Annotated in this window: 81 protein-coding genes, 5 tRNA genes, 2 pseudogenes and 2 CRISPR repeat arrays (1 of these 90 running past the window's edge); of the genes and pseudogenes, 49 read left to right on the top strand and 39 right to left on the bottom strand. The window is 42.8% G+C overall.

All coding sequences use genetic code 11. The features are described from left to right. From pqiA to rmf, 4 genes are all read left to right on the top strand, one after another. Positions 1-676, top strand: the 3' portion of a protein-coding gene (gene pqiA, locus OO184_RS05395) for a membrane integrity-associated transporter subunit PqiA (protein WP_265378298.1). It extends 572 nt beyond the left edge of the window; 676 of the gene's 1248 nt are visible here — the last part of the coding sequence; its start codon lies off the left edge, out of view; the stop codon is at positions 674-676. A gap of 20 nt (positions 677-696) precedes the next feature. Then, a complete protein-coding gene (gene pqiB / locus OO184_RS05390) occupies positions 697-2346 on the top strand; it encodes an intermembrane transport protein PqiB (protein WP_265378297.1) in 1650 nt (549 codons plus the stop codon). Then, a complete protein-coding gene (gene pqiC, locus OO184_RS05385) occupies positions 2343-2915 on the top strand; it encodes a membrane integrity-associated transporter subunit PqiC (protein WP_265378296.1) in 573 nt (190 codons plus the stop codon). Before pqiB ends, pqiC begins: the two co-directional genes overlap by 4 nt. A 247-nt stretch (positions 2916-3162) precedes the next feature. Further along, entirely contained in the window at positions 3163-3330 is a 168-nt protein-coding gene (gene rmf / locus OO184_RS05380; RefSeq protein ID WP_011146047.1) for a ribosome modulation factor, read from the top strand. A 1086-nt stretch (positions 3331-4416) separates the two neighbouring features. Here the strand turns inward: rmf and fabA are convergent. Continuing rightward, the gene (fabA, locus tag OO184_RS05375) at positions 4417-4935 is read right to left on the bottom strand and encodes a bifunctional 3-hydroxydecanoyl-ACP dehydratase/trans-2-decenoyl-ACP isomerase (RefSeq protein ID WP_265378295.1); all 519 of its coding nucleotides are present in this window, start codon (positions 4933-4935) and stop codon (positions 4417-4419) included. 84 nt (positions 4936-5019) lie between these two features. Beyond that, complete coding sequence (locus OO184_RS05370; RefSeq protein WP_265378294.1) at positions 5020-6750, bottom strand: AAA family ATPase; 1731 nt, start codon at positions 6748-6750, stop codon at positions 5020-5022. Between the two features lie 206 nt (positions 6751-6956). Between OO184_RS05370 and matP the strand changes: the two genes are divergently transcribed. Then, positions 6957-7412, top strand: coding sequence for a macrodomain Ter protein MatP (gene matP, locus OO184_RS05365; protein WP_265378293.1), 456 nt, complete (start codon positions 6957-6959; stop codon positions 7410-7412). Positions 7413-7675: 263 nt separating this feature from the next. On the opposite strand, the gene ompA is transcribed toward matP, so the two are convergent. Together ompA and sulA are read right to left on the bottom strand one after the other, a co-directional pair. Then, positions 7676-8776: a porin OmpA gene (ompA, locus tag OO184_RS05360; RefSeq protein ID WP_265378292.1), complete on the bottom strand. Its 1101-nt coding sequence runs from the start codon at positions 8774-8776 to the stop codon at positions 7676-7678. 558 nt (positions 8777-9334) lie between these two features. After that, complete coding sequence (gene sulA, locus OO184_RS05355) at positions 9335-9793, bottom strand: SOS-induced cell division inhibitor SulA (protein ID WP_265378291.1); 459 nt, start codon at positions 9791-9793, stop codon at positions 9335-9337. Positions 9794-10297: 504 nt separating this feature from the next. On the opposite strand from sulA, the gene OO184_RS05350 reads away from it, so the two are divergent. Then, entirely contained in the window at positions 10298-10900 is a 603-nt protein-coding gene (locus tag OO184_RS05350) for a TfoX/Sxy family DNA transformation protein (protein WP_265378290.1), read from the top strand. A gap of 59 nt (positions 10901-10959) precedes the next feature. Here OO184_RS05350 and yccS read toward each other — a convergent pair whose 3' ends face one another. Next, the gene (yccS, locus tag OO184_RS05345; RefSeq protein WP_265378289.1) at positions 10960-13101 is read right to left on the bottom strand and encodes a YccS family putative transporter; all 2142 of its coding nucleotides are present in this window, start codon (positions 13099-13101) and stop codon (positions 10960-10962) included. A gap of 243 nt (positions 13102-13344) precedes the next feature. Between yccS and helD the strand changes: the two genes are divergently transcribed. Further along, positions 13345-15399: a DNA helicase IV gene (gene helD, locus OO184_RS05340; protein ID WP_265378288.1), complete on the top strand. Its 2055-nt coding sequence runs from the start codon at positions 13345-13347 to the stop codon at positions 15397-15399. Positions 15400-15524: 125 nt separating this feature from the next. On the opposite strand, the gene OO184_RS05335 is transcribed toward helD, so the two are convergent. Then, complete coding sequence (locus OO184_RS05335; RefSeq protein WP_265378287.1) at positions 15525-15983, bottom strand: methylglyoxal synthase; 459 nt, start codon at positions 15981-15983, stop codon at positions 15525-15527. A gap of 123 nt (positions 15984-16106) precedes the next feature. On the opposite strand from OO184_RS05335, the gene OO184_RS05330 reads away from it, so the two are divergent. Further along, the gene (locus tag OO184_RS05330; RefSeq protein ID WP_265378286.1) at positions 16107-16520 is read left to right on the top strand and encodes a CoA-binding protein; all 414 of its coding nucleotides are present in this window, start codon (positions 16107-16109) and stop codon (positions 16518-16520) included. A gap of 421 nt (positions 16521-16941) precedes the next feature. Continuing rightward, positions 16942-17749: direct repeats of the CRISPR family, unit length 28 nt; unit sequence GTGCACTGCCGTACAGGCAGCTTAGAAA. 52 nt (positions 17750-17801) lie between these two features. Here OO184_RS05330 and hspQ read toward each other — a convergent pair. Then, complete coding sequence (gene hspQ / locus OO184_RS05325) at positions 17802-18122, bottom strand: heat shock protein HspQ (RefSeq protein ID WP_036807155.1); 321 nt, start codon at positions 18120-18122, stop codon at positions 17802-17804. A gap of 223 nt (positions 18123-18345) precedes the next feature. Between hspQ and yccX the strand changes: the two genes are divergently transcribed. Further along, entirely contained in the window at positions 18346-18624 is a 279-nt protein-coding gene (gene yccX / locus OO184_RS05320) for an acylphosphatase (protein WP_265378285.1), read from the top strand. 13 nt (positions 18625-18637) lie between these two features. Here the strand turns inward: yccX and tusE are convergent, their stop codons facing one another. Next, the gene (gene tusE / locus OO184_RS05315; protein ID WP_265378284.1) at positions 18638-18967 is read right to left on the bottom strand and encodes a sulfurtransferase TusE; all 330 of its coding nucleotides are present in this window, start codon (positions 18965-18967) and stop codon (positions 18638-18640) included. 184 nt (positions 18968-19151) lie between these two features. Here tusE and OO184_RS05310 point away from each other — a divergent pair. Together OO184_RS05310 and OO184_RS05305 are read left to right on the top strand one after the other, a co-directional pair. Then, positions 19152-19239: transfer RNA gene (locus tag OO184_RS05310), tRNA-Ser, on the top strand. 1264 nt (positions 19240-20503) lie between these two features. Then, on the top strand, positions 20504-20935 hold the full coding sequence (locus tag OO184_RS05305) for a hypothetical protein (protein WP_265378283.1): 432 nt from the start codon (positions 20504-20506) through the stop codon (positions 20933-20935). A gap of 922 nt (positions 20936-21857) precedes the next feature. Beyond that, positions 21858-22666: direct repeats of the CRISPR family, unit length 28 nt; unit sequence GTTCACTGCCGTACAGGCAGCTTAGAAA. A gap of 48 nt (positions 22667-22714) precedes the next feature. Here OO184_RS05305 and iolB read toward each other — a convergent pair. From iolB to OO184_RS05265, 8 genes are all read right to left on the bottom strand, one after another. Beyond that, positions 22715-23542 carry a 5-deoxy-glucuronate isomerase gene (gene iolB, locus OO184_RS05300; protein WP_265378282.1) on the bottom strand — a complete coding sequence of 276 codons (828 nt, stop codon included), beginning with the start codon at positions 23540-23542 and terminating at the stop codon, positions 22715-22717. Between the two features lie 45 nt (positions 23543-23587). Next, positions 23588-24478 carry a myo-inosose-2 dehydratase gene (gene iolE / locus OO184_RS05295; protein WP_265378281.1) on the bottom strand — a complete coding sequence of 297 codons (891 nt, stop codon included), beginning with the start codon at positions 24476-24478 and terminating at the stop codon, positions 23588-23590. Positions 24479-24517: 39 nt separating this feature from the next. Then, on the bottom strand, positions 24518-26422 hold the full coding sequence (locus tag OO184_RS05290; RefSeq protein WP_265378280.1) for a bifunctional 5-dehydro-2-deoxygluconokinase/5-dehydro-2-deoxyphosphogluconate aldolase: 1905 nt from the start codon (positions 26420-26422) through the stop codon (positions 24518-24520). A 75-nt stretch (positions 26423-26497) separates the two neighbouring features. Then, positions 26498-27631, bottom strand: coding sequence for a Gfo/Idh/MocA family protein (locus OO184_RS05285; protein ID WP_265378279.1), 1134 nt, complete (start codon positions 27629-27631; stop codon positions 26498-26500). Between the two features lie 418 nt (positions 27632-28049). Next, positions 28050-29750, bottom strand: coding sequence for a solute:sodium symporter family transporter (locus tag OO184_RS05280; protein WP_265378278.1), 1701 nt, complete (start codon positions 29748-29750; stop codon positions 28050-28052). Between the two features lie 119 nt (positions 29751-29869). Beyond that, a complete protein-coding gene (gene iolG, locus OO184_RS05275; RefSeq protein ID WP_265378277.1) occupies positions 29870-30856 on the bottom strand; it encodes an inositol 2-dehydrogenase in 987 nt (328 codons plus the stop codon). Between the two features lie 362 nt (positions 30857-31218). Beyond that, entirely contained in the window at positions 31219-33153 is a 1935-nt protein-coding gene (gene iolD, locus OO184_RS05270) for a 3D-(3,5/4)-trihydroxycyclohexane-1,2-dione acylhydrolase (decyclizing) (RefSeq protein WP_265378276.1), read from the bottom strand. A gap of 16 nt (positions 33154-33169) precedes the next feature. Next, on the bottom strand, positions 33170-34681 hold the full coding sequence (locus OO184_RS05265; protein ID WP_265378275.1) for a CoA-acylating methylmalonate-semialdehyde dehydrogenase: 1512 nt from the start codon (positions 34679-34681) through the stop codon (positions 33170-33172). A gap of 303 nt (positions 34682-34984) precedes the next feature. Between OO184_RS05265 and OO184_RS05260 the strand changes: the two genes are divergently transcribed. The 6 genes from OO184_RS05260 (at position 34985) to OO184_RS05235 (ending at position 38339) form a co-directional block, all read left to right on the top strand. Next, positions 34985-35818, top strand: a complete 834-nt coding sequence (locus OO184_RS05260; protein WP_265378274.1) for a MurR/RpiR family transcriptional regulator — start codon at positions 34985-34987, stop codon at positions 35816-35818. Between the two features lie 221 nt (positions 35819-36039). Continuing rightward, the gene (locus OO184_RS05255) at positions 36040-36399 is read left to right on the top strand and encodes a hypothetical protein (protein WP_265378273.1); all 360 of its coding nucleotides are present in this window, start codon (positions 36040-36042) and stop codon (positions 36397-36399) included. Between the two features lie 144 nt (positions 36400-36543). Next, positions 36544-36879 carry a tRNA-binding protein gene (locus OO184_RS05250; protein ID WP_265378272.1) on the top strand — a complete coding sequence of 112 codons (336 nt, stop codon included), beginning with the start codon at positions 36544-36546 and terminating at the stop codon, positions 36877-36879. Positions 36880-36935: 56 nt separating this feature from the next. Then, positions 36936-37643, top strand: a complete 708-nt coding sequence (locus tag OO184_RS05245; protein WP_265378271.1) for a helix-turn-helix domain-containing protein — start codon at positions 36936-36938, stop codon at positions 37641-37643. A 67-nt stretch (positions 37644-37710) separates the two neighbouring features. Beyond that, positions 37711-37998, top strand: coding sequence for a type II toxin-antitoxin system RelE/ParE family toxin (locus tag OO184_RS05240; protein ID WP_265378270.1), 288 nt, complete (start codon positions 37711-37713; stop codon positions 37996-37998). A gap of 14 nt (positions 37999-38012) precedes the next feature. After that, entirely contained in the window at positions 38013-38339 is a 327-nt protein-coding gene (locus OO184_RS05235) for a HigA family addiction module antitoxin (protein WP_265378269.1), read from the top strand. An 87-nt stretch (positions 38340-38426) separates the two neighbouring features. On the opposite strand, the gene OO184_RS05230 is transcribed toward OO184_RS05235, so the two are convergent. Together OO184_RS05230 and OO184_RS05225 are read right to left on the bottom strand one after the other, a co-directional pair. Beyond that, positions 38427-39965 (bottom strand): peptide MFS transporter, encoded by a 1539-nt coding sequence (locus tag OO184_RS05230; protein WP_265378268.1) that lies wholly within the window; start codon positions 39963-39965, stop codon positions 38427-38429. Between the two features lie 740 nt (positions 39966-40705). Continuing rightward, entirely contained in the window at positions 40706-41647 is a 942-nt protein-coding gene (locus OO184_RS05225; protein WP_265378267.1) for a Kdo(2)-lipid IV(A) acyltransferase, read from the bottom strand. Positions 41648-41930: 283 nt separating this feature from the next. Between OO184_RS05225 and OO184_RS05220 the strand changes: the two genes are divergently transcribed. Both OO184_RS05220 and trhO read left to right on the top strand, forming a co-directional pair. Continuing rightward, positions 41931-42167 (top strand): DinI family protein, encoded by a 237-nt coding sequence (locus OO184_RS05220; protein ID WP_265378266.1) that lies wholly within the window; start codon positions 41931-41933, stop codon positions 42165-42167. 255 nt (positions 42168-42422) lie between these two features. Beyond that, a complete protein-coding gene (gene trhO / locus OO184_RS05215) occupies positions 42423-43481 on the top strand; it encodes an oxygen-dependent tRNA uridine(34) hydroxylase TrhO (RefSeq protein WP_265378265.1) in 1059 nt (352 codons plus the stop codon). Between the two features lie 189 nt (positions 43482-43670). On the opposite strand, the gene OO184_RS05210 is transcribed toward trhO, so the two are convergent. From OO184_RS05210 to OO184_RS05185, 6 genes are all read right to left on the bottom strand, one after another. Next, a complete protein-coding gene (locus OO184_RS05210) occupies positions 43671-44273 on the bottom strand; it encodes a response regulator transcription factor (protein WP_265378344.1) in 603 nt (200 codons plus the stop codon). Positions 44274-44476: 203 nt separating this feature from the next. After that, positions 44477-44731 (bottom strand): biofilm formation regulator BssS, encoded by a 255-nt coding sequence (gene bssS, locus OO184_RS05205; protein WP_036775794.1) that lies wholly within the window; start codon positions 44729-44731, stop codon positions 44477-44479. 202 nt (positions 44732-44933) lie between these two features. Beyond that, positions 44934-45986 carry a dihydroorotase gene (gene pyrC / locus OO184_RS05200; RefSeq protein WP_265378264.1) on the bottom strand — a complete coding sequence of 351 codons (1053 nt, stop codon included), beginning with the start codon at positions 45984-45986 and terminating at the stop codon, positions 44934-44936. A 218-nt stretch (positions 45987-46204) separates the two neighbouring features. Continuing rightward, positions 46205-46280: transfer RNA gene (locus OO184_RS05195), tRNA-Asn, on the bottom strand. Positions 46281-46540: 260 nt separating this feature from the next. Further along, a tRNA-Asn gene (locus tag OO184_RS05190) sits at positions 46541-46616 on the bottom strand. Positions 46617-46859: 243 nt separating this feature from the next. Next, positions 46860-46935 (bottom strand) — tRNA-Asn (locus OO184_RS05185). 701 nt (positions 46936-47636) lie between these two features. Here OO184_RS05185 and OO184_RS05180 point away from each other — a divergent pair. Next, entirely contained in the window at positions 47637-48713 is a 1077-nt protein-coding gene (locus OO184_RS05180) for a hypothetical protein (RefSeq protein ID WP_265378263.1), read from the top strand. 142 nt (positions 48714-48855) lie between these two features. Here the strand turns inward: OO184_RS05180 and OO184_RS05175 are convergent. Next, positions 48856-48931: transfer RNA gene (locus OO184_RS05175), tRNA-Asn, on the bottom strand. Between the two features lie 146 nt (positions 48932-49077). Next, entirely contained in the window at positions 49078-49581 is a 504-nt protein-coding gene (locus OO184_RS05170) for a YlaC family protein (RefSeq protein WP_265378262.1), read from the bottom strand. A gap of 483 nt (positions 49582-50064) precedes the next feature. On the opposite strand from OO184_RS05170, the gene cspE reads away from it, so the two are divergent. The 14 genes from cspE (at position 50065) to cheZ (ending at position 67524) form a co-directional block, all read left to right on the top strand. Then, positions 50065-50277, top strand: a complete 213-nt coding sequence (gene cspE / locus OO184_RS05165) for a transcription antiterminator/RNA stability regulator CspE (RefSeq protein WP_010847246.1) — start codon at positions 50065-50067, stop codon at positions 50275-50277. 453 nt (positions 50278-50730) lie between these two features. Continuing rightward, positions 50731-51429: an MgtC family protein gene (locus OO184_RS05160; RefSeq protein ID WP_265378261.1), complete on the top strand. Its 699-nt coding sequence runs from the start codon at positions 50731-50733 to the stop codon at positions 51427-51429. Positions 51430-55217: 3788 nt separating this feature from the next. Beyond that, positions 55218-55568, top strand: a complete 351-nt coding sequence (flhD, locus tag OO184_RS05155) for a flagellar transcriptional regulator FlhD (RefSeq protein ID WP_036775787.1) — start codon at positions 55218-55220, stop codon at positions 55566-55568. Between the two features lie 3 nt (positions 55569-55571). Then, positions 55572-56153, top strand: coding sequence for a flagellar transcriptional regulator FlhC (gene flhC / locus OO184_RS05150; protein WP_088372025.1), 582 nt, complete (start codon positions 55572-55574; stop codon positions 56151-56153). A 135-nt stretch (positions 56154-56288) separates the two neighbouring features. Then, positions 56289-57176 (top strand): flagellar motor stator protein MotA, encoded by an 888-nt coding sequence (motA, locus tag OO184_RS05145; protein WP_036775785.1) that lies wholly within the window; start codon positions 56289-56291, stop codon positions 57174-57176. Next, complete coding sequence (gene motB, locus OO184_RS05140; RefSeq protein ID WP_265378260.1) at positions 57173-58174, top strand: flagellar motor protein MotB; 1002 nt, start codon at positions 57173-57175, stop codon at positions 58172-58174. The genes motA and motB overlap by 4 nt, the downstream gene beginning before the upstream one ends. 2 nt (positions 58175-58176) lie before the next feature. Further along, positions 58177-60222, top strand: coding sequence for a chemotaxis protein CheA (cheA, locus tag OO184_RS05135; RefSeq protein WP_265378259.1), 2046 nt, complete (start codon positions 58177-58179; stop codon positions 60220-60222). A 58-nt stretch (positions 60223-60280) separates the two neighbouring features. After that, entirely contained in the window at positions 60281-60778 is a 498-nt protein-coding gene (cheW, locus tag OO184_RS05130) for a chemotaxis protein CheW (RefSeq protein WP_265378258.1), read from the top strand. A 168-nt stretch (positions 60779-60946) separates the two neighbouring features. Beyond that, entirely contained in the window at positions 60947-62650 is a 1704-nt protein-coding gene (locus OO184_RS05125) for a methyl-accepting chemotaxis protein (protein WP_265378257.1), read from the top strand. 53 nt (positions 62651-62703) lie between these two features. Then, entirely contained in the window at positions 62704-64338 is a 1635-nt protein-coding gene (locus OO184_RS05120) for a methyl-accepting chemotaxis protein (protein WP_265378256.1), read from the top strand. Between the two features lie 6 nt (positions 64339-64344). Beyond that, positions 64345-65235, top strand: coding sequence for a protein-glutamate O-methyltransferase CheR (cheR, locus tag OO184_RS05115; protein ID WP_049582063.1), 891 nt, complete (start codon positions 64345-64347; stop codon positions 65233-65235). Then, entirely contained in the window at positions 65228-66280 is a 1053-nt protein-coding gene (locus OO184_RS05110; protein ID WP_265378255.1) for a protein-glutamate methylesterase/protein-glutamine glutaminase, read from the top strand. Before cheR ends, OO184_RS05110 begins: the two co-directional genes overlap by 8 nt. A gap of 194 nt (positions 66281-66474) precedes the next feature. Then, positions 66475-66864, top strand: a complete 390-nt coding sequence (cheY, locus tag OO184_RS05105; protein ID WP_049582061.1) for a chemotaxis response regulator CheY — start codon at positions 66475-66477, stop codon at positions 66862-66864. Positions 66865-66873: 9 nt separating this feature from the next. Continuing rightward, positions 66874-67524: a protein phosphatase CheZ gene (gene cheZ, locus OO184_RS05100; protein ID WP_265378254.1), complete on the top strand. Its 651-nt coding sequence runs from the start codon at positions 66874-66876 to the stop codon at positions 67522-67524. 177 nt (positions 67525-67701) lie between these two features. On the opposite strand, the gene OO184_RS05095 is transcribed toward cheZ, so the two are convergent. The 7 genes from OO184_RS05095 to OO184_RS05060 all read right to left on the bottom strand — a co-directional run bounded on the left by OO184_RS05095 (position 67702) and on the right by OO184_RS05060 (position 89414). Then, a complete protein-coding gene (locus OO184_RS05095; RefSeq protein ID WP_265378253.1) occupies positions 67702-68064 on the bottom strand; it encodes a nuclear transport factor 2 family protein in 363 nt (120 codons plus the stop codon). A 55-nt stretch (positions 68065-68119) separates the two neighbouring features. Beyond that, entirely contained in the window at positions 68120-71317 is a 3198-nt protein-coding gene (locus tag OO184_RS05090; protein ID WP_265378252.1) for a non-ribosomal peptide synthetase, read from the bottom strand. Between the two features lie 30 nt (positions 71318-71347). Then, complete coding sequence (locus OO184_RS05085) at positions 71348-72613, bottom strand: MFS transporter (RefSeq protein ID WP_265378251.1); 1266 nt, start codon at positions 72611-72613, stop codon at positions 71348-71350. Further along, complete coding sequence (locus OO184_RS05080) at positions 72610-85083, bottom strand: hybrid non-ribosomal peptide synthetase/type I polyketide synthase (protein ID WP_265378250.1); 12474 nt, start codon at positions 85081-85083, stop codon at positions 72610-72612. The genes OO184_RS05085 and OO184_RS05080 overlap by 4 nt, the downstream gene beginning before the upstream one ends. Positions 85084-85175: 92 nt before the next feature. Beyond that, positions 85176-85994 (bottom strand): 2OG-Fe dioxygenase family protein, encoded by an 819-nt coding sequence (locus OO184_RS05075; protein ID WP_265378249.1) that lies wholly within the window; start codon positions 85992-85994, stop codon positions 85176-85178. A gap of 1623 nt (positions 85995-87617) precedes the next feature. After that, complete coding sequence (locus tag OO184_RS05065; protein ID WP_265378248.1) at positions 87618-87860, bottom strand: hypothetical protein; 243 nt, start codon at positions 87858-87860, stop codon at positions 87618-87620. 147 nt (positions 87861-88007) lie between these two features. Next, entirely contained in the window at positions 88008-89414 is a 1407-nt protein-coding gene (locus tag OO184_RS05060) for a carbohydrate porin (protein ID WP_265378247.1), read from the bottom strand. Positions 89415-91184: 1770 nt separating this feature from the next. Here OO184_RS05060 and OO184_RS05055 point away from each other — a divergent pair. From OO184_RS05055 to OO184_RS05030, 6 genes are all read left to right on the top strand, one after another. Then, positions 91185-93182 carry a dehydrogenase E1 component subunit alpha/beta gene (locus tag OO184_RS05055; protein ID WP_265378246.1) on the top strand — a complete coding sequence of 666 codons (1998 nt, stop codon included), beginning with the start codon at positions 91185-91187 and terminating at the stop codon, positions 93180-93182. Positions 93183-93191: 9 nt separating this feature from the next. Then, complete coding sequence (locus OO184_RS05050) at positions 93192-94739, top strand: biotin/lipoyl-containing protein (protein ID WP_265378245.1); 1548 nt, start codon at positions 93192-93194, stop codon at positions 94737-94739. After that, positions 94732-96582, top strand: coding sequence for a type I polyketide synthase (locus OO184_RS05045; protein WP_265378244.1), 1851 nt, complete (start codon positions 94732-94734; stop codon positions 96580-96582). Before OO184_RS05050 ends, OO184_RS05045 begins: the two co-directional genes overlap by 8 nt. Before the next feature lie 613 nt (positions 96583-97195). Continuing rightward, positions 97196-97618 (top strand): cupin domain-containing protein, encoded by a 423-nt coding sequence (locus OO184_RS05040; RefSeq protein WP_265378243.1) that lies wholly within the window; start codon positions 97196-97198, stop codon positions 97616-97618. A gap of 755 nt (positions 97619-98373) precedes the next feature. After that, the gene (locus OO184_RS25170) at positions 98374-98538 is read left to right on the top strand and encodes a DUF4160 domain-containing protein (RefSeq protein WP_376712540.1); all 165 of its coding nucleotides are present in this window, start codon (positions 98374-98376) and stop codon (positions 98536-98538) included. Beyond that, positions 98477-98728 carry a DUF2442 domain-containing protein gene (locus tag OO184_RS05030; protein ID WP_049582047.1) on the top strand — a complete coding sequence of 84 codons (252 nt, stop codon included), beginning with the start codon at positions 98477-98479 and terminating at the stop codon, positions 98726-98728. The genes OO184_RS25170 and OO184_RS05030 overlap by 62 nt, the downstream gene beginning before the upstream one ends. Positions 98729-98745: 17 nt before the next feature. On the opposite strand, the pseudogene OO184_RS05025 reads toward OO184_RS05030, so the two are convergent. The 6 genes and pseudogenes from OO184_RS05025 to OO184_RS05000 all read right to left on the bottom strand — a co-directional run. After that, positions 98746-99054: pseudogene (locus OO184_RS05025) on the bottom strand (DUF6392 family protein); the annotation flags it as partial. A gap of 99 nt (positions 99055-99153) precedes the next feature. Next, entirely contained in the window at positions 99154-99411 is a 258-nt protein-coding gene (locus tag OO184_RS05020) for a colicin E3-like toxin immunity protein (protein WP_265378242.1), read from the bottom strand. Positions 99412-99419: 8 nt separating this feature from the next. Next, positions 99420-99830 (bottom strand): annotated as a pseudogene (locus OO184_RS05015) (colicin E3/pyocin S6 family cytotoxin); the annotation flags it as partial. A 26-nt stretch (positions 99831-99856) separates the two neighbouring features. Further along, positions 99857-100315, bottom strand: coding sequence for a DUF6392 family protein (locus OO184_RS05010; RefSeq protein ID WP_265378240.1), 459 nt, complete (start codon positions 100313-100315; stop codon positions 99857-99859). Then, positions 100315-101991 (bottom strand): S-type pyocin domain-containing protein, encoded by a 1677-nt coding sequence (locus OO184_RS05005; RefSeq protein ID WP_265378239.1) that lies wholly within the window; start codon positions 101989-101991, stop codon positions 100315-100317. Before OO184_RS05005 ends, OO184_RS05010 begins: the two co-directional genes overlap by 1 nt. A gap of 201 nt (positions 101992-102192) precedes the next feature. Further along, a complete protein-coding gene (locus OO184_RS05000) occupies positions 102193-102336 on the bottom strand; it encodes a hypothetical protein (protein WP_265378238.1) in 144 nt (47 codons plus the stop codon). Between the two features lie 64 nt (positions 102337-102400). Between OO184_RS05000 and flhB the strand changes: the two genes are divergently transcribed. From flhB to OO184_RS04955, 9 genes are all read left to right on the top strand, one after another. Then, positions 102401-103552 (top strand): flagellar biosynthesis protein FlhB, encoded by a 1152-nt coding sequence (flhB, locus tag OO184_RS04995; protein ID WP_265378237.1) that lies wholly within the window; start codon positions 102401-102403, stop codon positions 103550-103552. Continuing rightward, positions 103545-105626 (top strand): flagellar biosynthesis protein FlhA, encoded by a 2082-nt coding sequence (gene flhA / locus OO184_RS04990; protein ID WP_265378236.1) that lies wholly within the window; start codon positions 103545-103547, stop codon positions 105624-105626. Before flhB ends, flhA begins: the two co-directional genes overlap by 8 nt. 1837 nt (positions 105627-107463) lie before the next feature. Beyond that, positions 107464-109863 carry a type VI secretion system Vgr family protein gene (locus OO184_RS04985; protein WP_265378235.1) on the top strand — a complete coding sequence of 800 codons (2400 nt, stop codon included), beginning with the start codon at positions 107464-107466 and terminating at the stop codon, positions 109861-109863. A 3-nt stretch (positions 109864-109866) separates the two neighbouring features. After that, complete coding sequence (gene tla1 / locus OO184_RS04980; RefSeq protein ID WP_265378234.1) at positions 109867-110652, top strand: toxin Tle1 chaperone Tla1; 786 nt, start codon at positions 109867-109869, stop codon at positions 110650-110652. An 11-nt stretch (positions 110653-110663) separates the two neighbouring features. After that, complete coding sequence (gene tli1a, locus OO184_RS04975; protein ID WP_265378233.1) at positions 110664-111179, top strand: Tli1a family immunity protein; 516 nt, start codon at positions 110664-110666, stop codon at positions 111177-111179. Between the two features lie 51 nt (positions 111180-111230). Further along, complete coding sequence (tli1a, locus tag OO184_RS04970) at positions 111231-111743, top strand: Tli1a family immunity protein (RefSeq protein ID WP_265378232.1); 513 nt, start codon at positions 111231-111233, stop codon at positions 111741-111743. Then, positions 111731-114223 (top strand): Tle1 family T6SS lipase effector, encoded by a 2493-nt coding sequence (locus tag OO184_RS04965; protein WP_265378231.1) that lies wholly within the window; start codon positions 111731-111733, stop codon positions 114221-114223. Before tli1a (OO184_RS04970) ends, OO184_RS04965 begins: the two co-directional genes overlap by 13 nt. Beyond that, complete coding sequence (locus OO184_RS04960) at positions 114220-114477, top strand: PAAR domain-containing protein (RefSeq protein ID WP_265378230.1); 258 nt, start codon at positions 114220-114222, stop codon at positions 114475-114477. Before OO184_RS04965 ends, OO184_RS04960 begins: the two co-directional genes overlap by 4 nt. After that, a partial coding sequence (locus tag OO184_RS04955; protein WP_265378229.1) for a KPHS_23130 family T6SS system protein occupies positions 114474-115343 on the top strand: 870 nt, incomplete at its 3' end. The genes OO184_RS04960 and OO184_RS04955, both read left to right, overlap by 4 nt.

Raw genomic sequence — 115343 nt, 5'->3', positions numbered from 1 at the left:
GGATCGCCACTGGTTATGGAATCAGATAGCGCTCGCACCTCAGGTGAATATACCGTTACAGGCAGGAAGATCGGGGTTAGTGCAGGGGGTTCGATTATGTCAGTGTTGTACAGCTATCTTACCGGTAGACCAATTAGTCTGTTCACGTTGTCATACTCGTGGACATGCTCGCCGTCGTAACAGTCTGCAATGGACAATGGCGCTGATAGCGACGGCCTTAATGCTTTATATTCCTGCTAATGTCATGCCAATGATGGTAACGGAATCGTTAGGTAGTCAGAGTGATTCCACTATCATGGCGGGAGTGATACTACTGTGGAGTGTCGGTTCATATCCGGTCGCTTTAGTCATTTTTATTGCCAGTATTATGGTGCCCTCACTGAAAATGTTGGCAATTGGTTGGTTATGTTGGGATGCCAAAGGTCACGGTAAACGGGATTCCGCCCGCATGCATTTTATTTATGAAGTTGTCGAATTTGTTGGCCGTTGGTCAATGATTGATGTATTTGTTATCGCAATATTGTCATCACTGGTGCGTATGGGGAAATTGATGAGTGTCTACCCTGCTATGGGGGCAGTTATTTTTGCTTTAGTTGTGATCCTGACCATGTTCGCGGCAATGACATTTGATCCGCGTTTAATTTGGGATAGAACCAACATTAAACATTCGTTATAAGGCAATGAAGGAGTGTCAAGGTGACGGATAAAGTTGAAGACCAGAGTCAGGCTAAAATCGATAAAATTAAAAGTTGGTCGCCAGTCTGGATTGTGCCGATTGTCACCGTACTTATTGGTGCCTGGATATTGTTTTATCATTTTAACCACCAAGGGCCGGAAGTAACGTTGATTACCTCCAACGCGGAGGGCATTGAAGCCGGAAAAACTAAAATTAAAAGCCGTAGTGTGGATGTCGGCGTAGTTGAGAGGGTCATGCTGAGTGATAATCTTAGTCAAGTTATTATCAAGGCCCGGCTAAATGATGGCATGGAAAACTTATTACGCAGTGATAGCGCTTTTTGGGTAGTGAAACCGCAGATTGGTCGTGATGGAATATCTGGCCTTGGTACTCTTTTGTCCGGGGCTTTTATTGAACTTCAACCGGGAACGAACGGTGATGAAGAAGACAAATTTAATTTGTTGGATTCGCCACCATTGGCTTCACCTGATGCGAAAGGTCTCCGTGTCATCTTGGTCAGTGATAAAGCGGGTCAGCTCAATCCGGGCGATCCGGTGTTATTTCGTGGTTATCGGGTTGGTTCTGTTGAAACCAGCGAGTTTGAACCGAAATCTCATCTGATGAGATATCAGCTATTTATTAATGCGCCTTATGATGGTTTGTTGACAACCAATGTCCGCTTTTGGAAAGAGAGTGGTATTACCCTTGATATGTCTTCTCAAGGAGTACGTGTTGAAATGGCTTCGTTATCAACGCTATTTGGTGGTGGCGTCAGCTTTGATGTACCTAAGGGTTGGGAATTGGGTGAGTCAATTAAAGAAAAAGCCACTTACAAACTTTTTGATAACCAAAGAAGCATTCAAGATTCTTTATATACCAAGCATAAAGATTATCTGTTGCTCTTCTCTGATTCCGTCCGAGGATTACAGCCGGGTGCGCCGGTGGAGTTCCGCGGTATCCGTATGGGAACTGTGGCGAAAGTACCGTTCTATTCCGAGGGAATGAGACAGCGGTTGGATAACGATTTTCGTATTCCAGTACTTATCTCTATTGAGCCGGAGCGCTTTGAGAAGGAGTTAGGGGAAGGGTTTGATGTTGAGAAAGAGCTGAATAGCATAACTAAACATGGTCTGCGAGCATCTCTCAAATCAGGTAATTTGCTGACGGGGGCGCTATTTATTGATTTGGATTTTTATCCGAATGAAAAAGGGTGGGCTGGCCCATATGAAATTGCAGGCTATCCGTTACTGCCAACAATCAGTGGCGGCCTTGCTCAAATTCAACATAAGGTTATTGCAGCGTTAGATAAAATTAATAATATGCCGGTTGAGCCAATGTTTAATCAGGCTATTCGCACTTTGGAAGAGAGTCAGAAAGCGATAAGAAAAGCACAGCGGACCCTCGATGAATTGAATAAGGTGTTGGCAAATCCTGAAACCAAAGATCTGCCAAAAGATATACAGAAAACATTGCAGGAGTTTAACCGCAGTATGCAAGGTTTCCAGCCTGGCTCACCGGCTTATAACAAGATGTTGGATAATATGCAGCGATTAGATCAAGTGTTGAGTGAACTGCGACCTGTTCTGAGGACGTTGAATAATAAGAGCAATGCATTAGTTTTTGAAGCTAAGCCAATTGAAGATCCAGAACCGAAAAAGGCTAAAAAATGATGAAAAGACTGGCATTAATTTTAGTGATTTTTATTTCTGCTTGTAGCAGTCAACCAGAAAAAACTTATTATCAATTGCCGGTAGTCACAATAGCATCACAAAAGAGTGCTACTGTGCAGCATGATCGCCAATTATGGGTGCAACGGGTTATGTTGTCCGATTATCTATCGTCCTCCGGTGTGGTGTATCAAAGTAGTGATGTCAGTTATGTCAGTGCGGCGAATCACTTGTGGGCAAGCCCACTTGAGCAGCAGTTACAGCAAGTGTTGGTAACTGAGTTAACGATGGCGCTGCCTCAGCGTTTAGTTTCCGCTCAACCATTGGTCAATAAACCAGATATTTTGGATGTAACAGTAACCAGTTTTCATGGTCGTTATGATGGTAGGGTGATTTTACAGGGCTACTGGACGTTAACTTGTCAGGGAAGTGAGGGTCGGGTCGTTAAACAGCCCTTTAACATAGAACTAAAACAGGAAGAAGATGGTTATGATGATTTAGTTCGCACATTGGCAACAGGATGGAGTCACTTGTCGCAAGCTATTGCCAGTCAATTAATTTCCCAATCGTAACCTCTCTGCCATTCTCCGAGTGTAAAACCTTTGCGCTCGGAGAAAATCGGTATTATCGGTAGGATAAAAATTTCTCTTTATTATTAATACCTTATTCATTTTTTTGTATTGATATAACAAATATTACATTAATATGAATTTCTTGACTTGATTTTCAAAATTTATAGGGGTATTTCTAAATTGTGGTTGAATAAATGATGACCACTGTTTTCTTTCTACTGATCTAGCTTATGAGGTAAATAAAAGCATGAAGAGACAGAAACGAGATCGTTTAGCACGAGCATTATCGAGAGGGTACCATGCAGGTATTTTGGGGCGTCCAAGGGAGCATTGTCCCTATTATTCATTAGATGCCCGTTCTCATTGGTTAGGAGGGTGGCGTCAGGCTATGGAAGATAGGGCGATGATGGCTTAGTCTGCCAAACTGATGGTATTAGGTTAGGTGAGAAAAAACCTCCATTTCTCAATCAACGTGTATATCCCAAATTTAATCTGACAGTGACTGATTGCTTATACAGATATCTGTCAGATTGAATCCTGCTGGTGGATTTGTAACAGGGTACGTATAGCAATTAATGTGGATGATGTGTTGGTTTCCTATTTTTTGTATTGTTCTTTTTGGGATTTCGTTTGCGAAATTTGATGAGATAGAATTCATGGCCGCCAGCTCATACACCCTATTTAACCTCCAATATGGCTGAATGGCTGATATTGCGGCCATCAAGTAATTTATCTACTAATGCGAAGGATAATGGCAGTAAGCAGGGTTTGATAAACATTTGTGACGTAATTGAACCTTATAGAGAGGGCTATATTCTGCATCCCCCTGGACTGCTATGGCTACATTTTCATGACTTGAATAGGCGGTTTGAAGCATTGATAAAAGTATCGACCCGGCACTATAAGTACATACCCACCGAAATCCTTGGGCGCGAGTAGGAGTGACTATTTTTCCAAGGCAATCGCCATTAGTGTTAGATGCTTGTAGCATCTCAATGGTACCTTCAATCTTATTTAGCGCTATGGCAGTTGGTGTAACAGTTAATGCTACGATTATGAGCAGTATTTTTCTGATGTTCATATAAATTACCCTTGGTTGTGTTTATCAATAATAATCAAAAATATTAAGCTTTATTAATGTTAAACCTGATATCAGTATGCTTTTATGAGCTTATTTGATATGTCAGGTTAATTTGAGCATAGCACAATTTGTCAATTGCATGCTAATTAGCCAGCAATAAATTAAATGCTTATATTGCAAGCCATTCAGATGTGGTTTTATGTTATTCTTAGTCGAGGTAGGTTAGAGTTTGATTTTGAATCTCATACTCTAAGATATAACCGAAATTGTCATTGAAGGACAAAAACAATATCAAATATTTTTTTCAAGAAAATATTTTTTTCAAATAGTATGCTGTTTGCTTGGTGGTGCGCTTTTAGAGAAAAAGGTGAAAAGCAATTAGCTAGTCACCTTCCTTTTCGATATGTTACTGCTTATTGATTAGAAAGCGCTGGTATCTTTAAACAAGCCCACTTTCAAATCCGTTGCTGTATAGATGATTTTACCATCTACTAACACTTCACCGTCAGCCAGCCCCATAATCAATTTACGGTTAATAACGCGTTTAAAGTTGATACGGTAAGTAACTTTTTTCGCTGTTGGTAATACCTGGCCAGTGAACTTAACTTCGCCAACGCCAAGGGCACGGCCTTTGCCTTCACCGCCTAACCAGCCAAGGAAGAACCCAACTAATTGCCACATGGCATCAAGACCAAGGCAGCCGGGCATTACCGGGTCACCAATAAAATGGCAGTCGAAAAACCATAAATCAGGGGTAATATCCAGCTCAGCTTCTACATAGCCTTTATCGTAGGCACCACCGTTTTCTGTCATTTCAATGATGCGATCCATCATTAGCATATTACCAGATGGTAATGGAGGTCCATTTTCGCCAAATAACTCACTACGTCCAGATGCGATGAGATCTTCTTTTGTGTAGGATTTACGTTTATCAACCATAATTATCAGATAGCCTTATATTTAATGTAGGGTAAATAATAGAGTGCACTTGTACGCTGAACAACTCCGATCAGACATCCTGAATTAACCCAGCCAGCGAAGAAACCACGGGAATTTGGGCCGTTCTTGATTATTCGCTTGTGTTATACGTTCTTGTATCATAGCTAACAAGTGTGTTTCTTGTTGATCATAATAAGGGATACCTGTTAATAAAGGCAGCGCTTCAGAAACATGTTTTACTGACCATAAATGAAATTTTTGCGCTTTTACCGCATCTACAACGGTTTGATTAAGACATAAATGATGAACGTTTGCTGCTGGTAGGATAACTCCCTGTTGACCAGTGAGCCCTCTGAGGCGGCATACTTCAAAGAAACCTTCGATTTTTTCGTTAATACCACCGATTGGTTGAACATAACCGAATTGATCTACCGCACCTGTGACAGCCAGTTGTTGATCAATAGGTTGCAGAGAAAGAGAGCTTATCAGTGCGCATAATTCGGCAAGAGAGGCGCTGTCGCCGTCAACTTCACCATAGGACTGTTCAAACACAATGGATGCTGAGAAAGGTTGTGGTTGATCCAATTTTAGCTCGGAAATCAAAAACGCCTGCATAATCATCATGCCTTTCGCATGGATATTGCCACCTAACTCAACTTTTCGTTCAACGTCAATAAATTCCCCGTCTCCTATATGAGCCACGCAAGTGATACGGGATGGTTCTCCCACTGGATCAGGATGGCCGGGATACTCCAGCACAGATAATCCGTTAATTTGGCCAATGACCATTCCTTGGGTACGGATAAGAATCTGGCCTTGATGAATTTCATCTAAACCACGTTCGGGCAGATAGTTGTAACGCCAGCGGCGATTTTCCTCTGCTTGTTTAATTGATTGAGCTGTAATCTGATTTTTTTGCTGATAGAGTGCCGCAGTAGTCAGTTGTCGTTGTAGCCAGAGAATATCCAAAGGCAGGCGGTGTTGATCTTCTACGTGGCGGATTGCTTGTTGTACAAGTTCAGGCCAGGCATTATGATTCAATGGCGGTAATTGCCATTGCTGAATGAGTCCATTGATATAATTGCACCACAGACTTAAATCTTGCTCATTATGAAATGGCATATCCAGCTCAAATTCACCATATAGCGCGCTTTTTGCTAATTCAGGTTCTGTAGCCTGGAATTCGTCAAGGCTTAGATGATCTCCAACCAAGATCAGACGTAGCTTTAACGGCATAGAGGGGATAGGTAATGGTAACGGCTTATTGCCATCTGGAGATAACCACTCAAAGCGTTGTTGAATAATCATCTGTTTCAGGCGAACCCACATTAATGGCTGAGAAAGTAGGGTACGTAACGACAGAATAAGTACACCACCATTTACCTGATGAATCAGACCGGGTTGTAAGTGAATTTCTCCGTTGTGAGAATGGAAGCTGCCAAATAATTGTTCTGCTTCTATCCATTCACGATAAGCGACGCGTAATTCAGGTGTGAAATGGCCTTCTGTTGATGGTTGCCAGCTAATTTTCTGTTGCTGAATGTGATAATTGCCACCAATTTGGGGAAGTTCTTTCGTGAGCAATGGATGGATAGATTCAGCTAACGCTGACAAATAAGTATCACATTCTTCAGCTTTCAGTAGCATAAAAGGCTGGCGGGAATCCATCCGGCAAAAAAGCTGCAAACCACTATGTAGCCGTGATTGAACGGCTTCCATACTGGCAGGAGCCTGTTGGGAAGCAGAATGAAAAAGCGCATCATAAGGAGCGCAATTCGGCAGTAATGCCTGCCAGTCTAGTTTGTTAGTGGTCAAAATGATCGCTATATATTGTAAAGTAGGAAAGTGTCGATTATACAAGATTAAGATATAAACCAACATGGTTGAATGTTTGCTATTGTAGACACTTTATGTAAAACATAATTTGATCAAAAAGCAGATATTAATCTGTTTGGCTATAAGCAATTTACTGAAATAGTTGTTATGCTTATTTTTAGTTACGCTGTCACTGAGAAAGTAAGATGAAATATCAACAACTGGAAAATTTGGAATGTGGCTGGAAGTGGGCTTATCTGATGAAAAAACATCAAGAAGGCGAGCCGATTACTAAATATATTGAAAACAGTGCCGCTCATGCAGCAGTTGGTAAACTCATTGAACTTGAAAGTGAACCGGTAAGAGTACTGAAATGGATTGAGCAGCATATGAATCCTGATTTATTCAACCGGATGAAACAAACTATCCGCGCTCGGCGTAAACGGCATTTTAATGCAGAACATCAGCATACTCGTAAGAAATCCATCGATTTAGACTTTCCCGTATGGCAGCGCTTATCTGCACTTTCTCAGCGGCGGGGCAATACGCTGTCCGAAACTATCATCCAGTTAATTGAAGATGCTGAACGGAAAGAAAAATATGCTAATCAAATGTCCAGCTTGAAACATGACTTGGAAGCTATTCTGGGTAAGAAAGAGTAATTTCAGTTGTTTATAGGTTGGTATCGCAACAAGCGCCTTAATCAGTTTGATATACCCGTCATCTTTCAAGTTGCCTCTTTGTTGGCTGCATCCGCTCACCCGGTCACATAGTTATCTATGCTCCCGGGGATTCGCTCCCTTGCCGTCGCGATGCATCTTGAAATCCATAGGGTATATAAAATTCCACTATTGGTAAAAGAAAACCCCATCTGACAATGGGGCTTTCTGCGCTTTCGATGATTAATTATAACCAAGAAAGGCTATTATTGAGCAGATTGTGCTTGAGTAACAACTTCTTTAATGCCCTGAATCTCGATCTCTACGCGACGATCTGGCGCCAGGCAGTTGATTAGGTTAGGTTTGCGAACCTTATCACAGGTAGAACCGGTGACAGGATTTGCTTTACCGTGGCCTTCTGCGTTGATGCTGCCGGCAGGGATACCTTTAGATATCAGATGATCAACTACGCTTTGCGCGCGTTTTTGAGATAGTTCCTGATTGTAAGCGTCTTTACCGATACGGTCAGTGTAGCCTAAAACCAGTACTTTGCCCTGATTTGGGTCGATGTTTGCTAACTCAGTATAGAGTTTATCCAAAGTACGCTTACCTTCGGCTTTCAGCTCAGAACTTGCAAATTCGAACAACACGTCAGAACGCAGGGTAAAACGTTTATTTTCAACAACGGGTGCTGGCGCTGGAGTTGGAGCAACAACCGGAGCCGGAGCAACAACTGGCGCTGCTGCTTCATCTTGGCCGAAACGGTAAGAAACACCTACGCTTAACAGACCGTTATCAGGACGTGCGCCTACTGAACTTGCATCACCGACATTGTTAACCCACTGGTAGTCCAGACGAGTAGCCCAGTCTTTAGTTATCGCATACTCAACACCGATGGCTGCCAGTGGAGAAACACCGGTGTCATGATTTTTCAGATGAGTATTGGTTGCGCCGTAATTTGCTTTGGAATCTGCCCGCCAAACCATACCACCTAGGCGAGTATAGACATCCAAGTCATCCATAATTGGATAGCTCAGTTTGGTTGCCAATTGGAAACCGTGGGCTTTGAAGGCACCATTATTGACGCTGCCTTTGTAAGACATGCGACCTAACCAGTCATAACCTATTTCAAAACCTAGGTATGGATTGGCTTGATAACCTAAAAAAGCACCCGCACCCAATTGGTTTTTGTGAGTAGGGCCATTACCGATTGCACTGGTATAACCGTTGCCGTAGAAGTTTACGTCATGGTATTGGGACCAACCCAACTTACCACCGGTATACCAAGTGTTGTCTTTTGGAGCTGCTTGCGTTGCAGTTGTGAAAGCGGCCACTGCCACTGCTATCGCGATAGCTGTCTTTTTCATTTTAACGCCTCGTTATTATCATCACCCAATAGGCAATTGGCTTTGGGAGCCTTTTTACTGACTGCCTATCCCATTAGGCTTTCATTTGCCATTCTTTGTAATAAAAGCGAGCACTGAATTGTGCTCAAATTCTCCGGTACCATTATTGTGTGTACGCTTTGAATTTTGCGCGCTTCCATGTTCACTATTCACCCATAAGAATGACCTGCACTAATTTAGCATCTTTTAATATCTACTAAGATAGGCTGTTGAGCCATATTGATTAAAAACTCAGTTAGGAATACTGCACTTTCATAAAACGAGTGGACCAAACAATACAAGGGTACATAAGTGCAGTAACCTTTAATGGTGTAAAGTCTACAACGAAGTTAAAAAGTTACAAGTGCCCCTTGATTAATAGAGTAAAAAATTTAAAAGATAATGTATGGTTTTTTTTAAAAATTTACTATTCTTTACAACTAATCTTACCTTAATTAATTGATTTTAATTGTGATTAGTGATTTTCGGTCTGAATTGGTTATTTTGTGTTATAAATATTGCGATAATTCCTAGTTTTAGTCAATGATAGTAAATGGAATGGATTTTTAGTAAATCTGCTCGCGATTCAGCACAGTTGGTTTCTTTATTTGCATCTTGTGGGCGCATAATAAAGCCCAGTGCATGACCTTTTTGTGCCGCAGCCTGTAATTTTACGGTATCTCTTTCTGATAACTTTGGTAACCAGCCAAGTACCACGCTGTAATTACCACTCGCCAATGCTCTTGCCATTGCTTCTACCGTTGTAATGGAGCTGATGCGATTTAATTGGACAATCTTATCTAAAGGTAATCCGGAGTTAATTAACCATTGGCGGCTCAGTTTCTTATGTGGACTAACCCATAGCAACCAGCGGGCTTCATTTCCTGATTGGCGTAACAAAGGTAGCAATATACGATTAATGACAGCTTGGTTATCGCTATATTGGTTATCACTATATTGGTTATCACTATAAATCAATTCACTCACTATACCCGTCATCTTTCAAATTGCCTCTTTGTTGGCTGCACTCACTCACCCCGGTCACATCGTTATCTATGCTCCCGGGGATTCGTTCCCTTGCCGTCGCGATGCGTCTTGAAATCCATAGGGTATATACCTTCCGCTATACCTTCTTTAGCCTCTTTCACTACCCCTTCTCTTCTGGCTGAATTATCTTGTGTAGGTGAAGAGAGTGATAACTGCTTTTTGGCTGACTGATGTTTAGAAGGGTAAACCCAGGATGATTGGATGCCCATAATGAACCTCGTTACGATTAACTGTATTAATATACAGTATCTTCATGTCAGGCTAAGATCAAGTCTATTTTTTCAAAGAGCTTCGCAAATATTGACTGTAAATGGCTGTAAACTCATTTAACCATTGGCAGAGAAAATTGGATTGCGTATGTTTTTAATTGCTTGTTCCTGTTATTTATTTTGCTAATAATTGGGGCAAATCTATGGATAAGAGATTTATTTGCACAAAACTCATGGAGTGATCTGTATGTTTTTGTCTGAGGTACGTTTTACTCAACTCAAAAATGGTTTTTCTTCGTTTGGGACATTGACAAGGAAGCCACAGTTTGGTGGTTACAGTCTGTTAGCTGATGGGATTATGTTCGCTATTATTGCTGATGGAGAATTATATTTACGAGGAAATGGGCATGCTGAGGTACTATTTAAAGCCAGAGGAATGAAAAACTATATTTACTCGAAAAAGGGAGTGCCTGTAACTTTGCGTTATTACCAAGTTATTGAATCACTTTGGCAAGATCAAGAGTTGTTATCTCAATATGCGCATTTGGCTTATCATTACTCATTTATTGAAATGGCGGGTAAAAAGAAAATGCCAGAGCGCTTGAAGGATTTGCCTAATCTTGGAATGTCTTTGGAACGTCAGTTATGGAAAGTTGGAATATGTAAAGTTGAAGATTTGCGGTTGTTAGGCGCTAAAGCCAGTTATTTAAAACTTCATCAATATAAAAGAAAATTTAATGTTAGTTTATTACTTGCTTTGGCTGGTGCAATTGAAGGATGTCATTCAGCCGTTTTACCGGTACAGATCCGTAATGATTTATTACGCTGGCACAAGGAGCTGGCTTGTTAGATCTTTATCGTGAATAGCTAATAAAAGGGGCAGTCAACTGCCCCAGTATATCAATCTGGTTATAATTGATTAATTTGTTTAATGATATTAACGATTTCAGGTAGTAATTCTATTAATAAACGGGTTTGTTGCAATACCAGTTGCTCTTTACTATTTCTTTCTACCGGAGCTTGCTCGATTCTTTTTGCTATGTTGGCAGGTATTTGCTTAATTCTATCATCATCTATTAATGCCGGTTTTAATGCTGTATCGACATAACAAATAGCATCATTAAGAATATCCAGGATAACTTCATTATCCAATTTATCTCGATGTGCTCCCAACGCAGAGATGTAACTTAGCATGGTGTGATTTAGGCACAGTAGCCGGAATGCTTTTTCTTGAGAAGTCTGGTCACTTTTCGGCTCGGCAGACATGTTTGAAATAACGGATACTAGTTCTGCGTCACTATTATGGGCATCGCGACGGGCAATTCGATAGTTCAACCCATTATTTTTTCCCTGATGATATTGAACTAAAATGGCATCAAGGTAGCGACAATTGGTGTTCATCGTCCGGTTTATCACTTGTGATAACTGGCGAAATTTCCAATCTGGCCAAATGAAATTTACGGCTAACCAGGCGCTACCACAACCAATTAATGTATCAATAATTCTTGGTAACGCGACTTCAAAGCCTTCACCTAGCAAATTGAAGCATAATAATACCAATAATGTGATAAACAGGGTTGCATGTGCATACTGGGTATTACGGAAGACGAAGAACAATACGCCAGAAATAACAATTAGCACCAGTTGCCCCTCAATAGATGGCACAAAGTAAAGGATTGGCAAGCCGATCAATACGCCGGCAACGGTTCCTATTATTCTCAGTGTCAAACGGCGGCGGGTAGCGCTGTAGTTAGGTTGGCAAACAAACAGACTGGTTAGTAAAATCCAATATCCATGTTGTAAATTCAACAACTGGATCATGGTATAGCCACTACATAGCAGAACAGACATCCGGATTGCATGGCGGAACAGGGCCGATTGTGGGGTTAGGTGACGGTTGAGCCTTAGACAGATATCTCGCCAGCCAGTCAACGTTTCGTCAGATAGTTGAATTTCATCTTTTTTGTCTTTGGAAATATTGTCTCGTCCAGAATTCATGCTTGTTAATTGCGCATCAATCGCACGCAGGTTTTTCAGCAAATTATATAAGGCGGTAATCTTGAGGTTATGTCTCTGTTGTTTATTGAGTTGTTGTAGGGAACTTTCCAAATAGTTAAATGCACGTTCAATACGCGGATTGTGTTGGTATAGTTTGTGCCAACGTATTGATTGAGCAATCTGTTCACATGCACGGGCTTGCATAGAGAGGAGACGTTGAAAGCGGAACAGAATATCGCTGTAACGAAAAGTATGAAGTAGGCTTTGATATTGCACATGAGATGAACTTGCACGTTCGTGAATATCTTGCGCAACAAAGTAATAGTGCAGAGTGTGGTGGGTTCCACGTTGGCCGTTATCACCTTTCAGACGGGTCAGTAGGGAGGCTTTGGCTTGATTTAGTGTGTTAACTAAGACACTGTTTGCCATTGCCACATTAATGACGGATTGCTGGTATCCTTCTTCTATTATATCGGGATCAAACAGATTAGCTTTAGCATCAAGGTAAATTGCAAGTTGTTGGTAACAACGCGCCAGATTGTCTTGTAACGGACGGATAGGGAACAGTAAATGACCCGTTAAGGTTAGCAGGTTATACCAGATTGCACCTGTCAGCAGTAATAAGGGTTGTTGATACCATAATGGGAAAATAGATGAACCAAGCATGGTATAAATTGCGATCAGTAATGCCCCAAATGCAATAGTGGCATAACGCTGTCCGAGGGCGCCCAGTAAGATAAAACTGCAAGTGGATAACGCTAGCCCGATGGTAAAAAGCCAAGGATAAGGGAACAGTAATTCAATAGAGGCTGAAGCGATAAAGAAAGAAATCAGCGTGATCACTAGATTACGTAAACGACCAGTCAGACGATCATCAAGATCAGCGAGTGCTGCGGCAACAACGCCCAAGGTCAATGAGATAGTTATTTTAGGCTCTTTATCCAAAAACCAAGGCACTAGTGTTGTTCCAGCCAAGGCTATTAGGATACGGTTATAATAGAGAAAATGACTGTTATAAAGAAAACGGCGCAGACCGGAGAAAACAGTTAGCACAAAATACCCCTGAGGTAATAATAGCCGTCATATACCCGTTATCTTTCAAGTTGCTTCTTTGTTGGCTGCACTCACTCACCCCGGTCACATAGTTATCTATGCTCCCGGGGATTCGCTTCCTTGCCGTCGCGATGCATCTTGAAATCCATAGGGTATAAATAACTATTATGATAAAAGGTTTATTAGTGATAAAAAACTCTTATAAGACATAATTCAACTATTTTTTAGGTATGGCGCTCGATAATGGAACTTAAAGCAACACAAATTGGTCAACGTCTTGCTCAGCATCCTTATAATCGGGTGCGTTTGCTGAATGCGGGTATTGAAGTCAGTGGTGAAAAGCATCAATACCTGATCCCATTTAACCAGTTAATTAATATTCAGTGTAAACGAGGAATTGTCTGGGGTGAGTTAGAGTTTGAACTGCCCGATAGACAAGCGGTTCGTCTTCATGGCGCTGAATGGCAGCAGACTCAGCGTTTTTACCATTATCTGCTTGGTGAATGGCAGAAATGGAGCCAGGAAATGAGTGATATTAGTGCTAATGTACTGGCAACTCAGGTTAGTGAAATCAACAGAATTGACCAACAGAACCGTTGGTTTAAAAAAACAGATTTGTTCCAGTTACAACAGCGGATTCAGGCAGCGTTTCAGGCTTTACCATTGCCGTTACAGCGTCTGGAACAATTTGATCATTGCCGGGATGGTTATCAAACGTGTTTGCGCTGGCTTGAGAATGGCGAAAAGCTTGTTGAAAAGATGAATTTGCAATGGGCAGAACGCATGTTGGAGCAACATCGTGACTTTTTTCAGCGGGTAGAAACATCTCCGTTAAATCTTTCTCAGAGTTTGGCTGTTGTTAACGATGAAAATTCAGTTCTGGTTCTTGCTGGCGCGGGGAGTGGAAAAACATCTGTGTTAGTTGCGAGAGCGGGTTGGTTATTAGTTCGCCAACAGGTGATTCCCGAACAGATATTGCTATTGGTGTTTGATAATCAGGCGGTAAATGAGATGAATGAACGGATTCATATTCGTCTTGGTGTGAATGATATTAAAGTAAAAACGTTTCATGCTCTGGCGTTGCATATCATTCAGCAAGGAAGTAATAAAGTACCAAAAATCAGTGAACTGGAAACTGATGAGCAAAAAAGAAGAGATTTTTTGATTAAACACTGGCAGCAACAATGCAGTGAGAAGAAAGCACAGGCCAAAGGTTGGCGGGAATGTCTGACAGAAGAGCTGAAATGGGAAGTGCCGGAAGGTGAATTTTGGCACGATGAACAACTTGCTAACCGTTTGTCAGACCGGCTTGAGCGTTGGTTAGGTTTGATGCGTATACATGGTGGTAGTCAGAAGGCGATGATAGAGCAAACTCAGGAAGAGTATCTGGATCGGTTTCAAAAGTGTATTCGCTTGATGGCACCTTTATTAAAGGCGTGGAAATCTGCATTAAAAACAGAAGGTGCTGTTGATTACTCAGGGTTAATCCATCAGGCAGTGAATATTCTGGATAAAGGGCGGTTTATCAGCCCGTGGAAGCATATTTTGGTTGATGAGTTTCAGGATATTTCACCATTAGGGGCCAAATTGCTCACTGCATTGCGAGCGCAAAATAGCCAAGGTTGCCTGTTTGCTGTAGGGGATGACTGGCAAGCAATATATCGTTTCAGTGGTGCGGAACCGACGTTGAATACCGTATTTGCTGATTATTTTGGTAAAGATGCTGAATGTGTATTGGATATCTCTTATCGGTTTAATAATCGGATTGGTGAGATTGCTAACACGTTTGTGCAGCAAAACCCAAATCAATTAAGGAAGCCGCTAAATAGTTTGATTAAGGGTAATAAAAAATCAATTGTTATCTTACCAGAAGATCAGCTTGAATCTTTATTGAATAAAATGAGTGGCTATGTCACCGAGCAGGAAACGATTTTATTACTAGCACGTTATCACTATTTAAAACCTGAATTACTGAAAAAAGCAGCAACTCGTTGGCCTAAACTGAAAATAGAGTTTATGACTGTTCATGCTTCCAAAGGACGACAAGCGGATTATGTGATTATTCTTGGTTTGCATCAGGGACAAGATGGTTTTCCTGCATCAGCAAGGGAATCTGTGATAGAGCGGGTTTTATTGCCGCCGCCGGAAGATTTTCCGGATGCGGAGGAGCGTCGCCTTTTGTATGTTGCATTAACACGGGCGAAGAAACAGGTGTGGTTGATGCAGGATAAGAAGAATCCATCGGTGTTTGTGCGTCAATTAGAGCGGTTAAATGTGCCTGTTCAACGTAAACCTTGAGGTTTTGCTTTGGCTAAAATATTCAGGGCTATCATGGGATATCTTTGCTGGAAATCCCACTCTTGTTTTTTCCTAAGTATCTGGTTTGGAGAAAGTGTGTAGTTGTAGGTATATGTTGTAAAGATTTATTTCAAACGTTCATTCAAATAATTTTGATAATCAGGCACTTGAATATTTACTGATTCAGAAAACAGAGGGGAACTAACAATAAAATCCGCAGACGCCAGATTGGTTGCAACTGGGATATTCCATACGGTAGCGAGGCGTAACAGTGCTTTTACATCAGGATCATGAGGCACGGAATTCAGTGGGTCCCAGAAAAATATCAATACATCAATTTTCCCTTCTGAGATTAGAGAACCAATTTGTTGATCTCCACCCATTGGGCCACTAAGCATATTGGTAACGGGTAATCCGGTTTCATTCTGAATCAGATTACCGGTTGTGCCGGTGGCGTATAAATGATGTTTTTTGAGTAAATTTTTATGTTTTTTGGACCAGGTTAGTAGCGAAATTTTACAATGGTCATGTGCAATAAGCGCTATATTTTTAGAAGCTGCCATTGTGCGGGTTGTTAATTCCATAAGGATACCTTTGATAATCGTTGTCGTGTTTTCGAACGTAGTGAGCTCAATTGATAACAATGTTTATCATATACACTGTAATAAATAAACAGAGTAAAAATATCGGATTTTAAGGAGTAATAAATGAGTGACCAGCAAATTGCGAACATACTGAGACGAGTGAAAACTATCGCGTTGGTCGGTGCGAGTGAAAAAACTGCTCGCCCAAGTTATAGAGTTATGGCTTATTTACTGGAGCAGGGCTATCAGGTGATTCCTGTCAGCCCGAAGCTTGCCGGACAAACACTGCTTGGGCAACGAGTGTATGCACAACTGACAGATATTCCACAACCTGTTGATATGGTTGATGTGTTCCGTAATGCTGAAGCTGCATATGACATTGCGCAAGAAGCTATAGATATCAAAGCAAAAGTGCTTTGGTTGCAACTTGGTGTTATTAATGAGCAAGCAAAAGTGTTGGCAGAGGAAGCAGGCTTGGATGTTGTTATGGATCGCTGTCCAAAAATTGAAATTTCAAGATTGGGACTTGAGAAATAATATTTTCATCTTGTAATTATTTTTTTCTAATCAATGGATGAAGGGAGCTTGGCGCCAATATCTAATACAAACTTAAGGCGTTGGATGAGAGGCGGTGTCCGGGTTCCAAGTATTCAAATAATGTTTAAATTGGATATTGAGTTTGTTTCTTTAGACATCTTATGAAATCTACTTTTACAGTTATTACAATATATTAAGGCAATTTTAGTTGTTCTTATGGCTGCTGAATTTTGCCAGAATCTACACTTTCGTTGCTATAAGATATGGCGCTTTTACTGCACCCCAATTTTGACCCTTTTTTATCATCAAAAAATAACTTATTGATTTAAAAGAAAAATAGAATATCTCCTAAAAAAAGGGTTTTTTCATTTTTTATCACTATATTCTTTAACAGTCAGCAACTTAAGGTTAATATGTAACAGTGCACTGCCGTACAGGCAGCTTAGAAATCGTGGGCTTTACCTTTTTCAGGATTCTTAAGGTGCACTGCCGTACAGGCAGCTTAGAAAAATATAACTACCTGACATCCGAGACCATCAGCGTGCACTGCCGTACAGGCAGCTTAGAAAAAGCACAATGAAACTTAGTTACTCCAGCGAGAGTGCACTGCCGTACAGGCAGCTTAGAAAATCTGGTAAAACCGGTTCCATGCTATCTCCAGGTGCACTGCCGTACAGGCAGCTTAGAAATATTAACGACGAATTAGATAGATTAACCGAAGGTGCACTGCCGTACAGGCAGCTTAGAAAAGTTGCGGTGTTCGATATAATAATCGACTCGTGTGCACTGCCGTACAGGCAGCTTAGAAAGATACTAAAAACAACGCGCCCGCCAATACCTTGTGCACTGCCGTACAGGCAGCTTAGAAATATTTGGCGACCAGACATCTTCCACCGCCCAGGTGCACTGCCGTACAGGCAGCTTAGAAAAGGATGCTTAGCGCTAAATGCTTGAACACAAAGTGCACTGCCGTACAGGCAGCTTAGAAAATGCTGCCGCGCATGCCATTCGCTGCCATCATGTGCACTGCCGTACAGGCAGCTTAGAAAATCTCTGCATTTTATTTATAAAAGCTCTTTCCGTGCACTGCCGTACAGGCAGCTTAGAAAATAATCGCGTTAATCATGTTAATGCCGTATTGGTGCACTGCCGTACAGGCAGCTTAGAAAATAGTATTAATCCGCGTGATGCCGAACCGGTCGTGCACTGCCGTACAGGCAGCTTAGGCAGTTTAAAAATACGATAACTGCCTTAGATTGCTTAAGGGGTATAAGGGGAGTATTAATTGCGTAGTCTTGGGGCTAATAGCTGATTGCGGATGGATTCTGCTAGCTCATCTAGAGAAGGTTGCTCTGGATGTTCATCAGATGTTTCATAGGCTAATTGTGCTTCTGCTAAATAAGTATGTACGGGTTGACCGTTGTCATCTTCCATCACAACGTGATACCAAGGAGCGGAACGCAAGGTAGCATTGGATGCAATGTCATCCTCTTGGGGTTGTTCCAGAGAATATTCCACATCAATGTCTACGATGACTCCTAAATAACCCAGAAGTTTGTGACGTACTTGTTGGCCGATACCGAATTTGCTGGCGATAATCATAGTCACCTCCAAAGAAGATCTTGCATTGACATTGATATAAGGGCAGTAAGGTGAATTACAAGAGCATACCCGGTGGTTGAAGTCTTTTTTTGCTTTAAAATTGCGAGTGCGACTTCATCTATTTCAGGTTAGCTGTAGTAAATATAAAACACAACCGACAGTCGCATGCTTAACTATATATGTGAGCGATACCGCAACGTGATTGGGTTGATAGGGGGTAATTATGATTAAGTGTGGAGTAACAATTTATGTTTATGGCCGGGTTCAGGGAGTCGGGTTTCGTTATCAAACTTTTCGTTGGGCAAAACTTAATAATCTGACAGGTTATGTCTGTAATTTACATGATGGTAGTGTAAAAATCGTAGCTTATGGTGATAGTGAACAACTAAATAAATTAACCCATTGGTTGGAGCAGGGTGGTCCGCCGGGAGTACGAATAGATAACTTTTCATCTCAAGCCTGCGCAGTGGAGGATATTGCAGATTTTAGTGTCCGCCACTGAGCTAGATTATTGATTAGATACATTTTACTGGTTTCGGCAGTCCGGCTATCTTAGTTGCCTGCTTTGCCGGCCCTTTGGGAAACAGACGGTAAAGATAGCGACTGTTGCCTTTTTCTTCGCCATATTTTTGTGCGATTGCTTTTACTAACATACGGATAGCCGGGGATGTATTAAATTCCTTATAAAACTCCCGGATAAAATGAATGACTTCCCAATGCTGTTCAGTCAATGTGATTTCTTCCTGTTCGGCGAGGAGTAAAGCTATTGCTTCCTGCCAGTCACTACTGTTTTTCAGATAACCTTGCGCATCGGTTTCGATTTCTTGACCTTCGAATACCAGCATAATCATTAATAACCATCAAAGAAAAGTAGCCGTAATTTAGCAAAAATCACTTCTGTACCCAAGGATAGTATGCACATGTGCGGATAAAATAAGCCAATGATAGTGAAAAAGAGTAAATTTACGGCAATCGAGTAGGAAGAGGCTTTACATCTGTCTCGGTGCTGTTTATAGTGCACGCCATTGCGGAGGGGTGGCCGAGCGGCTTAAGGCAGCGGTCTTGAAAACCGCCGATGGGAAACCATCCGAGAGTTCGAATCTCTCCTCCTCCGCCACTTCTCATTCTACTCACGTATTATAAAGTCTACTTTTTCCAATAAAATCAATAAGAATAGTGAAATATGGTCATGCTTCCGTATGATGGTTGCGAGCTAGTAGAAAAACATTACAAAAATGGCTGCGCATGCCACCTAAATTATGAAGTTTCATGATCTCTGAATATGCTGGTGCGTCACTATTAAAATTGGTGACAAAAATTTTACAGTAAATAAAAAAATTATCTGATCTTGAGATTTTTTAATTTCGCTAGACTGGGTATTTATCGAATTATATAGATTGTAATCTCTGAATGGGTTTGCCTAATAATGCTCACTCAAATTGTCGTTAGTCCATTTTGTTTTTATAATTATATTAGAGTGCAATGACAAGGTAGGGATGTCAAACTCACTATCATTATAAATTCCAATGGATTGACCAGAGTTTATATATAATCTTGGTTCTATTGTTTTTTATCATTGCAGTTATTTGGCAGCATATATTACAAGCGATTTTATCTGTAGGGTTAATGTTTATTCTGAGTGGTTAAATGCTTAAATTTATTATTGATGTGAAAGTGGATTGGTAAATATAATTGGGTGTGGAATATATTCATGAGCTAGATAATATAATATTTGATGGCTTAATTGATTGGATTTTAATTAACCAATTTAATAGTGGGATATATACGTTGTATCCGGAATTATTGATTTTACTCATAATGAATAATAATTGCAAATTGATGATTTATAATCGTTTGTTCTGTTTGGTTTTATGTGTGATAAATATAAAATAATATTTTTATAATTAATTTTTAATTGGAGTGTATGTGATTTTTTAGAATTAAAAATAAGGTTTTATAGGTTTTTATTTTTTTAGTGTAAAGAATTAATTTGATTTTTAATTGCAATAATATAGTTAATTTAAAATTGTCTTTTTAAAATTTCAGGATATAATAAAGTTTTGTCTGATGGGTAAATTTATTTATAAGCGGATTGAATAATTTATTATAAAAACATGGAGTGAGAAAATTTTAATGAATTATTTAAAGGAATATACCCAATGGATTTCAAGATGCATCGCGACGGCAAGGGAGCGAATCCCCGGGAGCATAGAGAACTATGTGACCGGGGTGAGTGAGTGCAGCCAACAAAGAGGCAACTTGAAAGATGACGGGTATATGAAATTATTTATTCATAGAGTGGTAATGTTGTGGTTATTAATTAAGTCCGTAGAGGTTGAATTTTATTTTCATACAGTAACTATACCAAAGAGGATTGAAACATGATGTATTCAATTAAAGGTGTTCAATATCAAACGTTGGTAAATATCCCTAAAAATATTGGATTAGGATATTCAAGATGGAGTGACGGTAAAGTTCACCTTGTTGATGGTGACTTCTTATTTTATGGTTCTATTGATATTAAAGGTGAGAATGGACCTATCAATAAAAAAGCTGAGATTGATGCTAACTGGACGGTAAAATTTAATGAAATGCCTTGTGATAATCAAAGTAATATCTTGCTCAAATCCTACTGGTTTAGTCCAGTAAGCAATGATAGCTGGCTTATAAAAGATAAAATGCGGCTCATGATTCTTTGTTCAAAAGAGCCAACTCATCGATTGATTCTTGAGACCGGTGAAATTATTGATAATAAAATTGACAATGATTATCTTCGTAACATGATATTTTCTTACACCATACTACGGCGTTAATAGCGAACAATGGGTTTAACTTAAAAAATGCTCTGATATTTTCAGGGCATTTCCTTGATTATAGAGATAATCCACTATTGTTCAGATGGAGTGGAATATGAGATACATGAGAAAATAACCTAATATCTTTATTTAATGATGGGAATGGCTACTGAAATGGTTTATACCCTATGGATTTCAAGATGCATAGCGACGGCAAGGGAGCGAATCCCCGGGAGCATAGATAACTATGTGACCGGGGTGAGCGAGTGCAGCCAACAAAGAGGCAACTTGAAAGATGACGGATATATATGAGAGATTGATATAACGGTGGTGTATTCTGGAGATGAGTCATTATAACCTTATTAGTTAATAAGATAAATGAATGGAAATAAAATAACTCATGAGTAGAGGAACTTGATTGAAATGGTGGCGGTAAATAATCATTTTTTACCTGTAGTGTTTATATTCTATCTCGTAATAACAGTGATCTAGATTATATCTTTAATTAAGTTAATTAAGTTAATTATGTTGCTGAAAATATGAATTGGAGACTTGGTAAATTGGGTAACACTGAACTTTTCAATATTTAAGCGCCTGGTGGAATTAGTGCAATTGTAGGTGTGTTGAATGATGCCAACTTTGAAAAAGGCTGCGAGATTAAGAGGTACTGATTTTTGCTGATGACTGAATTCAGTGGGGTGGTTTCATTATCATTGAACATTTTACAGACAACAATTCTTACTTACTGCATAGGTCTTAGGACAGACGACTTAAGTATGTGATGGTGTTTTTACTGCTACCTTAATTTTTACCCTTTTTTTGAAGTGAGTTGTAATTAATTGATTTTATGGATAAATTAATTATCGCTTATAAAAAGGGTTTTTTACTTCTTAATAGCTATGCTATTTAAAAATCAGCAGGTTAAAGTTAATATGTAACAGTGCACTGCCGTACAGGCAGCTTAGAAAGCCGCTGAGCGCTTCGAGTCCAAAAAACCTAAGTGCACTGCCGTACAGGCAGCTTAGAAAATATAAAGTAGAAATGTTGACACAAGTAATCAGTGCACTGCCGTACAGGCAGCTTAGAAAAACTCCAGAGCCGATATCTCACGATACCATTCAGTGCACTGCCGTACAGGCAGCTTAGAAAGCCATTTGGTCAGAAAGGACTCTACAGAGTTGGTGCACTGCCGTACAGGCAGCTTAGAAAATCGGCGCTAGCGTAACCTTCCGCAAGTTGTAGTTCACTGCCGTACAGGCAGCTTAGAAAGCGATAATCGGGCAAGATTTCCCAGCACTTACGTTCACTGCCGTACAGGCAGCTTAGAAATGCTAACGCTGCGATTTGCAATGACTATTTGTGTTCACTGCCGTACAGGCAGCTTAGAAAATTTCTCAAACGCGATTGTAATGACGGACTGAGTTCACTGCCGTACAGGCAGCTTAGAAATCGTTGAATGTCAGAGGGTATCTATCCATTCTGTTCACTGCCGTACAGGCAGCTTAGAAAAGCTAGCCCATGTATGCCGCAAGTCGTGGAATGTTCACTGCCGTACAGGCAGCTTAGAAATGGCGGTTTACACTTATGAAGCCGATTATGTGGTTCACTGCCGTACAGGCAGCTTAGAAAATCTCTCGTAACAATTAAATTCAATGTTCGGAGTTCACTGCCGTACAGGCAGCTTAGAAATGTTCGGGCTGTTTTGGCTGTGCTGGTTCAGGGTTCACTGCCGTACAGGCAGCGGCGCACTCGATTGAGTGCGCGAAAATAAAAAGCCTATTTTCTGCCTGATGAGCATTAATTCTTATGCTTCTGAGCATACGTTTCACTATTAACCCATTGATGGTCTTTTTCCCAAGTAAATAGCCACTTACGGGTTGGTCCGGCCATTACGTTGAGATAATAGTTGTCGTAACCGGCAATGGTTGCTACTGGGTGATAGCCTTTTGGGACTATTACCACATCTTTGTTGTAAACAGCCATTGATTCATCCAGTGAACGGTCATCGGTATAGACGCGTTGCATGCAGAATCCTTGAGATGGGCTCAGGCGATGGTAATAGGTTTCTTCCAAATAGGTTTCCTGTGGCGTATTGTCGGTATCGTGTTTATGGCTAGGATAGGAACTGGTACAGCCTTCATCGGTAAAGACTTCAACCACCAGCAAGCTATCAGCAGGTTTGTTATCCGGTAGGATGTTGTGAACATAGCGTCGGTTGTAGCCATTTCCACGTTGTTCTGCACCAATATCCTGTGGCGTAATCAGGCGAGTCGGGTAGTTTCCTTTACCCGGTGCTTGGCATACCGCGAGTTCGAGAGCGGTACCGGCAATAATTTCAACAGATTCCCCCGCCGTGATGTAAACGGCATAAGGCTTTTTGCGTTCAAATGGTTGCATGCGATCGCCAATATGCTCAAATCGTTGATGTGGCGTCGTTACTGTGGCTTTTCCCGCCACCAAAACCAGACAGGTTTCATTTTCTGATGCGGGTAAGGTGATTTTTTCACCCGAGGCTAACTCATAAACATCAAAATGGACATACTTCCAGTTGGCAGATTCTGGTGTGATATGTTGAGTTCGTCTATTCTGATCCGGTGCATGATATTTTGATAATAATTTGGACATATTACCTACCTCAGCATTGCTTTTGTATAAATCGAACGGCGACTATTAAAGTAATCCTGCATCTCTAGCAAGTTGATGTAAATTGTTATAACCCATTGTTGCGTAGGTGAGTGGATGAGCAATGGCAGGATCTTGTTCTGCTTCAACTACCAGCCAGCCTTTATAATTCTGTTTTTTCAACACTTGAAAAATTGCCGAATAATCAACGCAACCATCTCCCGGTACTGTGAATACACCGCTCAGTACTGCATCAAGGAAACTGGTTTTACGGTTTTTTATGTCGTCGAGTACATCAGGACGGATATCTTTGCAGTGAACATGATTGATACGTTTTGCCCAGCGTTCTGCGATCACCAGTGGATCAGCGCCAGCAAAGGTCAAATGGCCGGTATCCAGCAACAATCCAACTTCATCTCCGGTATGTTCCATCAAATGATCAACGTCTTCCTCAGTTTCGATCACAGTTCCCATATGGTGGTGATAAGCAATCTGAACACCCTGTTCTTGGGTGTAACGGGCAAATTCAGTCAATTTTTCACCGTATTCTTGCCAGCGGTTAGCTGGAAATTGAGGGCGAAGATGGACTGGCTTGTTTTGATCGCCGTGAATGCAGTTTGTCACTTCCGCAAATACCATGACATTAGCTCCCAATTCGCGCAGCAAGGTCAGGTGAGATTGTGCCGCTTTAATCTCTTCTGCTATTGAACGGGTGAGTAATTCGCCAGAGTACCAGCCAGATACCAGCATGAGATTGTGGGCGTCAAGAATCGGGCCCAATACGTTGGCCTGACGAGGAAATTTATGGCCCAATTCAAAGCCGGTAAAACCTGCTTGGCGGCCTTCTGTTAAGCAGGTTTCCAGTGGTGTGTCTGCGCCGAGAGTGGGTAAGTCATCATTAGTCCAGGTCAGAGGGTTGATACCAAGTTGAACAGCCATGATGGTGCTCCTGTTGAATAAAATAATTTTATTATGTTGCTATCCGCGCTGACGCCACAGGCTAATCAGGTTGTGATAGTTGGTTTTTATTTTCTGGATCAAACGGTTATCATCAATTTCATTTTTTAGCCATTTTAGGGATGGTTGACCAAAGAGGGTTCTTCCGACAGCAAAACCTTTGACGATAGATTTGCCGGCTGCGGCATTAAAGCCCATTTCTAGTTCTTCTTGTGAAGCATCAAGGCCAAGAATAACGACGCCACGGCAATAAGGGTCCCGCTGTTGGATTAGAGAGTTAATGCTGTCCCAGCTTTCAGAACTGAGAGGTGGGAGTTTCCACCAATCCGGTTTAATTCCAAGGTTATAAAAGCGTCTAAGCGCACGGATATAGAACTCATCTGAGTGTTTCATTTCCGCAGGTAGGATCACTTCCAGTAAAAGTTCGTGACCAGATTTACAACATGCGGCATAAATTTCCCGAATTTTTTTCTCTTGTTCCAGTCGGAGCGGGTGAGCATCTTCTGGATGGAAAAACACCAGACATTTGACAATGTGTTCCAGTGGCCAGTCAATAAGTTGAGAACCTATGTTGCCATGTTCCAGACTAAGTGGGCGAGAGCCAGGTAGCTCAATTGGGCGGCCTATCCACCAGCCTTGACCGGTGATTTCGTTTAAAACATCCTGACCAAACGTGCTGTCACATAACAGGCCTATTTTTCCTTGTAACCCTGCTTCTGTAGTAACTTCCTGGCTGGCGCGCAATAGAAGGTGTTTTAATGATGAAATACGCTTGATACTGGCATTGGCTTGTCGGGCTAATTCAATAAATTGAATACGATGATCAAATGCCATTACGCACAGTTCGTCCCATTGATTTTTACGGGCGCTGATACGGTGGAGGTGATTAAGTGTTTCATCTAAATCAGGGCGTAATATTTGATTAGCGCGTGATAGATAGTTGTCAAGCTCGGTTTTATCCGGCATTGCCGGTGCGCACCCATGACGAGAAACGACTAATGCGCCACAAGCATTCGCGTAGGTGCAGGCTTTTTCCCAACCTTCGTTATTAAGATAGCCGCGTAACAGGCCGGACATAAAAGCATCCCCTGCGCCGAGTACATTAAGCACATCGACACGAATGCCCTGTATGGTCATGCTATCATCCAGATAATTAGGGATTTCAGCGGTAAAAACAGAGCACCCCAGTGATCCTCGTTTGCAAACCAATGCAGCAGATGTGAGTTTACGAATGTTGCGTAGTGCTTCGATAGTATCTGTGGAACCACCGGCAATGTGGAACTCTTCTTCTGTGCCGACAATCAGGTCAAATAGTGATAATACTTCCTGTAATTGAGCTGTTACCTGTTCCGATGCGATATAACGTGATTCGCCATCTCCCAGAGAAGTTAACCCCCAAAGTACCGGGCGATAATCAATATCTATGACCGTTTTCACACGGTTACGGCGGGCGTAGTTGAGGGCCGTCAGCACGGCATCGCGAGTGTTAGGATGAGAAAGATGTGTTCCGGTGATTGCTAAACAACGGGCTGATGCAATGTATTCTTCACTGAAATCATCACGGGTAATTGCCATATCGGCGCAGTTATCACGATAGAAGATCAGAGGAAACGTGGTTTTATTTTTGATTCCTAGCAGCACCAGTGCCGTAAGGCGTTCTTTATCAATGGTTAGATGGCTGGTATCACAGCCAACACTTTGCAACTCTTCCCTAAGGAAACGTCCCATATGTTCATCACCGACTCTGGCTAGCATGGAGGATTTAAGCCCCTGGCGAGCGGTACCATAGGCAACATTACCGGAAGAACCCCCAAGATATTTGGCGAAACTTCCCATATCTTCCAGACGTGCTCCGATTTGTTGGCCGTAAAGGTCAACGGCGATTCGTCCCATGCAGATGACATCAAATTCTTTTTGCTGCTCCATTAGACAATTCCTTATTAAGTACAACATCAAGTGTTGCTGTGCTGAGCTCCGATAGTGGAGCGTTGATAAGAAAAATTAATTGATTTCAGTGACATTCACCCAACGTTGCTCTTGATAAGAACGAGCGATGGCATCCAGAATACGTGAGACTTTCCAGCCTTCGGTGAAATCCGGCCATATCTCTTTATTGTTGGCGATGCCATTGATCAAATCTCTGATTTCCACTGTTTTTTGATCATTGAAGCCGATGCCGTGACCTGCACCGTGACAGAATGGCGCATAGTCAGGATGTTCCGGTCCAATAAGAATAGTTTTAAAGCCTTGGCGGTTCGTCGGTTCATCGTGCCGGTAAAGTTTTAGTTCGGCCATTCTTTCTTGTGTGAAGCTCAAAGCACCTTTTGTTCCTGTAATGGTGTAGTTCAAACCCATTTTGCGGCCGCAGGCAATACGGGAGGTTTCAATCATACCCATTGCTCCGCCGTCGAAACGCACCATAGCATGTGCTTGATCTTCGTTTTCTACCGCAACCATAGTGCTAGAGCCGGTTTTTTCCGGACGTTGTTTGATGACAGTGGTCATGTCTGCGCAAACAGTTTGAATATCTCCAACCAGGTATTGCGCCATATTGATGATATGAGCAGCAAGATCGCCTAATGCGCCTAATCCAGCTTTATCTTTAAAACAGTGCCAGTGAATAGGGGTGAATGGATCGGCCATATAATCTTCGTTGTGAGTGCCGTAGAAGTGAATGATTTCACCAATTTCACCATTTGAAATGATCTCTTTAGCCAGTTGTGCGGTAGGGTTTTTCATATAGTTAAAACCGACTAATGTTTTTACCCCGGCTTTTTTGGCGGCTTCGGCCATTAATTGCGCATCAGTTGAGTTTAGTGCGAGCGGCTTTTCGCAATAAACGTGCTTACCGTGTTTGATCGCTTCGAGAGCCATTTCTTTATGAAGGAAATTTGGCGAGCAGATATCAACAACATGAATATCGGGATCTGATACTAATTTGCGCCAATTATCAGTAAAGCGTCGGAAACCTAATTGTTCAGACCGTTTTGCGGCGAGTTCAGCAGAAACTTCCGCTACCATTTCACAAACTAGTTTGCCTGCCAGAGGGAAAACAGTGGGCGCTTGTGCGTAAGCAATGGCATGGGTGCGTCCGATGTAACCAGTACCGATTAGGCCGATACGAATCTCTTCCATATAGCGGTTTCTCCAAATAGAAGCGGATAAGTCGTTTATTGTTGCAGTCAATTCTTTCGTGTTTGCCAGTTAGCCTTGGTTGTTGTCGTATATCTTTTATAGGAAACATTTGTTTCATTTTCAACTTAAATGAAAATATTAATTTCAAGTTGTGATCTGATAAGGGTTTTTTAGCTAATATCGCGTTATATAGGGTTAATTTGCTAATGAGTTAGGTACCATTCAGAGGTAAGAGCAGGAAAAATGGAATATTAGAATTTTTGTTTCATTTATGGTTTGGTATATATGGAGCGTGTGTTGGTTAACAGAAGGAGTCGCTATATCCAGGATTTCCTCTTTCGAATATGAGGTGCAGGGAAATCCTGGTAGTCGGTTATTCTGATAATAATGTTGGAGTAATAAAGTCAGTGAGTTATCTTTATTCAGTTTTTTGGGGCGTACTATTTATCACAAACTTCCTGAATAATGTTTTACCTATCTGGTATAGCGCATAAGATAGTATTAATGCAGCAAACAGGTAATAAGTAATCATGATTACCTTGGGAACATTATGTGCGAGAAATATGTACATAGAGATTGAGCACAATGTAATTAACCATGCCACTGGTTTTACCATAGACCAAGGTGTAATATTTACCTGTTTGGTATAAATATCTTCGAATGGTTTAGTTGGAAAAAAATAACCAATAACCAGCATAAAAATAATATTGAGAACAAATAAAATGCCAACCAGATGAAAAAAGTGCAGGTTAATTTTTAAAATGAAATTACAGATAATATAGGCAGACATACCGAATAATAGGCCAAGTTTAGCGGCAATAGGCGGCACTCGTTTAGTCATCAGGCTGACTAATACCACGCTGAGAATTGGTGCGTTAAAAATCCCCTGTAATTGTTGAATGAGATAGAACAGACCATCCGGTGCATTAGCGACTAATGGTGCGACGATCATAGTGATTAACGCTAACCCGATTCCCAGATATTTACCCATCGCGACGGTTTGAATTTCGGTGGCATTCTGGTTAATTCGTTGTTTGTAAATATTAACGATAAACAATGTCACAGATGAATTAAGTCCTCCGCTGAATGTGGAAAATACTGCTCCTACAACTACAGCGGCAAAGAAACCAACCAAGACTTCCGGCAGAATTAAGTGTACTAATTCTGGATAGGCGTTATCTGGATTATCTATTTGTCCTTTGAATATATGGAAAGCAATAATGCCCGGCAGAATAATAATAGATGGCATGATGAGTTTAAGTAAAGCGCACAACATGACCCCTTTTTGTCCTTCGGCGAGATTTTTTGCGCCAAGGGCTTTCTGAACAATGGATTGATTGGTACACCAGAAAAACATATTGGAAACAATTAGGCCGGTAAATAGCGTGGAGAAAGGAACCAGCGAATCTTCGCTGCCGATGGAGTTAAATTTATCAGGATTAGATTGATAAACTTCAACTAATCCTTGCCAGGCATTGCCATTGCCAACATAGAGTAGAGCAAAAATGGTTACCATTAATCCGCCAACGATTAAGCCAACGCCGTTAATAGCATCCGCGGCGGCAATGGCTTTAATACCACCAAAGATAGCATAGACAGCACCTAATCCACCAACGCCCCAAACCATAACCCATAGCGCTGTAGTTTTATTAATACTGAATACATTGGAAACCTGGAATAGACTTTCTAATGCAATTGCACCGGTATACAGCACAATGGGGAGTAGTGAAATGATATACATAGCCAGGAAAAGAATTGAAGTAATAAGCAGCGTATTTTTATCAAATCGGCGTTCAAGATATTCCGGGATGGTTGAAATACCAAGCTTAAGATATTTAGGCAGGAAATAAACAGCAAATAAAACGATGGTCACAGCGGCTATCACTTCCCAAGCCATAACGATAAATCCGGTTCGGAATGCTAATCCATTTAAACCGATTAAATGTTCCGTGGACAGGTTCATTAGCAACATAGAGCTACCAATATAAACACCTGTGAGAGATCGTCCGCCAAGAAAATAGCCTTCAGTAGATTCTGTCAGACGAGCATTATGGGTTTTGTAATAAGCGAATCCAGCCACTAATAGGGTAAAACCAATAAATGAGAGAAAAGCTAACATACTATCCTCCAAGCCTGATTGACTGTTTTCAGGCAGCAATATGCTGACGGGAAAGCGGTCTTTCCCGTTTTTAGGGTGAAAATAAATGTGAGTCAGTTATTCAGAGATGTGGACTTGTTTTATAATTTGATTTCTTTACCTGAATATAGGGATTCGAGAGCTTTATCGGCCAGATAAAGTGCCTGTTCGCCATCAGCGCCGCTACATTCTGGTGTGGCACGACCAGCCATGACATCAACAAAATGGTCCCATTCAGCAATGTAGGCTTCCCGGTAACGTTGCAGGAAAAAATGCTCTGGCTTGGCTGTTAAACAACCGCTGTTTTCCCAGAGCTCAACACTGTTTTCTTTAATGTTACCAGCGCTAAGCAGCCCTTTTTCACCATGTAATTCAATCCGTTGGTCATAGCCATACCCGGAACGGCGACTGTTGGTAATGGTTGCTATTGCCCCTGATGGGAATTTCATAACGATAAAGGCGGTATCGATATCACCGGCTTGCCCAATTGCTGGATCAACCAGATTACTACCTTGAGCGTAGATCGAGCAGGGTTCCTCGCCAATAATAAAGCGTGCCATATCGAAGTCGTGTATGGTCATATCCCGGAACATACCGCCTGAAACTTTGACATATTCAGCAGAAGGAGGAGAGGGATCACGGGAAATAATCAGCAGAGATTCGGCTTTTCCTATCGTGCCGGCGTCAAATAGTGTTTTTACTCGGCGGAATTGCGGATCGTAACGACGATTAAAGCCAACAAATAAGGGAACCTGATGCTGTTTAACAGTTTCAAGGCACTGACGAACACGTTCAATATCAAGATGAACCGGTTTTTCACAGAAGATTTTTTTATGATGTTTTGCTGCGAGTTCGATCAGGTCTGCATGAGTATCTGTTGCAGAGGCGATAAGAACACCATCTATTTCAGGGTCAGACATTGCCTGTTCAATAGTTTGTCTTTTTGTTTGGTATTTCTGTATTAAAATTTCAGCACTTTTCTGATGTGGATCGACAACGGAATAAAGAGAAGTTTCTTTATGATGAGAGATGTTCCCTGCGTGTACTTGTCCAATTCGTCCGGCGCCAAATAATGCAATGTTGAACATGGGTGCTCCTTGATACCTAAGTATCTGCTTATGAGATACTTTAAAATATATCAAATAAAACATTTATTTCAATTTGTTAATTTTTAGAAATTATATTTTTGAGTGCGGCGTAGCATTTTGTTAATAACAATATTAAATTTGTGTTAATTAGATCACGTAAAGTAAGGTTGCTGCTGGATGGATTGGGATATTTGTCTTTTAAAAACAAATTATAATAGGTATTTAGCCAAATGTTACTACGTCTGGTCATAGAGATTGGGGAAAGAAAAAAGTCATTTATTTTTGGAATAAAAATTCCAAAAATAGCATTAAAAGTGATTAAGGAGGGGAAAATGGCCTGCTATCTTACAGGCCATCACTTTTTAATATTGGCGTACTTTGGTTGCAACCATCTCCTTTATTTTGTTTGCGGCAGATTCTATCGCTGGATTTTTTGCTACCTGTGCCGTCCCTACACGCCACCATGATTCATAATCATGCGTCATCGTTTTAGGCAGCACTTTGATATCTATGAGTACCGGTATGGTCTGTTTTTGGGCTTCCTGTAACGCATGAAGCAGTTGTTGCTCATCATGGACTCGGTAACCTTTGCAGCCGTAGCTTTCTGCATTTTTGGCGAAGTCGACTTTAATCAATTTGCCATCCATATTGCCGCTTTCTGGGTTACGGTAACGATTTTCTGTTCCGAAACTGCCCATCCCTTGGCTCATTTGTAGATTATTGATACAGCCAAATCCTGCGTTATCAAACAGTAACACGGTGATTTTGATATTTTCCTGTATTGCGGTTTGCAGCTCTGAATGAAGCATCATATAAGCGCCATCACCAACTATGGCATAAACCGGTTGGTTGGGACAGGCTAGTTTAGCGCCAATAGCAGCGGCTATCTCATAGCCCATACAGGAATAGCCATACTCAAGATGATAGGTATCCGGCTGTTTGGGTTGCCATAATCGCTGTAAATCGCCAGGAAGGGAACCCGATGCGCCAACAATAATCGCTTCGGGCTCAAGATATTTGTCTAATAATCCCAATACTCTGGTTTGTGCCAGGCGGGTTTGTAATGTCTGGCTGTACTCTTCCAATTTATCATCAAGATGGCAGGGAATTTCTGGTGTGAAATCCGCCTGATACTCAATTTCGAACAGACGATTTAACTCTTTTCGCCATGTTTCCCGCGCCTGATGAATCTCATCTTGATAACCACTGCGATAATGCAATTGAGTAAGCTGCTTTGCAATAGCATTTAATCCCTCACGGGCGTCTGCTACAACGGGGACAGCATCCAGTTTATAAGCGTCGAATTCCGCTACGTTGATAGTAAGAAATTCAACTTCTGGATGCTGAAATAGCGATTTGGATGCAGTGGTGAAATCAGTAAACCGGGTGCCAACGCCAATAATCAAATCGGCTTCTTTGGCTATTAGGTTGGCAGCAAGACAGCCTGTTGTGCCTAAACCGCCACAATTAAGGGGATGGTCGGCAATTACGACGCTTTTACCTGCTTGTGTTTCAGCAAAAGGAATATTGAAGTGTTCTGCGAATTGACGAAAAGCGTTATGTGCTTCTGAATAGCGCACTCCGCCACCGCAGATGAGCAAGGGTTTTTTCTTGCGATTTATGAGCTCCACGGCATCGTTAATCATGGCGGCAGAAGCGGGGCGGCGTTCAATGCGGTGAATGCGTTTTTGGAAGAAGTAGTCAGGAAAATCCCAAATCTCGCCTTGAACATCTTGTGGCAAACAGATTGTGACGGCGCCGGTATCAGCGGGATCGGTTAGAACTCGCATCGCATTAATCATAGCGCTCATGATTTGCTCTGGTCTGGAGATACGATCCCAGTAACGAGAAACAGGACGGAAACAGTCATTGGTGCTGATAGTATAGTCATGGAACTGTTCAACTTGCTGTAAAACCGGGTCAGGTTGACGGCAGGCGAAGAGATCGCCGGGTAGTAACAACAGAGGAATACGATTAGCGGTGGCAGTTGCCGCAGCGGTGACCATATTGGCGGAGCCTGGGCCAACGGATGATGTGACGGCGAAAATCTGTTTGCGCTTTTTCTGTTTAGCAAAGCCTGTGGCGATATGGGCCATGCCTTGCTCGTTGCATCCTTGGTAAACGGTCAAGTGACCGGGATCTTGCTCCAGTGCTTGCCCTAATCCGACAACATTACCGTGACCGAAGATGGTAAAAATTCCTCTGATGAATGGGTATTGTTCACCGTCTACTTCCACATATTGTTGGTTTAGGAATTTCACCAATGCTTGAGCTGTTGTCATTGTTGATTTGTTCATGTTACAGAACTCCATTTTATTCCATTGTGGGCATCACAAAGCTGCTGGAATGATGTTCTAACCTGATACTTGCCGGCCAGCGGCTGGTAACGGTTTTCATGCGGGTGTAGAAGCGAACGCCATCATTACCGTGAACGTTAAGTGGACCAAAAATTGAGCGTTTCCAGCCGCCGAAGCTGTGGAAGGCCATTGGTACCGGAATGGGGATATTGATGCCTACCATACCCGTTTGTACATCTTCGCTAAACTGGCGAGCGGTTTCTCCGTCGCGGGTGAATATCGCGGTACCATTACCATATTGATGGCAGTTAATTAATGTCAGCGCGGTGGCATAATCGGGTACACGGACAATTGACAGAACGGGGCCGAAGATCTCTTCTTGATAGATTTTCATATCTGGCGTGACATTATCGAATAGGGTCGGGCCAATAAAATAGCCATTTTCATAACCCGGAACTTTGAGTTGACGACCATCAATTAACAGGCTAGCCTCCTGTTTTTCGCCACTGTCGATGTAATCACAGATTTTAGCTTGGTGTTGGGCAGAGATAACGGGGCCCATATCGTTTTCTTTAGTTGCGACAATACCGGGACCGACAGATATTTTGCTGATCTGTTGACGTAATTTTTCAATTAACGCATCCGCCGTTTCATCTCCAACCGCCAGTACAACAGACAGTGCCATGCAACGTTCGCCGGCTGCGCCAAATGCCGCACCTGCAATAGCGCTGCTAGCCATATCAAGGTCGGCATCTGGCATCAGAATACAGTGATTTTTTGCGCCACCGAGAGCCTGACAGCGTTTCCCATGAGCCGAGGCGGTAGTGTAGATATATTCAGCGACAGGTGTCGAACCGACAAAGCTGACAGCTTGCACGCGTGGATCAGTGAGCAGTATATCGACGGCTTCTTTATCGCCGTTGACAACATTAAATACGCCATCGGGTAAACCAGATTGTTTAAGCAGCAATGCTAATTCAATCGCGAGAGAGGGATCTTTTTCTGAAGGCTTCAATACGAAAGTATTCCCTGTCGCTAATGCGATAGGAAACATCCACATAGGCACCATTGCCGGGAAGTTGAAAGGGGTAATGCCGACACAAACGCCTAAAGGCTGCATTAATGAATGGCTATCTATGCCTGTTCCGGTATTAGCGGAATGTTCACCTTTTTGTAGATGAGGAATGCCACAGGCAAACTCAACCACTTCCAGACCGCGGGTTAATTCGCCGATGGCATCTGAATAGATTTTTCCATGTTCTTCTGAAATTAATCGCGCCAGTTTGTCTGTATTGGCTTCCAGTAATGCCTTGAACTGGAACATGACACGAGCGCGTTTAAGTGGCGATACTTGAGACCATCCGTTGTAAGCCTGGTGAGCGGCTGTAATTGCCTGTTCAACTTCATGGGCTGTACTTAGTGTTACCTGACGTATCTGTTTTCCCGTAGCTGGATTAAAAACTGGAGAAAAACGGGTGCTATGACTCGGTACGAGTTGCCCATTAATATAATTCTGTACTTGTTCCATTCTGCGCCTCTTTTGCGGATTTGACGTTTGTACTGAATCAGAAACTTTGATAATAGATATATGAAATATATGTTTCTTTTTCAATATGATTTGGAATGAAAGGCAATTAGTGTGATCGGAGTAAAGTTTTTATGAATTACCGATAATTAGGTGACTAATTAGATGTTAATCAATATGATGATAATAATAAGTCATTACAATGAATGGATTATGTATTTCATTTTTAACTATAAAAATGAAATATGATTCAGCTTATACGGTAAAACGATTACAATTGCTGGCGATAAATTTTATGGGGGATTTATGTCTGTCGCATCGAATCTGAATGAATTTCAAGAACAAGTCCGTTCACGCTATAGTGAATTGAGTAAACGCCTGCAACAAGTAGCCCGATATGTGCTGGATAATACCAATAGTGTCGCTTTTGATACTGTTGCTGTGATTGCCAAAGAAGCTGATGTTCCTCCATCAACATTAATTCGTTTCGCCAATGCGTTTGATTTCAGTGGTTTTAATGAAATGAAACAGCTATTTCGCATGCATATGGTGGAAGAAACCGCCAGTTATACAGACCGAGCCAGGTTATTTAGGGAATTGGATGGCGACCAGGAGCCACCAGAAGACCCTCAACATATTTTGCAGGAATTTGCTCGTTCAAATGTGCAGGCTATGCAACAGCTAGCTGCCAGGACGGCCCCCGAAGATTTAAGGAACGCAGTAGACTTATTGGCTCAGGCTAAGAATATTTACATTATTGGGCTGCGCCGCTCTTTTAGTGTGGCGGCTTATCTTTCTTATGCATTGAATCACTTGGAATGTCGTCCTTTACTTGTGGATGGTTTGGGGGGAATGTTCAGGGAACAGATTAATTTAATTGGGGAAGAAGATGTTGTCGTTTCAATCAGTTTTACCCCTTATGCAGAAGAAACCCTGATGGTCAGTGAACGGGCGGCGAAAGCCGGGGCAAAACAGATCGTGATTACGGATAGCCAGATTAGCCCGCTTGCCAGTTTTAGTGATGTTTGTTTTGTGGTTAAAGAAGCACAGGTGGATGCATTCCGTTCTCAGTCCGCCACTTTGTGTCTGGTGCAATCTTTGGCGGTTGCGCTGGCTTATCGACAAGGTAACCCGATTTAATTGCGAGAGTAACGCCTTGTATTCCCGGTAAACATCTAACGACTATTGACCCGCGAATCACTGCGGGTTAATGCTTTATCAGATCAGTAGAAAGACCATAATTTCAATAGAATGTAAACCTGATATTGATAACTGGCTTATTAGACATAAATGTTGTTGATTCTTATTGGTGATAATTATTTAATAATTATTCGGAGTTATGGTTTTGAAAAGGGATCAATATGATGAGTAAAGGATCGCGTTATATTTTTGCTATTTTATCTGCAATTTCTTTCCAGGCATTTGCCTCAAATTTTGACTACAAAAGTGATATTCCGGCTGATAATAAGCCATCTGCGGAATATTTAAAGAAGCGAGAAAATCTTAAACCTAAGCATTGGGATGTGGATAAGCTTATTACGGATAATAACGTGGTGGAGAAGAGGGAGCTGGTAAGGCAGGCAAAAGAAGATGAACTTAATTGGAAGAGCGAAGAGTTTAATCATTGGATCTATGATAAAACCTGTCGAGATCTTGAACGCGCTGCCCGCATTGAAAAGAACGGAGGAATGACCAGAAATAATTTTTTCGATCGAGAGTAATCATGGTTCAGAGCGACTCAGTGGTGAGTTGAATGATTCGTCGGAAAAAATAGGCAGTTTGTCGACAATTATTGACATTCTTTCGAAAGAATTTCCTCCATTAGCATGTAAGTATAATGACTTCGCACTAAAGGAGATGAATATATGGAACAGATCGAATGGACTGACTTTGAAAAAGTCGATATGCGGGTTGGCACAATTATTTCAGTAGAATTGAATCCTAAAGCCAGCAAACCTGCCTATAAATTACAAATTGATCTTGGCGAGTTGGGTGTTAAAAGTTCAAGCGCTCAGATAACTGTGCATTACACACCTGAACAATTAATGGGTCGTCAAATTCTTTGCGTGTGTAATTTTCCACCAAAACGGATCGCTGGTGTTAAATCGGAGGTGTTGTTAACCGGCAGTATGGATGAAAATGGTGCGGTGGTGATCGCAGAATTTACTCTTCCTGTCCCGAATGGTCATAAGTTATTGTAAACCACGCTATTTTGTTGTCGAATAAATGGCGTGTATTTTAATCAACGACAATAAATATGGCTCTTCAATTACCTTCATTACATTTACGCCGGTATTCTGCTGAAACTATTAGCCATAGCCACCAGGGGTTATGGCAGTTCGTTTTTGGTTATAACGGACAACTTGAGTTAAACGTAGAAGGGCAACAAAGTACCGTTAGTTTTGGAAATGTTGTTATGATTCCACCGGATGCGAAACACAGCTTTTTCGCTGGTGGTGAAAATCAGCAATTGGTGCTGGAGTTGCCTTCGGCACTGTTTAATCCATTACATAGTGATGCTTTCTGGCAACCATTACCTGATTCTGCCCTTGCTCTTATTAAATGGTTGAATGATTACCCGCAGCCACCCGCTAATCACGCTGATGCTGCCCGTTTGTTGCTCGCTCAGCTACCACAAGTAGGTTCGTCTTCAACGTTGATAGTCAAATTACATCAGGGGCTTGTTGGGCGTTTGCATGAGAAAGTGACGGTGATGGATATGGCGGATATTTGCTCAGTATCTGCCAGTACCTTGCGTCGTAAACTTTTTATTGCAACAGGGATGAGTCCAATGACTTATTTGAAAACGTGCCGGATGGAATTTGCCTATAATCTGCTGGCTTACAGTGATAGAACTTTGGCTGACATTGCTTTTCTGTCGGGTTATGCCTCCCAGTCAGCTTTTACCTTTGCATTTAGTCAACATTATGGCTGTACTCCAGCTAGGTTGCGTAAAGCCAAATGATGTTTTCAGCATTTTATGACTTGATGCACAACATGATTGTGCGTAATATACAAACAACGAGGATGTTATGGCTGTTGAATTCAGGGATAGATGGCTAGAAAGATTTTATGAACAAGATTTACCGCACAAATGCATACCTGCATCTTTACAACGTGCGTTATACAGAAAACTACAAATTCTGGATGCTTCGGTTAAAGAGGTTGATTTAAGAATCCCTCCCGGAAATCATTTTGAATACTTGAATGGTTATTTAAGGGGATGGTGCTCAATAAGAGTAAATAAGCAATATAGGCTTATTTTTCAATGGATTGATGGGATTGCGGTTGATACATATCTGGAGCCTCATAACTATTAAACTGAGGGAAATAAATGATGAGGAATACAAAACGTCGCCCTGCAACAGTCGGTGAAATATTGGTGAGTGAGTTTCTGATGCCTTTGGATATCGAAATTAATGTGCTTGCGGAAGCTATGGGTGTTCACCGCAATACATTAAGTAGAATTGTGCATGATAAAGGTTCTCTGACCGTTCCTATGGCGATTAAATTGGCAGCGGCATTGGGGAATACCGCAGAGTTTTGGCTTAATATTCAACATGCAGTTGAACTATGGGACGTGCGTAATCATGCGTATCAAGCGGAATCACTGAATGTAAAACAGATAGTTAAGTCATCAGTTACAGCGGCAATGCACTAATGTGTGTGTTTTCAAGGACACCAAGTTTGTGCGTTGAGATACGTAAAGCCATCTTATGATGAGACGGCTTTACGTGAGTGATAAATATTATTGAGCTTTCGCTTCTGACTTATCAGCATTATTAAGCAAGCGGCGAATGGGAACAATTAACACCATCAATACGACGGCACAAATAACCAGAGCTAAAGATACACGGGAGAACAGATCAGGTAGGTTGTCCAGTTGGTCAGCGCGCACATGTCCACCAATCAAGCCGGCAGCGAGATTACCTAAAGCACTTGCACAAAACCACAAGCCCATGACCTGACCACGCATTCGAGATGGGGCCAGTAGCGTCATTGTTGCGAGACCAATGGGGCTAAGGCACAGTTCACCGAGTGTCAGCAACAGAATACTTGCGACCAGCCAGAGTGGCGAAACGGTTTCACCTGTTGCGAGTACATTCTGTGCTGCCAGGATCATCAAACCAAAACCACCGGCACCGAACAGAATACCAATAATGAATTTACTGATACTGCTTGGATTGATACTACTTTTGGCCAATGCGGGCCAGAGCCAACTGAATACAGGGGCCAGTAGGACAATGAATAATGCGTTGATTGACTGGAACCATACTGTCGGGATCTCAAATCCCATGACTAAGCGGTTAGTATAATCATTAGCAAATAGGTTAAATGAAGTTGGTTTCTGCTCGAATGCAGACCAAAAGAAGGCAGCAGATACCAGCAGAATAAAACAAACCAGTAGGCGGGAACGGTCACTACTACTCAAACCGGCAAACAGGAACAGATAGACAAAGTAAAGTGTTACGCAAGATGAGATTATATAAACCATCGTGCTAGCTACAGCCACTGGATTAAATGGAATAATACCGAGGACAAGCAGGGTAATAATCGCAATCATAGCGATAATAGTGGTAAAAACCCATTTGCCGACATTTTTACGTTTGACCGTAGGGCGATCCCAATTTGAATCCAATCCACCCTCTTTGTCATAACGGCGCATCAGGGGAACAGCGTAAAAACGGAAGATCAGTAGGGCAACCAACATCCCTAGCCCACCAATACCAAAACCCCAATGCCAACCATAGTCTTGAATGAGTAAGCCGGTAATTAATGGAGAGATAAAGGAGCCTAGGTTAATTCCCATATAAAATAGAGAGAAACCGCCATCACGGCGTGGATCATCTTTTTTATACAGTGTGCCGACCATCACGGTGATACAGGTTTTAAACAGTCCAGTTCCTAATACGATCAGTAGTAAACCGATAAAAAACAGATGATGACTAAAGAAAGCCGAAAGAGCGATAGACAGGTGGCCTAACGCAATAATGATTGAGCCATACCAGACTGCTTGGCGTTGGCCTAACCAGTTATCTGCCAGCCAACCACCGGGTAGTGCGGTCAGATAAACACTACCTGCAAAGATACCGACAATGGCAGCGGCCTGCTCACGAGGAATACCCATACCACCATCATAGATGGTTGCAGCCATGAATAAGATCAGCAGTGGACGAATGCCGTAGTAAGAGAAACGTTCCCACATTTCTGTGAAGAACAAAGAACTTAATGGGTAAGGATGCCCAAAGAAAGTTCTGGTTTTTGTATTGTTAATGGAGGATTGCATCTAAGTTTTCCTATAAGACTACACCCTAGGAGTGTAGTGTGTGTGACAAATAAAGCTTTTAAAAAGCTCTTTTAAATTTAGGTTTAGAGCAAACAAAAAAGCCACGTTTTTATTAAATAATGTCCTGTCTTGTTAATATATTTTTAACATATTTTTCGGTCAATTTTATTAACAGGTAGGATATCTCTTACTTTATATTCTATTTTTCATAGCAAAATCCGACATAAATCTCATTTCTCATAATTAATAGGTTAAAATGAGGATAAGACCTATTGACTTACTTCTATACCTAATAGATTTCGAGTTGCAGCGCGGCGGCAAGTGAACGAATCCCCAGGAGCATAGATAACTATGTGACTGGGGTGAGTGAAAGCAGCCAACAAAGCAGCAGCTTGAAAGATGAAGGGTATATTTATATTCGATGTCTTTTTATGAAAAAATATTTTAGAATAATAAATTAAGTCATAACTATAATATATAAGACATATTTTCAACGGATAAATATTAACGGTGATAGTGAAAGGTAAAGAAAATAAAGTAATCTGATTATCAACTTAGTATTTGTTATCAACTTAATATATATTAGCGGATTTTAGATGATTCCTTGTTTTTTATATAAAAATTGGAAAGTAATTAGATTAAGAAATATAACATCAGCATTGAAATGAGATAGTCAATTATTGAAAGATACGAAAGTGATTATGGCTGTTTCCTGGATGAAGAAACAGCCGTTAATAAATTTAATGGACTTTATCAGCTTGTCCGTACAGAGAAGGCATCCCCTTAGGTCGGGTTTTAAAGCGACGATGTAACCACATATATTGATCAGGTGCTTGTAAAATTTCCTGTTCAACAACTTTATTCATGAAAGCAGCCGCTTTCACTTCATCATCTTTTGGAAATCCTGTTACTGCCGGTTGAATAATCAGTTCATAACCTTTTCCATCAGGCAGACGACGGGGGGTGAATGGGATCATTGCCGGATCGGCGAGGCGCACAAGTATTGAAGTGCCGGTGGTGGTTGCAGCATGTTCAACAGCAAATAGCGGTGCAAATACGCTTTTTCGTGGGCCGTAATCATGATCGGGAGCGTACCAGACAACTTCGCCGTTTTTCAGACAGCGGATCATTCCCTTGACATCTTTTCTATCCAGCATGGACTTGTTGGAGCGCAATCGTCCCCATGTTTGTAGCCAATCCATAACCGGATTATCGTTCGGTCTGTAGACGCCAATGCCGGGATTGAGCAAACCGAGAATACGGGCGCCGAGTTCTAATGTCAGGAAGTGGATGCCAATAACAATAATCCCTTGCCCAGTAGTTTGAATTTTCTGAATGTTTTCTCGCCCAGTCACTTTAAACCAGTGTTCTATCCGCCAGTCAGGCCAAAACCAGGCCATACCCGTTTCAAATATTCCCATTCCGACAGATTCGAAGTTTTTTATTAATAGTGCATTGCGTTTCTCCTGTGACATATCAGGAAAACATAGTTCAAGATTTCTTTCGGCAACTTTGGCTCGTTTTTTCAGAAAGCGCATAGAAAATCTGCCCAGACGAGTGCCTATCCAGTAAATAATGGGATAGGGGAGCAGAACCAGTAAGTAAAGCAGACTGATGCCAAACCAGGTAGGCCAATAACGGGGATGAAGCAGTGAACGTTGAAAAGAAGGTGCTTGTATCATGGATTCTCAGGTTTTTATAGTTCCAATAAGATGGACAAAACAATTCCTCTATTGTGACATTTTTTAACGGGATATCGAAGTTTTCAAACATGAAATGTTTATGATCTCAATTTTGGTCGATAGTGGGGTGCTTATTTATTATCCCGTTTTGCCGTTGATGAAAGAATGGTAGCTCATAATTCACTGATAAATAAAAATTAAAATAGTTTTACAGAGCTATTTACAATTCATGTAGATAATATTACTGTTTATATGAACAGTATTGTTTGTGGAGGGAAAAGTTATGCATGTAGAAGTCACCATCGATAAATCTAAAAAACTGCCGAAAGGTGCTGTCCCTGCGCTTGCTGAGGAACTGGATAACCGTCTTAGACGTCGATGGCCTGATATTAAAACCAATGTGAAGTTGGCAAGTCATGATGGGCTATCTGTTCGTGGCGGCACTCCTGATGACAGGAAAGCCGTTGAAGAGATTCTACAGGAGACATGGGAAAGCGCTGATGATTGGTTCCAGCTCTGATAAGGATTAATAAGCTACTGTCAGTTAAATCTGCTGGTTATCGGCTATTTGATTTATTTATCCTATTGCCTGTGTGTAAAGAGCTGTATGCTCAACTAATGGGAGGGGCCTCTCCCGTTTTATGACTGATTTCCTATCGCTGCGTTACAAATGACTACTCGTTGAAAATCATTTTCGTTATCATATTACGCTTGATAGCGGAGGCTATCACTTATACATCCATATTTTATGACTTGAAATTCAGGAAAGTACACCATGCCAGTGTTACACAACCGCATTTCTAATAAAGAGCTGAAAGCGCGTATGTTGGCGGAGACCCAACCTCGTACTACCATCTCTTTTTACAAATATTTTAACATCTTAGATCCTTTGGCTTTTCGTAACAGCTTGTATCAACAATTTACTGACCTCTCAGTATTTGGCCGGGTTTATATTGCTAAAGAAGGGATCAATGCTCAGATAAGTTTACCAACTCATAATTTGGCAGCATTTAAGGCTTTGTTGTATAGCGTTGATCCTGCATTAGATAATTTAAGGCTGAATATTGCCCTAGATGATGATGGGAAATCTTTCTGGGTTTTGCGTATGAAAGTACGTGACCGCGTAGTGGCTGATGGGATTGAAGATGGAGCTTTTGATCCATCAAAAACCGGTGAATATCTTAAAGCAGCTCAGGTCAACCAGATGCTGGATGATCCTGATACGCTATTTGTCGATATGCGCAATCACTATGAATATGAAGTCGGGCATTTTGAAAATGCAATTGAAATTCCTTCTGATACATTCCGTGAACAACTGCCAATGGCTGTGGAAATGTTGCAGGATAATAAGGATAAAAATATTGTAATGTATTGCACCGGTGGTATTCGCTGTGAAAAAGCCAGTGCTTATATGTTGCACAATGGTTTTAAAAACGTCTATCACGTAGAGGGCGGTATTATTGAATATGCTCGTAAAGCGAAGGAACAGGGATTACCGGTACGTTTTATTGGTAAAAACTTTGTTTTTGATGAGCGGATGGGAGAGCGTATTTCAGATGAGGTGATTGCTCACTGCCATCAATGTGGTGCGTCTTGCGACAGTCATACTAATTGTAAGAATGAAGGTTGCCACTTGTTATTTATTCAGTGCCAAGAGTGTGCGACTAAATTTGAAGGTTGTTGCAGCGAAGTGTGTAAAGAAGAAGTAAGGCTACCAGAAACAGAGCAGCGTGCTCGCCGTGCCGGTCGTGAAAATGGAGCAAAAATATTTAATAAATCCCGGCACCGTCTACAGGATGAATTGAGCAGTACTTCACTACAGTCTGTTGAATAACATGATTAATCGCTGGCACAGAGATCAATGTGCCAGTTTATTTGATTTATACCCGTCATCTTTCAAGTCGCCTCTTATGTTGGCTGTACTCAATCACCCCGGTTACAGAGTTCTCTATGCTCCCGGGGATTCGCTCCCTTGCCGTCGCGATGCATCTTGAAATCCATAGGGTATAGTTAATAGGATACTTTAATAGAGGTATTTAAATACATTGTAAATAAAGCAGAGTTCAATTCTATTACGCACATTTATTTTTTCAGTAATGTGTCTTTTATGGGAATAGACTGTGCTATTACTGATTTTTAGCTTTTGTGATATCTTGTAATTAGGGATTTCTTGCATCCAGTAATCGATAACTTTATGCTCTTGAGGACTGAAAATAGAACAACATTGGTCGACTGTTGCTTTATGTCTCTGAATTTCCTGCAATGTAGTTGTGCTAATCTTATTAAGCAGATAGGTAAGATTTCTCTTTGCCAGAATAAAGGCACTATCCTTCAGTGTAATATAATGGTCACAATAAGGATAGGCGCTATTAAGGTATATATATATACGCGTGTTATCTATAAGCGTAATGAATTTCTGTAAGTCGGAACAGTAACTAGCGTGATGACAATAATGTGTCAAATTAGCTAGAACGATATCAGGAGAGAAATGAGTTACAATATTTATAGCCTCATTAATTGAAGGCGAATCAACGACTTCAAGGTTCTCAGCATTATCGTTTTTCTTTAAAAACTCGCTGATACCTGAACGGGTATAATAGCACTCTTCAACAATTAAGATTTTCATTATTGTACATCCCTGTTCCTGTTTGGCCAAACTCACAATAAACGCCCCATCTATTAGTAGTCAACTCGGCAATTGTGATGGTTAAGTTAACTTAATCCGAAATTATTATATAGTGATATGGTATTTCAGACAAAATCTTTGAGATGAATTGATGTGTCTCCTAGCCGGACACCCATTTATACGGGTGTCCGGGTTTAAGATTATTAATGTTTCGTATGGTTTAGATCGCTGTATTCTGAAGATTCGATCTTTTCAATTCCTGCCTGGAGGATGTATATCAATTGCTTTGCAATGTCAGTTGTCAACCATAAGGTTCGATCTACCATGACATGTTCTGGTGTTTGATCTTGGGAGGACAAATAGTGAAGGCGTAGCATCATTGCATCATATGTATCAACGGTACTGACATCCCAACCTACTACAGGATGCGTTTGAATAACTTCATCTTTACTGCCCATAAAACCTCCTAATCAGATCACTGCATTATTTATTAATATCATTGACTAAGAGCAAACTGCCTCATTCTTGAATGAGTCACTAGTTAGTATATGCTTTTTAATGAAAGTAAGAAGGTTTTTTGTTAGGAATTATGAGTCAATTTGTTGGTGCATTGATAACTATGTAAATTAATGGGGATAATGACTATCCCCTCATGTTATATCAGTCGATTACTTTCACATCCCAACGGGCATCTTCGCCAGCCAAAAATGGAATAAGCCTTTCATTATTGCAATCGATGTGTTCAATAATGGTAGCAGGTTTGCGAGTCAGTTCGATAAAGCCTTCATTGACAGGTAGCCCGTAAAATTTAGGGCCATTAAGTGAACAGAAAGCTTCAAAATGCTGTAATGCATTCATCTCTTCAAACACTGTTGCATAAGCAGGTAACGCTGATGGTGCGTTAAAGACGCCGGCACAACCACAGGAGGACTCTTTTTTATGTTGTGCATGTGGCGCCGAATCTGTACCTAGGAAGAAGCGATCACAGCCACTGGCGACGGCTGCCCGCAAAGCCTCTTGATGTACATTGCGTTTCAGCACAGGCAGGCAGTACAGGTGTGGACGAATCCCGCCAACCAGCATATGGTTGCGATTGAACATGAGATGTTGTGGAGTTAATGTCGCTGCCAGATTGTCATCGCTTTCCAGCACATATTGTGCAGCTTCTTTGGTAGTGATGTGTTCAAACACAACTTTCAGTACTGGGAACTGGTTACGTAGTGGTTCCATAACTTGTTCAATAAAACGGGCTTCTCGATCAAAAATATCAATATGAGAAGCAGTAACCTCGCCGTGGACGAGCAGAGGCATCCCCAGTTTTTCCATCACTGCTAATAGTGGATAAATATTCTTTATATCAGAGACGCCGTGACTTGAATTGGTTGTGGCATTGGCAGGGTAGAGCTTACAGGCGGTAAAAATACCTTCTTTATAACCTATTTCTATCTGAGAGCTTTCAGTAGTGTCAGTAAGATAACAGGTCATAAGAGGCTGGAAGCGATGCCCTTTGGGAATGGCTGCTAATATTCTGTCTCTATAGGCCTTGGCGCTGACCACTTCTGTGATCGGTGAAAGCAGATTAGGCATGACGATAGCTCGGCCAAAGTAATGACTGGTATAGGGAACGACGGTTTTTAGCATTTCACCATCACGAAAATGAATGTGCCAGTCATCAGGGCGGCGGATTTTTATTGTGTATGATTCAGTGGTCATGAGAAACCGGCTCCAGTATATATGATAGGAACGAAAGATGCTGAGTTCAGCATATTCAGGCCGGGAATGGATGATAAAGCTAAAATGCTCGAATAGCTATTAATGAATATAATTTTTAGAAAAAAGTCAGTTAAATCAATTAGGTTAGGGTAATCAGAGGTGGATTTTCTTATAACAAAGGAAAAAACGAAGTAGGAGGGTAAAAATAGAAATGAAGTTGGCTCCTCCAACTGGACTCGAACCAGTGACATACGGATTAACAGTCCGCCGTTCTACCGACTGAACTATGGAGGAACTCCTTCACAACGCGGCGTATATTAGTGATATGCTTCGGCTTTGTCAAAGTAGAAAATGATAAAAGTGGTTTGTTTGCTGGCAAAATGCACTTGTTGTTATATTTTTATGCTAATTAGTTTAGGGGTGATGGAATTTTATTCCATTAACGTAAGTTGAGTAGAATTATTGTGCTTATGTTATGAGTAAATGGTGGTGGAGAATGTAAGTAGAGGGGGCAGAATAGCAAAAATCCCGCCTTAAGCGGGATTTTCATAATTTGGCTCCTCCAACTGGACTTGAACCAGTGACATACGGATTAACAGTCCGCCGTTCTACCGACTGAACTATGGAGGAACTCCTTAACAACGGGATGCATATTAACGGTATGTTTTTGCTTTGTCAAAGTAGAAAATAACAAAAATAGTTTGCTTGCTGGCAAACTGAGCTTATTGATCTGTTTTTATGCCGAATAAGGGGTATTTGCTGGAAATGTATGCTATTAGGAAGCAGGTTGATCGGAATTATTACATTACATTGTAAGTAATGGTGGGATCAGGAATGCAAAAAACCCGCGCTAGGCGGGCTTTCTTATGAATTTGGCTCCTCCAACTGGACTCGAACCAGTGACATACGGATTAACAGTCCGCCGTTCTACCGACTGAACTATGGAGGAATTGTCCTTGACAACGAGGCGAATAATATCTGGGTATTTTGGGCTTGTCAAAGGGGAAAAGTGAAAATTGAGTTTAATTGGTTAACTGGTGTTCAAAGTGATGTTTTTTAGTCAATTAAATTTTCAGCTCAAGAAATATGAGAATTAACTGATATTTTTCTATGATAATTAGATGTTGAAAATGTAATCTATATTTTTTATTTGGAAAATAATTAATCATGATCATTAAAAATATAATTAAATATATATCAGTTAATTTTTCCTTGGTGTTATTTATGATATTTTTATATTTTATGGTAATTTTCCTATTTGATCTGTTTTAATAGATCACTTATTGTATTTTGATATTTATTAGCAGATTTACTCGGCTATAATTATTAACTGAAAAAGTAATTTATTATCTGAGCTTTGATTTGGAAAACATGATATTAATCCATGCTAAAGCGAATATTAAAGAGCTTGTCATTGATAATTAAATCTCATTTACTGCTAGTGCACTAAGATATTCTCAATTTAATAATATATTTGTATGTACATATAAAATGCAATGAAATGAATAAAAACCATTTCAGAAAAAATCTTAAATTAAATAGTTGGTGAGGAGGCAAAAATAATTTTAAATATAAAATAAGAAAATAATATCCCTCCTAAAAGAGTGGCTAATTTTCTGGTGATTTCTATAAAATAGATGAGGAGAAGTCATGAAGTTTTTAATTAATACTGATGTCACTAACTGGGTTTCACATAAAGACTGGTTTAACGTTCCATTACGATTGTTTGTAGTTTTACAGGATGATGATGGTTCTGTACCACTAGAAAATTACAAAAGTAAAGTCGTAGTGAATGGCTTGAATGAAGGCGAATATGAAATCGTAAATAAAGATAGCATATTTAATTCCGTTAGTAGAGCGTCTGAAATATTAGTAAAAATTAAGACAGATCAGAAGGTTAACGCTACAATTGGTTTTGATGTTGAAGTAACGGATGCTAGTGGTGGTGTGGTAGCGAAAGCCGTGCTTAATCGATTTAAACTGAAATCAATAGGATTGGCAGCACCTGTATATCCGGCACATTATGATAATGTTATTAGCAGTGACGATATAAAAGCAGGAGTTAAAGTACTTTTTACTGATTCCAATATCTTAGATAAACATGATCTGAAGTTTGTTTTTGATAATGATAATGTTGAGGTTGTTCCTGGTGTGCAAAATAGCGGTGATATTCGTAGTTTGCCGGTAAAAAGTGTTCTCCTTACTGAAGGTAAACACGATAGCCTTTATTACACTATTAGCGAAAGTGGTACTGCTAGATTTTCTGCTATTCAACGTGTATTTGTAGAACTTGATGAGGATTCTTCAACAATTCAGGTTCGTCGCGATTTAGAAATACCTTATATTGAAGAATATGATGAAAACAAGGGCCGACCAATTGGTGAGAATATTATTGATTATGACATCAATATTCTGGTCAGCGATGCTAAACTTAAAGGTAGGGAGTTGAAAAAAGGTACAGTACATATAAGAGGGTATTCTGCTGACAATCGGGATACAGGAGAGTTAGTATTAAAGATAGATTCTTTGCAAGGTAGTGAAGATAATATTTTCCGGTTAGCTGTGATTAAGCCTGAAGAAAATGCTGATGGTCAGCCGGGTGGAGTTGATTTCTTTAATTATATAGGTAATGGTCAAGTAAAAATTCATTACGAAATATCATTTGTTGGTGAAGTGAATATATTGCATAAATCTAAAGAGAAGACTTACAAGGTAGTTCTGGACTAATTGGCTTGGTGCTCGTGAATGTGTTATTGTTTATATAGAAAAAAGCCCAATTCACATTGGGCTTTTCTTGCATATTAACTGTTTTTATACCAGTTATCTTATGCATGTCAGAGATTCTCTTGAGTATCTCTGGGCTGAAATTTGGCTCCTCCAACTGGACTTGAACCAGTGACATACGGATTAACAGTCCGCCGTTCTACCGACTGAACTATGGAGGAATCGTTCCTGAGAACGGGGCGAATATTAGCGATGAATTTAAAATCTGTCAACGCAAAAAGTTTATTATTTTGTTATTTGCTCGCCGTGTGAACGTATTGTATTACAATTGTACTATTTTACTGAAATTGAGTACCTTTGTTCATTATCAGCTATCCATGATCGGCAACGATATTGCTATATGTGATTGTTCAGGAAATGCCATGATATAAACATCATAAAAATGAATTTCACCTTTCATGTGTATAATGCGTTTGATTTCATCTTTTATTGCCAATGGAACATGAGGATGGGAACAGAGCTCTTTGATTGCGCAATCTGAGATTTTTTCGCTAACGAACCATTCGCCGTTGTAACACACTCGTAGATCAAGTACGCCGATATCATCAAACCGATACACAGGTTTGATTTCGAATAATAAAACCGCTGACATAATAATGAAGAGTACTGTAAAAGCGAGCAGTGAAAATAAATTAAAATATGGGGTATACCAAATAAGTGCGGCGAGAAACAGGTAGGATACAAACATAGCCAGGCAGAGATAAGGATGATGATTGATAAACTGGCTGTTAAAACGAGGTTTACCATCACGTTGTTCTGCAATGTTGATTCGTTCAAGATCCTGAATCAGTATCTGTTTAATGATATTCATATATTGACCTGATTAAGCAAAGGAAAAGTGAAATATTTTCATCACTATTTGCCCTCAAGGTTAGCATGGCGGAGGTAATCTTACGTAGATCAGTTGTCTTATTTTAATCTGCCAACTGTTATTGACTAAGATTAACTCTAGTGCTTTCATTAAGATAAAGGTTGAATAAATCAAAAAAATTTATAACTAATGACATTGTTTGTTAAATAATTGCTTTAATAATGAGCATAAATATTTTTTTTAAAACACCAGTGCATAAAAAGGTTGCTATTCCTTTTCTATCATGAGTTAATGCAGCCGGCCTGATAAACAGACCTACTTTATGTACGACATCTTGAGTTAATGAGTTATGTGTAAGTGTTATCCTCAGATAGCCTTTGTTGACGCGTTTCCTTCTTAGTGCCTCCATAAGTAATAGCTGATATAACTGGCCAATACATGCCCAATGGTGGCAAAATTTTTTCGATATATAGGAAAGTCACAATGTCTGACAAAATGAAAGGTCAAGTGAAGTGGTTCAACGAGTCTAAAGGCTTCGGTTTCATTACCCCAGCTGACGGTAGCAAAGACGTATTCGTTCACTTCTCTGCCATTCAGGGTAACGGTTTCAAAACTTTGGCAGAAGGCCAGAACGTAGAATTCACCATTGAAAATGGTGCGAAAGGTCCAGCAGCAGCAAACGTAACAGCTATCTGATTGCTTGGATGATTTTTAAGCCTGTCGCTATTTTCTATAGTGGTGGGCTTTTTCTTGATTAAAGTCATATCCTTCTTTACTTATTAATTACTCCTGATTATACTTCGTCCAAATTTTATTGGAGAGATAGCCATTGGACAGTCAAAGTTTTCAGTTAAATAGACAATAAAACGGCAAGCTGTTCATTTCCTTCCGATTTGCTGCTTGCCAAATAAAGCGGGCAGTACCACTCAAAATATCTGAGCTGTACTTACTCAAAAAAATGGTGTTATCCGGTACTTAGTCAAGTGGTCAGGATAGTATATTGGGTTTTTATTATGCTGTTATATATTTACGCTTTGCTACCTCCTGGTATGGACAGAAAATAGGGCTGAATTAAACATTCAGCATACATTTCTGTGTGCAAAATAAATGCACATGATTATTTATCCATTTGGTTGTATGGAGAATGTCATGTTAATAACTCCTTTTGTCTTTCATTTATTATCGGCTATGTGTTTTGGTGCATTAATTGGTGCTGAGCGCCAATGGCGCCAACGTATGGCTGGTTTAAGAACTAATGCATTAGTTGCGACCGGCGCGGCAGTTTTTATCCTCAGTTCAATAACAACTTCACCCGATAGTGCCGGTCGTATTGCTGCACAAGTTGTTTCAGGCATTGGTTTCCTTGGTGCTGGCGTCATTATGCGGGAAGGTATGAATATTCGTGGATTAAATACCGCAGCAACTCTATGGTGCTCTGCTGGAATTGGCGTGTTGTGTGGCCTTGGGCAATATTGGCTAGCTGCGATAGCAACCGCCATTATTCTCTGCGCAAATATATTGTTACGTGAAGCTGCCCAACGTATTAATTTACAGCCCAGGCAGCAGGCCACTGAACAGGCGCAGTGTTATAAAATTCACGTAGTGTGTGACAGTGATGACGAAATTCTGGTGAGAACCTTGGTATTACAGGCTCTCAATGGAGTAGCTGTTAGGTTACAATCTCTAAGTTTCGCCGACAGGGTTCAACCTGGAAAATTTGAAGTGCGTGCTGAAGTGTTAGCAACACTGGCTGAGCAAAAAGAGATAGAAGCAATTGTTTGTCGTATAAGTCTGGAAAAGAGCGTTAGCTCAGTAAACTGGAAAATTGCTTCTGAACCCTCGATCTGAAAATCTTTTGTATAAAACAGCATCACTAGTTTGATAAAGAATTACCATTGACGAATGGTGTTTCGTCATAAGAAACAAACAAAGCGTTGCCTATGGTGTGTTTTCCCGGTTGGGCAACGTGTAATCAAGAAACCATTTATACCCGTTATCTTTCAAGTTGCCTCTTTGTTGGCTGCACTCGCTCACCCCGGTCACATAGTTCTCTATGCTCCCGGGGATTCGCTCCCTTGCCGTCGCGATGCATCTTGAAATCCATTGGGTATAGCACTATTTTCCGAATAATTTAAGGTTTCCGAATCATTAAGGTGAATATTTCGCCCGTGATGCTTTTATTTATACGTAGGTAATTTTGGCAAGAACAAATTATAAACAAAGCTGTGAAGCTTGTGATTAAAACGGTAGTGTCAGTCAGTACTGCGTTGTGGTTTTTCCGATCTTGGTAGGGAGAATAACTGATCGGATATCTTGTGCTAGACGAGATTATGTTCGTGTGCTATTTGAGACAGATATGGGAAGTGATACTAGTCAAACAGCTACCATTGTTACAATTAAATCTGTCGTTAACTGTGGATTTCAGATTACGTTTGGTCGTAAGTCAGGTTGATTACAAATTTGCTTTATACCCGTAATAGTTTTGGATGGTATTGTTGATTAATGGTTTCACCGGGTAAAAGTCGTTCGATGCGGTATTCTTAGCCTTAGTTATTGTTGTTAGATTGATTGTTAACATTGTTACTCTTATATCAGAATTTAGTCGTGGTAAACCTGATATAGGTATCATACGTGGGTACAGAAAAATTGATGAGTTGATATTTAATTTGGTTTGCTGTCAGTTGCTCGTTTCTGCCTAGAATTTTCAGTGAAAATATCAATTATTTTCAAAGGCTAAGTAGAAGAAATGATCTAAGTTTGTTCTTATATAAGAGTAAAATAGATAATAATTCTGCTTGATGGAGAATGTCGTGAAAAAATAATGAAGGCTGCCAATGGTTACCATCAGACAAGATTTTAGGGTATTAATTTAACAGTTCGATATTTATCCGATGATAAAGTAAAAATGCAGCTCATCTTTATGGTGATGAAAGAGTGATGATATTACAGGAGTTGCTAACTTTCCTTGAGCCAGTAGAGAGGGGGTAGTTTCTGTTATTTCTGTATTAAGAGAGAGTGGAGTGGCAGCAAGAGTTCTTACCAAGGGTAACTCTGCTATTACTGTCAGGATTTGTTATGGTGTAGGGTTAGAATTCAAAGTTATTTTAACATTCTAACAAACAGAGCTGATAGCGACTGAAATCTTGAGAAATGAAATCAAATTGGTATTTAGCAAACTGTGCATCGTAAAAATCCTGTGTTGCAAAAGAACGGGTATACGGTTGGTTTCTTGATGATAACATTAATGATGCTATGGTATTGAGATCTGCTGATGTAGGAGTTTTTGTTGGCAAAGGTACAGATAGTGCAAAAAAAGCGATAGATATTACCAGCCTTGGTAAGAACTTAAGCGGGTTAAATGAAGGGTAGTTAAGAGAAGAGAGCGAGTGGGAGTATTATCAAGTGATTGAATATAACGACAAGTTTGAACTTTGGTAATGTTTTTTTAGTGTTGATTACCAGAGACTTTATTCCATTCTTTCTGGTACAAGATATTCGTTTACTAGTACAAGATCTGATGTATGATATTTCTTAGCTTTTTTATATCCTGAGAAAAAGATTATAAATGAGGGATTAAAAATATTGGATATTCTATGGTGCTGATAGAGCTAGCTTGTATCATTTTTAGCTGTGTGGATATATCTATTGATATTAATTATTTTTTTAGTGAAAAATTCTGCTAGTTGAGTTTTATTTCAGCCAGATTAGTGTATTGAATTGTTACTTCCTCAGGTATTTTTTGTTCATATATTATGCGTGTAAGGGATGTGTTTTGTCCAAAAAACAGAGACATTTCCAGTGTTATTGATTACATAATTGATAATGATTCTCGATATCTATATTCCTTTCTTGTTTGATGAACTATTGGGTTTAGCGTCTTTGCTCTGAGAGTATTTTCTGTGATTAGGTTAGGTTGTAATCGATTGTTGCATTAACTGTCATATTTGATGAATAATTATAATTACTCGGAAAATTATCACTACTATTTATATGGGTAAATAAATTTCTTATCAAAGTTCTATTTTTTCCATTTTTTCATGGAATATCAGGGTCTTTCTGTTACCAATAATTATAATTTCATTATTCTGGTTGGAAATGATATTGATTTTTATTACTGCTGATTATTTTTGCAATAAATCTCAATGAATTATTTTTTTTCTGTACATTTAATTATTCTATCTATTCTTATAATATAAAAAAATGACGTTTTTGATATAGATTAATGACGTCATTAGCTATGTTTTTTATATATGAAAATAATGTTTTTGGGATGGTGATCGTAAATTTCATATGAAATAATGAAAGATGAGAAAAATAACTTTTAATATTTCATCTAGTTTGTATTATAAGAATATGTGAGTTCGGAAATGGTGTGTATTTTTTATTTAAATATTAATGTGTAAACTATCTATTTCTTGTATTATATAAATGGTAGTAATTTTATTTATGATAGATATTCAATAAAGTTATATATTTATATAAATTGGGGATTTTATTTCTGGAATTGTATCTATTATAGAGCTTTACAGCAGATTTTAAGGATAATAAATCACATTCAATCCGTTTAAAATGCCTAATGTTTTTAAAATATATATATTGATAATGTGTAAATTTAATTAATGGTTAATTTGAAGTATGAAGATTAAAGATGAAAAAGATAAAGTAATTAATAGAAGGGTTTTGTGCATTATTATATTATGAGGTATGATTTTTGATAAATTTTTCTAATGGTTTTTGCTGCTATTTGGGTTGTCGAGAGTCGAAATAGGCCTATTTTTCTGGCTATCTCTATGCTGGATATTGGTTGTTATGCAATCAATAAAATGTTGTTATAGTTGTTTTTTTATTCATTATCTTACTGTATTTTATGCTATTTTTGTATGGTTAGTGTTATCTGCGCATGGGGGTATACATTTTTAGTTAAGCCTTTAGGTTAAAAAAAGCACAAATCTAAACGAAAAGTGATCATACCAGTATCTTTTTTGCAACTAAATTTTACATAAACTTAATCTGTTTTATCGTACAAATGGAGATACCGGATCTCAGAATAAGATGATTGTTTATACTTATTACTCAGGGATAAAACTGTCTTTTTTGATGCTAGTTTGACTAAGGATAGGATTTTTTATCGTTATTTTAAATTTATAAGTTTAATAGATCGTATAAAATCAAAAAATATATCTAATATTTTTATTTAGATAATTTAACTTATTAAAATTGAGAATTCGGATTTTATTTAATTGTTTGAATAGTTAATGAGCAATTCATCGATTAAATGCATATTAAAAGCCCTTGTTTTTGTGAGTTATGTCACATAGTATTTAAAATTGCGCCCTCTTTCCGTTGTATAAGTCGATGATTCAGGAGTAAAGTTGTTCCGTATTAAGAATATTCTTAATCGCCAATGAAAAATGTTATATCAGGTAACGCAATAATACTTTTGTAGCTCACTACCGTAATATTTTTGAAGTTGGATGAATCAAAAGTAATACAAAGGATGGTTACTGCTCTGACTAAGCCTGTATATTTTAGTTATGTAAGAGATTATTAATCCCTAAGCTATTTTAGGAATTTTGTCACGAGTGGTTTTTCGAACACTTAACTGATTTTTTAATGTAATCGGACGGGATAGAGAAATGAGTACGGTTGAATTGCTCAAACATATTTATGACATAAATTTATCGTATTTGCTTTTAGCTCAGCGATTAATTAACCATGAAAAAGCGTCAGCGATGTTCCGTTTAGGTATTAGTGATTCTATGGCTGATACGTTGTCTGAATTGACATTACCTCAGTTGGTCAAGCTCGCTGAGACTAATCAATTAGTCTGTAATTTCCGGTTCGAAGACAGTGAAACTATTCAGCAGCTTACTAGGGAATCTCGAGTGGATGATTTACAACAAATACATACAGGCATTTTGTTATCTACTCATTTATTTCAGAAGTTATCTTCGAAAGATGATACGTCAGTGAAAAAAAGAGCATAAGAGATGGCCGAGAAAAGTATAGTTCAAGAAGCTAAGGATATACAGTTGGCGATGGAACTCATCACTTTGGGGGCACGGTTACAAATGCTTGAAAGTGAAACGCAATTGAGCAGAGGGCGACTGATTAAGCTTTATAAAGAATTGAGGGGAAGCCCCCCGCCAAAAGGGATGCTGCCTTTTTCAACTGATTGGTTTATGACGTGGGAACAGAATATTCATTCATCGATGTTCTATAATGCCTATCGTTTTTTGCTCAAGAGTGGTTATTGTGAAGGTGTAGAAGCTGTTGTTAAAGCGTATCGACTCTATCTTGAACAATGTCCCCCTGTTGAAGGAGATGTCCCGGTTTTGGCGTTGACTCGCGCCTGGACTTTGGTACGTTTTGTCGACAGCGGCATGTTGCAACCTTCACAGTGCCGTACTTGTGGTGGAACTTTTATTACTCATGCTCATCAACCTGTGAATAGCTTCGTTTGTAGCCTTTGCCAACCGCCATCGCGTGCAGTAAAAAAACGTAAACTTTCCTCTCAGTCTGCCGATACTAATTCACAACTGCTGGATGGACTTGCTCAGCACGCAGTATGAATTTAAATGGGAAAATTATTCCTACAGGTTACGGATGGTACTTTTTCTCCTGTAACCTGTATTGAAACCACAACCATTCTGGATTCAGACTGTTCAATTTCCCATCCGCTCACCAACTTAGCTAAAGGATATCGCGTGTTAGTACTTTTAGGATATATCGTAGTTTTTGGTGCGGTAATTGGTGGTTACCTGATTGTAGGTGGTCATTTAGGCGCACTTTATCAACCTGCTGAATTTTTAATTATCACTGGTGCTGGTATCGGTGCTTTTATTGTGGGTAACAACGGAAAAGCGATTAAGGCAACATTGCGTGTTTTGCCAAAGGTAATGCGTAGATCTAAATATAACAAAGTGATGTATATGGATCTGATGGCGTTGCTTTTCCGGTTGCTAGCAAAATCCCGCATGCATGGTGTCTTAGCATTAGAGCGAGATATCGAACATCCTCAGCAGAGTGATATTTTCACCCAGTATCCGCGTTTGCTTAAGGATAAGCATTTGATGGATTTTATCACTGACTACATGCGATTGATTGTCAGCGGCAATATGAATCCTCATGAAATTGAAGCTTTGATGGATGAAGAAATTGAAACTTATGAGCAGGAAAGTGAGATCCCGGCAACCAGTTTGACGATGGTTGGAGATTCTCTTCCTGCTTTTGGTATTGTCGCCGCAGTTATGGGGGTTGTTAATGCCTTAGGTTCGGCAGATCGCCCGGCAGGGGAGCTTGGCGTGCTGATTGCTCATGCAATGGTTGGGACATTCCTCGGTATTTTGTTGGCATATGGTTTTATATCACCACTGGCGACATTGCTGCGTCAACGCAGTGGTGAACACATTAAAATGATGCAATGCATTAAAGTGACATTATTATCCAGTCTGAATGGTTATGCACCGCAAATCGCTGTTGAATTTGGTCGTAAAACACTGTACCTCACAGATCGTCCTTCTTTCACTGAATTGGAAGAACATGTTCGCCGGGTAAAAGCGCCTGTCCAGCAAGAAACTGAAGAGCAAGCATGAAGGCGCGTAACGTCTCTGTCATTAGGGTAAAAAGACGTAAAAGAAATGGCATCAAACATCATGGCGGTTCATGGAAAATTGCTTATGCTGACTTTATGACCGCCATGATGGCGTTTTTTCTGGTTATGTGGCTGCTGGCGATTTCCAGCCCGCAAGAACTGACCCGAATTGCAGAATATTTCCGTACCCCGTTACAAGTTGCAATCAATAAAGGCGAGCGTAGCAGTGATAGCTCCAATCCTATTCCAGGAGGAGGAGAAGATATACTTCATCAGGAAGGCGATATTCTGCGTCAGGTTGAAGTCGTTGAAGCTAATGATGAGGCTCGCAAATTAAATAGGCTGCGTGAACAACTTGATCAATTGATCATTACTGATCCCCGCCTTAAAGCATTACGTCCACATCTGTTGATTGACATGATGGATGAAGGGTTACGTATCCAAATTATTGACCGGGAAAACCGGCCAATGTTTATGGTTGGCAGTGCAAAAGTTGAAAGTTACATGAGTGACATTTTGCGGGCTATTGCACCAATCTTGAACGATATTCCCAATAAAATCAGCCTATCCGGTCATACCGATGACTTGAAATATGCTAATGGCGAGCGTGGTTACAGTAACTGGGAGCTTTCCGCAGATCGGGCGAATGCATCAAGGAGAGAGCTGTTGATAGGTGGGCTAGATGAAGGAAAGATATTGCGGGTGGTTGGCATGGCTTCAACGGTTCGCCTGAAACAGGAAGATGCCAGCGCCCCGGTTAACCGTCGCATCAGTATCTTAGTGCTCAATAAGCAAGCGGAAGAGCGGATTGAACAGCAAAACACTGGCAGCAATTCCTTGATTATTAATGATAGTCAGGAAATTCACGAGGTGATTGGAAAGGATTCGACTGAAAGTAGGCCAACACAACAGTCTAATGAAATCACAGTATTGGCCCAGCCAGCACCAGCATCGCTGAGCGCTGAGTCTAATCGTGTACCGACTAAGGTGACAAAGTAACAATGGATATTACCGAGTTTTATCAGACCTTTTTTGATGAAGCAGACGAATTGCTGGAGGATATGGAGCAGCATCTATTGCAGCTCGATCCTGATGAGCCGGATCAGGAGCAATTGAATGCTATTTTTCGTAGTGCTCACTCAATAAAAGGTGGCGCTGCGACTTTTGGTTTTATCAAACTACAGCAAACCACGCATGTTCTGGAAAATTTGCTGGACAGCGCCAGACGAGATGAAATGAGTCTGACGACTGATATTATCAACCTGTTTTTAGAAGCGAAAGATATTATGCAGCAACAGTTGGATGCCTATAAAAGTTCTCAGGAGCCGGATGAAAGTGCGTTTACCTACATCTGTGAGACTTTGCGCCAGCTTGCATTGGAAGTACAGGAAGAGAATGAAGGCGGGGTTGAGTCTGTCGTAGATGCGGTGACGCCGGAGGTGCCTGAATCTGAGCCAGAATTAAAATCGGAACTTGTTGCGGCTGAAAACCAGCAAGGCAGAGTTCGGGTTCATCTTTCTGGTCTGAAAGAGCGTGAAGTTTCTCTGATGCTTGATGAGCTGAGTAATCTGGGGGAGGTTTACGATGCTGAACAGACTAGAGATAGCGTTGAAGCATCATTGGTAACATCAGCCACAGAGGACGATATCACCGCAGTGCTCTGTTTTGTTATTGAGCCGGAACAGATCACTTTCTTGCCGGTAGCTGAACCCAAAGACAAAGTTAAAAATAAAGATACAGCTAACGTCGTTAAAACAACTATGCCGGAAAAAGGCTCCACTCCGCCTGTCGGGCGCCCTGCGCCGACACCACCGGCTGGATCGCCACGTCAACGGGCAGAATCTTCCAGTATTCGGGTTGCGGTTGAGAAAGTTGATCAACTGATAAACCTGGTTGGTGAATTGGTTATTACCCAATCTATGTTAGCTCAGCACTGTAACGCTCTTGAACCGACTTTGCATGGCGATTTGTTAAATTGCATGGTGCAGTTGCAGCGAAACTCCAGAGACTTGCAAGAATCTGTGATGTCTATTCGTATGATGCCAATGGAATATGTGTTTAGCCGTTACCCGCGTTTAGTCAGGGATCTTGCTAGCAAGCTGAATAAAAAAGTGGATCTCACTTTGGTTGGCAGTTCCACTGAATTGGATAAAAGTTTAATCGAACGCATTATTGATCCCCTAACTCATCTAGTCCGTAACAGTCTGGATCATGGTATTGAAGAGCCAGAAGCTCGGCTTGCTGCGGGCAAACCTGAAACGGGCAACCTGACACTTTCTGCTGAACATCAGGGAGGGAATATCTGTATTGAAGTCGTGGATGACGGCGCCGGGCTAAATCGTGAAAAGATTCTGGCTAAAGCGATGTCACAAGGATTGTCGGTTAGCGAAAACATGAGTAATGAAGAAGTTGCTATGTTGATTTTTGCCCCAGGTTTTTCCACGGCTGAAGTTGTAACAGATGTATCTGGCCGCGGTGTAGGAATGGACGTGGTTAAGCGAAATATTCAGGAAATGGGAGGACAAATCCAGATTAACTTCCAGGCCGGTAAAGGGACAGTGACGCGGATTTTGTTGCCTCTGACACTGGCAATCCTTGATGGTATGTCAGTGAAAGTGAATGACGAAGTGTTTATTTTGCCATTGAGTGCGGTGGTGAGTTCTCTTCAGCCGCAGGAAGAAGATATTTATCCCTTGGCGGGCGATGAAAAATTATTGCATGTCAGAGGAGAATACTTGCCGCTAATTAAGTTATACCGGGTTTTTGATATTCCTGATGCCAAAATAGATCCGACGCAAGGAATTATTGTGATAGTACAAAGTGCTGGCCGTCGTTATGCTTTGCTGGTTGATCAATTAGTTGGACAACATCAAGTGGTCGTGAAAAATATCGAAAGTAACTATCGCAAAGTACCGGGGATCTCCGCTGCCACAATTATGGGTGATGGTAGCGTGGCGCTGATTATTGATGTTTCTGCTTTGCAGCAACTCAATCATGACCAATTGGCACTTAGCAAAGCTGAGTTATTAGCAAAAAATAAGCACTGAGTTGAATGGGGGAGTATCCCCATAGGAAATCGTCAATCTCACAGTAAAAGGTAAGATCATGTCGGCTATAGAAGCGTTTAATAAATTGTCAGGAGAAACTGCCGGGGAAGGGTATCTGATCTTTACCCTAGGTAATGAAGAGTATGGTATCGAAATACTGAAAGTACAGGAGATCCGGGGCTATGATCAGGTCACCCGTATTGCAAATACTCCGGCATTCATTAAAGGGATAACCAATCTACGTGGCGTTATTGTGCCTATTATTGACCTGAGAATTAAATTTGCTCAAGAAACGGTTACCTATAATGATAATACCGTTGTTATTGTTCTGAATCTGTTAAACCGGGTAGTGGGTATTGTGGTTGATGGCGTTTCGGATGTTTTATCACTCAAAGCTGAGCAAATCTGCCCGGCGCCTGAATTTGCAGTGACGTTATCTACCGAATATCTGACGGGATTAGGCTCACTCGATGATCGCATGCTGATTTTAGTGGATATTGAGAAATTGCTTAATAGTGAAGAGATGGCGTTAGTCGATTCAGTGGCTAAAAACTAATCATTAAATGTGGCTGCCATCATCGACAGATGGCAGCCAATTCTTGTCTATAATTCCCGTAAATTCCAAATCAGAAAAAATATTCAAATTTCTTTTATTCAACCAGTAAAGTTTTCCTTGGTGATGCCGATAACAGAGCCATGCTGATCTATTGTAAAAAGGGAAAACATGTTTAACCGAATGAAAATAGTGACCGGGCTGATGGCGGTCATCATATTATTTGGTGCTCTGCAATTTGTATCCGGGGGACTTTTCTTCCATGAGTTGAAAAGTAACAAAGAAAATCTAGAAATACTGGATAAAATGCGGGAACAGCAGACATTTTTAAATGACACTTGGGTTAATTTGTTACAAGCTCGTAATAGTTTGAATCGTGCTGGCATTCGCTACATGATGCAAAAAGATGAGGGTGTCAAAGGTGTCGATAATTACTACACGTTGGAGCAGTTACTGACTGATGCCAGAAGTAACCTTTCTATTGCAGAGCAGCGTTTTGAACAATACGAACAGACTGCTAAATTGCCTATTCATGAATCAGAAAGTCTTAATCGTCTTAAAAAAGCCTATGATGTTTATATTTCAGCGCTGCATGAGCTTATTGTTCTGATTGAACATGATCGAACGGTAGAATTTTTCAACCAGCCAACGGGCAAATATCAGAGTGCTTTTGAGGAAGAATATAACTTCTATTTGACCCAAAACGATCACCTCTATTCTGATGTGGTATTTGATGCAAATATCTCCTACAGAAATGCGATGATTATGTTGGGTATTGTCATGCTGATTCTGGTTTCAGCCATGATTTTTAGTTGGGTTAGCATCAAGCATAGTTTGCTCAATCCGTTAAACAAATTATTGGAGAACATTAAGGCGCTTTCTACCGGTAATTTGACACAAAATATTACTGTTTCAGGCAGAAATGAGATGAGTACGTTAGCCATTGGCCTGAAGCATATGCAAAAAGAATTTATCACTACTGTCACTAGTGTTCGTCAGAGCAGCGAAAGTATTTATGACGGAACCAGTGAAATTGCTGCGGGAAATAATGATCTCTCCTCGCGTACTGAGGAACAGGTTGCTTCTTTAGAAGAAACTGCCGCCAGTATGGAACAATTGACAGCAACTGTACGTCAAAATGCGGAAAATGCTCGTCAGGCAAGTAACCTGGCTGATAGTGCATCTGAAGTTGCCCGTCAGGGTGGGAAAGTTGTGGCGAATGTTGTACAGACAATGCGTGAAATTGCCGGTAGTTCTCAGAAAATTTCCGATATTACCAGTGTTATTGATGCTATTGCGTTCCAGACTAACATCTTGGCGCTGAATGCCGCCGTGGAAGCCGCACGTGCCGGTGAACATGGACGCGGGTTTGCGGTTGTGGCAGGAGAAGTGCGTAACCTTGCACAGCGTAGTGCTGAGGCGGCAAAAGAGATCAAAGCATTAATAGAAGATTCAGTGAGCCGCGCAGATACTGGTTCTGTTCTGGTTGAGAGCGCCGGTGAAACAATGAATAACATTGTCAGTTCAGTCACCCGTGTAACTGACATTATGGGTGAAATTGCATCTGCATCTGATGAACAAAGCAGAGGGATAACTCAGGTTGGTCTGGCTATCTCTGAAATGGATCGTGTAACACAACAAAATGCGGCTTTAGTTGAGCAATCCGCTGCGGCTGCGGCTGCACTGGAAGATCAAGCGGCTGGATTAAAGAAACTGGTTTCTCTATTCCAATTACCGAATCTTGACGATAAATCTCAACCCGAAATGAAAATTGAGCATTTGCCTGTGGTTAAAACTCCTCCTGCTAAATCGAATCCACCGGTGTTGAAGAAAGTCAACAATGTGGAAGAGCAAGCTAATTGGGAAACATTTTAAAACACTAAGCGATAACCGCGGCTGCATATGCAGCCGTTAACAGAGGTGATTACATGTTAGGCAGGCTTCGTATATCAACCAGTTTATATCTGTTACTGATGATGTTTTGTGTAATGCAGATGATCTCAAGTGGTTTATCACTTGGAATCATTCATGCAGATCAATCCTATATTGAACGAATTGATCTGGGAACACAGAAGAGGGATTCTTTAGGGTTGAGCTGGGCAGCTTTGCTGCAATCGCGTAATACACTTAATCGAATCGCTGTAGGGAAAACGCTGCAACAATCTGAAGCTCATATTGAGAGTATGATCGCTAATGTTAAGGAGACTTTGGATAGGGCGGAGATGCATTTTGCCGAGTTTATTGCGCTGCCTAAATTAAATGAAGAGGATGGTAGCAGCGTATTACTGGCTTCGGTAGAAACCAGTTATAAGGAATATATCAAAGCGCTTAGAGAACTCTCGGTTTTTTTAGAAAGTGGTAATTATGATGCATTCTTAAACCAGCCGACAGAAAAGTATCAGCAGCAACTTGAATCTGATTTCAACCATTACATGCAGTATATCGGAGAAGAAATTACAACTGCGGTACAAGATGGTCGTCTTTATTACCAAATTGCCGTTGCTATGTTTGCCGGTGCGATCTTAATGGTACTGGTTGTTGCCTGGGCGGCTCATTGGTGGTTAAAAAAGAATCTGCTCAGACCTTTTGCCAATATGCGTAGTCACTTCCAGAATGTTGCGGAAGGAAAACTCAATAAAGAGGTTTCTGTTTTCACCCAAGATGAAATTGGTGAAGTGTTTTTCAAATTGCGTGAAATGCAACGTTCACTTGTTAATTCCATTACTTTGGTAAAAGAGAATACCAACTTAATGTATAGCGGTATTCAGGAAATTACTCAGGGTAATACCGATCTCTCCTCCCGCACTGAAGAGCAAGCGGCATCATTGGAAGAAACCGCAGCCAGTATGGAACAACTGACTGCAACTGTACGTCAGAACGCGGAAAATGCTCGTCAGGCCAGTGAATTGGCGGTATCTGCATCGAAAACAGCTTCTAAAGGAGGCGAACTGACAGTTGATGTTGTGGAAACAATGGATGCAATTGCCAATAGCTCACAGAAAATCAGCGCCATTATCAGCGTTATTGATGGCATTGCATTTCAGACCAACATTCTGGCGCTGAATGCGGCGGTGGAAGCAGCACGGGCCGGTGAACAAGGGCGAGGTTTCTCTGTTGTTGCCGGAGAAGTGAGGGATCTTGCTCAACGAAGTGCCGAAGCAGCGAAAGAGATTAAAACATTAATTAGTGAATCCGTTCAACGTGTAAGCCAAGGTTCCGAGTTGGTTAGCCATGCCGGGAAGACCATGAATGAATTGGTGGTTTCTGTAAATCAGGTGACGGATCTGATGGCTGAAATTGCTGCGGCATCTGATGAACAAAGTCGGGGTATTCATCAGGTAGCACAAGCTGTTACACAAATGGATCAAGTTACTCAGCAGAACGCTGCATTGGTTGAACAGTCGGCAGCAGCAGCAGCGGCGCTTGAAGACCAGGCCGATATTTTGGTGCAAATAGTGGCACAGTTTGAGTTACCTGATAATTCAGAAAATAAGCTTGAAAATGAACTTTCACTGACGCTGAGGTCTGCGGATAGCGAAGGGGCAGTCAGTCAGACTCGTTGAGGCCAGATGAAACCAAGTTTAATTGCTTCAGCGACAAGTAGTTTGTCATCTTCGCCGCTGAATCACATGATTCAGCGTTATACCATGTCAGATGCGCATTTTAAGCGCATCTGCCAGCTTATCTATCAACGTGCGGGTATTGTGCTGGCCGCACATAAACGGGAGATGGTTTACAACCGTTTAATTCGGCGTTTGCGTACCCTTGGAATACGTGATTTTGGGCAATACCTGTTCATTCTTGAAAACGACATGGGTAGTGAGGAGTGGCAGGAATTTGTCAATGCGTTGACAACTAACCTGACGGCTTTTTTCAGGGAAGCTCATCATTTTCCTCTGTTAGCTAAACATGCAAGTAAGAAGAATGGAGCGTATCGAGTATGGAGTGCAGCGGCATCGACAGGAGAAGAGCCATATTCGATTGCAATGACGCTAAGCGATGTATTGGGGGAACGTTTTCACCAAGTAAAAATTATTGCCAGTGATATTGATACCCATGTACTGGAAAAAGCACGCAAAGGGGTTTATCGATTGGATGAGTTGCGTCAACTGACCGATCAACAGAAAAAGCGATACTTTTATAAAGGTGTTGGATCTTATGAAGGTTATGCGCGTGTCCGGCCCCAACTTGCTGACATGGTGACATTCCAGCATCTAAACCTGTTAGATCCTAATTGGCCGTTTGAAGAGAAGTTTGATGCCATCTTTTGCCGTAATGTTATGATTTATTTTGATAAAAAGACGCAGGAACGGATACTGCGTCATTTTGTTGCTTTGTTAAAACCCGATGGATTGCTCTTTGCGGGGCATTCTGAAAATGTCACTCAAATAAGCCGGGAATTCTACTTGCAAGGACAGACCGTTTACGGTGTAGGCCGGGCAAGGAGAGGTCATGAATAAAATAACTGTTCTTTGTGTCGATGATTCAGCGCTGATGCGTCAAATCATGCGAGAGATCATCAATAGCCACCCGGATATGGAGGTAGTGGCTTGTGCTCCAGATCCACTGGTAGCACGTGATCTAATTAAAAAGCATAACCCGCAGGTACTTACACTGGATGTTGAAATGCCGCGTATGGATGGCATTGATTTTCTGGAAAAATTAATGCGTTTACGGCCAATGCCGGTGGTTATGATCTCTTCTCTGACAGCCAAAGGCTCTGAAATCACATTAAGGGCATTGGAACTTGGTGCTGTTGATTTTGTAACCAAACCTCAATTGGGTATTCGTGAAGGCATGCTGGCTTACAGTGAACTTATTGCGGAGAAAATACGGACAGCAGCACAGGCTAAACTGTCTGTGCCAATAACTACGCCGATAAGTTCTGCTCCATTAAGTTTTAAGCCTTTGTTATCCAGTGAAAAACTGATAGCAGTAGGGGCTTCTACTGGCGGAACGGAAGCCATAAAAAATTTGTTGCAACCGTTACCTGTCACCAGCCCGGCACTGCTCATTACTCAACATATGCCACCCGGTTTTACTCGTTCTTTTGCTGAACGGCTGAATAAACTTAGCCAAATTACCGTCAAAGAGGCTGAAAATGGTGAACGGATTTTACCGGGGCACGCCTACATTGCTCCGGGTGATCGCCATATGGAACTGTGCCGTAATGGCGCTGATTATCAGGTTCTGATTACCGATGCACTGGCGGTTAATCGTCATCGTCCGTCTGTAGATGTGTTGTTCCGATCAGTGGCTAAATTTGCCGGCAGAAATGCTGTTGGCGTGTTACTAACTGGCATGGGCAGCGATGGCGCGGCAGGTTTACTGGAGATGAAGCAAGCTGGAGCGTACACATTGGCGCAGGATGAAGCAAGTTGTGTGGTATTTGGTATGCCAAGAGCGGCAATACAAATGGGAGCGGTGGATGAGGTTATGGATATACTCAAAATGAGTAAGAGAATGCTGGCAAAAATAAGCTCGGGGCAAGCTGTCCGTATTTAACCGCTATCGGATATACCCTATGGATTTCAAGATGCATCGCGACGGCTAGGGAGCGAATCCCCGGGAGCATAGATAACTATGTGACCGGGGTGAGTGAGCGCAGCCAACAAAGAGGCAACTTGAAAGATGACGGGTATAAATTTAATTTTTTAAGCGGCCCTGCGCTGATTGATAAATAATTTCAAGGAGTTTTTATGGCGAATAAGGATCTGAGATTTTTGGTGGTTGATGATTTTTCAACCATGCGTCGCATCGTTCGTAACTTGTTAAAAGAATTGGGCTTTAATAATGTGGAAGAAGCTCAAGATGGGGCAGAAGCCCTGACTAAGATTCGTGCATCTCAATTTGACTTTATTATCTCTGATTGGAATATGCCCAACATGGATGGTTTAGAGTTACTAAAAATCATTCGTGAAGATGCTCAATTAGCTAAGATACCGGTTTTGATGGTGACCGCAGAAGCGAAGAAAGAAAATATCATTGCTGCCGCGCAAGCCGGGGCCAGTGGTTATGTTGTTAAACCTTTTACCGCAGCTACTCTGGAAGAAAAGCTCAACAAAATATTTGAAAAACTGGGCCTCTAAGGAGACATAATGAGTGTAAATCCAGTCATGCCAAGGGATGAGACCATTAGCGCCAGTGAAATTATCAGCCGTATCGGCCAGCTCACGCGTATGTTGCGTGATAGCTTACGTGAGTTGGGATTGGATAAAACTATTGCTCAGGCGGCTGAGGCAATACCTGATGCGAGAGAACGTTTGGACTATGTTGTGCAGATGACAGCGCAGGCGGCGGAAAGGGCGCTTAATTGCGTTGAAGCGGCGCAACCTCGCCAAAATGAGTTAGAGTCATCGGCAATATCATTGAAAAAACGTTGGGATGAGTGGTTTGAAAACCCAGTTGAGATGCCTGTGGCGCGTTCATTGGTTATGGATACCCGGAATTACCTCAATACGGTACCTGAACATACCGCATTCACTAACGCTCAACTGCTGGAGATCATGATGGCGCAAGACTTTCAGGATCTTACCGGTCAGGTTATCAAGCGGATGATGGATGTTATTCAGGAAATAGAAAAACAGTTGGTGATGGTATTAATGGAAAACATGCCGGCTGATCAGATGGCGAAAACCAAGAAAGAGACTGATAGTTTGCTAAATGGTCCGCAGGTGAACCAAAACGGCGTGGGCGTTATTGCTAATCAGGCTCAGGTCGATGATCTACTGGATAGCTTAGGTTTCTGAATAAATGTGGCAGGGTGAACCTGCCACGCAGGATTAAAGATTTTCGGAAATATAATAATGGTGTTGAACGGTATTAATCTTATTCTCTTTACCTTATAAAACAAGAGCATAGCAATAATATCTAAACCAAATACAACATCCAGAGAACACCAAACTTTTATTACAGCGATATCCTACTTAATGAGGCACTTCAAATTTAAAGTAATCGCTGAGGAGAATTATTTTATCGTCCATAATTTCGATTAATGTCACGCCCATATTGCTATAAATATCACTATTTTTACGACGCCCTTCATTTTCCCAAATAACGCAAGCCTGGTTATTACTAGCAATGAACCCAGTTTGCGTGAAATGTAAATATTCAAAATTTGAGAAAAGTTTCTTGAGAAAAGTAAGCGACATCTTTTTACCTACCATTGGTGGAAGGCCCGGATAATAAAGTGAAATATCTTCAGAAAAAATATTATCCAGTTGTTTAAGGTCATACTGATTCATTGAACTGAGAAGCTCTGCGGTTAATTCATTTATTCGGCTCATCATGTTTTGTCCTCTGTTTTATTTATTTGTTATTTGCCAGCATAATCACGTTAAAAATTTAGGTCTGGCTGACTACTTCATTTTCCTGCTGCAAAGTGTTTAATCTCTGCACAAGTTGGCTGACACTCGGTGCGTTAAATAGATCGCGCAACGTTATTTCAACGCCGAAGTCACTACGCACTCTTGCTATTACCCGCATTGCAACCAATGATTCGCCGCCGAGCTCAAAGAAATTGTCCTTTGGAGAGATATTTTCTAATCCCAACAACTCGGCAAATAGACAACAAAGCGCGAGTTCCTGAGGGTTGGAAGAACCACTTTCATTGACTACTGCACTATTCCATATGGGTTTCGGCAACGCCTTACGATCTAACTTTCCGTTAATGGTTAACGGGAAGCGGTCAAGTTGCACTATTGTTGCTGGAATCATCGCTTCAGGTAAGTATGCGGCTAGACTGGCCCGTATTAACTGCGGTTCAAGCGTAATACCCTTATGAGCAATGGCATAACCCACCAACCGCTTCTGTTGACCTTCATCTTCACGCACAATGACCTCAGACTGCACGATATTAGGGTGTGCATTTAGCGCTGCCGCCACCTCGCCCAATTCAATACGGAAGCCGCGGATTTTAACCTGATCGTCAGTACGGCCAAGGAAGTCCAATACCCCATCCCGACGCAATCTTGCCAGATCACCAGTACGATACATGCGCGCATCTGTGCCGATAAAAGGATCAGTAATAAAGCGTTCAGCCGTGAGTTCAGGACGATTCAGATAACCACGCGCTACCCCTGCGCCGCCCACATATATCTCACCCACACAACCTACCGGGACCGGACACTGAACCTCATCAAGAATATAAATACTGAGATCATCAATAGGTTCGCCGATAAGGCTTGAAGCAGGCTGCGCAACGACTTCACGTGAAAGAGGGAAATAGGTCACATGTACAGTGGTTTCAGTAATACCATACATGTTGATCAACCGAGGAGCGTTATCATCGTGTCTTTGATACCACTCCTCCAGGATATGCGCATTCAGCGCTTCTCCGCCAAAAATCACTATGCGTAGCGCCAAGCTTTGCCCAAGTTTAGGGGCTTCGCGATCAGCATGGATCAGTGCCTGAAACGCTGAAGGCGTCTGATTTAACACCGTCACTTTTTCGTTAACCAAAAGCTGCAAAAAGTCTGTAGGTGAACGGCTGACTTCCCAGGGAACAATCACCAATCTTCCGCCATTCAACAATGCTCCCCAACACTCCCAGACAGCAAAGTCAAAAGCATAAGAGTGAAACATTGTCCAACAATCGGTTTCAGAGAAATTAAACCAGCGCTGAGTACTTTGTAGCAAACGCATCACATTATGATGAGTCACTACCACGCCCTTGGGCACGCCGGTAGAGCCAGAGGTGTAAATAATATAAGCAGGATGCGCTGAAATCAGCGGTTGCAAGCGCTCTTTATCAGACAGATCAGCAACACTCTGCATTTCTAGCTGGGCGATCAACGCGGTGTCATCCAGTAATAACATTGGCGTGTTGGTTGTCAGACGTTGCGCAATTTTGCTGGTGGTGATCACACAAGCAGGGTCAGCATCGTCAATCATAAAATCGAGACGACTTTGCGGATAATCTGCCTCCACCGGCACGTAAGCAGCACCAGCTTTGATGATAGCCAGCAGTGTCGCCATCATCTCAATAGAACGTGGTAAGCAGACCATGACACGCTGTTCCGGGCCTATTTGCCGCGATACCAGATAGCGCGCCAGTTGGTTAGCACGTTGGTTCAATACCGTATAACTCACCTTTTCCTGTTGATAAGTCAGCGCCACACTATCTGGCCTTGCAATTGCTTGTTGTTCAAAGCGCGAGGCCAGTGTTTCCTCGTTTAATACTGCGCGCCGTGCAGGTAATAGGCTGTCTCCTATACGCCAACCCGGCAATGTCAGTTCACCAATGGGGCGTGATATATCCGCCAGCAATTCAGTGATGAAATGCTGAAAAAGAGATTTCTGGAGGTTAATATCGTGGGGAGTGTAGAGGTTATCATTGGTATCGAGCGTAAACTGCAAACTGCCGCCTTCGTCATGATAATAAATGGTCACGGAGAGGTCTTCTACCGGACCACTGGACAAATTTTTGGTACGCCCCAAATTACCCGCAAAGCTCACATTGCTGTTAAACAGCATCACATTAATATTCTGCGCAAACAAGCGGGGGGCAGAACCATTTCGCTGTAAATCACGATAGATATCTTCAGAACGATACTGCTGATGTTTAAGTAACAGGCGGATTTCCTGGCTGACCTGCTTACTAATGTCGCCTATGGAATGAGCAGAATCTATTGTCAGACGCAGAGGTAATACATTAGATACCATACCTGGAATATTACGCAGCGCACGCCCTGAACGCGCAGTTACTGGCATACCTAAAGTAATATCCTGATTGTCGGTCATACGAGAAATCCAGGAAGCAACGATAGCAATAATAATTTGCGCCATACTACTTCCACTCTCTTCACTCAGAGTACGCAGAATATCATTGACCTTTGTCGGGATTTTACATGGGGTGCAACTGAACGAACCTACGTCGGCGAACTGACCGGGTTTCGCCCCCACGGCAAGGCTCTGTGGCTCACTTCGGCCTGCCATATACTGTGACCACCACTGACGGTCACATTGAAAATTTTCCGAGCGACGGTATTCTTCATCAAAAGCCAGCAAATCGCTAAGGGGGTCGAAAGGATTTTCCAGCTCATCAGCGCCAGTTAATTTCTGGGTATACAGTTCAGCAAGCCGCTGAATCAGCAACGTAGTGCCAAAAGCATCACTAGCCAGATGATGGACACGGATGAACAAAAAATAGCGTTCATCACTGATTTTTAGCAGCGCAAAACCAAACAGCGGCCCCTGTGTTAACTCCATCGGTCGCACCAATTCGGCCTTCATCCAGATTTCAGCTTCTGTTAACGCATCCACATGGTTAGATAAATCAATCAGCGGGCATGTCCATTGCAGATTGGCCACGATCTGTTGTTGTGGTCCTTGCTGTTGCGGTACAACCACCAGCCGTAAACACTCAGCTTCATCTATCAACTGGGTCAATGCCGTGTTAAGCGTCTCAATATCGATGTAGCCTGAAATATCAATATAACAACCCGTATTATAAATTCCGGCTTTTGCACTTAATTGTTCAGCCAGCCAAATTTCCTGCTGTGCTGCGGTAAGAGGGTAGTAATTCCCTTGATGTTGTTTCATATAATTAATCCTCACAGGCTGGTGATCTTTTTATTTATACAAATTGCGAAATTTAATGTCTGCCTGAGAGCCACGCAGCAAAATCAATATGGCGCAGAAGCAAACAACCACAGCAATAACAAAAGGGAACCCTTGAAAGTAGAGAGATTGTCCCTGACGAGATGAAAAATGCAGCAAGAATGCGCCCAACAACGGTGAAACAGTGATAGCCAGACCCAACATACAGTTCTGTGCTCCCAGATATTCCCCTTGTCGCTCATTGCCTGCACGTAATGAAATCAAAGCACGAAGCGTTGAATCGCTGATCAACGCCAGTGCATGCAAAGCGATTGCACCAGCAACAATAAGGGGTGATACGGCCAGGCTATAAGCGATAAACGCCAACATATATAGTCCGTAACCGATGATCGCGGTGCGGTATTCGTTACAGCGCGCCACGAACATTTTTAGTAACCAAGTTTGCGTTATGATGATACCGACGCCGAGTCCGGTGAGAGCCAGACCGTTTTCACGTGGTCCCCAGCCCAAACGAATTTCATTGAGTAAGACAAAACAGGCCAGAAAAATGCCATAAGCCACCATGCCAAGCGCCGAAGCATAAACCAATCGTCTCAGCACCCCATCTGTCGCCAGTAGTTTCAAGCTGCCAAAAGGATTGGCACGGCGCCAGTCGAACGAACGCCGGTTCTCCTTAGTCAGACTTTCGTCCAGAACAAACATGGCGGCAATAGCATTCACTGCTGCCAGTGAGCCAGCAATGACAAACGGAAGGCGCGGTGCAATCATGCCTAATAACCCACCGAGGGCTGGCCCGGCAACCATGCCGAAGCCAAGAACGCCGCTGACCAGACCGAAACGCGCGGCCCGCTGTGCTTCTGGCGTAACATCTGCTACGTAAGCCGATGCAGCGGAAGTGCTAGCGGCGGTAGAGCCTGAAAGAAATATACCGGCCACCAACCATCCCAGCGACGGCGCTGTCGCCACCAGCGTATAACTCAGCGCTGTGCCAAACAGTGTTGAAAGCAATACCGGCCGCCTTCCCCAAGCGTCGCTAAGCGTCCCTAACAACGGAGCGAAAAGAAACTGTGCAAAAGCATATAGTGCGACAAATAACCCAATTAACGGCACACCCGCTTCCGGTGGTTGAGGGGAAACCTCCCGCAACAGATCGGGTAACACGGGGAGTACAATCCCGATACCCAAAGCATCCACAGTCAATGTCATTAGGATCACAGCCAATCGGTGTTTATGCTGCCGGGTATCAGGAAGGCGAGCCGTTGAGAAAGAATTACTCATACTTGCCTTCCTTTTATTATTGACGGAAAGTTATGGATTATTGCTCGCGATACATGGGCTACGTGCTCTTCCATCAGACAGCTATAATGATTCCCCGGCACTTCTGCGATACGAATGGGAAGAGTGGAAAACTTCTCCCAACCCCAGGCAGTGGTCTCCCGTATTTCCGGCACAACAACCCCTTTCGGTAAGGGTTCTACCGCTTTTACTAACAGCATAGGAATTGGCAACTGTACTGGTGTTGGACGATATTTCGGCGACATATCCGATGCAGCCCGATAGACATTGAACAATCCGCTAATTGAACTCATATCATTCTGTGCATGAATCAACGAAAAGCGTTTTAATTGCTCTTGGATATAGCTCAGTAACGCCTCACGTGGTAATGCACGCATTTCGTCATCATCCAAGCTGTCGATCATTTCCAGCCGATCAGTGTAGTAGGCAAAAATACCAAGAATAACTTTGGCAATATCAGCATCTTCCTGATACGGAACCGGTGCATAGGGTGGCGCGGCAGAGTCGAGTAGCACCAGAGAACCGACGCTTTCTCCCTCAGCATGAAGTTGCCGTGCCATTTCATAAGCTACTTTTCCGCCTAATGAATGGCCGCCGATATGATATGGCCCCTGCTTCTGTACCGAGCGCAAACAGGCAATGTAATGTGTTGCTATCTCTTCTACCGATTGGTGCGGCGCAGTTTTTCCATCAAGCCCCAAATACTGCATGCCAATAAATGGGAGTTCTTGTGGTAACGCTGCGGCCAAGGGCATAAATTGGGTAACATTGCCGCCCATACCCGGCACACAAAACAAGGGTGAATAATCACCGCCGTGATTAATGGGCGCCAGACAGTAGCGGATATGGGCATTCTCAGGAGCTTGGTCCTTTTTCTCATCAGATAGTGAACGGATAACACGTGCCATAGTCGGCTGTTCGAGAAACTCCGCCAGTGTCAGACAGTGTTGGAAATGATCACGCAAACGGGAGATCATCTGTGTTGCCAACAGTGAATGACCACCCAGTTCGAAGAAATCATCTTCCAGATGAATCGTCTCTTCGCCCAGTAGCTCATACCACAGTTGACGAACCGCCTCCTCTGGGCTGGCGGAATCAGCTATCGCCGATAAATTCCGTGATTGTGCGCGTCGAACAGCAGTAAATTTACTGACAACGACCTGTGCTTCCATTCCGGCGATAGCCAGCTCGAAAATAGCGCATCCCTCTTGATTACTAAGACCGATCACACTTTCTTTACGACGAGCGGCATAATCCACAGCCATCCCCACTTCGGCCCAGGTATCCCAGTTAACAGAGGTTACCGGTATAGCCTGTTGTCGCCAGTAGTGAGCCACGGCATCAAGATAACGATTTGCTGCCGCGTAGTCCGCCTGCCCAATTCCACCTATCAATGAGGTAAGTGAAGAGCACAACAGAACAAAGTCGAGAGGGTCCTGACTAATCGCCGTCATCAGTTGCTGTGTACCACTTACCTTTGCCGCCATTACATGCCGCCAGTCCTGCGACGAGCTATGCTCCAGCAACCCACTGGCTTCAATACCGGCTGAATGAATCACACCGTTGATAGCGCCAAATCTTGCCCGCATCTGTGCCAGTGCTTTAGTCAATGCCGCACCATCAGCAACATCAGCGCGCAATATCATGACTTCAGCGCCAGATTTCCGTAACACCTCGAGTAAAGCTTCGCTTGTCGCATTTGTTTCCCGGCGGCTCAAGATACCGAGTTTAACCTTACTGCATTTATCGCTAATGTGACGCGCCAGTAACTGACCGATCCCCCCCAATCCACCAGTAATCAGGTAAACACCGCCATCACGCAGAATTTGCCGGCGAGGTATCTCATCAAGCTCAGTAAATGTCTGCAATTCACGCTCACCCTGTTTAAGCGTAATACTGGTAACCGGCATTCCTTCTGTCGCTTCGTCCGGTTGTATATCTGTGTACAGTTCCGCAATCAGCGATTGATGTGTAACAACGGTGTTATCATCCAGATCGATATGACGTGCAGAACATCCCGGATACTCTGTCGCTAATATTCCTAGCAATCCAAGCGCGGGTGCGGCATTACAGGCTTCCAACACTCTGGCTGCCTGTAGCCCACGGGAAATTAGGGTAATATTGAAAGCCCTGTGATGACTGGTAAGCGCTTTAATCGCAGTCGCCAGTTGTTCAAACGCGGCCTCTGGTTGAGAAATCACTGCCGCAGTCCAGCACCAGATGATACGTTCTGGCAGCACTTGTTGCTGTATCAGGCAATCTATCAGTCGTTGATAATCTTCGGGTTGATCCTTACGCAAACTAAAGCGGTAAGTCTCCTGTTGCAGAAATTCATCAGCATCTTCGACAACAATACTACCGGGCGCTGCCGCTTCCCATAAATCACTCAGATCAGCCGCTTGAGCGCCAAAAATCAGCCACGGCGCACGATTCTGCTTTGCTTCGCCCAGTGGCTTCGGCAACCATCGAGGGTGACGACACCACTGGGCTACATTCGACTCGCGCGCTGTCTGGGGAGGTAACGAATTGAATTGCCGTAAATTGTAACCGTGAATTTCAACCAGCACCTGCTTGCAATTCTGGTTCTCATCCCAACTAAATAGCGTGATGTTATAGGTGCGTGGCGCCGTCTCAACTGCCAGGCTGTAAAATTCAGCGCATAATGGCCGATGCAGCGTCAGTGAACCATAATGGAACGGGATTGAAGCATCACCCGGTAACAGACAGGCATGTAAGAACACCGTGCCCAAGTCGAGCAAAGCAGGATGTAATGCAATATCAGGCAAATCATCGATAAATGCCTGATTGAGCCGCAACTGTGCCAACGCACAGCGATCACCCATCCAAACACCTGTAATGCATTGCCAATGTGGTCCATAGTCAGCAAAGGCCTGATTGAAGCGCTCTGGCGCCTCTGCAACTTCTTCAAGCTGCAAATTCCGGCGTAACTCATAAGGCGAAGCAATCTCTGCTGGTGGCGAGCATATGGCAGTAATATTACCGTTTGCATGGAGTTGCCACATGTCATCGCCATCACCGCGAGACTCCAGCGTAAAGGCAAAGCTGCGATCAATGGCGGTCAAGCTAATGCGTATCTGACGCTCAACACCTGACGGTAGTACCAATGGCGAGGGGAAATAAACCTCACTAAAAGTGGCCGTGCCGCCGGGTTGCAATTCGTTAAAAGCACGACGCGCTAATTCCAGGCAACCTGTGCCCGGTAATACACCTTGCCCTTCGAAAATGCGATGTTCATCAATAAACCAGACATTATCATCTAGCTTACAAGTAAATTGCGTGACCCCCTCTCTATCCGATAATTGTGTGAAAGTCGGTACGCTTCTCCGCTGTGTACTTACTACGGCGGCTGATGTAGTGACAGGATGTTCCAACCAGAGATGTTGGCGTTGGAAGGGGTACACTGGCAGCATAACCCGATGTAATTTGTGTGAATGACCAAATGCAGCCCAATCGATGGCGATTCCTTGCTGCCACAACTGCCCGATGGTATTGAGCAGCACCTCTTCATCTGGTTTCTGCTGGCGGGTACGGCGCATTGTGGTCAGTATCTGAGCCTGGCCTGTCTGCTGTAGAGCTTTCAGCATGCTGGTCAGCGTACTCCCCGGACCTACTTCAAGCAGGATTGGATTATCATAATGGCTCAGCAAGGTGAGAATTCCATCATAGAAGCGTACCGGCCGACGCAGGTGATCGCCCCAATAGCCAGAATTATCGCGATCCTGTTCACTGAACCAACTGCCGCTGACATTCGAGATCATCGGGGTGGTGCTGGATTGTAGCGTGAAGCCTGCGCTGAATTCCCGCATCAGTTGTGCGGCAGCGTCCATTAATGAACTATGAAATGCATGTGATGTCGTGAGTCGCTGGCAAGAAATACCTGCCTTTTTACACTGCTCTTCCAGTACCGCGATGTTGTCATGGCTGCCAGTTATCACGCACTGTTCAGGCCCGTTGATTGCTGCAAATTCACACTCTGGCGCCAGCGAAACTATACGTTCAGATGATGCTTGAACTGCTAGCATTGCCCCAGTAGGTTGGCGTTGCATGATTGCAGCACGATTGGCTACTAATGCCAGTGCGTCTTCCAGCTCTAACATACCCCCTACACAGGCAGCAACCAGTTCACCGAGACTATGACCAATCATTGCCTGGGGGGTAATGCCCCACGCTTGTAGCTGGCAGGCCAGAGCATACTCAACAGTGAACAGCGCAGGCTGAGTATAACGTGTAGCATTTAACCGGCTGATAGCATTGTCGCGTTCCGATTGCGGATAAATTAACTGCCTGATATCCAGTTTGATGTGTGGTTGTAGCAGTTCGGCACAACGATCAAATTGTTGGCGGAATACACCATCACGCAGATAGAGCGATTGACCCATTTCAATAGACTGACTTCCTTGACCTGGAAACATAAAAATTACTGCCCGATGCTGTTGTTTCCGACTAACAGTTTGCGGCGATAGCTGGCGTAGTTGATTGATTAATTGCTCTCGATCTTTTCCCACAACAAAAGCACGTTCATTGAAGGCGCTGCGTCCCTGTTGCAAAGTTCCGGCAATATCCGCCAATGGCTGATGACAGGTAGTCAGTGCTACTGCCAAACGTTCCCCTTGTTGAATTAACGCTGGCGGCGTTTTCGCTGAAATCGGCAGCAGATGCCAGCGCTCGTCATCTGATATGCGGGTATCTTGCTGATGTGGAGCTTCTTCCAGAATAAGGTGGGCATTAGTGCCGCCAATGCCGAAAGAACTTACGCCGGCACGACGTGGCTTACTTGTTTGCGGCCACGGGCGTGCTGTATTGATCACAGAAAATGGAGTCTGTTCGAAGTGGATTGCAGGATTGGGTTGATGATAATGAATACTTGGCGGCAAAGTCTGGTGACGCAGCGCTAACACGGTTTTGATTACACCCGCTATACCGGCGGCGGCATCAGTATGCCCTATATTTCCTTTCACAGAACCTATTGCACAACTCCCTACAGGCAATGTCTCACCATCAGACTGTTCCAGAAAAGCCTGAGTCAGCGCACGTACTTCTATTGGATCGCCCAGAGAGGTCGCCGTACCATGTGCTTCGATATAACTGATGCTGGCAGGCGATACACCCGCGTTACGCAGCGCATCTTTAATTACAGCAGATTGGCCGTCAATACTTGGTGCCGTGTAACTAACCTTTTGTGCGCCATCATTATTGACAGCAGAACCTTTAATTACCGCATGGATAGTATCGCCATCTTCCAAAGCAGCAGCCAGACGTTTTAGTAATATCATCCCACCGCCACTGCCGCTGGCTGTACCGTTGGCCGCCGCATCAAATGGCCGGCAAAGACCATCTGGAGACATAATTCCGCCACTGACATGGACGAAACCAACCTGTTGCGGGTCCAGTGCTACCGCACCTGCCAACGCCATATCGCATTCACCGCGTCGTAAACTTTCGCAAGCAAAGTGAATAGCAGTTAGTGATGATGAACAGGCGGTGCCAATACTGACAGCCGGTCCGCTAAGGTTCAGCTTGTAAGCAGCACGTGTAGCGATAAAATCCTTGTCATTACCTATTTGCCACTGACCGGGGTCGAGATGCATCCGGTCTTTATTTGGCATGACGTTTTCCAGCAGGTAATAATTGAAGCCACTGCTACCAAAAACTCCCACTGAACGCGGTGTACTATCATTGCCATAGCCAGATAATTCCAGCGTTTCCCATGCCATTTCAAGAAACAACCGCTGTTGCGGGTCCATCACCTGCGCTTCTCGTGATGAATAACCAAAGAAACGAGCATCAAACTCCGCGCAACCTTCCAGCAAACGTGCGCGTCTGACAAATTGCGGGTGACTTAACAGCGCTGGATCGACGCCACGTTGTAACAATTCCTCGTCAGACAACGCTACACTGGCATCGTAACCTGCTAACAATCGCTGCCAAAAAGTGTCGAGATCTGGCGCTTGTGGGAAGCGGCCAGTCATACCAATAATCGCAATAGCATTGCTATCCTGAGTCGAAACATTCAGCGTTGATGGCGTTGCTGTTTCTTCAGTGACTATCGACGGTGTGATTGTGGCAGGTGTTTTTTGTTGTGACAGTGTGTCCAGTAGTTGAGCTTGTTGTTGAATGGTGGGATGAGCGAAAATATCGGTGACAGACAAGCCGTGACCAAACACCTCATTCAATTGTTGTAATAGCGCCATAATCCGCAGTGAGTGGCCGCCAGCATCGAAAAAGTTTTCGTCATAACCGATTTCATCCCTCTCTAGCAGTTCACGCCAGATAGCCTCAACGCGACTAAGTGATGACACAACTTTGGCTGGCAAAGGGGAAGATTGATGCTGACCGGCACGTGTCAGTTTCATTTCAGCCAACGCTTTCAGATCGACTTTTCCCGTAATGCCGGTAGGTAGTGCATCAAGAAAGAACAGCGCCGTTGGCACCATAACTTCACTAACCTGCTGGCGTAATGCGTTCAGGATCTCACTACGGCTAGTTTCGCCGACAATGTATCCCGCTAACTCTTTATTTCCTTGGCTATCGGTGATCGCCAGCGCTTCGGCCTGACGTACACCCGGTAACGCACTTAGGGCGGCACGTACAGCATTCAGTTCAATTCGGTGACCACGGATTTTTACCTGACGGTCAACCCGACCAACAAACTCCAGTGCGCCATCCACGAGTTGGCGCACAATATCGCCGGTACGGTACATGCGAGCCTTTAATTGTGGTGCAAAGCTATCGGGTAAAAACACCTCAGCGGTTTTTTCATCCATCCCCAGATAGCCCTGTGCAACACAGGTTCCCGCTAAATACAGTTCACCCATTTCCCCCGGCGCCACGGGTTTTCTCTGTTCATCAAGCAGATAGAAGCGAACATCGCCCATTGGGCGCAGTACCAGACTTTGTCCTGCGGCATGATAATCCGTAAGGGATACCACAATCGCACATTCAGTAGGGCCGTATCCATTCATCAGCCTGCGCCCTACAGACCAGCGCTGGGCGACTTCGGGCATACAAGGCTCACCCGTTACGATAAGCACCTGGAGATTAGGCAGCGGTACTAACGGCACTATCGCTAACGCGGAAGGTACAATCCACATATGAGTAATCTGTTTATGTGCCAGCCACTCTGTCAGCCCATTGCCAGGTAATAGTTGTTGTTTCTTACCGAAGACCACGCAAGCACCTGTTGCAAGCGCTGGAAAAATTTCTCCCAACATCACATCAAACACGGGCGAAGAGTATTGTGCTATGCGAGAAGAAGGTTCCAGCCTCAGTTCATCGCGTATTGCCAGAATGTTATGACAGACACTGCGGTGGGAGACAGCAACCCCTTTCGGTTTGCCCGTCGAGCCCGACGTGTAAATAACGTAAGCGCAGTCATCCGGCTGACAGATCGCCGCCATTGCCATATGGGGGGTATTGGCTATATCTAACTCATCAATATTAATTGCCGCCAGACCAAGACGCTGGCACAGGGGCGCTGTTTCATTTCGGCATAAGATCGCTTTTATTGCCGCATTATCAATCACATACCGATTTGCTGGTTCGGCGTTATCAGGAGCCAACGGCACAAACACCGCACCAATCCGGTTAATTGCCAGCATTGCCGTGACATTATGTGGATGGTGTCCCATCAGAATGCCAACTCGATCGCCACGGCTTACACCTGCTTGTTGTAGTTGCTGCGCCACATATGCCGTCAATGTATCAAGCTGCTGATAACTCAGACTCAATTCATCACTTTCCAGCGCCACATGTCCGCCATACTGGGACAGGCTCTGCTCAAACAATTGAAACAGTCCTTGTGACTTATCAACAATGAGTGCTGGTTGAGCGCTACTGCCGGAATTAACCGTCAACAAATCAGCCAATGCAGTATCTGGTTTTTCAATGATTTGTGACAACATAGCCAGCAAACGCTCACTCATCCGTTCCAGAGTGACGGCAGATAACACACCCGGCATTGCCATAAAGTGAGCATAAACCTGACCATTTACACGGTTAATAGCCAGTTCCAGATCAATTTTGGCGCGATAATCCCCCAACTCGACGTCTGAAACCTTCGTGTCCCCGAATGTTGCATCGTTTGGTTGATCCAGTTCACAGGAAAAAATAGTTTGGAAAACAGGATTTTTACCCGCCACACGAGGCAAATTAAGTGTCTGTACCAAATAATCGAATGGTAAATCCCGATTTTCAAGAATATCGAGACTAACTTGTCGCGTATGCATCAGTAGTTGCTGGAAAGTGTGCAACTCACCGCTATTGATACGTACCGGTAAAGTATTAGCAAAGTAACCAATCAACGCATCCCATGCAGGTATGGTACGCAGCGACACCGGGGTGCCGACGATAAGATCCTGCTCGCCGCTTTGCTGGCGCAACAGGAGTGCAAACAAGCTCAACCAGACCATAAACGGTGTACAGTTCTGCTCACGAGCCAGTTTTTCTACACCTTCAACATACTGGTGGGGAATAGCACAACTTATTGCCGTCGCCTCGTCAGTGGGGGCGGTCATGTCATGCAGTGTCAGAGTAGTTGGCGCATCTGCCAATTGTTGACGCCAGAAGTGAATTTGTTGCTGTACCGCGGGATCAGCCAGTCGAGACCGTTGCCAGGTAATGAAATGCCCATAGTTTGCTTCCAACATGGGTAGCATGGGTGCCTTACCGGCCAGACGTGCCTGATAGCAGTGCCGTAACTCATCAAAAAGTATTGCCAGCGAGCGGCCATCGGAAATAATGTGATGCAGAGTAATACAAAGCACATGTTCTTGCGGGGACAACGTAAACAGTACCGCACGGATGAGTGGTCCATTGGCGAGATCGAAACTTGCCATCATTTCTTCCCGCAATTTCGATGCCAGCGCTGATTCACCGCCGGCGATATTTTGTTGGCGCAGGGTTAGCGTTAATTCAGGCGCAACCTGATAACTGGGTTCAAAACTGGATGTTCCATCCGGCCCGTTTACTTTGCTGACTTGGCTAGAGAATGTAGTGCGCAATACATCATGACGTTGCACTATGTCATTCAATGCTTGCATTAACGCACTAAAATGCAGATTACCATGCAGACGCAGTGTGAAAGGCACGTTGTAACTGCAATCATCCGGCCGTTGCATCGCAAGCAACCACAAACTGCGCTGACCGAATGAGAGTAAGTCACTGATCTGCGAAATGTGCTGCATAGTAACACTCTGTTTCGCACCGTTCTTTTCGACACAGTTCTTTTCAATGCTATCCAGTAGCGAAGCTAAACCGACGATAGTCGGATGATTGAAAATAGCGGAAAGCTTAAGCTGAACACTAAACGTTTTGTTGATCTGCGTAATCAGATTGGCAGCAGTTAATGAATTGCCGCCACAATAGAAGAAATTATCTTCGGTGCCGATGACCTGAACCCCCAACGCTGTTCTCCATAATGCCAGCAGTTGTTCTTCACGATCATTTACCGGTTCTGTCATAGATTCCTGATTTTCTGGTAGCGAAAAATCTGGGACCTGCAAGCGCTTGCGATCAACCTTGCCATTAGGTGTGGTGGGTAATTTATCGAGAAACACGAAAGCACGCGGCATCATGTGCCCGGGTAGCCGCAGGGACAAATAACGCCGTAACTTATCAGTATCAGCCGATGACACAACATAGGCGACCAGCACTTTATTATTTGTACTGTCATTACAGGCGACAACCGCACACTGGCGCACATCTGCGTGTTCCAGTAGGGCGCTCTCAACTTCACCTAATTCGACGCGAAAACCGCGAATTTTGACCTGATGATCACTGCGTCCCATGAAATCAATAGTACCGTCAGCCAGGAAACAGCAAATGTCTGAGGTGCGATAAAATCGCGTACCACTATTATCTTGCACAAAACTGTCTGCCACAAAACGACCTTGGCTATCGAATTTGCCAGTGATAAATTTCTCTGCCGTAAGCTGAGGATTATTGAGATATCCTTTCGCTACGGTAACACCAGCAATCAACAATTCACCACTAACGCCGATTGGCACCTGTTGTAAGTGTTTATCAACAATGAACAGCTCACAGCTAGCCAGCGGCCTACCTAATGGGATCACTTTCCCGGCGGCCAATGGATGTGTTTCCGGATCAAAAACAGTGCTGTCAATGGTGGCTTCGGTTACACCGTAAGAACCCAGAATACGCGCATCTGGGCGGCAAAGCGTCTGTGCTGCGTGCAGCTCATGACCGAACCAGACATCAGCCCCACACACTAGTGTTGATAATCCATCCAGACGTTTCCCATTATCCTGACAGAACTGAATTAATTGACGCAGTACTACAGGAGGAAAATCGCCAAAGGTCACGCCTTCGCTCATCATCAAGCGGTGCATTTCCGGCGCATCCAGCAACCATTCACGCGGGCACATAACCAAGCATCCACCACAACCCAGAGTACGACTGAAATCCCCTATACTGAGATCGAAAATCGGGGCGGCAAGTTGTAGCGATACTGGCTCACCGGGTTGGGTGAAACGATAGTCATAACACCAGGCATGGTACGATGCGTGCAGACTGCCGTGGCTTACTTCTACCCCTTTGGGATTACCCGTTGAACCAGAAGTGTAAATAATATAGGCCGAATCACTTTCCTTCACCGGCCAGATTGGTTGCTCTTCCGGCGGCGCTGGTTGGCGAAACAGTCCATCAACTTCTAGCGTGATGGCACGAAAATCAAGCAAACCAGCAGCATCCTGTTCATTGGTGAGGATCAGTACTGGCTGTGCATCATTTATTTTATCGGCAAAGCGAGGATCAGCGGGGGATAACGGCACATAAACCGCCCCGGCGGAGAGAATAGCGTAAAAAGAGATGACAATTTCTGGTCGGTAGCTCATAAATACGGCAACCCGGCTACCCGGCCCAACGCCGCACTGGCGCATCTTCGCGAGCAGACATTGCGCATACTGGTCCAGTTGAGCATAGGTGAAACGTTGATCACGCCAAACAATCGCTCGGGCATCTGGATTATTACGCACTTGTGACTTGATGCGTTCAGCTACTGAAATAAATTCCAATACGGGTAGAGGTTCTGCCGGCCGGGAGAAGCGAGCCAACGTCTCCAGCTCTTCTGGCGGCAACATGCTACATTTGGCGACAGAACGTTCAGGTTCACTTAACAAGCTATCCAACAATTTTTCATAGTGATTCACCATGCGAGTAATGGTGAGGGTATCAAATAAATCGGTATCAAATTCAACCAGACAGAGTAGGGAATTCGGGGATTCTTCTATCGATAACGTCAAATCATATTTAGCAGTATCAGAATGGATAAATTGTATTTCTGTTTCTAATCCATCTAGTTGCAATGCTTGTCCCGGGCTCTTCAAATAATCAAACATAATCTGAAAAACAGGGGCGTGGCTCAGAGAACGCAAGGGTTGTACCACGTCGACAATCTCATCAAACGGCAAATCAGCATTTTCATATGCATCAAGCAATATATCGCGCGCTTGAACTAATAGATCACTGAAACTTATTTCCTCGCTAAAGCGAAAACGCAGCGGTAATAAATTGATAAAAAAGCCAAGACGGACATGTTCATCAATACTGTGACGATTCGCAAATGGACTGCCAATAACGATGTCGTCATCGTATGAATAACGATTCAGTAATACTGCAAAAGCGGAAATCGCCACCATATAAGGTGTTAATCCATAACGTTGGCAGATTTTAGAAATACGTCCAACGAGAGATAAAGGAAGTGACTTCTGATATACCGCGCCACATCCCCGTTGTTCCAATAGCCGTGGCCGATCTGTAGATAATTTATGTAGTTCAGGCAATTCCGCTAGCTGTTTTCCCCAATAGTCGCGTAAGCGTTGCTGACGGGCGCTATTAATATGAATATCTGTTACAGAGTTACTGACATATGGGTAAGTAATCGTCGCCAACTTAGGTTGTTGACCGACTTTATACTGATTATAGGCATGGCTAAAATCATTAAGAAAAACGTGAGTAGACCAATCATCAAATACAATATGATGAAGCGTAAATATCAACTGATGATCGTTTTCTTGTCGACGAAGCAATAAACAACGAAAAGGCAAATCGCTACTGAGATTAAAACAATATTTGGCTTCATTATTACAGATTGACTGTATTTTGGTTTCGCGTTCTTCCGGGGAATAATAGCTGAGATCACGGATACGTAATTCAGGCCGCTGCGGATGTAATGTTATCTGCAATTCTCCATTGAGAACATGAAATTGAGAACGCAACACTGGATGACGCTCAATCATAAAAAGAATAGTTTGTTCAAACGCTTTCGTATCTAACGTACCACACAAACGTAACGAAAATGGCACGTTATATAATGCTGAGTCCATATTTCCTTGGCTAATAAGCCATAGTCTGCGTTGAGCAGGCGTTGGCAATAAGAATGGAACATTTGCTGAGGTGTTTGAATGATTACTCACAACATTTTTCCTAAGATAAAAGGGTTCTTGAAGCTTAGTGATCGCCGTAAAAACTATCGCCTTGGCTGTCGCCATTTTTCATTGCAAAAGCGCTATTGGGAGCACCTGTCACTCTGTTCTAACGGGGTGAAATCAATCAGAATGATAGTACGGACTCCAACGCTGGAGTTTTCATCGCAAGTTACGGGATTGATGTAATGACAAATCGCTGCATCGTCGATGATGTAGCTATCAAGGGGATCATTAAGGGTAAAGCGAGTTATCTTATGAGCAGGGACTTCTTCAAGCTGGCAATTTGCATAAGAAGGCGGCGCGATATGCGTTGCACCGCCTTCGACATTGTAACGTTCAATCAAATGTACAGCGGTGAACGGCTGACCATCACGATGGAAACAGTTAGGCGTAATTTTTGCCGGTTTACCAGGTAGTGCTTGCATTCGGATCAAATGTACACCACACAGCAAACGGGAATAATGTTCGGCCATGCCGGTTAGACTCAGATCGTGCCAAATGAGTTTATTAAGTAGTCCTTTATTCAGTATTTCATCAGGCATGCGCAGGAATTTGCGTACCACACCACCAAATTCAGGTTGATATTCACTTCCCTGATGATAATCAATCTCTATACTACCATCAGGCTGCTGATGACCTGTTTTCCAATGAATAGTTTCTGTTTCACCGCTCCACACTCCTTCGCAATAACTGCGGTGACGACCACCTTCACCAAATCGGTCTAACGGCAGTGACTTTGATAATTCACACAGAGAGATAAGATCGATTTTTTCACTGTCAGAAAGGGCAAGATCGGTGGCGTTGAAAGTGGCAAACCCTTGTTGGTGCAAGTTATTGCGGATATGTGCGGTAGTAAGACGGTAACTCTCTGGTGCGTTAATAAATATATTCCAGCCCATTGTAATATCTCTTTATTAGGGTGAACTAAAATGACATCGTATTAAATTAATTACGATATCTTAGGGAAAACCAATTAATGCTAATTAACTCAAAAAATTATTTAGTTATACCCGTTATCTTTCAAGCTGCCTCTTTGTTGGCTGCACTCACTCACCCCGGTCACATAGTTATCTATGCTCCCGGGGATTCTCTCCCTTGCCGCCGCGATGCATCTTGAAATCCATAAGGTATATATTTAATGTTTTTAAAAAACACCTATAAATAAGAATGTCTCGATTTCGCATAGTAAGTACAACAACATTGCCATGCTTTTTTTCGATCTGAAAAATCAATCAATCAATTTCTGACAAATCAGATAGTAAAGAATGTTGTTGGATAAATGAGAGAGTTAATTTTAAATAAATAGGCTCTTAAACAAACCTACTATATTATAACAGCCGTTTTTTGAATGAGTTAATGACCTCAATAGTATTGCCTTTCTTGCCGGGTGAAACAATAGTATCCTCCTACAATACTTTGAAATTCATCTTTCCTTTTATTCCCTTTTGGTCAGCAACGCATAAGGATTAGCAAAGTCAATTTTTATATCTAATTCTTTATTGATCATTTCATGACTGGCAAATGCTAAGCCATTATCAAACGTCATTGTTTTAACCCTTATGTTTTAATGGGCACAATGCTTTCACTGTAGTTGTCGCTAATTCTGATGCTTGTTTTCTGTTTAGGTCATAGTGTATTTTCCTTTGGCGAAATAGATGCTTACTATAGTAACTGACCGTCTTTTTGAAGGATTTCTCTTATTAGTTGAATCCTCCCAACAATAAAAATTTTTTCACTAAAATTAAATAGAAAATAGATCGCAAAGTATACAATGTCAACTCGGGTTTTTATTTTTAATTTGGCAAAAAAAATTTACATATAAAGAGATGTTAGAATGTGATATTAAATTTAATTGATTTTAACCTTAGTATATCATTAATCTAGGAAATTAATTGACTATTTATATCCCATTCAGTTAGTAGGGAGTTATCAGTAATAAAATCCTACCATTTATATTCCTTGAATATAAATGGATTACTAATTCTGTAAATATACCTGTCATCTTTCAAGTTGCCTCTTTGTTGGCTGCGCTCACTCACCCCGGTCACATAGTTCTCTATGCTCCCGGGGATTCGCTCCCTTGCCGTCGCGATGCATCTTGAAATCCATTGGGTATATCTATTGGTTTTTACCATTTTCAGAAGAAAACGTGGGTTTGATTTTTCATGCTAATTTGAAATCCATAAGGTATATACCTACTGAAATAGGTTGTTGATATTATATTTTATTGACGATTTTGATTAATTCTTGCATAAAGACAAAAAAAGGAATTATATAATAGAGCTTTGAGGAGCTATCATAAAATTTAAATTTTTTCTTTCTGAAAATAGAGTGTAATAATATAGCATATGCTATGCTAAATAACGGCATATATAACGCATAAGATTGGTATTCTAGTAAGTAACCATATGATAACCAACAAAAATTAGCTACTATAATAGTTATGGTTTTATATTCAGGAAAAAACTTCCATGCTATAATAGCATATACCGAAATTATACTTGTAAATAAAAGCATAACACTCACTTTACTATACCCGCATGGTACGTAAAGCAACCGCTACCATGACTAGTACCAGCAACACTCTGAGCGACAACTGCTACAGCAACTCTTATTTTTCCTTTTGTTTTTTCCATTTCTTCTATATTCATAGTATGAAAATCATCATATTTAAATTCTGAAATATTCAACTCTTCTTTAGCGCCTATAGAAACAGATGTAGATAAAACTAACAATGCAGTTAATAATAAAAATTTTTCATTCATAATTAACTTGTCTACATTTTATAAGTTAAACCCAACGATATAACTGAATTTTTATTATTACCAACTTCACCTATTACATTAATGTCAGAAACAAAGTCTGACATTAAATTTATCGTCGTGCACATAATCAGAGATAATTAATCTGCATCAGAAGAGATATTTAAATCTGGCGCGTGCGCCGTAGCGTCGGTCATTATTACTGTTGGCAATTTTGTTGTTAGCATTTGCTTCCAGCATAGAGACGTAGGCGCCAAGATAGAGATTAAAGTTCTTCATATTCATGATACTAGGAATCTGATATGACATATGGATGGTATTTATATCGTATTTACCCGGTTCATTGAATGGGTGATTAATCTGTGCGGTTGTATCGTCAGTATTGAACGCTTTGATATTGTTGTGGGCATAGATATAACCCAGTTCGAAACGATGCCACATTACATTAATTCCGGTAGTGAAATTATGTTCATCTGAGGCATCCAGATAGGCGGTATTCAGGTTAGCGACAATGCCATCATCAGGATTGGCCTCCAGACCGTTCCAACTGAGTGTTATGCCATAACCATTGCGTTTGGATTGGTCAACCCATTGCCCTTGCTTGTTCTGATAGCCATAGGCGTTATTGACGACATTACTCTCCATCGCTATGGCTGCGCTAAACTGATCTTGTTTCCAGGCTGCTACCGGGCGCAAATAGGCGACATTTTTTTTATTTTCCAGTGTATTGCCGTGGTAGGCGTTATCTCGGAATAGCGAAGTGCCATCTTCGAGTAGAGTATTGAGTTCGAAATACCAGTTGCCGGCGTATTTGCTTAGCATTAGGTTACCACCGCTATTACTGCGGCCACGTCCTTCTTTCATCATGTAAATATAACCGAAACCATCGGCATACAAATCGTTGGCGGTATTACCAGAATACTGGATAAAAGTATCTTGGTTGAGAGGGAACATATCGTAGGCTTCGAAACGCCCGATTTTGGCCTGCCAGTTTTTCTCATTGCCAAAAAAGAAAGCGGCGTCGTCGAGATTCATTTTGCCAGTCATGTCTGCCAACGGTTGCACTCTAAAGCCGGCAAAGTTGTTGTTTTGATCACGGCGGTAACCGTCCAGTCCGATCAAAATGCGGCCATTGACATTCCAACGCTCTTTGTCGCCAGGTTTCCAGTCTTTATTATCGCTGGTTTTAAGTGAAGTAAGCTGACCGGTTCGGCTGGCGCCATCAAGATTGAATTCTACATCGCCGTACAATTTTAGATCGCCAAAATCATTCAGTTTCAAATTGCTGGTTGATGAAGCGCTATTTTCCTGTGAAGTAGGGTGTTGTGCGACTTGTGTGGCCTGTTGTTTGGTTTCGATAGCATGCTGTTCCAGTCGCTGTGCGCGTTGCTCGGCGGCGGTGGCTCGCGCTTCCGCTTGGGCGGCTCGTTGTTCTGCTTGTTGTAGCCGCTGCTCAAGTGCATCAAGGCGTGCTTCGATGCTATTAGCAGGTGAAGCAAGGGCAGAGGCTGAAAGTATTAATCCTGGTGTAACAAGCAAATAGTGAAGGTTTTTCATGATACTCAACCCTTTTGGGATACTAGTTATTATACCGTAGGTAAATTATTAAGCTGGTTTTTGCTAAAAGATAATTGGGTTGATTGGCAGATCGCAACCAAGTTTACTAACCAGATCAAACTATTGTGATCGAATACGCAAATTCGGCATGAAAGGTAAGTAACTGTAGATGGATGTCCACCACTGTGTGTTCAGGTTTGTATTTGCAAAAAGCAGTTGATTTGTCGGCATTGGGTAGCGCAGTCATTATATCTTTGGCAGTAGTTACTAATGCGCCACAGGCTTAGGTCTGAGTGATGACCATGTTTAATCCTTGTTTTTCATCAAGACCAAATAGCGAGATAAAGTAGAAGAACCGATTTGGTGATGCAATTGAATAATATTCTTAGCTTTTTTCGCATGATTGAATATTGCCGGATGTATTCAGTTATCATTGATTATGTATGAGTGGTATATCGGTATATCACAGAAAACCACCGCTAAACAAAGGGAGTTGTCCGTTATAGCCTTTGTTGTTTGGAATTAAGAAGGAATATCTGGAGTGGAAATAATTGCATGAACTAATCATTTTAAAAGTGTGAAAATGATATTTCCTTTTATCATTTTTTTAATTTACTATTTGAATGATTGATAATATATTCAAATAGTTATGAAATATATTTTTATATGTTGATATCCCACTAATTGCATTATAATATCAGTGCTGTTTGGGGTGATAAATTCATAATAATCATATAGTTAAATTTTTTGGTGCCCTTTTTGTGATCACTCCCGCATTACTACAGTTTTTTTTATGATAAAACATAGGAGATAATAAGCTAAATTTTAATAAAATATCAGGATTGATGCTGGATGATTTCGTCAATTCAGCTTTATCTATTGTTTGATATGAGGAGAACGTTATTGACATTCATCACAAAACATAATGAATTCTAATGTGAGCATAAAGTCTCAAGTTCGGTTGATATAATACGTGTTATTATTGAGGCCATGTCTTGGTTGAACATAAAAATACCTAATGAAGAGCTTGTCGAAAAAATCTGATCATTAAAATAATTTAGCAAAGTAATGAATTATTCCTATGTCTTATCATTGCAGGATTTAAAGACATAGGTAAGAATCTGTTTTTTTAATTGTTTTGTAATCATGGAAATGCCGATGCTTGTTGGCCCTACTCTTAACGAATGGCTGTTGTTCATCGGTTGGAGTTTTTTAAATGGTGTCACATTATGTTCAGGACAATGCTAAAAATTTAGGGAATACCATGATGGCCGAAACCATTTATGGTTATGGAGATAATTTTTCCCCCTATGTTAGGTGTATATACCCTATGGATTTCAAGATGCGTCGCGACGGCAAGGGAGCGAATCCCCGGGAGCATAGCGAACTATGTGACCGAGGTGAGTGAGTGCAGCCAACAAAGAGGCAACTTGAAAGATGACGGGTATATACCCTATGGATTTCAAGATGCATCGCGACGGCAAGAGAGCGAATCCCTGGGAGCATAGCGAACTATGTGACCGGGGTGAGCGAGTGCAGCCAACAAAGAGGCAACTTGAAAGATGACGGGTATAAACGTAATTAAAAATTGTGACCGTATACCTCTATCTTTTGCAATTCGCGTAGGCAATAACCCTACGTTCACTTCTTTATCGGGATCTATAGTCTCTCAAGTAATCATGAACGGGACTACCCCGTGTTCGCCTTTTTATCAGGCATTAAGCGCAATAACGACAACTACCACGTTAACTATTTGTGAGGAAAAAGAGAGTGATAGACGTACAGATCAATGAAGTACCTCTTAAGGAACACAGCCCTTCAATTAATGATTGTTTGGATGAGCAAAAGTTACTTTATGACATGCTGCTGTCACGGGAATTTGATAATCGTAGCGCAATAGTCACACGACAAGGCCGAGCTTGGTTCCATGTGTCGGCTGCTGGGCATGAAGGGCTGGCTGTGTTGCCTCAGCTTATGGAAAAAAATGATGTGCTGGTTCCTTACTATCGTGATCGGGCATTAGTGTTAGCGCGTGGTATGTCTATTGTTGAAATGACAAGGGAACTTATGGGCAAGGCCACTTCTCACTCAGCCGGCCGAACCATGTCGAACCATTTTTGCTCCAAAGAGCATAATATCTTCTCGGTAGTCAGCCTGACGGGGACCCAATGTATTCCCGCGGCTGGCGCTGCTTGGGCAAGCGTGTTGGACAATAAAAACGGGCTTGTCGTGTGTGGTGTCGGCGATGCGGCGACCCGGCAGGGAGAATTTTATGAAGCGGTCAGCTTTGCGGTTGAAAGGCGTTTGCCGGTGGTCTTTGTGGTTTCCGATAATAAACTGGGTATTAGTACATCAACGGAGAAAATGGCCCCGTATCGATTGGGAATATTTAACGAGTGTTTGATCCGCCATGTTGATGCCCGCAAGCCGGAAACCGTATTTCCTGTCGCACAGGAGGTATTCAATAAAGCGCGATTTAAGCGGACTCCCTGCATATTGGTTTGTCGTATGGATCGGTTAGATTCTCATTCCAATTCAGATTCTCACAAACTGTACCGTACCCCGGATGAGCTGGAGACACTACAGGACCCTATTGAAAATTATGTCGCCTATTTAAAGGAAAAGGGGGCGATTACTGAACAGGCTCTGGCTGAACAAAAAGAGAGCATTAAAGCTGATGTAGCGGAAATATTCGAGCGTGTTTATCACGAAGAAGAGCCTGATCCTGCAACTGTCAGTACCTATTTGTGTAATCGTGAAAGCGCTCCTGCCGTACATGTTGAGATGGAAGCCGAAGAGACGCAGGTCAAAGCGGTAAATCAGGTGTTGGACGAGGCATTGAGTCAACATCCGAATGTGCTGTTGTTTGGTGAGGATATTGAAGATCCTAAAGGGGGTGTTTTTGGTTTCACCCGTGGCTTATCTACTCGCTATCCTGATCGCGTTTTTAACGCTCCCCTTTCAGAAGCCACGATTATTGGCTCGTCTGTTGGGTTGTCCGCCTGTGGCTGGCGTCCGATTGTTGAACTGCAATTTATTGACTTTGTTGGATTAGGTCTCAATCAGTTACAGTCGCAACTTGGCACTTTAAGCTGGAGAACGGTAGGAAAATGGCGCTGTCCGGTAGTGATATATGCTCCTTATGGCGCTTATCTTCCTGGCGGCGGTATATGGCACAGCCAAAGCTCGGACGGTATCTTAGCGCATATTCCCGGTATTAATGTTCTTGTTCCAACGACGCCAGCCGATACCGTCGCATTGTTCCGTACCGCATTAAGTTTGGATATGCCAAGTCTGATCCTGATCCCTAAACACCTTATGAGAGAGCGCCATGAGCGCCGGTTAGTGAGTCCGGTGTCGCTTGGGCAGGCAAATATCGTCAGGGCAGGAAAGGATATTACACTGGTTGCTTGGGGTAATACGACTCAGCTTGCGACTATGGCTGCTCTTCAGGCGGAAAAAGACAATATTGACATTGAAGTGATTGAATTACGTAGTCTGGTACCTTGGGATAAACAACGGATTGCGGAATCTTTGCGCAAAACCGGACGGCTTATCGTTGTGCAAGAGGATACCCGGACGGCCAGTGTTGGAGCATCCATTATTGCTGATATTTTGGATGAGAATGACAATTTCTTCTCTTTACTGGCGCCTCCGCGCCTGGTGACGCGTGAAGATATTCATATTCCTTTTAATCCTTGTTTAGAGAAAGCGGTTTTACCCAGCACGGATGACATTTTGGCTTCCGTCTATGCGGTAATGAGCTAAGGAGAACTTATGGCACAGTTGCTTATTCCCCCGATGGGAGAAGGAACCACTGAAGTCGTCATCATCCAGTTACTTAAGCAGGTGGGCGATCATGTCAAGCGTGATGAACCTGTTTATGAAATGGAGACGGATAAGGCTGCCTTTACCATTGAATCTGATGTTGAGGGGATTTTGGAAAAATGGTTGGCGGCGGAAAATGACATTATCCCTGTTGGATCGCCTATTGCCGTCATCAGAGCCGTTGGCGAGACGGCAGAATCTTCCCCTGTCAGTGAAGCGTTAACGCCTCCGCCGGAGAAAATGGAGAAAGTGGCGGAGGAAGTCGAAAAAATAGAGCAAGTGGAGACTGCCCCTAAAGTCTCTGCTCCTCCTGCGCGTATTCCGCCGAAAACCCGTCAGTACGCACAAGAACACCAAATTGAGCCGCACATTCTTAATCAACTGGCGGAAAAATATGGCACATTATTGCCTGGTCATATAGATGATTACCTTCAGCAGCACCGCGAAACCAAGACGTTAGAAAAAGACAATGCAGAAAATGGCAATGTGGGTTTGCTGTCACGAGATCAACAGCGTCTTAATCGTGCAATACGGTTAAATAGTGCGACGGTACAGCCTTGTTGGGCAGCTAAACCATTACCGATTGAGCTGGTTGATAACGCTATTCATCATTTAACGGAAACCTCCGGGCAGCAGGAGTGGATAACGCCATTTCAGGTAATTACTTATGCAATTTCTCAGGCATTGAAAAAATTCCCGATGTTGCGTTCCAGGCCGCTTGATCAAGAGCGTTACCACACTTATACGGATATCAATCTGGGTATTGCTTTTCTGGATGAAAAAGGCGATTTGAGCTCGTTAAAAGTACCGAGCACGCAAACAATGAGCTTTTTTGAGTTCAGGCAACATCTGAATGGGGTACTTGATCCAGATGCGGAAAAACTGCCGGTTGATATTGATGTTCCTATGATGATCTCCTATACCGGCAACGACGGCGCTACCTTTGCCGTACCTGTTATTGTGCCGCCATCTCAGTCGACATTGTTCATTGGCGCGCCTCACAACAAAGAGATGAACCTCGTTCTGGCATTTAATCACTATTTGCTCAATGGGGTAGAGGCGTCTGAGTTTATTACCGAGATTATTGCTCAGGTTCGTGTTCTGTCTGGGCCACGATCTGTCGCGCATCAGATAGAAAGTAAATCAGGTAAATCGGTTTCTGGGCAATTACGCACGTTGCTGGCGGATTTCCTGAATTGGGACGAAGATTTTACTGAATCAATGATGCAACGCACTTGGGCTGATTTGGGCATTGATTCGCTTAAGGCGGTAAAACTTGCAGAAAGAATGTCAGTGCATTTTCGTCGGAAATTATCGCCAACGCTGTTCTGGCGTTATAGCTCGCCGCATCGATTGATTGAACATCTTGACACGGCCAAAACTGAACTGACTGAGAAGAAACATTCCTTAGATGACTTTATTAATGCGATGCGTAGTCTTGATGGCGAAGCAGCATTAAGGTTACAGCGCCTCATAGAAGGAGGAAAGCATGGATAATCTGCACCACATATATCATTCGCTTAGCCCGGATGAACAACGGATAGCTAAATCTGCCTTGTTGGAACATTTAAGTTCCATTACTCCCTCAATAAGTAGTGCGGGTGATACCAAACAGATGCCTATTGCTATTGTGGGCATGGCTTTCCGACTTCCTGGGGCGGAAGATTCCCCAGAACAAATGTGGGAGATCTTAAGAACTGGACACAGTGTAATAAAAGAGATCCCAGAGCAGCGGTTTGCGTCTGGAAAACCTTACGCTATTCCGTTGCCTAAAAAAGCCTTAAAAGCGGGGCTGCTTGATAGTATCGATGGTTTTGACGCGCCGTTCTTTGGTATTTCTCCGCGAGTCGCGGCCATGATGGACCCGCAACAGAGAATGCTGTTGGAGCTGACTTGGCAAGCGATCGAAGATAGCGGCGCTAATCCGCTTGGCTATTCAGGATCAAAGACGGGTGTTTTTATTGGCTCGTGCAGTAATGATTATCGTGAACTTGTTGCGGCCGATATGGCGATGGCAAATGCTTATGCGACGACAGGGACACTGAATTGCCTCTTGGCTAACAGATTGTCATTTTATTACAACTTTATTGGCCCGAGTTTGCAGATTGATACCGCGTGTTCAAGTGGATTGACGGCACTGACTCAAGCGGTGAATTCATTGCGTTCTGGAGAATGCCAACAGGCGATAGTTGGCAGTGTCAACCTATTGAGCAACACATTCAACATGGCTGCTTATTACCGGGCGGGAATGTTATCTAAGGATGGCTGTTGTCGGGTTTTTGATGCGGATGCTAATGGTTTTGTCCGTGGTGAAGGGGCTGTGTGTTTGTTCTTGAAAACGCAAAAACAGGCTTTAGAAGATCGGGACCCGATTTATGGATACGTTCGGGCATCGGCGGTCAATCATGGTGGGCGAGCTAATTCACTGACTTCACCTAACCCTGAGCAGCAAATTGCGTTGGTTAAAGATTGCTTGCAACAGGCTGGAATCTCTGCGGAGCAAATCAGTTACCTTGAAGCACATGGAACGGGAACCTCATTGGGTGATCCCATAGAATTTAATGCGCTTAATGAAGTCTTTAACTATGATCAATCAGGAGAGATGTCACAGCCTTGCTATATTGGTTCGGTAAAAGCCAACATAGGGCATTTAGAAGGGGCTGCGGGGTTAGCTGGCATCGTTAAAGTTTTATTAATGCTGCAACATAAATCCATTGTACCTAGCGCCGCGTTTCAGCGTTTGAATCCTGAAATTGATAGCGTGGATTCACGTTTACAACTGGCTACAGAGGAAAATTCCTGGCGGGTTGGGGCAGGGCAAAAACGTTTCGCTGGACTGAGTTCTTTTGGATTGGGCGGCAGCAATTCCCATGTCATTCTGGAAGAGGCGCCAACTCAAACACAGCAACAGATGAGAGCCAATTTGGAGGGGGATTATTATCCTCTCTCGGCCAATAGTCAGGCATCGTTACAAAAAATGGTGGCTGTGTTGGGAGATTTCATTGACAACGACGAAGGCGTTGATCTGCCTGCGGTGAGCTGGACATTACAATTTGGCCGGGCAGCGTTGTCTTATCGGGCATTATTTGTGGCAACATCCCGGCAGGATCTACTAAGGCAGCTACGGGATTTTGCTTCGTCTGCTTCAACCAAAGAAGATCAATGGCTTCATATGGCGGAGGATGACTCTCGATTCTTATGGCTACAAGGTCAGGACATAGATTGGCGTACCTGCTGGCCTTCCGGGCAGAAACCGCTGCGTATTCGATTGCCTAAATATGCTTTTGAACATCGGCACTACTGGTTGCCTCACAATGAATCTGTGGTTGCAAAACAGTAGGCAGTGAAGCGGAACAGGAAAATCAAAGAGCATGTTGGAAACCCCACAATCTCGAAAGAGGTTGTGGGGTTTCTTTTAGGCGCGATTCATGCTGTTCACCTTCTATGATAAAGATGAAATGTCAGACCTGAGCAGTGAATAAAGGAATATTTTGCGTAAGATATTAGAGAATTTGAAGCCTGAATGCAGCCAACAAAGAGGCAACTTGAAAGATAACGGGTATATCTCTGAAATAGTTATTTTTAGTGAGGATTAAGGTTAATTTAATTAATATCAATATTGTCCTGACTTAATAATATAATTAACCTGACTTTTAGCTGATATTATTTTAAACGGGGATTATCTTCTACAAAGAAATTTAAAATAAGCGTTTTACAGTGATTGCTATCACAGAGTGAGCTTTTGTGAAATACTACTATGGAATTACATATTTCCATTTGATATATTGTTAATAACCAGTTAATTTCTTTTCTGATATGAATTTATGATGATTGAAACTTTACTGGGAAATATTATTTTATTGAATGGAGGGATAGTATTATTTCAATTAACAAAGATGGATGATAGTTACTTTAAAATAAAATTTTATTTGTAGAGATAAAAGGAAGGTAATATGGAACTTATTAAAAATAGATTCTGTCACTGGAATGGTGAACATCTCGTTGTAGATACAATGGCTAGAAATCATAAAATGGTTAACAGTATGGGAACGGGCGAGGGATTAGTTTCGTTTGATGGTTTTGGTGCCGATCTAATTCGTTTCAGCAAAAATGAGGGGATGCAGAATCATACTCACTTAGGGCATCATATCTTATTTGTACTCGCAGGAACGGGTTATGTTATTTATGCGGGTGAAAAGCATGAAATAGAGCCTGGAGTTTGTTATTTTGTGAATGGAGAAATAGATCACGCGATTAAGGCAACCAGCGATTTGGTCATGCTTGTTGTTGGTAATAATCATTGTGCGGTTGATTCGCAAGATAGGACGACGTTGGTGCCGTATAGAGAGGGAACTCCAGAGGAATTAAAGGTTTAACTTGGGATATACCTTATGGATTTCAAGATGCATCGCGACGGCAAGGGAGCGAATCCCCGAGAGCATAGATAACTATGTGACCGGGGTGAGTGAGCGCAGCCAACAAAGAGGCAACTTGAAAGATGACGGGTATAAATTAAATATGCGCTAGTGCTTGATGGGTTGTGAGAATGCCATGATATGCTGCCAGAGAAAAATATCTAATATTATATTCATGAAGATAATCATAAATCAGGAAAAGTAATTGGAGTGATAAAAGGATGATATAATATTTTTTCAATTAATATAATGTGGGCATTTCATGAAGGGGATCAGGTACTAGCCTATGAAACATTAGATTTACTGGAAATAAAATGTAGAAATATATTAGAGATAATATTCTATTGTAATGATAAAATCGGAAAAGATTATTGAAATTATTTTAATATAATATTTAAATTGGGAAATAATTTCAATGGATGGTGGTAATGAGTTTCTGAATGGAAAGAGTCTGTACATTATTTAGTGACTTTGTTCTCTTTGAGACAATAAGCTATCTGTCCCTCTAACACATTTAACATTAATCCATGCACACTATCGTGTCGTGAATGTTCTATCTGAGAAATATTGGATATTCGTATTTGGGGATTGATGAACCAACTAAAGGATTCCCTTTCTCGATATTTATATCTCGTATTTAATGGTTGAGTAGTGTCAATCTCAGTGCTACTGTGAATAGTATTATTGGTGAATCATTGTTTCTCAGGTTATTACAAATGCCAACTATCAGTGAGTTTTTTGGCATCCTGATTCGGATGTACGACGACGACCATAATCCGCCTCATTTCCATGCTTATTTGAACCACTGGAGTGATTATCATGCGCAGAGTAACGAAAGTGGAAATAAAGCCAGAGTATACCTTGGCGGTGACATTCGATGATGGCGCCTATGGAGAGGTGTGCATAGCGGATCGGTTGTTCGGACCCATGTTCGAGCCACTGAAAGAGCAGAAATTCTTTGCCCAAGCGCGTGTTGATGAGTGTGGCGCAGTGTGCTGGCCGAATGATGCTGATCTGGCGCCCGACGCACTCTACAAAAAGCTAAAATCCCACTTAAGGGGTAATATATGACTGAACTGTTTGCATTGCTTGTGTTTGGATACAAACTGCTCATGAATCCATTGACGAGACATCATCGAAATTAGGGGCGATGGTAACTCATTGGGAAATTGATATGATGGTTTATCTCGGTCAATTAAGGTAATTGTCATAACAAATAAAACCTTATTCTCTCTTTTAAATGCCAAATATACACCTTCTTTAATCATATCTAATGACATGTAATCGCAACCTAGGTTTCCTGTTGGCTTGGTTTTATAAGGAATTAATCCTTCACTATGAATTTCCTGATAAGTTTTACCTAAATTATTAATTAATGCTTCAATGTTGACGGACATTTATTTATACCCAAGATCTGGCGTGTATGGAACGAAAACTTATGTTAAACACGGATAGCGGTTTATTGATCACTATCCCACTATCCGCTGAATCTCTGTTTACCACAAATCTCGATAATCAAAAGAGATTTGATAATCATAAGCTGATAAATCGATTTGATGCTTGAAATGGATCTGTAGAATACTCACCCATTTAGATTCCACATCAAAGCCGCCGTTATTTATATTATCTTCTGTTGATATTCCTAATCCACTAACCATAACATCAGAATCATCTTCAAAATCTTTGGAATATTCACATCCTTCCCCCAATTCTGTTTTCTTATCAAACCACTCTAATCTTAATTTTAATCCCATTATATACCTCACAAATATTGTTTAATGCTTCGCCCTTTGATAGCAGGTTTTAACTCTTTCCCAGTCTTATAATCTATAGAGCAAAGGTGTTCACTTACTCGGTAAACTTCCAATTCACCATGCTGAGAGTTCCATTCATAAATTCTACGGCCTTTACTATCTACCCATCTATCCCGTTTACCACCCCCATTTTGTTTTGGAGTTTTTTTCTTAGCTGACCATAACCCAGAAACCCCAGTAATTTTCTCTGTTTTTGGGGCAGGATAATAATTGTGTCCATCTTGTGGCAATCCATTTCTAGGTTTACTCAAATACACATACACCGGCGGCATATTCGGGATGGGGAGGATCAAAATATAATCCAGAAAATCCTTCTCTTCCGGCATAGGCAACGATTCAATATCGCTGCCTATGCTGTCCAAAACAGATAGCGAGATATTACTCTTTACTCAGATCTTTTAAAGGTTAGATCACTTACTCTTTGACGTACTGTGTACCCAAACACAATATTGATTGCTGGATATAAGTCTTTTAAGCAATTGGTATAAACATCCCAACCACCGACCATACCAATAATCGGTACTTCTGTAGCTTCATTAATCTCAGAAGGTTGACCTAAAATAGCTCTCACTGTAGTTTTATCCATTTCAGACTGAAATGGTGGAGGCATACTGCCTTTATAAACTTCAATTTCGGGCAGGTATGATGTCAAACTAATACATACAGAGATTAATTTTTTTGTGAGTTCATCAAAAACTAGCATGAGTCCAGGTTCAGGCTGATAATGGAATTCCTCGTCACTATTAAAAAGGTACTCAAATTTTTCAGCCGAAATAAGTTGTTTTTCAACCAATATATCGACTGTTTGTCCTAAATTATTTATGATTGCAACAACATCAGCCATTATTTGTACCACCCTTGTTTTTTATTGAGTTGATGTAGATCTTCCCGCGCCTTATTTAATTGTTCAGACGTATAACCCTCTTCTGTTAGTCCAACAACCATAGCATCAAAATTACTTTCTACAGCAACTTTCAGATCAGACGCATCCTGAGTCTTTTTCGTTGGCGTGTTTTTCCCTCCATAGGTTTCACTGTATTTCTGATGTACTCGTTTAGGTATTGCTATGCTGGCTCCTTTTATAAGGATAGCTTTCATCATTGCTGGAGACATATTTGGATATTTATTAGCAATATATTTTCTCAATGCTGCCTGAGACGGAATATGATCAATATCCAACCCATCATTACGACTACGCCCAGCCAGATCATGATATTCTCCCACTTCCAACGGTTTCACCGGCGGCTTGCTCAAATACACATACACCGGCGGCATATTAGGAATGGGGAGGATCAAAATATAATCGCGAAAATCCTTCTCTTCCGGCATCGGCAACGATTCAATATCGCTGCCCACTTTATCCGGGATCGGCAATACGGTTATCTGCGACGGAATAAACGGCTGTTCCTCGTTTCCGGTATGGGGTGGAACTTTGAATTTCTGTTCGTTCGGCGTCCATAAGATCGTCGGCCGGTATTTTTCTCCCGACTCCCAGAACTCGTAATTACCAGTGGCCGGATTCAGTCTCATCATATGAACCGGCACTTTATCCAGACCACTTTCCGGGCTGACGTGATAGCCCTGAACCGTCATCCTGCCGCTTTTTTCATCTCTGATCCAGCGAAAACGAACACGGGTCGGCGCTTTACCGAATCGTTCCGCTATTTCACTAAGATGATATCGGTTTAAGTAATCCTCTTCGCCCTCATTCAATCCCGATGAATAAAACAGCCCCATTAATCCGACTGTCAACGGATTCGGCGCCGCCAGCCAACGTCCGGCACTGGTAACGCCACCACCAATGTAACGCATCACCAGCGCTTCGCCATCTGCTACCGCGCTGCGAGTCGTTGCAGTTACAGCAGTCGCAGCGACTTCGGCCTTATCTTTGCTGCTACTAAACCACCGTTTATACCACGGTAATTTTTTATCCTGTGGCTTATCCGGTTCTGGCGGATGTTTCTTGCCTTGCGGGGGCTGTTCAGGCTTTGATTCCGTGACTGGAACTGGTGATGATGGAACCTGATATATCCCCATCCTGCCGAAATTACTTGCCGGTTCAGTTTCTGTACCGGCATCGGTACAGCCTTTGCCCCGCTGGCGGGATTTGGCAAATACCGGGATCGGTGGAGGCGGTGCTTGTGTTACCGGTGGAGTGTTGGGCTGAACCGTTGTTGCTTTCTCTATCGGTGAATTTTGCGTTGCCATATAAGCAGGCGCTACCGCTTGTTGACGAGGCTGTTCCTGCTTCTCGTAGCTGTCCATAACTGAATTGATAAACCGGGCCCGACAAGGGCAGGTGCTGACACTATCCAGTGTACCGGCTAATCGTTGTCCCATATCAAACATATCTGATATGCCGCCGACAATCATATAAGTACCGGGATGCTTGCCGCAGGTGACCTTATCCCCTTCACGTGCGGTTGCCCGCCCATTAAACGTCATGGTGTGATCACCCGTAATAATCTGTCCGCCACAGGTGGTTTTGTCACCAACGAGCAGGTAATACCCTATTGCCATCCGCTTCACTTCCCCTTTGACTAACCACATTAATCGTTTGTTTAACTAAAATAATTACCATATCACTGCCACTTAAAATGTAATAATTGATCGATAATGCAATTTATTTGAGTTAAATAGATATATAAAAGTTCAGAAATTAATGAAAATAAAATCGAATTTTTTGCTGCTAGCTCTGATGATAAGTGGATAACAGTTTGATTAGCTGGCTTTATCATTGATTTTGGAAAATGTAACCTCGCTGATTTTTTCATTGTTAATCGTGTTTGTTGTTGAACTTGATCCCGCAAATACCCGGTCAAATTTCTCATTGTTCCAGCCATCGGATTTTTTCTCTTTTGTCATGCTAACAGCCATTTGATTCCATATTTTCTGACCGACAATGTTTTAAACGCTGACAAGGAAAGCCGTGGCTGAAGATAGCGATCTTGAGAAAACAGAAGAACCCACGCCCCATAAGCGGGAAAAAGCCCGCAAAGAGGGGCAGATAGCCCGCTCCAGAGAGCTGAGTTCTATATTGATGTTGACCAGTGGTTTAAGTTTGCTCTGGATGAGTGGTCAGTCAATGACGCATGAATTGTCGTTGATGGTGTTTGAAGGGTTTAGCTTTGATCACAATGTAGTCAGCAATGATAAACAGATGGTTCAACAGATTGGCAGATTGCTCCAGCAAGCTGTTTTGGCTTTGTTGCCGGTTTTTGCCGGATTAGTGTTAGTAGCATTAAGTGCTCCGGCGCTGTTGGGTGGATTAGTGTTCAGTACCAAATCCATCAAATTTGATCCGAAAAAATTGAATCCCATTTCTGGCCTGAAACGTATTTTCTCAATGAATGCGTTGGCGGAATTATTCAAAGCACTACTTAAAGCGGGATTTGTCGGTATTGGCGCTGCTTTGTTCCTTTGGATGAACTGGCCTGCCATGTTACGGCTCATAGCTCAACCGCCGCTGTTGGCGCTGGATGATGCTATGCAAATGCTGATATTCGCCGGTTATGTGGTGGTTTTCATGTTGATACCGATGGTGGCTTTCGATGTTGTTTATCAGATATACAGCCATTTGAAAAAACTGAGGATGACCCGGCAGGAAATAAAGGATGAATTTAAAGAACAAGAGGGGGACCCACATGTTAAAGCGCGTATCCGTCAGCAACAACGGGCGGCTGCCCGTCAGCGCATGATGGCGGATGTACCGAAAGCGGATGTAATTGTCACCAACCCGACTCACTATGCTGTTGCTCTGAAATATGATGAAAAAGCGATGGGTGCGCCGAAAGTATTGGCGAAAGGCGCGGGGATTATTGCATTACGGATTAAAGAAATAGGTACAGAAAATCGCATTCCATTACTTGAGGCGCCGCCGCTTGCCAGGGCGCTTTATCGCCATAGTGAAGTTGGCGGGCAAATCCCCGCGACACTTTATGCCGCCGTCGCGGAAGTTCTGGCTTGGGTCTACCAATTGAAACGTTGGAAACGGGAAGGCGGCTTGAAGCCGAAGAAACCTGAAAATCTGCCAGTGCCGCCAGCACTGGATTTTGCTGGAGAAAATAATCGTCATGGCTAATCTGGCCTCTATACTTCGTTTACCGGGCAATATGAAAGGCTCGCAATGGCAAATGCTGGCCGGGCCGGTATTGATCCTCTTGATTTTGTCGATGATGGTATTGCCATTGCCGCCATTCATGCTTGATTTGCTGTTTACATTTAACATAGCACTATCAATCATGGTATTGCTGGTGGCGATGTTTACCCGACGGACGCTGGATTTTGCCGCATTTCCGACCATTTTATTGTTCTCCACGTTATTACGTTTATCTCTTAACGTAGCTTCAACCCGTATCATTTTATTAGAAGGGCATACTGGTTCTGCGGCGGCGGGGCACGTTGTGGAGGCGTTTGGTCATTTTCTGGTGGGTGGTAATTTTGCTATCGGTATTGTGGTATTTATCATCTTGGTATTGATTAACTTTATGGTAATTACTAAAGGCGCAGGGCGGATTGCCGAAGTGGGCGCCCGTTTTGTGCTGGACGGCATGCCAGGTAAACAGATGGCAATTGATGCCGATTTAAATGCCGGATTAATTGGTGAAGAAGAAGCGAAGAAACGCCGTGCTGAAGTGACACAGGAATCGGATTTTTATGGTTCGATGGATGGCGCCAGTAAATTTGTGCGCGGCGACGCGATTGCGGGGTTGATGATCTTGGTTATCAACGTCGTTGGCGGCTTAATTGTTGGTGTGGCTCAACACGGTATGAGTCTGGGAGATGCGGGAGAAGCGTATACCCTGTTAACCATTGGTGATGGTCTGGTTGCACAGTTACCTGCTCTCATTATTTCCACTGCGGCCGGTGTGATTGTTACCCGTGTAGCAACGGATCAGGATGTGGGTCAGCAGATGGTGACTCAACTGTTCAATAACCCCAGAGTGATGATGTTGAGTGCGGGGGTTCTCGGATTGTTGGGTATGGTACCGGGCATGCCCAATTTTGTTTTCCTGCTATTTACTGCGGCATTAGCTGGTCTAGGTTGGTATCTCTATCGTCGTACTGATGCTCCGGCGATAAATACAGAAAAACCAAAAATAGAAGAGCAACAGCAGGCATCGGAGGCTTCATGGTCTGACGTTCAGCTTGAAGATCCTTTGGGTATGGAAGTGGGATATCGCCTGATTCCGATGGTTGATTTTCGGCAAAATGGTGAATTATTGGGGCGAATCAGCGGCATTCGGAAGAAATTTGCCCAAGAGATGGGATACTTACCGCCGGTTGTTCATATCCGGGACAACCTTGAACTGGCCCCGGCGGGCTACCGTATTTTGATGAAAGGGGTAGAAATTGGTCGCGGTGAAGCGCATCCGGGTCGCTGGCTGGCGATTAATCCCGGTGGCGCCGTGGGGGAATTGTCCGGTGATGTCACGAAAGATCCCGCTTTTGGCCTGTCTGCGGTTTGGATTGATGATAGCCTCAGAGAACAGGCTCAGGTTCAGGGCTACACGGTGGTTGCCGCCAGTACGGTTGTTGCGACCCATATGAATCATCTGTTGACGCAATATGCCAATGAACTGTTTGGCCGTCAGGAAGCTCAGCAACTATTTGAGCGGGTCAGTCAGGAGATGCCTAAACTGACGGAAGACTTTATTCCTGATGTTGTTAACCTGACAACCTTGCATAAAGTGCTACAAAATCTGTTATCTGAACAAGTTCCTATCCGAGACATGCGGACAATTATTGAAACCTTGGCTGAACATGCGCCTGGACAAACTGATCCCTATGAGTTGACCTCTTTGGTCAGAATCGCGCTTGGAAGGGCAATTGCTCAACAGTGGTTCCCTGGAGCGCAGGAAATTCAGGTCATCGGATTGGATGCAGGCCTTGAACGTTTGTTAATTCAGGCGTTACAAAATGGCGGTGGTCTGGAGCCCGGATTGGCGGATAATTTGCAACGGCAGGCGACGGAAGCGCTACAACGTCAGGAAATGTTGGGCTCACCTCCAGTATTGCTGGTTAATCATGCATTACGCCCGTTGTTATCGCGTTTCTTGCGTAGAGCTTTGCCTCAATTAGTGGTTTTATCTAATCTTGAAATCAGCGATAACCGCCAGATTCGTATGACTGCGACCATTGGTGGTAACGGGTAGCGGTATCAATAGCATATTTTTACAAGTATCACCGAAGTGATTTTTATTCACTTCGGTTTTTTCATTATTAAATAATCATCATCAATGGATTCAGAGGTTGGCAATGGTAATCTGATATAAAAAGATGAATAAATTATTTTTAAGTTAATTTAGATTCCTAAAAAATAATTTTTATATTTAATATTTGAGAGTTTACATAATAAATGAAAATTATTTTTCCTATATGGTAAGTGGGCTGTCTTTGTTTGAAAATAATTCATTGGGTGTTTTGTAAATAACTTTCCAAAATAGTGCTTCCTTCGTACAACGCCTTGTGTAGCAAGGGTTGTGTGCTATGTATACAGAGCGATGAGTTAGTGCGGCCTATCAGGCATTAGACTTGCACTACTCGGATATTAATCAAATAGACCAACGGTATCGGTATTATGAAAAGCTATTTACTACAATGTCTTACGTAAATAATTATTAAAATAAATGGCATGGGTATTATTTAAGAGCTTATCTAATTATATATTTATATTAAAATGTTGAATAGTAAAAATAACTATATCTCCATTAATTAATACTTTTATATAAGAATGTTTTTTAAATATGTTTATTTTGATTTTTCAATCTTAATATAAAATTATTTAATTTGGCTTGTATAAATATTAAGTATGAATTGATATATACCCAATGGATTTCAAGATGAATCGCGACGGCAAGGGAGCGAATCCCCGGGAGCATAGATAACTATGTGACCGGGGTGAGCGAGTGCAGCCAAAAAAGAGGCAACTTGAAAGATGACGGGTATATCTGTTAATTATTAAAGTGTGGAATAGATAAATATATTAGGGGGATTTTTTATAATCTAAATTGTGAAAGTAAATGAGATTATTTCGGGAAAAATTATTATTTTTTGGCATATTATGCCTTCCATATTCTTGCATTAAAACTTAATCAAAATTAAACGAACGCCATTTTTCGATAAAAAAGTCTTGACTTTGTTATCGGATAATTAAGAGAATCATCTCATTTATAAATGATTTATTTTTCTGTAGAAGGTAAGGAATAAAGGGTGGGCATGTCAGCGTAAAATATAATTTACACTCATTTTGATAAATATGTTGTCTAAATAGATTAATCGAATGACTAACGCTAAGGACAGTGAAAGAATAGATATCTTGAGATAATATCATTAACAATATTCTGACTAATCTGGTGGATTGTATTCATGTCAGAGGCTTTATGATTACTTGATAGTGATAAAGGTTGATCTGTTTCTCTCATCTTGTATCACTGGATATCTTGTTATTCGTATAGCATGAATGAGAATTATTCTTTTTTACATTGAATTGAGGCATGATGTTTAAAAAGGAATAATGAGATTGAAATTTATGTAACATATTGAATAAAAATGAAAATGATATATTTACCTCACGGGGTAACTATCTGGTTATAATCGAATGTTCAACTCCTTGTCATTTTATTTCAACCAATGCAAGCTTATTTTTGTCAATAAATGTCATGTTGTTGTTATAAGGATTAAATATTCTGTCCGGCATGTTGTTATATCTATGGTGATAGAGTCTGGACATTAAAAATCGTATTTTTTTGAAAAAAAGAGTTGATCTTTATAGGCACCCATTAAGAGGATGGGAAAATTTGTAAATCGCTCATCCTGTTCATGCATTGATGTATTGAGAAAATATGAATGACCCGTGTAAATATTAACGTCTCAGTTCACTGCCGATCGGGAAATACCGGCGTGGGTTACTTCCCGATATGACAATAATGACACGGCTTTACATTGAGTTCTTATTGTTTACTCATGGCCGCAGAAAATTTAGGAGAAAATATGACGAATCCAACACCGATGATCATCTTTGATCACAGCCGCTACAGACTAAAAGTGTGGGGCAATAAAGCGCCGCTGGATGTGCTGACCTTTACCGGGCAGGAAGCCTTAAGCCAGCCGTTTCGCTATGCCATTGAATTCACCAGTGCGGAGAAAGGGATTGAACCGGCCCAGATGCTGATGCAGAACGCTTCATTTACCCTGACGTCGCCTGAAATCAATCCGGGAATACGGTGGATGCCGATTGTACCTTCGGCACCGCTGCGCTCAGTTTACGGGGTGATCAGCGGCTTTAAGCTGCTCTCTACTTCGCGGGACGAAAGCCGTTATGAAGTGACGCTGGAGCCCCGGCTGGCGCTGCTGGCGAGAAGCCATCAATACGCGATTTATCAAAAACTGTCGGTGCCGGAGATTGTGGAGAAAATCCTGCGGGAGCGGCATGGTTTTCGCGGGCAGGACTTCCTGTTCAGTCTGGCCTACAACTACCCGAGGCGGGAACAGGTGATGCAGTATGGCGAAGATGACCTGCGTTTTATACAACGCCTGCTGGCGGAAGTAGGCATCTGGTACAAAGTGACCGCGGATGACCGGTTAAAGATCGATGTGGTGGAGTTTTACGACGACCAGCGTGACTACCAGTTCAACGTCTACCTGCCAGCCCGCAATCCGTCAGGTATGCACGGCGAAGAGGACGCCGTAGTTTGGGGAATGGAGACCGCGTATCAGGTGGTGGAAGGAAAAATTACCACCCGGAATTATGACTACCACGATGCCCGGCCGTATCCCGGCCTGAACACCGGGGCGGATGTGGCGCGGGACGACCGAACGACTTATGGCGAAGCGTACCATTACCGCGATGACTACCGGATACCCGGCGACCGTTACGCCTATCAACCGGAGACGGAAAGTGGGGTGTTTTATGCCCGTCTGCATCACGAGCGTTACTTGAATCAACGCATCCGCCTGCGGGGGCTGACCACCTCTGCCACGCTGGTGCCGGGGCAGGAATTGAAAGTGAAGGGGGACGCCCCGGAGGCGTTTCGCAAAGGGGCGATAATTACCCAAATTATCAACAGCGCCCGCCGGGACAGCAGTTTTGAGATGGCGTTCACCGCCATTCCCTATTCCGAAACCGTGTGCTTTCGCCCGGAACGGGTGCCGAAACCGGTGATGGCCGGCACGATACCCGCGCGCGTGAGCAGCACGAAAGTGAATGATACCTATGGCGATATCGACGAAAACGGCTTGTATCGGGTGTCATTTGACTTTGACCGGGAGAAATGGCCGCAAGGGGGCGAAAGCCTGTGGGTGCGTCTGGCACGCCCGTATGCGGGGGAGAAATATGGCTTTCACTGGCCGTTGCTGGAAGGCACCGAAGTGGCGATCGCTTTTGAAGGGGGCGACCCGGACCGGCCTTATATCGCCCATGCCTTGCACGATTCAATGCACCCGGATCACGTCAATCTCTACAACTACAAACGCAACGTCCTGCGCACCCCGGCGAATAACAAACTGCGGATGGATGACGAGCGTGGCCGGGAACATATCAAACTGAGTACCGAATACGGCGGTAAAAGCCAGTTGAATCTCGGTCATCTGGTTGATAGCCAGCGCCCACACCCGGATAAACGGGGAGAAGGCTTTGAATTGCGAACCGATGATTGGGGCGCGATTCGGGCCGGTAAAGGGTTGTTTATCAGCGCGGATAAACAGGCCCGTGCGGGCGGCGAGGTGTTAGAGATGGCGCCGGCAATCAGTCTGGTCAAAGGCGCGGTGAATCAGGTGATGGAGTGGGGAACGATAACCAAAACTCACGTGAATCATCAGCCGGATACTGAAAGCCTGAAAACCTATTTGCAGGGTGTGGATCAACTGAAAATGGCGGCCATGCTGCTCAGTGCGCCGGAAGGGGTAGGAATTGTCAGCCCGCAGACCGTGATGGTGCAAAGTGGCCAGGCGCTCTATGCCCAAAGTGCGGGTGACGTGCATATCGCCAGTGCAAACCGGATTGGGATGAATTCGACACAAGCTATCTCCCTGTTAGCTCAAAACGAAGGGATGCGTCTGGTGTCAGGAAAAGGGCCGCTCACCATTGAATCGCATGGCGATAGTTTAGGTATCACTTCATTGAATGATGTCACCGTCAATTCAACGCAGGGTCATGTCCAGATTACGGCGAAAAATGGCCTGACACTGGCGTGCGGCGGCGCGTACATCCGTCTTTCTCCGGCAGGAGAAATTGAAATTCACGGGCCGGGCCTGTTAAGCCTGAAAGGGCAGCACAAAATGGCGTCACCGGCGAAACAGGACTTTCCCCTGCCTGATTTGCCTGAATCTGTGTGTATAGAGTGCGTTAAGGCAGCGAAAGAGAGTGCGAAAGGGTTTGTTTTGAGGAAATAGCTAATGAATCACGATTTGATCACTGACTGGATTGCCGCACTTAAGGCGGCGGCGACAGATAACGACATGCGTTATCTCAATATGATTGTGGATCAGTCAGGGGGAAAATTCTCCTTGATCCCAGAGCTGCAAAGCTTTTCGCCTGCAATCAAATGGTGTCCGTTGTTTCAGGGATTGCCTGAAGAAATTATGGCGGATGATGCGCCGATATTGATGCGGATTGATTTGACACACCCTGACCAGTGGCAATGGATGCAGGAAGTTATCCTGCGCTTAAGGGAAGAACGGTTGCTGCTGATTTTATGCTCGTCATGGTCATTTGACTTGTTGTCTCAGCATTTAATTCAATGTGTGGATGCCGCATGGGAGGGACAGGCGGGAATTTTACGCTTTTTTGACCCGTCTATATTTCCTGTGCTGTTTTCCCATGTATTGGATACGGAACAACAGCAACAATTACTTCGGCCGGCGCTGTTCTGGAGCTGGCTTAATCGTGACGGCGTTTCAAATTTTCTTTTGGGTGAAGGGAATGAAGAACCGGTTAATGACGCCGTTGAGAAAATTGATCTCACTGATAAGCAACTAGAGAGCCTCCTGTGTGTTTCTGATGCACATCGGCTGATGTCGCAACTGGATGATAAGGACGCATATCTGGAAGCCTCGAATGAACAACTGTTTAACCACTGTTATGCATTGATGATTGAGGCGTCTGATAAGTCCATTTTACTGGATGACGACAGAGAGTCATTCGTGCTCAAACACCTTAAATCCAGATTATCACTAATGTGAAGGAATAGAAGATGAAAAAACAACCATTGAGGCTGGCGGTTTTATGCCTGCTACTGGTTGCCTGTAGCCAGTTTCCGGTACAGGCGGGAACCATTGAAGCGATTAACCATACCAAATGGGCGATAAATCGGTTCAGTGTGGATGATACACCGGGTATCGATATTATCGGCCCGTATCAGGGCGGTGGTGGAGGTTGCTGCTATAGCGTGCCGGAGAAGTGGGAACCTGGGATGACGGTTAAGGTGGATTGGGAGACGGGAGAGGCGAGTATGAAAGGTTTTCCTGGATATGCAGATTACGAAAAATATTTGGCATGGGTAAAAAAGATGGATGCTTATACACGTCAGCATAGCAAGGTAGTCCCGGTTCCTTATTATCAGAATGGCGGTGATACCTGCGGTATTACGGTGCACTTCCTGCCTTGTGATCAGATAAAAGTTACGACCTCGTGTTACGCCTATGGTAGCCCGAACTACCCGATTAAAGAACCTTTGCAAATGAAGGAGCCAAAAGTATGTCCGAAGTAATGCATACCGGCACCTCAAGTCCAGATTGTCACTAATGTGAAGGAGTAGAAGATGAAAAAACAACAATTGAGGCTGGCGGTTTTATGCCTGCTAGTGATTTCCTGTAGCCAGTTTCCGGTACAGGCGGGAATTATTGAAGCGATTAATCATACCAAATGGGCGATAAACCGGTTCAGTGTGGATGGTGAACCGGGTATCGATATTATCGGTCCGTATCAGGGTGGTGGTGGCGGTTGCTGCTATCGGGCACCGGAGAAATGGGAACCCGGGATGACGGTTAAGGTGGATTGGGAGACAGGAATAGGGACTACGGACGGATTTCCGGGTTATGACAAATGGGATGAATATTTGGCATGGGTGAAAAAGATGGATGCTTATACGCGTCAGCATAGCAAGGTAGTGCCAGTACCCGATTATACCGGGCAGCGCACCTGTGGCATTACGGTGCACTTCTTACCCTGCGATCAAGTGAAAGTCACCACCTCGTGTAACACCTATGGTAGTCCTAACTACCCGATTAAAGAACCGTTGAAAATGATGGAGCCAAAAGCATGTCCGAAATAACATATGAAATGACACAGAAAGATAACGTCTGGTTGCCTGCTGCCTTTCCTGCTCAGGGGCGGCTGCCTACTCTGCGTTATCTGGTGAGGCAAAATTGTCTCCGTCAGGTCAGCGATGAAAAGGCTTATCATCAGGAACTCTGTCTGGCTGCGAATCGCCGGGTGGAATTGCCTTGCTGTAAGACTTTGCATGTCAGCCTGTTTTTTGATGGAACCGGCAATAATTTATATAACGACCTTTATCAGGCTGTTCCTAACCATCCGACCAATATTGTCCGTCTTTTTCAGGCGACCATTGGGGCAGGTTATGCCGGTGGCGCGTCGGGTAAGCCCTTGCTAGACGATGTCGAAAGCACCGGTGGCAAGTACTTTAAATATTATATTCCCGGCGTGGGTACCCCCTTCCCGGAGATTAACGACCTGGATTACAGCACATCGGGGCTGGCTTTTGCTAACCGGGGTGAAGATCGGATCAACTGGGCGTTGCTGCGGCTGATTGATGTGTTAAAACGGGTGTTAGTAAACGATAAAATCGATGATGAGGCTTGCCGAAAGTCACTTGAGGCGATGTCCACCACATGGCACACGTTGGACTTGGGGGGCATGCATAACCGTTATGGTGAGTTTTATCAGCAGTTTGCCCGCTTGAAACGTGAATTAAAAATAGCCCGCAGCCAGCCGGGGCGGAGCAAATCCAAGCTGTTGGGGATGAAGTTATATGTCTATGGCTTCTCCCGTGGGGCAGCAGAGGCGCGAACCTTTGTCAACTGGCTGACTGAACTGTTGCCACCGCCTACAGGGGATAACCAGAAACCGTCGCAGTGTCTGCAAGCGAAAAACGAAACCGACCCGGATTGTAACCTGCCCATCAGTGTGGAGTTTCTTGGGTTGTTTGACACGGTGGCGTCGGTCGGGATAAGCCATGTGGTTCCCGTCGTTGAAGGTCATATGGGCTGGGCAGACGGCACGCAGGAGCTGCCGTCAGAGGCGACTTATGGCGGTCTGGTGAAACGCTGTGTGCATCTGGTCTCGACCCATGAACAGCGGCTAAGTTTCCCGATGGATTCCATTCGCCGTTCGGATGGAACCTACCCGACAGGCAGTACTGAGGTGATTTATCCCGGCGTGCATTCTGATTTGGGGGGCGGTTATCCACCGGGAGAGCAGGGTAAGGCGATAGGTGAAACAGATGGTTTGTTGTTATCACAGATCGCCTTGCACGAAATGTATGCAGCAGCGTTTGAGGCTGGAGCGCCGTTTAAGGTTGATGCTGCATCTCTTCCACAAGATTTAAGAAAAGATATTTGGCGAACGATGTCTTTGGAATTGAAAAAGGAATTTGTAATTTCTCCAGATTTAGTCAACCGCTTCAACGCTTGGCGCCAGGTCACTCTGGGTTTGGCGATGCCCCAACAACCCCTGTCGGACGAAGAAGAGGCCGCTTGCTTTGAACCGGTGCGGGCCTCTGTGGCATTGGAACAGGCGATGGAAAACCAGATGAACTGGCTGACAGCCTGGCGCATCAATCGTTACGCCAACGGCATGCTGCTCGGTATGCCATTTTTTCATGAAGCGCCCAACCGTGATGCGAAAAAAGCCCACTGTGAGCAAAGCAAGCAGGCGCGGGAAGAAAAGCAGCAGGCGGTGTTAAAGAAACGCAAAGCCCAATGGCGTGAATACATTATCAAGGGGGAGAAAACGCCGCCGGTGTTAGTGCCGGGAGTGCCGGATTTTGACCCGGAAACCGCTCAGAATCAGTTGCGGGAAGCGGCAGCCGAATTTAATAGTGACTACCGGGGAGAATGGCGTGAACAAAGCAGTTTAAAACAATTTGCGGTTGAAACTATCGCATACCACGTGCTCTATATCTGGGACAGTAATGATGAAGTTAAGGAATATCAGCAAATGAAAACGGCGGGAGACGCGTTGGTCAAACAGCTTTTCCGGCCTGCTCCGGCGGGAAAACCCGGTCAGCAGGGATCACCGGAGTCATTGTTGGTCGCCTTGTATGACAATCAGGTTCATGATTCCCGCGCCTGGTTTATGTACTCTCTTCTGAATACCCGCGAGCCGACAGGCGGTTACTTCCGTTACCGAATAATTTATTTCGGTACGAAATGTAACAAACCTTTATCACTACTGACGATAGCTGGCAATGTCGTCGGAGCGGCGAACCCGGCTGGTGCTGCGCTGTTTTTCTTTAAAGGAAAAAAAGTCGGCAACATGTTGTCGGATGCTGCCGACAAGGTATCCGTCCCAACGTGGGAAGTGACGGCGCGGTATTTAGTCTCCGGCGAGCTAATGGCCATGTTGGAAGACGCGGATAAGATAAAAGCGTTCACCCATGATGTGGGCGAAGCGGCTCATCAGCAGAGGGAATTTCTCAAACAGCGGCGGTTGCAAATGACCAAGGATGATCTCAAAGCGCGTTGGGCGGGAAAAACGTTGGAACCGACCCCGTTCAAGGAGCCTGAGAAATGAGAAACGTAATCCGTCAGGGCGACAGCCTGTGCGAATATGGCGGCACGGTATTGTCGGGCCGCTATCTTTGTTTCGGACAACCTATCGCTTGCAAGGGCGATCCTGTCCAGTGTAACCGTCATGGCATGACTGCCATTGCTCAAGGGAGCTCGGCCTGCCTGATAGACGGCCAGCCGGTGGCGTTGCACGGTCATCGTTGTGAATGTGGTTGTACGTTAGTCAGCTCTTTTCCCGATTATCAGGTGGCGCCATGAAAGACTATCCCCTTTTTCCGCCTTATTGTCAGGCTTCGCCTCCCTGCTTTAAACGTTGGTTGGGCGTTGGCGCCGGATTGGTCTTGTTGACCAGTAACATTGTCGCGCTGATCAGACCAGAAGTCGGCGACATATCAGCTTTGTACGCCCTGATCCCCGGACTGGCGGCGTTATGGTTGTTATGTCTGTTATTCCGCGTGCTGTTTTACCGGTTTGCCCGGCATAACGCCTGGACTTATGAGCAACAGGTTGAGCGGGTTCAGCAACAATGGTGGCGCAAACATTGTCAGCAGATTGCGTTGGTGGACTATGTGTTAGTTGGGCCGCTAGGGAGCACGCCCGATGTGTGGCTGAAAGTGATTAATCAGCTCCATTGTCGCCCGAAACCCATCAGGGAAAAGAGCGGTCTGGCAGTTCGCCTGTCATGCTCTTTTGTCTCGGATATTGAACAGCGGGAAATCCAACTGGCAAAAATGGTGGTGAATAAATGGCAAGGTCAGCGTCAGGAACCCTTGAAATGCACACCTCTGCGTTGTTACTGGCTAGGCTCTGCCGCTGCCTGGCAAGGGTTTGCTACCCAGATGGCGGAGCGATTTCCTGATGTGGAGTTGCCTGAACAGCCGCAACCCTGGCTCGGTCTTGATACGTTGGATGAGATGATTGATCTGCTCAACACGACAAAGGACAAACAGGCGACTATTTTGTGCGCAGGTTGTCAGTGCGTAGACAGCGAGGCTGAATCAGCCTTACCCGCCGGTGAAGCGGCATTTATCTGGCTACTGAAAAAACAGGGCAATGTCTGTTTTACCCGTGGTGAATTTTTTTGTTCTCAAAGTGATGAAGAGGTTGTTGACGTCGCTGCCAGA

The sequence above is a fragment of the Photorhabdus aballayi genome, assembly GCF_026153155.1.
Taxonomy (GTDB): domain Bacteria; phylum Pseudomonadota; class Gammaproteobacteria; order Enterobacterales; family Enterobacteriaceae; genus Photorhabdus; species Photorhabdus luminescens.
This window is presented reverse-complemented; position numbering and strand designations above follow the sequence as displayed.

Excerpts from the sequence above, each read along its gene's own strand:
- cheW (WP_265378258.1), top strand. The coding sequence starts at position 60,281 with ATGTCGGCTATAGAAGCGTTTAATAAATTGTCAGGAGAAACTGCCGGG.
- cheR (WP_049582063.1), top strand. The coding sequence starts at position 64,345 with ATGAAACCAAGTTTAATTGCTTCAGCGACAAGTAGTTTGTCATCTTCG.
- OO184_RS04960 (WP_265378230.1), top strand. The coding sequence starts at position 114,220 with ATGAGAAACGTAATCCGTCAGGGCGACAGCCTGTGCGAATATGGCGGC.
- OO184_RS05265 (WP_265378275.1), bottom strand. The coding sequence starts at position 34,681 with ATGGAACAAGTACAGAATTATATTAATGGGCAACTCGTACCGAGTCAT.
- OO184_RS05285 (WP_265378279.1), bottom strand. The coding sequence starts at position 27,631 with ATGGAAGAGATTCGTATCGGCCTAATCGGTACTGGTTACATCGGACGC.
- sulA (WP_265378291.1), bottom strand. The coding sequence starts at position 9,793 with ATGACGGGTATAGTGAGTGAATTGATTTATAGTGATAACCAATATAGT.
- OO184_RS05125 (WP_265378257.1), top strand. The coding sequence starts at position 60,947 with ATGTTTAACCGAATGAAAATAGTGACCGGGCTGATGGCGGTCATCATA.
- cheZ (WP_265378254.1), top strand. The coding sequence starts at position 66,874 with ATGAGTGTAAATCCAGTCATGCCAAGGGATGAGACCATTAGCGCCAGT.
- OO184_RS05040 (WP_265378243.1), top strand. The coding sequence starts at position 97,196 with ATGGAACTTATTAAAAATAGATTCTGTCACTGGAATGGTGAACATCTC.
- iolB (WP_265378282.1), bottom strand. The coding sequence starts at position 23,542 with ATGTCCAAATTATTATCAAAATATCATGCACCGGATCAGAATAGACGA.
- OO184_RS05280 (WP_265378278.1), bottom strand. The coding sequence starts at position 29,750 with ATGTTAGCTTTTCTCTCATTTATTGGTTTTACCCTATTAGTGGCTGGA.
- OO184_RS04965 (WP_265378231.1), top strand. The coding sequence starts at position 111,731 with ATGTCCGAAATAACATATGAAATGACACAGAAAGATAACGTCTGGTTG.
- iolG (WP_265378277.1), bottom strand. The coding sequence starts at position 30,856 with ATGTTCAACATTGCATTATTTGGCGCCGGACGAATTGGACAAGTACAC.
- OO184_RS05030 (WP_049582047.1), top strand. The coding sequence starts at position 98,477 with ATGCGCAGAGTAACGAAAGTGGAAATAAAGCCAGAGTATACCTTGGCG.
- OO184_RS25170 (WP_376712540.1), top strand. The coding sequence starts at position 98,374 with ATGCCAACTATCAGTGAGTTTTTTGGCATCCTGATTCGGATGTACGAC.
- OO184_RS05330 (WP_265378286.1), top strand. The coding sequence starts at position 16,107 with ATGAGTGACCAGCAAATTGCGAACATACTGAGACGAGTGAAAACTATC.
- OO184_RS05245 (WP_265378271.1), top strand. The coding sequence starts at position 36,936 with ATGGCTCTTCAATTACCTTCATTACATTTACGCCGGTATTCTGCTGAA.
- OO184_RS05335 (WP_265378287.1), bottom strand. The coding sequence starts at position 15,983 with ATGGAATTAACAACCCGCACAATGGCAGCTTCTAAAAATATAGCGCTT.
- yccX (WP_265378285.1), top strand. The coding sequence starts at position 18,346 with ATGATTAAGTGTGGAGTAACAATTTATGTTTATGGCCGGGTTCAGGGA.
- OO184_RS05160 (WP_265378261.1), top strand. The coding sequence starts at position 50,731 with ATGTTAATAACTCCTTTTGTCTTTCATTTATTATCGGCTATGTGTTTT.
- hspQ (WP_036807155.1), bottom strand. The coding sequence starts at position 18,122 with ATGATTATCGCCAGCAAATTCGGTATCGGCCAACAAGTACGTCACAAA.
- OO184_RS05095 (WP_265378253.1), bottom strand. The coding sequence starts at position 68,064 with ATGATGAGCCGAATAAATGAATTAACCGCAGAGCTTCTCAGTTCAATG.
- OO184_RS05255 (WP_265378273.1), top strand. The coding sequence starts at position 36,040 with ATGATGAGTAAAGGATCGCGTTATATTTTTGCTATTTTATCTGCAATT.
- matP (WP_265378293.1), top strand. The coding sequence starts at position 6,957 with ATGAAATATCAACAACTGGAAAATTTGGAATGTGGCTGGAAGTGGGCT.
- tla1 (WP_265378234.1), top strand. The coding sequence starts at position 109,867 with ATGAATCACGATTTGATCACTGACTGGATTGCCGCACTTAAGGCGGCG.
- tli1a (WP_265378232.1), top strand. The coding sequence starts at position 111,231 with ATGAAAAAACAACAATTGAGGCTGGCGGTTTTATGCCTGCTAGTGATT.
- OO184_RS05000 (WP_265378238.1), bottom strand. The coding sequence starts at position 102,336 with ATGACAAAAGAGAAAAAATCCGATGGCTGGAACAATGAGAAATTTGAC.
- OO184_RS05220 (WP_265378266.1), top strand. The coding sequence starts at position 41,931 with ATGCATGTAGAAGTCACCATCGATAAATCTAAAAAACTGCCGAAAGGT.
- rmf (WP_011146047.1), top strand. The coding sequence starts at position 3,163 with ATGAAGAGACAGAAACGAGATCGTTTAGCACGAGCATTATCGAGAGGG.
- cheA (WP_265378259.1), top strand. The coding sequence starts at position 58,177 with ATGGATATTACCGAGTTTTATCAGACCTTTTTTGATGAAGCAGACGAA.
- helD (WP_265378288.1), top strand. The coding sequence starts at position 13,345 with ATGGAACTTAAAGCAACACAAATTGGTCAACGTCTTGCTCAGCATCCT.
- cheY (WP_049582061.1), top strand. The coding sequence starts at position 66,475 with ATGGCGAATAAGGATCTGAGATTTTTGGTGGTTGATGATTTTTCAACC.
- pyrC (WP_265378264.1), bottom strand. The coding sequence starts at position 45,986 with ATGACCACTGAATCATACACAATAAAAATCCGCCGCCCTGATGACTGG.
- OO184_RS05180 (WP_265378263.1), top strand. The coding sequence starts at position 47,637 with ATGAAGTTTTTAATTAATACTGATGTCACTAACTGGGTTTCACATAAA.
- flhD (WP_036775787.1), top strand. The coding sequence starts at position 55,218 with ATGAGTACGGTTGAATTGCTCAAACATATTTATGACATAAATTTATCG.
- OO184_RS05020 (WP_265378242.1), bottom strand. The coding sequence starts at position 99,411 with ATGGGATTAAAATTAAGATTAGAGTGGTTTGATAAGAAAACAGAATTG.
- OO184_RS05170 (WP_265378262.1), bottom strand. The coding sequence starts at position 49,581 with ATGAATATCATTAAACAGATACTGATTCAGGATCTTGAACGAATCAAC.
- OO184_RS05250 (WP_265378272.1), top strand. The coding sequence starts at position 36,544 with ATGGAACAGATCGAATGGACTGACTTTGAAAAAGTCGATATGCGGGTT.
- OO184_RS05120 (WP_265378256.1), top strand. The coding sequence starts at position 62,704 with ATGTTAGGCAGGCTTCGTATATCAACCAGTTTATATCTGTTACTGATG.
- OO184_RS05290 (WP_265378280.1), bottom strand. The coding sequence starts at position 26,422 with ATGGAGCAGCAAAAAGAATTTGATGTCATCTGCATGGGACGAATCGCC.
- OO184_RS05350 (WP_265378290.1), top strand. The coding sequence starts at position 10,298 with ATGTTTTTGTCTGAGGTACGTTTTACTCAACTCAAAAATGGTTTTTCT.
- OO184_RS05010 (WP_265378240.1), bottom strand. The coding sequence starts at position 100,315 with ATGGCTGATGTTGTTGCAATCATAAATAATTTAGGACAAACAGTCGAT.
- OO184_RS05075 (WP_265378249.1), bottom strand. The coding sequence starts at position 85,994 with ATGGGCTGGAATATATTTATTAACGCACCAGAGAGTTACCGTCTTACT.
- trhO (WP_265378265.1), top strand. The coding sequence starts at position 42,423 with ATGCCAGTGTTACACAACCGCATTTCTAATAAAGAGCTGAAAGCGCGT.
- pqiC (WP_265378296.1), top strand. The coding sequence starts at position 2,343 with ATGATGAAAAGACTGGCATTAATTTTAGTGATTTTTATTTCTGCTTGT.
- bssS (WP_036775794.1), bottom strand. The coding sequence starts at position 44,731 with ATGGGCAGTAAAGATGAAGTTATTCAAACGCATCCTGTAGTAGGTTGG.
- tusE (WP_265378284.1), bottom strand. The coding sequence starts at position 18,967 with ATGCTGGTATTCGAAGGTCAAGAAATCGAAACCGATGCGCAAGGTTAT.
- OO184_RS05305 (WP_265378283.1), top strand. The coding sequence starts at position 20,504 with ATGATGTATTCAATTAAAGGTGTTCAATATCAAACGTTGGTAAATATC.
- OO184_RS05110 (WP_265378255.1), top strand. The coding sequence starts at position 65,228 with ATGAATAAAATAACTGTTCTTTGTGTCGATGATTCAGCGCTGATGCGT.
- OO184_RS05060 (WP_265378247.1), bottom strand. The coding sequence starts at position 89,414 with ATGAAAAACCTTCACTATTTGCTTGTTACACCAGGATTAATACTTTCA.
- OO184_RS05225 (WP_265378267.1), bottom strand. The coding sequence starts at position 41,647 with ATGATACAAGCACCTTCTTTTCAACGTTCACTGCTTCATCCCCGTTAT.
- OO184_RS05045 (WP_265378244.1), top strand. The coding sequence starts at position 94,732 with ATGGATAATCTGCACCACATATATCATTCGCTTAGCCCGGATGAACAA.
- OO184_RS05230 (WP_265378268.1), bottom strand. The coding sequence starts at position 39,965 with ATGCAATCCTCCATTAACAATACAAAAACCAGAACTTTCTTTGGGCAT.
- OO184_RS05090 (WP_265378252.1), bottom strand. The coding sequence starts at position 71,317 with ATGAAACAACATCAAGGGAATTACTACCCTCTTACCGCAGCACAGCAG.
- OO184_RS05065 (WP_265378248.1), bottom strand. The coding sequence starts at position 87,860 with ATGAATGAAAAATTTTTATTATTAACTGCATTGTTAGTTTTATCTACA.
- OO184_RS05240 (WP_265378270.1), top strand. The coding sequence starts at position 37,711 with ATGGCTGTTGAATTCAGGGATAGATGGCTAGAAAGATTTTATGAACAA.
- OO184_RS05005 (WP_265378239.1), bottom strand. The coding sequence starts at position 101,991 with ATGGCAATAGGGTATTACCTGCTCGTTGGTGACAAAACCACCTGTGGC.
- OO184_RS05050 (WP_265378245.1), top strand. The coding sequence starts at position 93,192 with ATGGCACAGTTGCTTATTCCCCCGATGGGAGAAGGAACCACTGAAGTC.
- OO184_RS05085 (WP_265378251.1), bottom strand. The coding sequence starts at position 72,613 with ATGAGTAATTCTTTCTCAACGGCTCGCCTTCCTGATACCCGGCAGCAT.
- OO184_RS05210 (WP_265378344.1), bottom strand. The coding sequence starts at position 44,273 with ATGAAAATCTTAATTGTTGAAGAGTGCTATTATACCCGTTCAGGTATC.
- fabA (WP_265378295.1), bottom strand. The coding sequence starts at position 4,935 with ATGGTTGATAAACGTAAATCCTACACAAAAGAAGATCTCATCGCATCT.
- ompA (WP_265378292.1), bottom strand. The coding sequence starts at position 8,776 with ATGAAAAAGACAGCTATCGCGATAGCAGTGGCAGTGGCCGCTTTCACA.
- OO184_RS05260 (WP_265378274.1), top strand. The coding sequence starts at position 34,985 with ATGTCTGTCGCATCGAATCTGAATGAATTTCAAGAACAAGTCCGTTCA.
- flhC (WP_088372025.1), top strand. The coding sequence starts at position 55,572 with ATGGCCGAGAAAAGTATAGTTCAAGAAGCTAAGGATATACAGTTGGCG.
- tli1a (WP_265378233.1), top strand. The coding sequence starts at position 110,664 with ATGAAAAAACAACCATTGAGGCTGGCGGTTTTATGCCTGCTACTGGTT.
- motB (WP_265378260.1), top strand. The coding sequence starts at position 57,173 with ATGAAGGCGCGTAACGTCTCTGTCATTAGGGTAAAAAGACGTAAAAGA.
- cspE (WP_010847246.1), top strand. The coding sequence starts at position 50,065 with ATGTCTGACAAAATGAAAGGTCAAGTGAAGTGGTTCAACGAGTCTAAA.
- OO184_RS05235 (WP_265378269.1), top strand. The coding sequence starts at position 38,013 with ATGATGAGGAATACAAAACGTCGCCCTGCAACAGTCGGTGAAATATTG.
- flhA (WP_265378236.1), top strand. The coding sequence starts at position 103,545 with ATGGCTAATCTGGCCTCTATACTTCGTTTACCGGGCAATATGAAAGGC.
- iolE (WP_265378281.1), bottom strand. The coding sequence starts at position 24,478 with ATGGCTGTTCAACTTGGTATCAACCCTCTGACCTGGACTAATGATGAC.
- iolD (WP_265378276.1), bottom strand. The coding sequence starts at position 33,153 with ATGAACAAATCAACAATGACAACAGCTCAAGCATTGGTGAAATTCCTA.
- OO184_RS04985 (WP_265378235.1), top strand. The coding sequence starts at position 107,464 with ATGACGAATCCAACACCGATGATCATCTTTGATCACAGCCGCTACAGA.